The organism is Sphingomonas sp. BL-S-28, assembly GCF_055521515.1.
Genome location: NZ_CM145484.1, coordinates 174,166 through 288,141, shown reverse-complemented (window position 1 = coordinate 288,141; position 113,976 = coordinate 174,166). Strand labels below are relative to the sequence as shown.

At 65.3% G+C, this 113,976-nt stretch carries 99 protein-coding genes and 1 tRNA gene (2 of these 100 cut by a window edge); 49 read left to right on the top strand and 51 right to left on the bottom strand.

The window, feature by feature from the left end; all coding sequences use genetic code 11:
- Positions 1-402: the beginning of a S10 family peptidase gene (locus tag ACZ1JC_RS10085; protein ID WP_465136986.1), read on the bottom strand. The gene continues 1,167 nt to the left of window position 1, outside the view; the window shows 402 of its 1,569 coding nt (coding positions 1-402); the start codon lies at positions 400-402; the stop codon falls past the left edge of the window.
- Positions 403-559: 157 nt separating this feature from the next.
- On the opposite strand from ACZ1JC_RS10085, the gene gltX reads away from it, so the two are divergent.
- The 4 genes from gltX (at position 560) to ACZ1JC_RS10065 (ending at position 5,570) form a co-directional block, all read left to right on the top strand.
- Positions 560-1,891, top strand: a complete 1,332-nt coding sequence (gene gltX, locus ACZ1JC_RS10080; protein ID WP_465138631.1) for a glutamate--tRNA ligase — start codon at positions 560-562, stop codon at positions 1,889-1,891.
- 143 nt (positions 1,892-2,034) lie between these two features.
- On the top strand, positions 2,035-3,306 hold the full coding sequence (locus ACZ1JC_RS10075) for an MFS transporter (protein ID WP_465136987.1): 1,272 nt from the start codon (positions 2,035-2,037) through the stop codon (positions 3,304-3,306).
- Positions 3,307-3,420: 114 nt separating this feature from the next.
- A complete protein-coding gene (locus tag ACZ1JC_RS10070; RefSeq protein ID WP_465136988.1) occupies positions 3,421-4,491 on the top strand; it encodes a VOC family protein in 1,071 nt (356 codons plus the stop codon).
- Between the two features lie 101 nt (positions 4,492-4,592).
- Positions 4,593-5,570 (top strand): nucleoside hydrolase, encoded by a 978-nt coding sequence (locus ACZ1JC_RS10065; RefSeq protein ID WP_465136989.1) that lies wholly within the window; start codon positions 4,593-4,595, stop codon positions 5,568-5,570.
- Positions 5,571-5,576: 6 nt separating this feature from the next.
- On the opposite strand, the gene ACZ1JC_RS10060 is transcribed toward ACZ1JC_RS10065, so the two are convergent.
- From ACZ1JC_RS10060 to hisD, 7 genes are all read right to left on the bottom strand, one after another.
- Positions 5,577-6,563, bottom strand: a complete 987-nt coding sequence (locus tag ACZ1JC_RS10060; RefSeq protein ID WP_465136990.1) for an MBL fold metallo-hydrolase — start codon at positions 6,561-6,563, stop codon at positions 5,577-5,579.
- A 63-nt stretch (positions 6,564-6,626) separates the two neighbouring features.
- The gene (locus ACZ1JC_RS10055; RefSeq protein WP_465136991.1) at positions 6,627-6,914 is read right to left on the bottom strand and encodes an antibiotic biosynthesis monooxygenase family protein; all 288 of its coding nucleotides are present in this window, start codon (positions 6,912-6,914) and stop codon (positions 6,627-6,629) included.
- Positions 6,911-7,318 (bottom strand): VOC family protein, encoded by a 408-nt coding sequence (locus tag ACZ1JC_RS10050; RefSeq protein WP_465136992.1) that lies wholly within the window; start codon positions 7,316-7,318, stop codon positions 6,911-6,913. Before ACZ1JC_RS10050 ends, ACZ1JC_RS10055 begins: the two co-directional genes overlap by 4 nt.
- Positions 7,311-8,357, bottom strand: coding sequence for a Rieske 2Fe-2S domain-containing protein (locus ACZ1JC_RS10045; protein ID WP_465136993.1), 1,047 nt, complete (start codon positions 8,355-8,357; stop codon positions 7,311-7,313). Before ACZ1JC_RS10045 ends, ACZ1JC_RS10050 begins: the two co-directional genes overlap by 8 nt.
- A gap of 42 nt (positions 8,358-8,399) precedes the next feature.
- Positions 8,400-9,551 (bottom strand): alpha/beta hydrolase, encoded by a 1,152-nt coding sequence (locus ACZ1JC_RS10040; RefSeq protein WP_465136994.1) that lies wholly within the window; start codon positions 9,549-9,551, stop codon positions 8,400-8,402.
- Between the two features lie 24 nt (positions 9,552-9,575).
- A complete protein-coding gene (locus tag ACZ1JC_RS10035; RefSeq protein ID WP_465136995.1) occupies positions 9,576-10,331 on the bottom strand; it encodes an SDR family NAD(P)-dependent oxidoreductase in 756 nt (251 codons plus the stop codon).
- A gap of 2 nt (positions 10,332-10,333) precedes the next feature.
- The gene (gene hisD / locus ACZ1JC_RS10030; RefSeq protein ID WP_465136996.1) at positions 10,334-11,665 is read right to left on the bottom strand and encodes a histidinol dehydrogenase; all 1,332 of its coding nucleotides are present in this window, start codon (positions 11,663-11,665) and stop codon (positions 10,334-10,336) included.
- Between the two features lie 183 nt (positions 11,666-11,848).
- On the opposite strand from hisD, the gene ACZ1JC_RS10025 reads away from it, so the two are divergent.
- The 3 genes from ACZ1JC_RS10025 to ACZ1JC_RS10015 are packed head-to-tail and all read left to right on the top strand — an operon-like array spanning position 11,849 to position 14,087.
- Positions 11,849-12,793: a fumarylacetoacetate hydrolase family protein gene (locus tag ACZ1JC_RS10025; protein ID WP_465136997.1), complete on the top strand. Its 945-nt coding sequence runs from the start codon at positions 11,849-11,851 to the stop codon at positions 12,791-12,793.
- Positions 12,790-13,338, top strand: coding sequence for a cupin domain-containing protein (locus ACZ1JC_RS10020; RefSeq protein WP_465136998.1), 549 nt, complete (start codon positions 12,790-12,792; stop codon positions 13,336-13,338). The genes ACZ1JC_RS10025 and ACZ1JC_RS10020 overlap by 4 nt, the downstream gene beginning before the upstream one ends.
- On the top strand, positions 13,338-14,087 hold the full coding sequence (locus ACZ1JC_RS10015; RefSeq protein ID WP_465136999.1) for an SDR family NAD(P)-dependent oxidoreductase: 750 nt from the start codon (positions 13,338-13,340) through the stop codon (positions 14,085-14,087). The genes ACZ1JC_RS10020 and ACZ1JC_RS10015 overlap by 1 nt, the downstream gene beginning before the upstream one ends.
- Positions 14,088-14,312: 225 nt before the next feature.
- Here the strand turns inward: ACZ1JC_RS10015 and ACZ1JC_RS10010 are convergent.
- Positions 14,313-14,386, bottom strand: a tRNA-Gln gene (locus ACZ1JC_RS10010).
- Between the two features lie 142 nt (positions 14,387-14,528).
- On the opposite strand from ACZ1JC_RS10010, the gene ACZ1JC_RS10005 reads away from it, so the two are divergent.
- From ACZ1JC_RS10005 to ACZ1JC_RS09995, 3 genes are read left to right on the top strand one after another with little or no spacing between them, the layout of a single operon-like run.
- Positions 14,529-15,956, top strand: coding sequence for a Ppx/GppA phosphatase family protein (locus tag ACZ1JC_RS10005; RefSeq protein WP_465137000.1), 1,428 nt, complete (start codon positions 14,529-14,531; stop codon positions 15,954-15,956).
- Positions 15,953-16,624, top strand: coding sequence for an RlmE family RNA methyltransferase (locus tag ACZ1JC_RS10000; protein ID WP_465137001.1), 672 nt, complete (start codon positions 15,953-15,955; stop codon positions 16,622-16,624). Before ACZ1JC_RS10005 ends, ACZ1JC_RS10000 begins: the two co-directional genes overlap by 4 nt.
- Complete coding sequence (locus tag ACZ1JC_RS09995) at positions 16,621-17,181, top strand: RBBP9/YdeN family alpha/beta hydrolase (protein ID WP_465137002.1); 561 nt, start codon at positions 16,621-16,623, stop codon at positions 17,179-17,181. Before ACZ1JC_RS10000 ends, ACZ1JC_RS09995 begins: the two co-directional genes overlap by 4 nt.
- A gap of 101 nt (positions 17,182-17,282) precedes the next feature.
- Here ACZ1JC_RS09995 and ACZ1JC_RS09990 read toward each other — a convergent pair whose 3' ends face one another.
- A complete protein-coding gene (locus ACZ1JC_RS09990; RefSeq protein ID WP_465137003.1) occupies positions 17,283-17,912 on the bottom strand; it encodes a c-type cytochrome in 630 nt (209 codons plus the stop codon).
- Positions 17,913-18,033: 121 nt separating this feature from the next.
- Here ACZ1JC_RS09990 and ACZ1JC_RS09985 point away from each other — a divergent pair, with 121 nt between their 5' ends.
- The 10 genes from ACZ1JC_RS09985 (at position 18,034) to ACZ1JC_RS09940 (ending at position 27,243) form a co-directional block, all read left to right on the top strand.
- The gene (locus ACZ1JC_RS09985; RefSeq protein WP_395334241.1) at positions 18,034-18,927 is read left to right on the top strand and encodes a prephenate dehydratase; all 894 of its coding nucleotides are present in this window, start codon (positions 18,034-18,036) and stop codon (positions 18,925-18,927) included.
- A 155-nt stretch (positions 18,928-19,082) separates the two neighbouring features.
- Positions 19,083-19,712, top strand: a complete 630-nt coding sequence (locus ACZ1JC_RS09980; RefSeq protein ID WP_465137004.1) for a hypothetical protein — start codon at positions 19,083-19,085, stop codon at positions 19,710-19,712.
- Entirely contained in the window at positions 19,709-21,031 is a 1,323-nt protein-coding gene (locus tag ACZ1JC_RS09975; RefSeq protein ID WP_465137005.1) for a DUF4350 domain-containing protein, read from the top strand. The genes ACZ1JC_RS09980 and ACZ1JC_RS09975 overlap by 4 nt, the downstream gene beginning before the upstream one ends.
- Positions 21,028-22,014 (top strand): AAA family ATPase, encoded by a 987-nt coding sequence (locus ACZ1JC_RS09970; protein WP_465137006.1) that lies wholly within the window; start codon positions 21,028-21,030, stop codon positions 22,012-22,014. The genes ACZ1JC_RS09975 and ACZ1JC_RS09970 overlap by 4 nt, the downstream gene beginning before the upstream one ends.
- Positions 22,015-22,018: 4 nt before the next feature.
- Entirely contained in the window at positions 22,019-23,371 is a 1,353-nt protein-coding gene (locus ACZ1JC_RS09965) for a DUF58 domain-containing protein (RefSeq protein WP_465137007.1), read from the top strand.
- Positions 23,372-23,376: 5 nt separating this feature from the next.
- Positions 23,377-24,420, top strand: coding sequence for a stage II sporulation protein M (locus ACZ1JC_RS09960; RefSeq protein WP_465138632.1), 1,044 nt, complete (start codon positions 23,377-23,379; stop codon positions 24,418-24,420).
- A complete protein-coding gene (locus ACZ1JC_RS09955; RefSeq protein ID WP_465137008.1) occupies positions 24,417-25,403 on the top strand; it encodes an RDD family protein in 987 nt (328 codons plus the stop codon). Before ACZ1JC_RS09960 ends, ACZ1JC_RS09955 begins: the two co-directional genes overlap by 4 nt.
- Complete coding sequence (locus ACZ1JC_RS09950) at positions 25,400-25,867, top strand: GNAT family N-acetyltransferase (RefSeq protein ID WP_465137009.1); 468 nt, start codon at positions 25,400-25,402, stop codon at positions 25,865-25,867. Before ACZ1JC_RS09955 ends, ACZ1JC_RS09950 begins: the two co-directional genes overlap by 4 nt.
- Complete coding sequence (locus ACZ1JC_RS09945) at positions 25,867-26,382, top strand: N-acetyltransferase family protein (protein ID WP_465137010.1); 516 nt, start codon at positions 25,867-25,869, stop codon at positions 26,380-26,382. Before ACZ1JC_RS09950 ends, ACZ1JC_RS09945 begins: the two co-directional genes overlap by 1 nt.
- A gap of 9 nt (positions 26,383-26,391) precedes the next feature.
- A complete protein-coding gene (locus ACZ1JC_RS09940) occupies positions 26,392-27,243 on the top strand; it encodes a sulfurtransferase (protein ID WP_465137011.1) in 852 nt (283 codons plus the stop codon).
- Between the two features lie 24 nt (positions 27,244-27,267).
- On the opposite strand, the gene ACZ1JC_RS09935 is transcribed toward ACZ1JC_RS09940, so the two are convergent.
- From ACZ1JC_RS09935 to ACZ1JC_RS09915, 5 genes are all read right to left on the bottom strand, one after another.
- Positions 27,268-27,813, bottom strand: coding sequence for a glutathione peroxidase (locus ACZ1JC_RS09935; protein WP_465137012.1), 546 nt, complete (start codon positions 27,811-27,813; stop codon positions 27,268-27,270).
- Positions 27,814-27,905: 92 nt separating this feature from the next.
- Positions 27,906-28,862 carry an NAD-dependent epimerase/dehydratase family protein gene (locus ACZ1JC_RS09930; RefSeq protein WP_465137013.1) on the bottom strand — a complete coding sequence of 319 codons (957 nt, stop codon included), beginning with the start codon at positions 28,860-28,862 and terminating at the stop codon, positions 27,906-27,908.
- A 4-nt stretch (positions 28,863-28,866) separates the two neighbouring features.
- Positions 28,867-29,550 carry a glutathione S-transferase family protein gene (locus ACZ1JC_RS09925; RefSeq protein ID WP_465137014.1) on the bottom strand — a complete coding sequence of 228 codons (684 nt, stop codon included), beginning with the start codon at positions 29,548-29,550 and terminating at the stop codon, positions 28,867-28,869.
- A 129-nt stretch (positions 29,551-29,679) separates the two neighbouring features.
- Positions 29,680-30,315 carry a CoA transferase subunit B gene (locus ACZ1JC_RS09920; protein ID WP_465137015.1) on the bottom strand — a complete coding sequence of 212 codons (636 nt, stop codon included), beginning with the start codon at positions 30,313-30,315 and terminating at the stop codon, positions 29,680-29,682.
- Positions 30,315-31,022: a CoA transferase subunit A gene (locus ACZ1JC_RS09915; RefSeq protein WP_465137016.1), complete on the bottom strand. Its 708-nt coding sequence runs from the start codon at positions 31,020-31,022 to the stop codon at positions 30,315-30,317. Before ACZ1JC_RS09915 ends, ACZ1JC_RS09920 begins: the two co-directional genes overlap by 1 nt.
- Positions 31,023-31,108: 86 nt before the next feature.
- On the opposite strand from ACZ1JC_RS09915, the gene ACZ1JC_RS09910 reads away from it, so the two are divergent.
- The gene (locus ACZ1JC_RS09910) at positions 31,109-31,990 is read left to right on the top strand and encodes a LysR family transcriptional regulator (RefSeq protein WP_465137017.1); all 882 of its coding nucleotides are present in this window, start codon (positions 31,109-31,111) and stop codon (positions 31,988-31,990) included.
- Positions 31,991-32,112: 122 nt separating this feature from the next.
- Positions 32,113-32,895 carry a universal stress protein gene (locus tag ACZ1JC_RS09905; RefSeq protein ID WP_465137018.1) on the top strand — a complete coding sequence of 261 codons (783 nt, stop codon included), beginning with the start codon at positions 32,113-32,115 and terminating at the stop codon, positions 32,893-32,895.
- Positions 32,896-33,283: 388 nt separating this feature from the next.
- On the opposite strand, the gene ACZ1JC_RS09900 is transcribed toward ACZ1JC_RS09905, so the two are convergent.
- Positions 33,284-33,475, bottom strand: coding sequence for a hypothetical protein (locus tag ACZ1JC_RS09900; protein WP_465137019.1), 192 nt, complete (start codon positions 33,473-33,475; stop codon positions 33,284-33,286).
- Positions 33,476-33,570: 95 nt separating this feature from the next.
- Between ACZ1JC_RS09900 and ACZ1JC_RS09895 the strand changes: the two genes are divergently transcribed.
- On the top strand, positions 33,571-35,883 hold the full coding sequence (locus ACZ1JC_RS09895; RefSeq protein WP_465137020.1) for a CDC48 family AAA ATPase: 2,313 nt from the start codon (positions 33,571-33,573) through the stop codon (positions 35,881-35,883).
- Between the two features lie 157 nt (positions 35,884-36,040).
- Here ACZ1JC_RS09895 and ACZ1JC_RS09890 read toward each other — a convergent pair whose 3' ends face one another.
- From ACZ1JC_RS09890 to polA, 3 genes are all read right to left on the bottom strand, one after another.
- Positions 36,041-36,805, bottom strand: a complete 765-nt coding sequence (locus ACZ1JC_RS09890) for a glutaminyl-peptide cyclotransferase (protein ID WP_465137021.1) — start codon at positions 36,803-36,805, stop codon at positions 36,041-36,043.
- Between the two features lie 71 nt (positions 36,806-36,876).
- Positions 36,877-38,013: a mechanosensitive ion channel family protein gene (locus tag ACZ1JC_RS09885; protein WP_465137022.1), complete on the bottom strand. Its 1,137-nt coding sequence runs from the start codon at positions 38,011-38,013 to the stop codon at positions 36,877-36,879.
- Positions 38,014-38,219: 206 nt separating this feature from the next.
- A complete protein-coding gene (gene polA / locus ACZ1JC_RS09880) occupies positions 38,220-41,060 on the bottom strand; it encodes a DNA polymerase I (protein ID WP_465137023.1) in 2,841 nt (946 codons plus the stop codon).
- A 263-nt stretch (positions 41,061-41,323) separates the two neighbouring features.
- On the opposite strand from polA, the gene ACZ1JC_RS09875 reads away from it, so the two are divergent.
- Entirely contained in the window at positions 41,324-41,650 is a 327-nt protein-coding gene (locus ACZ1JC_RS09875) for a hypothetical protein (RefSeq protein WP_465137024.1), read from the top strand.
- 93 nt (positions 41,651-41,743) lie between these two features.
- Here the strand turns inward: ACZ1JC_RS09875 and bla are convergent, their stop codons facing one another.
- The 4 genes from bla to ACZ1JC_RS09855 form a co-directional block, all read right to left on the bottom strand.
- A complete protein-coding gene (gene bla, locus ACZ1JC_RS09870; protein ID WP_465137025.1) occupies positions 41,744-42,778 on the bottom strand; it encodes a class A beta-lactamase in 1,035 nt (344 codons plus the stop codon).
- Between the two features lie 341 nt (positions 42,779-43,119).
- Positions 43,120-44,763, bottom strand: coding sequence for a chaperonin GroEL (groL, locus tag ACZ1JC_RS09865; protein ID WP_465137026.1), 1,644 nt, complete (start codon positions 44,761-44,763; stop codon positions 43,120-43,122).
- A 47-nt stretch (positions 44,764-44,810) separates the two neighbouring features.
- Positions 44,811-45,098: a co-chaperone GroES gene (groES, locus tag ACZ1JC_RS09860; protein WP_086492655.1), complete on the bottom strand. Its 288-nt coding sequence runs from the start codon at positions 45,096-45,098 to the stop codon at positions 44,811-44,813.
- Positions 45,099-45,282: 184 nt separating this feature from the next.
- The gene (locus ACZ1JC_RS09855; RefSeq protein ID WP_465138633.1) at positions 45,283-46,662 is read right to left on the bottom strand and encodes an MATE family efflux transporter; all 1,380 of its coding nucleotides are present in this window, start codon (positions 46,660-46,662) and stop codon (positions 45,283-45,285) included.
- 166 nt (positions 46,663-46,828) lie between these two features.
- Between ACZ1JC_RS09855 and ACZ1JC_RS09850 the strand changes: the two genes are divergently transcribed.
- Positions 46,829-47,251 (top strand): c-type cytochrome, encoded by a 423-nt coding sequence (locus ACZ1JC_RS09850; RefSeq protein WP_465137027.1) that lies wholly within the window; start codon positions 46,829-46,831, stop codon positions 47,249-47,251.
- 125 nt (positions 47,252-47,376) lie between these two features.
- On the opposite strand, the gene ACZ1JC_RS09845 is transcribed toward ACZ1JC_RS09850, so the two are convergent.
- The 8 genes from ACZ1JC_RS09845 to ACZ1JC_RS09810 all read right to left on the bottom strand — a co-directional run bounded on the left by ACZ1JC_RS09845 (position 47,377) and on the right by ACZ1JC_RS09810 (position 52,914).
- Positions 47,377-47,985 (bottom strand): hypothetical protein, encoded by a 609-nt coding sequence (locus ACZ1JC_RS09845; protein ID WP_465137028.1) that lies wholly within the window; start codon positions 47,983-47,985, stop codon positions 47,377-47,379.
- A gap of 77 nt (positions 47,986-48,062) precedes the next feature.
- Entirely contained in the window at positions 48,063-49,010 is a 948-nt protein-coding gene (locus tag ACZ1JC_RS09840) for a bifunctional helix-turn-helix transcriptional regulator/GNAT family N-acetyltransferase (RefSeq protein WP_465137029.1), read from the bottom strand.
- Positions 49,011-49,337: 327 nt separating this feature from the next.
- Positions 49,338-49,712 carry a 50S ribosomal protein L7/L12 gene (rplL, locus tag ACZ1JC_RS09835; RefSeq protein WP_465137030.1) on the bottom strand — a complete coding sequence of 125 codons (375 nt, stop codon included), beginning with the start codon at positions 49,710-49,712 and terminating at the stop codon, positions 49,338-49,340.
- A gap of 87 nt (positions 49,713-49,799) precedes the next feature.
- Positions 49,800-50,312 carry a 50S ribosomal protein L10 gene (gene rplJ, locus ACZ1JC_RS09830; RefSeq protein WP_465137031.1) on the bottom strand — a complete coding sequence of 171 codons (513 nt, stop codon included), beginning with the start codon at positions 50,310-50,312 and terminating at the stop codon, positions 49,800-49,802.
- A 315-nt stretch (positions 50,313-50,627) separates the two neighbouring features.
- Positions 50,628-50,885, bottom strand: coding sequence for a helix-turn-helix domain-containing protein (locus ACZ1JC_RS09825; RefSeq protein WP_465137032.1), 258 nt, complete (start codon positions 50,883-50,885; stop codon positions 50,628-50,630).
- Entirely contained in the window at positions 50,885-51,433 is a 549-nt protein-coding gene (locus ACZ1JC_RS09820) for a DUF2975 domain-containing protein (RefSeq protein WP_465137033.1), read from the bottom strand. The genes ACZ1JC_RS09825 and ACZ1JC_RS09820 overlap by 1 nt, the downstream gene beginning before the upstream one ends.
- Before the next feature lie 25 nt (positions 51,434-51,458).
- The gene (locus tag ACZ1JC_RS09815) at positions 51,459-51,650 is read right to left on the bottom strand and encodes a hypothetical protein (protein WP_465137034.1); all 192 of its coding nucleotides are present in this window, start codon (positions 51,648-51,650) and stop codon (positions 51,459-51,461) included.
- Between the two features lie 226 nt (positions 51,651-51,876).
- Positions 51,877-52,914, bottom strand: coding sequence for a hypothetical protein (locus tag ACZ1JC_RS09810; RefSeq protein ID WP_465137035.1), 1,038 nt, complete (start codon positions 52,912-52,914; stop codon positions 51,877-51,879).
- 478 nt (positions 52,915-53,392) lie between these two features.
- On the opposite strand from ACZ1JC_RS09810, the gene rpoB reads away from it, so the two are divergent.
- The 3 genes from rpoB (at position 53,393) to ACZ1JC_RS09795 (ending at position 64,307) form a co-directional block, all read left to right on the top strand.
- Complete coding sequence (rpoB, locus tag ACZ1JC_RS09805; protein ID WP_465137036.1) at positions 53,393-57,547, top strand: DNA-directed RNA polymerase subunit beta; 4,155 nt, start codon at positions 53,393-53,395, stop codon at positions 57,545-57,547.
- A gap of 82 nt (positions 57,548-57,629) precedes the next feature.
- Positions 57,630-61,934 carry a DNA-directed RNA polymerase subunit beta' gene (gene rpoC / locus ACZ1JC_RS09800; protein WP_465137037.1) on the top strand — a complete coding sequence of 1,435 codons (4,305 nt, stop codon included), beginning with the start codon at positions 57,630-57,632 and terminating at the stop codon, positions 61,932-61,934.
- 180 nt (positions 61,935-62,114) lie between these two features.
- On the top strand, positions 62,115-64,307 hold the full coding sequence (locus ACZ1JC_RS09795) for a putative bifunctional diguanylate cyclase/phosphodiesterase (RefSeq protein ID WP_465137038.1): 2,193 nt from the start codon (positions 62,115-62,117) through the stop codon (positions 64,305-64,307).
- 323 nt (positions 64,308-64,630) lie between these two features.
- Here ACZ1JC_RS09795 and ACZ1JC_RS09790 read toward each other — a convergent pair whose 3' ends face one another.
- The 9 genes from ACZ1JC_RS09790 to hisS form a co-directional block, all read right to left on the bottom strand.
- Positions 64,631-65,152 (bottom strand): retropepsin-like aspartic protease family protein, encoded by a 522-nt coding sequence (locus tag ACZ1JC_RS09790; protein ID WP_465137039.1) that lies wholly within the window; start codon positions 65,150-65,152, stop codon positions 64,631-64,633.
- 25 nt (positions 65,153-65,177) lie between these two features.
- Positions 65,178-65,915: a hypothetical protein gene (locus ACZ1JC_RS09785; RefSeq protein WP_465137040.1), complete on the bottom strand. Its 738-nt coding sequence runs from the start codon at positions 65,913-65,915 to the stop codon at positions 65,178-65,180.
- A complete protein-coding gene (gene ispG / locus ACZ1JC_RS09780; RefSeq protein WP_465137041.1) occupies positions 65,912-67,045 on the bottom strand; it encodes a flavodoxin-dependent (E)-4-hydroxy-3-methylbut-2-enyl-diphosphate synthase in 1,134 nt (377 codons plus the stop codon). Before ispG ends, ACZ1JC_RS09785 begins: the two co-directional genes overlap by 4 nt.
- 147 nt (positions 67,046-67,192) lie before the next feature.
- Complete coding sequence (gene metK, locus ACZ1JC_RS09775; protein ID WP_465137042.1) at positions 67,193-68,410, bottom strand: methionine adenosyltransferase; 1,218 nt, start codon at positions 68,408-68,410, stop codon at positions 67,193-67,195.
- 41 nt (positions 68,411-68,451) lie between these two features.
- Positions 68,452-70,017 carry an apolipoprotein N-acyltransferase gene (gene lnt, locus ACZ1JC_RS09770; RefSeq protein WP_465138634.1) on the bottom strand — a complete coding sequence of 522 codons (1,566 nt, stop codon included), beginning with the start codon at positions 70,015-70,017 and terminating at the stop codon, positions 68,452-68,454.
- Positions 70,018-70,355: 338 nt separating this feature from the next.
- Positions 70,356-71,228, bottom strand: a complete 873-nt coding sequence (locus ACZ1JC_RS09765; protein ID WP_465137043.1) for a DUF4167 domain-containing protein — start codon at positions 71,226-71,228, stop codon at positions 70,356-70,358.
- A gap of 240 nt (positions 71,229-71,468) precedes the next feature.
- On the bottom strand, positions 71,469-72,317 hold the full coding sequence (gene prmC, locus ACZ1JC_RS09760) for a peptide chain release factor N(5)-glutamine methyltransferase (RefSeq protein WP_465137044.1): 849 nt from the start codon (positions 72,315-72,317) through the stop codon (positions 71,469-71,471).
- Positions 72,318-72,431: 114 nt separating this feature from the next.
- The gene (gene prfA / locus ACZ1JC_RS09755; RefSeq protein ID WP_465137045.1) at positions 72,432-73,502 is read right to left on the bottom strand and encodes a peptide chain release factor 1; all 1,071 of its coding nucleotides are present in this window, start codon (positions 73,500-73,502) and stop codon (positions 72,432-72,434) included.
- A 166-nt stretch (positions 73,503-73,668) separates the two neighbouring features.
- Positions 73,669-74,940, bottom strand: a complete 1,272-nt coding sequence (gene hisS / locus ACZ1JC_RS09750) for a histidine--tRNA ligase (RefSeq protein WP_465137046.1) — start codon at positions 74,938-74,940, stop codon at positions 73,669-73,671.
- Between the two features lie 270 nt (positions 74,941-75,210).
- Here hisS and ACZ1JC_RS09745 point away from each other — a divergent pair, with 270 nt between their 5' ends.
- Positions 75,211-77,154, top strand: a complete 1,944-nt coding sequence (locus ACZ1JC_RS09745) for a M61 family metallopeptidase (protein WP_465137047.1) — start codon at positions 75,211-75,213, stop codon at positions 77,152-77,154.
- Positions 77,155-77,360: 206 nt separating this feature from the next.
- Positions 77,361-77,906: an inorganic diphosphatase gene (ppa, locus tag ACZ1JC_RS09740; protein WP_465137048.1), complete on the top strand. Its 546-nt coding sequence runs from the start codon at positions 77,361-77,363 to the stop codon at positions 77,904-77,906.
- 260 nt (positions 77,907-78,166) lie between these two features.
- Here ppa and ACZ1JC_RS09735 read toward each other — a convergent pair whose 3' ends face one another.
- Positions 78,167-78,916, bottom strand: coding sequence for an SDR family NAD(P)-dependent oxidoreductase (locus ACZ1JC_RS09735; RefSeq protein ID WP_465137049.1), 750 nt, complete (start codon positions 78,914-78,916; stop codon positions 78,167-78,169).
- Between the two features lie 388 nt (positions 78,917-79,304).
- Positions 79,305-80,759: an NAD-dependent succinate-semialdehyde dehydrogenase gene (locus ACZ1JC_RS09730; protein WP_465137050.1), complete on the bottom strand. Its 1,455-nt coding sequence runs from the start codon at positions 80,757-80,759 to the stop codon at positions 79,305-79,307.
- Between the two features lie 163 nt (positions 80,760-80,922).
- Between ACZ1JC_RS09730 and ACZ1JC_RS09725 the strand changes: the two genes are divergently transcribed.
- Genes ACZ1JC_RS09725 through ACZ1JC_RS09705 form a run of 5 tightly spaced genes read left to right on the top strand, consistent with a single transcriptional unit; the run spans position 80,923 to position 86,639 of the window.
- Entirely contained in the window at positions 80,923-82,425 is a 1,503-nt protein-coding gene (locus ACZ1JC_RS09725) for an aldehyde dehydrogenase family protein (RefSeq protein ID WP_465148414.1), read from the top strand.
- Positions 82,426-82,437: 12 nt separating this feature from the next.
- The gene (locus ACZ1JC_RS09720) at positions 82,438-83,238 is read left to right on the top strand and encodes an SDR family NAD(P)-dependent oxidoreductase (protein WP_465137052.1); all 801 of its coding nucleotides are present in this window, start codon (positions 82,438-82,440) and stop codon (positions 83,236-83,238) included.
- 2 nt (positions 83,239-83,240) lie between these two features.
- Positions 83,241-84,563 (top strand): cytochrome P450, encoded by a 1,323-nt coding sequence (locus tag ACZ1JC_RS09715; protein WP_465137053.1) that lies wholly within the window; start codon positions 83,241-83,243, stop codon positions 84,561-84,563.
- The gene (locus tag ACZ1JC_RS09710) at positions 84,560-85,594 is read left to right on the top strand and encodes an NADP-dependent oxidoreductase (protein ID WP_465137054.1); all 1,035 of its coding nucleotides are present in this window, start codon (positions 84,560-84,562) and stop codon (positions 85,592-85,594) included. The genes ACZ1JC_RS09715 and ACZ1JC_RS09710 overlap by 4 nt, the downstream gene beginning before the upstream one ends.
- A 31-nt stretch (positions 85,595-85,625) precedes the next feature.
- Positions 85,626-86,639: a DUF2889 domain-containing protein gene (locus ACZ1JC_RS09705; protein WP_465137055.1), complete on the top strand. Its 1,014-nt coding sequence runs from the start codon at positions 85,626-85,628 to the stop codon at positions 86,637-86,639.
- Between the two features lie 133 nt (positions 86,640-86,772).
- Here the strand turns inward: ACZ1JC_RS09705 and ACZ1JC_RS09700 are convergent, their stop codons facing one another.
- On the bottom strand, positions 86,773-87,606 hold the full coding sequence (locus tag ACZ1JC_RS09700) for a cysteine hydrolase family protein (protein WP_465148415.1): 834 nt from the start codon (positions 87,604-87,606) through the stop codon (positions 86,773-86,775).
- A complete protein-coding gene (locus ACZ1JC_RS09695; RefSeq protein ID WP_465137057.1) occupies positions 87,564-88,394 on the bottom strand; it encodes an oxidoreductase in 831 nt (276 codons plus the stop codon). The genes ACZ1JC_RS09700 and ACZ1JC_RS09695 overlap by 43 nt, the downstream gene beginning before the upstream one ends.
- Before the next feature lie 220 nt (positions 88,395-88,614).
- Between ACZ1JC_RS09695 and ACZ1JC_RS09690 the strand changes: the two genes are divergently transcribed.
- From ACZ1JC_RS09690 to ACZ1JC_RS09660, 7 genes are all read left to right on the top strand, one after another.
- Complete coding sequence (locus tag ACZ1JC_RS09690) at positions 88,615-89,553, top strand: ribokinase (protein ID WP_465137058.1); 939 nt, start codon at positions 88,615-88,617, stop codon at positions 89,551-89,553.
- 40 nt (positions 89,554-89,593) lie between these two features.
- A complete protein-coding gene (locus tag ACZ1JC_RS09685; protein ID WP_465137059.1) occupies positions 89,594-90,718 on the top strand; it encodes an LLM class flavin-dependent oxidoreductase in 1,125 nt (374 codons plus the stop codon).
- Between the two features lie 4 nt (positions 90,719-90,722).
- Positions 90,723-91,379 carry a cysteine hydrolase family protein gene (locus ACZ1JC_RS09680; protein WP_465137060.1) on the top strand — a complete coding sequence of 219 codons (657 nt, stop codon included), beginning with the start codon at positions 90,723-90,725 and terminating at the stop codon, positions 91,377-91,379.
- A 23-nt stretch (positions 91,380-91,402) separates the two neighbouring features.
- On the top strand, positions 91,403-92,800 hold the full coding sequence (locus ACZ1JC_RS09675; protein ID WP_465137061.1) for an amidohydrolase family protein: 1,398 nt from the start codon (positions 91,403-91,405) through the stop codon (positions 92,798-92,800).
- A 32-nt stretch (positions 92,801-92,832) separates the two neighbouring features.
- Positions 92,833-94,032, top strand: coding sequence for an MFS transporter (locus ACZ1JC_RS09670; RefSeq protein WP_465137062.1), 1,200 nt, complete (start codon positions 92,833-92,835; stop codon positions 94,030-94,032).
- Positions 94,033-94,076: 44 nt separating this feature from the next.
- Positions 94,077-95,462, top strand: coding sequence for a zinc-binding metallopeptidase family protein (locus ACZ1JC_RS09665; protein WP_465138635.1), 1,386 nt, complete (start codon positions 94,077-94,079; stop codon positions 95,460-95,462).
- A gap of 122 nt (positions 95,463-95,584) precedes the next feature.
- Entirely contained in the window at positions 95,585-97,927 is a 2,343-nt protein-coding gene (locus ACZ1JC_RS09660) for an acetamidase/formamidase family protein (RefSeq protein WP_465137063.1), read from the top strand.
- 290 nt (positions 97,928-98,217) lie between these two features.
- On the opposite strand, the gene ACZ1JC_RS09655 is transcribed toward ACZ1JC_RS09660, so the two are convergent.
- From ACZ1JC_RS09655 to ACZ1JC_RS09645, 3 genes are read right to left on the bottom strand one after another with little or no spacing between them, the layout of a single operon-like run.
- Positions 98,218-98,619: a metallopeptidase family protein gene (locus ACZ1JC_RS09655; protein ID WP_465137064.1), complete on the bottom strand. Its 402-nt coding sequence runs from the start codon at positions 98,617-98,619 to the stop codon at positions 98,218-98,220.
- A 10-nt stretch (positions 98,620-98,629) separates the two neighbouring features.
- Positions 98,630-100,528: a M1 family metallopeptidase gene (locus ACZ1JC_RS09650; RefSeq protein WP_465137065.1), complete on the bottom strand. Its 1,899-nt coding sequence runs from the start codon at positions 100,526-100,528 to the stop codon at positions 98,630-98,632.
- A 42-nt stretch (positions 100,529-100,570) separates the two neighbouring features.
- Entirely contained in the window at positions 100,571-102,073 is a 1,503-nt protein-coding gene (locus ACZ1JC_RS09645) for a tetratricopeptide repeat protein (protein WP_465137066.1), read from the bottom strand.
- Positions 102,074-102,351: 278 nt separating this feature from the next.
- Between ACZ1JC_RS09645 and ACZ1JC_RS09640 the strand changes: the two genes are divergently transcribed.
- From ACZ1JC_RS09640 to eco, 3 genes are all read left to right on the top strand, one after another.
- Positions 102,352-102,765 (top strand): hypothetical protein, encoded by a 414-nt coding sequence (locus ACZ1JC_RS09640; protein ID WP_465137067.1) that lies wholly within the window; start codon positions 102,352-102,354, stop codon positions 102,763-102,765.
- A 272-nt stretch (positions 102,766-103,037) separates the two neighbouring features.
- Entirely contained in the window at positions 103,038-103,775 is a 738-nt protein-coding gene (locus ACZ1JC_RS09635) for a hypothetical protein (RefSeq protein ID WP_465137068.1), read from the top strand.
- 167 nt (positions 103,776-103,942) lie between these two features.
- Positions 103,943-104,398 (top strand): serine protease inhibitor ecotin, encoded by a 456-nt coding sequence (gene eco, locus ACZ1JC_RS09630; protein ID WP_465137069.1) that lies wholly within the window; start codon positions 103,943-103,945, stop codon positions 104,396-104,398.
- A gap of 69 nt (positions 104,399-104,467) precedes the next feature.
- Here the strand turns inward: eco and ACZ1JC_RS09625 are convergent, their stop codons facing one another.
- Together ACZ1JC_RS09625 and ACZ1JC_RS09620 are read right to left on the bottom strand one after the other, a co-directional pair.
- A complete protein-coding gene (locus ACZ1JC_RS09625) occupies positions 104,468-104,830 on the bottom strand; it encodes a hypothetical protein (protein WP_465137070.1) in 363 nt (120 codons plus the stop codon).
- Between the two features lie 73 nt (positions 104,831-104,903).
- Positions 104,904-105,365, bottom strand: a complete 462-nt coding sequence (locus ACZ1JC_RS09620; protein WP_465137071.1) for an outer membrane lipoprotein — start codon at positions 105,363-105,365, stop codon at positions 104,904-104,906.
- Positions 105,366-105,726: 361 nt separating this feature from the next.
- On the opposite strand from ACZ1JC_RS09620, the gene ACZ1JC_RS09615 reads away from it, so the two are divergent.
- Positions 105,727-107,139, top strand: coding sequence for a metal-dependent hydrolase family protein (locus ACZ1JC_RS09615; RefSeq protein WP_465137072.1), 1,413 nt, complete (start codon positions 105,727-105,729; stop codon positions 107,137-107,139).
- 61 nt (positions 107,140-107,200) lie between these two features.
- Here the strand turns inward: ACZ1JC_RS09615 and gyrB are convergent, their stop codons facing one another.
- Entirely contained in the window at positions 107,201-109,732 is a 2,532-nt protein-coding gene (gene gyrB, locus ACZ1JC_RS09610; protein ID WP_465137073.1) for a DNA topoisomerase (ATP-hydrolyzing) subunit B, read from the bottom strand.
- A gap of 502 nt (positions 109,733-110,234) precedes the next feature.
- Here gyrB and guaA point away from each other — a divergent pair.
- Together guaA and ACZ1JC_RS09600 are read left to right on the top strand one after the other, a co-directional pair.
- A complete protein-coding gene (gene guaA / locus ACZ1JC_RS09605) occupies positions 110,235-111,818 on the top strand; it encodes a glutamine-hydrolyzing GMP synthase (protein WP_465137074.1) in 1,584 nt (527 codons plus the stop codon).
- A gap of 274 nt (positions 111,819-112,092) precedes the next feature.
- Complete coding sequence (locus ACZ1JC_RS09600) at positions 112,093-113,295, top strand: acyltransferase family protein (protein WP_465137075.1); 1,203 nt, start codon at positions 112,093-112,095, stop codon at positions 113,293-113,295.
- 22 nt (positions 113,296-113,317) lie between these two features.
- Here the strand turns inward: ACZ1JC_RS09600 and ACZ1JC_RS09595 are convergent, their stop codons facing one another.
- The gene (locus tag ACZ1JC_RS09595) at positions 113,318-113,809 is read right to left on the bottom strand and encodes a methylated-DNA--[protein]-cysteine S-methyltransferase (RefSeq protein ID WP_465137076.1); all 492 of its coding nucleotides are present in this window, start codon (positions 113,807-113,809) and stop codon (positions 113,318-113,320) included.
- Positions 113,810-113,952: 143 nt separating this feature from the next.
- Between ACZ1JC_RS09595 and ACZ1JC_RS09590 the strand changes: the two genes are divergently transcribed.
- A protein-coding gene (locus tag ACZ1JC_RS09590) for a GNAT family acetyltransferase (RefSeq protein WP_465137077.1) crosses the window boundary here: on the top strand, positions 113,953-113,976 show its beginning. Its footprint extends 396 nt past the window's final position; 24 of the gene's 420 nt are visible here — the first part of the coding sequence; its start codon is at positions 113,953-113,955; its stop codon lies beyond the right edge, outside the window.

Here is a 113,976-nt window from a genome sequence, read left to right as displayed (position 1 = left end):
GGTGCGTACGCGCTCCGGTCCGAAGCTGCCCATGCGCAGCCACAGGCTCGCCGATCCCGGGCCGCCATTGTAGAAGAACGTCAGCGGGCGGTGCTTACCCGGCGCGGTATAGGCCGTGTAGAACAGGCTGGCGGTCGGCTTGCCCTGCGCATCGCGGATGGTCAGCGTGCCGGCAGTGGCGGTGTAGGAAATCGACTTGCCATCGACCGTGACCGAACCGCTGGAGGTCTTGGCCGCTTCCTCGACCGGGGCGCTGGCCCAGCCGTTGGCGACGGCTTCGGCAGCCTTCGCGGCGTGCTGCTTTTCGGCGCTGGGCTCATCGGTCTTCTCGGCAGCGATCACGGGCTGTGAAAGCGCCAGTGAGAGGAGGGAGGCGAAAGCCAGCTTTGCGGGGAGCCGCATGGACATTCCTTTGTTTTCAGTGAGTGCGAACCGGGGCGCATTGGTAATGCATCAGGGCTGTCGGGCAAGGGGATATGTTATACATTTCTGACAGCGATTTTCGTCGCTCGTTGCCTGGAAATTGACCTCTCGCCACGCGCGCCGTAATCGCGCGGGCATGACCGTCACGCGCTTCGCTCCTTCGCCCACCGGGCACCTTCACGTCGGCAATATCCGCACGGCGCTGCACAACTGGCTGCTGGCCAAGCAGGCGGGCGGCAAGTTCCTGCTGCGGATCGACGATACCGACGCCGCACGCTCGAAAGAGGAATATGTCGATGGTATCCGCGCCGATCTGTCCTGGCTCGGCATCGAGTGGGCGGGCGAGGAGCGCCAGTCGGCCCGCTTTGCGCTTTATGAGCGTGAGTTCGAACGGCTGAAGGCGGCCGGGCGCGTCTATCCCTGCTGGGAGACGCCGCAGGAACTGGAACTGAAGCGCAAGGTGCTGCTGGGGCGCGGGCTGCCGCCGATCTACGATCGCGGTGCGTTGAAGCTGACCGACGAAGAGAAGGCCGCGAAGATCGCCGCTGGCGAACTGCCGCACTGGCGCTTCCTGCTCGACCATGACGAGCCGATCATGTGGGAAGACGGCATTCGCGGGCCGCAGAAGTTTGATCCGGCGCAGATCAGCGATCCGGTGATCCGCCGGGCCGACGGTTCGTGGCTCTATATGCTGCCCTCGGCCATCGACGATGTGGACATGGGTGTCACCCAGATCCTGCGCGGCGAAGACCATGTTTCCAATACCGCCGCACAAGTCCAGATGTTCACCGCCCTGGGCGCTCCGGTGCCGGCTTTCGCGCATGAGGCGTTGCTGGTGGGCACCGAGGGCAAACTGTCCAAGCGTCTCGGCTCGCTGGGTGTCGCGCATTTCCGCGAGGTGGGCATCGAGCCGCAGGCGGTCGTCGCGCTGCTCGGCCGCTTGGGGACGAGCGATCCGGTCGATCCTGCGCTGGACGCTGCGACCTTGGCGGAAGCCTTCGATCTTTCGCACTTCGGCCGCGCGCCTGCCCGTTTTGACGAGGCGGAACTGGAGCGCGTCAACGCTGCCGTGGTTCATGCGCTGCCGTTCGATGCCGTGGCCGCGCGTCTGCCTGCGGGCATGGATGCAGCGGGTTGGGAGGCCGTACGCCCCAATCTCGCCCATGTTCACGAGGCGGCGGATTGGTGGAGCGTTGTCACAGGGCCGGTCGCGGTGCCAGCGCTTGGCGATGAAGACCGCGCCTATCTGGCGCAGGCGGCCGAAGTGCTGGCCGGCATCGAATGGGATTCGGGTGTCTGGAAAACGCTGACCGGCGCGCTGAAGGATGCGACCGGGCGCAAGGGCAAGGCGCTGTTCCTGCCGCTGCGTCTGGCACTGACGGCGATGGAGCACGGGCCGGACATGGGCGCACTGCTGCCGTTGATCGGTCGCGATGCCGCGCTGAAGCGCCTGCGCGCGGCGGGATAAGGCTCCATTCCTCCGAAAAATGCGCATTCGGCGGGTGTACTCAAGGATCAATTGCCTTAAGTCCTCGCCGAGTCGCAATTTTCGAAAAGGGCAGGGCAAGTGACGGCAGATCAGGGTACTCGCGCAGGCAGGAGCGCGGGCCGGTGAACGAATACCGTCGCAATGCGCGCATCCTGACGGCTAGCCTCGTCGGCACCGCGGTCGAATTCTACGACTTCTACGTCTACGCTACCGCCGCCGCGCTGGTGTTCGGGCCTCTGTTCTTCCCCTCGCACTCGGCATCGATCCAGCAGCTTGCCGCCTATGCCAGTTTCGGCGTGGCCTTCGTTGCCCGCCCTGTAGGCGCGACACTGTTCGGCCATTTCGGGGACCGGATCGGCCGCAAGTCCACGCTGGTCGCCTCCCTGCTGCTGATGGGCGGCGCGACGGTCGCCATCGGTCTGCTGCCGACATACGAGAGCGTGGGCTGGATCGCGCCGTTCCTGCTCTGCCTGATGCGCTTCGCACAGGGCCTTGGCCTGGGCGGTGAGTGGGGCGGCGCGGCGCTGCTGGCGGTGGAGAACGCCCCGCCCGGCTGGCGCGCGCGCTTCGGCATGTTCCCGCAATTGGGCGCCCCGGTGGGCTTCATCGCGGCGAACGGCCTGTTCCTGGTCCTCAGCATGACGCTGTCCGAAAGCGATTTCGTGCACTGGGGCTGGCGCATTCCGTTCCTGCTGAGTTCGGTGCTGGTTGGCCTTGGCCTGTGGATCCGCTTCCGCCTGACCGAGACGCCGTCCTTCGCGGCCATGCATGGCGAGCATCCGAAATCGATCCCGATCGTCGAACTGTTCCGCACGCATCTGCGCCAGACCCTGGCGGGCACGTTCGCGGTCGTCGCCTGCTTCGCGATCTATTACCTGACCACCGCTTTCGCGCTGGGCTATGGCACCAAGGAACTGGGCTACGACCGTCAGGCTTTTCTCGGCGTGCAGCTTTTCGCGATCCTGTTCATGGCGGTGGGCATCGTGCTGGCCGGCTACGCGGCGGATCGCTGGACCTCGCGCGGGGTGCTGATCGCGGGTAGCGCGGGCGCCATCATCGTCGGCCTGCTGATGGGGCCGATGTTCGCGGCGGGATCGCTGACGGCCATCGCGGCGTTTCTTTCGCTCGGCCTGTTCACGATGGGCTTCGTCTACGGCCCGCTCGCATCGCTGCTCCCGCAACTGTTCGACGCGCGAGTGCGCTATACGGGATCGTCGATCGCCTTCAACGTCGGCGGCATCCTTGGCGGCGGTTTCGCACCGGCAGTGGCGCAGGGGTTGGTGGACAAGGGCGGGGTGCTGTTCGTCGGCCTCTACATCTCGGTCGCCGCGGTGCTCAGCCTTGTCGGCCTGCTGTGGGTGCCGCGCCATACCGAGGCGTCCTTCGCGGGGTAATCATCGGCTCCCAATTCGGCGCGCTCGATAGCTGCGATCCGATTCCATGCGTTTTTCCTGGCTCCGGGCACCGGTCATAACCGAGCTCTGGGACTAGTCAGGATAGAGACAAGCATGAGCATTCTGGGAGTTGAGAGCGTCCTGTTCGGCGTGGCCGATGTGGCCGAGCATACGCGGTTCTGGACCGACTTCGGCCTGCCGGTGGAAAGCGTGGGAGAGGATGAGGCGGTGTTCCGCCTCGCCTCGGGCAGCCGGGTGATCGTGCTGCGCCATGGCGACGCGCGCCTGCCGAGCCCCGATCCGTTCCCCGGTGATGGGCTGAAGGAAACCGTCTGGGGCGTCGATACCGCAGAGAATCTGGAAAAGATCGCAGCCAGCCTTGCCGGCGAAGTCCCCGTGACGCGCGATGGGGATGGCACCGTTCATGCGGTCTGCCCCGATGGCCAGCCGGTCGCGCTGCGCGTGTGGAACAAGCGGGCGTTCCATTCGGAAGCGAGCCCGGTCAACACGCCCAGCAGCTATCCCCGCTTCAACCAGCACCGCATCTGGCGGCGCAAGGCGGTGCCCAAGACGATCAACCACGTGGTGTTCTTTTCGCCCGACTATGTCGGCAGCTTCGAATTCTACGAACGCCATTTCGGCTTCCGCTATATCGATCACTCGAAGGGCGTGGGCATCTTCGCGCGCGCGGGCGGGACGTTCGAGCATCACTCGATCTTTTGGGTGAACTGCGACCTTCCCATCGCGCCGGACCACTTCAAGTTCATGCACATCGCCTTCGGCATGGACGATATCGACGAAGTGATGCTGGGCGCGAACATCATGGAGGCGCGGGGCTGGAAGAACGAGAGCATGAACAGTTCGGGCGGCATTTCCCGCCACCGCATTTCCAGCGCGATCTATTACTACTGCGACATGCCGGGCCATGCGGGCGAGGCGGAATATCACGCCGATACCGACTATCTGGACGACAACTGGGTACCGCGCGCCTGGGATTTCCGCTTCGGCTCTCTGCTCTGGTCGAACAATGCCCCGCCGATCTTCCGGGGCGATAACATCCCTTGGGACATGACCTTCGATGCCGATCGCGCCAGCTTCGCGCCGCATCGCAAGCAGAAGCCTGGCAAGCAGCCAGCCGAGGGCAAGCTGAACGAACTGACCGAGGATGACGAGCACGCGATCTGACGAAAGTGGCTCGAAAAAACCAAAGGATGCGGCCGGCGTGCGACTTGCACGTCGGCCGCAGTCGTATAAATTAGAATAATAATTCTTGAATGGAGGGGCTGGTGCATTCACGCCGGAATTTCGTGGCGTCCTGCGGGGCGGTTCTGGGCAGTGCCATGCTTCCGGGCGTGGCGCGCGCGGCGGCCTATCGGCAGATTCCGCAGCGGCCATCGGCGCGGGTCATTATCGACAATGACTTCGCGGGCGATCCGGATGGACTGGTGGCGCTGGCCCATCAATTGCTGACCCCGAAGACGCGGACCGTGCTGGTCACCTCCTCCGCGCTTGATCCCAAGCTGCTGGGCAATGTGCCGGCCGGAACCACGGCGGCAGCCGGGCGCGCGACGGCGGAGGAACTGATCCGCCGCGCCGGGATCGCCTCGATACCCCCGGTGAAGGCGGGATCGGAAGTGCTGGGCGCGGCCCGGCCCGAAGCGAGCGAGGCAGCCCGCGCCATCGTGGCCGAGGCGATGCGCGACGATCCGCTGCCGCTCTATTTCACCTGCGGCGGTCCGCTGACCAATCTGGCGGCGGCGCTGCGGCTGGAACCGAAGATCGCCGGGCGCATGACGGTGATCTGGATCGGCGGCGGCGCCTATCCGGCGGGCGGCTGGGAATACAATCTTTCCGCCGATATTCCTGCCGCGCAGATCGTCATCGAGCAGTCGAAAGTGCCGCTCTGGCAGATACCGCAGGATGCCTATCGCCAGATGCAGTTCTCGGTCGCCGAACTGGCCGAGCAGTTGCGCCCGATCTCGCCCTTCGGCGAATGGCTCTACGACCGCTTCACGACACCGCCCGCTTTCGTCGATGTGGGTGGAAGCTGGCCGCTGGGCGACAGCCCGACCGTGCTGCTCAGCGCGATTTCGCAGGAGAGCAGCACGCATGTCGATCTGAACGCCCGGCGCATCAAACCCGATTGCACCTATGGCGAGGAGATCGCGGGACGGACCCTGCGCGTGTTCCGCACGCTCGACGCGCGGTTGACCTTCGGGGATTTCTTCGCGCTCATGCGCCTCCACGCGCGGGGAGAGGTCTAGGCCACTCTAAGCGAAATCGGCCCGTTCGCCCGGTAGCAGCGGGACGAACGCGGCCGGATCGATCCCGCGTTCCGCGAGTCCCGCGCGCAAGCGCAGGGCCGGGTCTTCCCTTGGTTCGTCGGTCAGCTTGAAGGTGCCCCAGTGCATGCCCACGGCGGCACGGGCGCCAAGATCCTGCATGATCTGGATCGCCTCTTCCGGATCGGTATGCTGCGCGGCCATGAACCAACGCGGATCATAGGCACCGATCGGCAGCAGGGCGAGATCGGGCGACCCGAACTCTTCGCGCAGGCGGCGGAAGATGTTTCCGGTGCCATATCCGGTATCACCCGCGAAGTAGATCAGCCGTTCGCCTGCGCGCAGCATGAAGCCACCCCATAGCGCCATGCGGCGGTCGCCCGGCCCGCGAGAAGACCAGTGCAGGGCCGGGACGATGTGCGCCCGCGTTCCGGGCGCGATCTCGAAGGCGTTGCCCCAATCGCCTGCCACGACCCGGGCCTTGGGAATATGGCGCTGGAGGATCCGGTCATTACCCAGCGGCGTGACGATCAGCGGTGCGTGCCGCGCATGGAGCGCCTTGAGCGTCGCGACGTCGAGATGGTCGTAATGGTTGTGAGAGAGCAGGATCGCATCAATCGGCGGCAGGTCCTCGATCCGGATGCCGGGCGCCGTCACGCGCTTCGGGCCGGCGAATTGCAGCGGGCTGGCCCGGGTGGACCAGACTGGATCGGTAAGAATGTTCAGCCCGCCCACCTGGATGAGCAGCGTGGCATGGCCGACCATGGTGACGCGCAGCCCCTCCACCCGGTCTTCGGGAACGACCGGGGTAACGGGCACGGCTTTGGGCCACTGCGTGGACGGGGCGGTGCGCCGCCACCTCAGGATATCGCGCAGGGAGCGGTCGGTTTCCGGCTCGCCCGCAGGATTGAGAAAGCGCGTGCCGTCAAAGTGATCGGTGACGGGACCGGCATAGTAACGATTTCGATCTGGCAATGGGGGCGACCTCCGCATGCCATGTAGGATCGGCATGGGAAGGTAACGAGCCCCGCAAGCCAATTAAATCAACGTAAAATGCTCGACTGATGGGGTTTCCACGAAGAACGGGCTCGCCAGCGTGCGCCAGGCCTGAAAGCCCTCGGACTCGCGGAAATCGACCATGTGGGCCTCCACGCTCTCCCAGCCGACGACGAGGTGATAGCGTTCGGGGTTCTCCACTGAGCGATGCAGCGCGAAAGAGATGAAGCCGTTGGCCGCCTCGAAATGAGGGCGGGCCTGTGCGACTGCGGTCTCGAAGGTGGCGGCGCGCGCCGGGTCTATGGTGAGCGTGGCCACTTCGTGGATCACAGGTTGGGCTCCTCGACGAATTCGATCAGATTGCCCGCGCAGTCGCGGATGAAGCAGCCCTTGCCGAACGCCTCGCGCACGACGAAGGCCACGTCCGCCTGCTTCTCCTCCATCTCCGTCAGGAAGGCTTCGAGGTCTTCCACCCGGAAGGCGACGTGCTTGTTGCCGTGGGTCTTGAGATCGCGCGGCGGGAAGCGGCGGTCTTCGGGGAGGGCGGCGGCGCCTTCCACCTCGAAGATCTCGAACCGCAGCGGTCCTTTGCGAACCATGGCGGTGTGGGATTTGGCAGCCTCGATATAGAACTTCTTCTCGACCTCGAAGCCCAGCACGCGGCCGTACCAGTCGATCGCCTCGTCAAGGCTGGGGACGGAGACGCCGCCGTGGTGGAAGGTGAATTCAGCCATGGTTCTGCTCTCGTGAAATGTCCCGCTCTTGGGAAATGAACCGCTCCAGCAGACGCCGCGCGCGTGTGCCGCCCTGGTCGATGCCGAGTGACAGAGGTTTTTCGCCCCAGAAATCGTGGCCTTTCACATTGGCATAGGCGGCTTCGATCATCGGTTTGTCCTCCAAGTCGAAAGCTTCGCCAAACAGGGCCCTGAGCGCGGTGTCCGTCTCTTCGGAATCGAGATCGTCGTAGCGGGTGGAGGACCAGAAATAGTGGGTCTCATGCTCGCTGGCAGGTGTCAGAATATGCGCCTGCGGCACTTCGAAGCCGCTTTCACGCCCTGCGTCATGCGGGCAGACGCCGACGGTCAGGCGCATCGCGGCGGGCGCATTCCAGCGCATGTCCAGCCAGTGATCGACTTTGGCGTCGGCCGGGAAATGCGGCCGGGCGACCATGGGCGGCGGGATATCCGGCATCCACCAGTTGGAGTGCAGCGTGCGATCCTCAACCTCCACCGCATGCTTGCCCGCGAAGATCACGCCCTGCCCGGCAAACGTGCCCTTGTGGACGAACTCGATGTGCGAGAGGTCCAGCAGGTTGTCGGTGCCGTACTCGTAATTCGCCTGCATCAGCGTGTAGCCGCGCACGGTGCGGCTATGCGGTGTATCCGGCACGAAGGAAAAGTCGGGGATCAGCGCGGGGTCGGCCTGGTCCTGCGCGCCGCCCCAGAGCCAGACGATGCCATCGCGCTCGGCAACGGCAAAGGCCGGTATCGTCGATCCCGCCGGGATGCGATCGGCAAAGGGATTGCGCACGCAGTGCCCGTCCGGCGCGAAGGCCAGGCCGTGGTAGCCGCAGACCACCGCGTCGCCATCGCGTGAGCCCTTGGACAGCGGCGCGAAGCGGTGCGGGCAGCGATCGAGCAGGGCAGCAAGCGAGCCGTCCTCCAGCCGGTAAAGATAGACCGGCCGATCGAGGATGCGGCGGGACAGGCCCGCCGCGCCCACTTCGTCGGACCAGCCGGCCATGTACCAGCAATTGCGCAGATATCGTTCCATTCGCGGCCTCTCCCCGGCCATCATTGTTGTTCAGGTGATGGATCAGCCCATCTCTGCAAATGTCTCCGCGCACCAGTCGGCGATATAGTCGCGCATTCCGGTGCCGTTGTCGGCGCCGCAGTGTTCCACCTCGAAATCCTTCTTGGTGAAGATGCGGAGCGTACGCTTGGGGCTGTTCACCGCCTGATCGTAGCTGAGCTGCGCATTGAAGGCGGGGATCTGGCGGTCGTTTTCGCCGTGGGTGATGAGGAAGGGCACCTGGATCTTTTCCACCTGCCCGTCGAGCGTGATCTGGTCGGCATAAGTCAGGAACGCGTCGCGGTCTTCGATGCCGAAGACCCACATGACGTGGTCCCAATAGTGCGGCACCGGGTTCTCGCCCTCGTTGGCCAGGCGTTCGCGCTGGCGGCGGCCCCAGACGTGGTTGGCGCCCATCACCGCGCAGAGTGCATAGCGCGGCTCGTTGGCGGCGATGCGCGGCGCGTGATAGCCGCCGAAGGAGAGGCCGAAAATGCCGATCCGGTCATGGATCACATCGCTGCGCGTCAGCAGGTAGTCCAGCGCCGGGGTGCCCCAGCGTTCGGCGTCGAACACGGCGGGAAGGCCGCGCTTGCGGATCGCCTCGCCGGTGCCGGGCTGGTCGACGAACAGGGTGTTCATCCCGCGCTCCAGATTCGACTGACCATGGCCCGCCATGCAGACCTGCTCCTTCATCGAATCGAGCCCGTTGACCGAGACCAGCGTGGGGCGCGGCGTGCCCGAACCGTCGTGGACGAAAATGGCGGTATAGGCGCCGTTCTCGTAAGGAATCTCCACTTTGTCGACATGCAGCCCGCGCAGACTGGCGCCCTTGTGGAACAGTTCCAGACCCTTGTCGTAGGCCGCCCAGCGCGGGGCATAGTCACGGCTCTGCATCCGCTCGGCAGCGAGGTAGTAGCCGGAGGCGCGCAAGTATTTGGTGCCGGCGGAGAGCAGGTAGCCGGCGGCTTCGTCGCCTTCCGCATTGGCCGTGACCTGATCGGCGACGGCGATCCAGCTATCGAACATCTGCGCGGAGCCGGCGTCGGCGCCGGCCTTGCTCGCTTCCATGATCGGGCGGTTGGCCTCGTCGATCTCGCCATAATTGCCGCCGCAGGCGAGCGCGAGATTGGTGGCGAGGTTCCAGACGTAGTTTCCGGGGAACGGTTCGAACATGTTCTATCCTGCGATGTAAGAGAGCTATTCGGCAGTCCAGCCGCCATCGACGACAAGGCTGGTGCCGGTCATCAGCGCGGAAGCCTCGGAGGCGAGGAACAGCACCGCGCCCATCAGATCCTCCACCTGACCGATGCGGCCGAGCTTGATCTTGGAAAGCACGCTGGCCTTGAAGGCTTCGTCCTCGAAGAACGGCTTGGTCAGCGGGGTTTCGATGAAAGTGGGCGCGATCGTGTTGGAGCGGATGCCGTGGGGGGCAAGGTCCAGCGCCATGGCCTTGTTCATGCCTTCCAGCGCCCACTTGCTGGCGCAGTAGAGCGAGCGGTTTGGCCCACCCACGTGCCCCATCTGGCTACCCATGTGGATCAGGCTGCCTTGCGTGCCGGTATCGATCATCCGCTTCACGCAGGCCTGCGCCACGAAGAAAGCGGACTTTAGATTGAGGTCGAGCACGGCGTCGTAATCGTCCTCGCTCACCTCCCACATCGGCTTGGGGCGGTTGGTGCCGGCATTGTTGACGAGCACGTGGAATGGGGCGCGGTCCGCGAAGAATGCGGCAACGGCGCCGAGATCCGAAACGTCGAGCGTAGCGGCGCGGGCACCATTCCCGATTTCAGCGGCAGCCGCGTCGATCTCTGCCGAGGTGCGGGCGACGAGCGTGACCTCTGCGCCCGCTGCCGCCAGCGCGGCGGCGGCGCCAAGGCCTATGCCCCGGCCCGCTCCGGTCACCAGAGCCCTCCGCCCGTCAAGGCGCAGGCTCGGCGTCTGTGGGATCGCCATGCTCAGGCCGCCGTTTCGGGCGTCGGTTCGGCCTGACCGGCATAGGGCACGTTGCGCCCGCCAAAGCGACGCACGCGGATATTGGCCTGCTCGCCGTGCCCCGCGAAGCCCTCCAGCGCGCAGAGGCGCGAGCAATATTCGCCGATCAGTGCGGACGCCTCATCGGTGGTGACGCGCTGGTAGGTGCAGGTCTTCAGGAACTTGCCGACCCACAGGCCGCCCGTATAGCGCGCCGACTTCTTGGTGGGCAGCGTGTGGTTGGTGCCGATCACCTTGTCGCCGAAGCTGACATTGGTGCGGCTCCCAAGGAACAGCGCGCCGTAGTTGGTCATGTGGGTGAGGAAATAGTCCGGATCGGCGGTCATCACCTGCACATGCTCGCTGGCGATCTCGTTGGCGACCTTGACCATCTCCTCGTAGCTGTCGGCCACGATCACTTCGCCGAAGTTTTCCCAGGCCTTGCGGGCATGGTCGGCGGTGGGGAGGATCTGCAGCAGGCGTTCGATCTCGGCCATCGTGGCGAGGGCGAACTTCTCGGAATCGGTCAGCAGCACGCCAGGGCTGTCTGGGCCGTGCTCGACTTGCCCGAGGATGTCGGTGGCGGCGATTTCGGGGTCGCAGCCGATTTCGTCGGCAATGATCAGCGTTTCGGTCGGCCCGGCGAAGAGGTCGATGCCGACACGGCCGAAAAGCTGGCGTTTGGCTTCGGCGACGAATGCATTGCCGGGGCCGACAAGGATATCGACCGGATCGATGCTCTGCGTGCCGATCGCCATGGCGCCGACGGCCTGAATGCCGCCCAGCGCATAGATCGCATCGGCTCCGGCCATGGCCTGCGCGGCGACGATGGCGCGCGCGGGCTGGCCCTGAAACGGCGGCGCGCAAGTCACGACGCGCTTCACCCCCGCGACCTTGGCGGTGATCACCGACATGTGCGCGGAAGCGAGCAGCGGATACTTGCCGCCGGGCACGTAGCAACCGGCCGAACCCAGCGGAATGTTCTTGTGGCCGAGCACGACGCCGGGCAGCGTCTCGACCTCGACATCTTTCATCGAATCGCGCTGGATCTGGGCGAAGTTCTTCACTTGCGCCTGTGCGAATTCGATGTCCTTGCGTTCCTGCGGGGTCAGGCTGTCGACGCAGGCGTCGATTTCGGCCTGCGACAGGCGATAGTCGTCACGGTCCCAGCCGTCGAACTTGATGGACATCTCGCGCACCGCTTCGTCGCCGCGCTTCTCGATATCGGCAAGCGCCGCCTCGACGATGTCGCGAACCTTGCGGTCCGCGTCTGCCTTCGCCTCGGCAGTGGCGCCGCGCTTCAGCCAGGTGGCCATGATATTCTCCCGATCCGGTGTGACGTGATTTTCATCGGACCTAGCGCCGGGGAGCGAGCGGGGACCATCGCATGTTATCGATGGCTTGCTATCGATCCTATGCCGTTGTTGCCGCAGGAGGGCTTCGCTAGCCCGGTTCTCAAGGACAAAGCATCCGCCAGCATTCTGGGAGAACAACGAACAATGCGCCTTGCCACTCTCGATGACGGCACCCCCGACGGGCGCCTCGTCGTCGTTTCGCCCGAAGGCGATCGTTACGCGCCCGCGCCGGTGGATACGCTGCAACAGGCGATGGAAAGCTGGGCCTTCGTCGCGCCGGTGCTGGCCGAGATTTCGGAATTTCCCGAAGCGCTGGATGCCGCGCTGCTGCGTGCGCCGCTGCCGCGTGCTTGGCAGTGGCTCGATGGCTCGGCTTTTGCCTGCCACGGCGAACTGATGGACAAGGCGCTCGGCGTAGTGCCGGTGAAGACTGGCAAGCCGCTGATGTATCAGGGCACTTCCGACAAGTTCTATGGCCCCGCCGAGGATGTGCGCTTCCTCACCGAAGAGAACGGCATCGATTTCGAAGGCGAGTTCGGCGTGATCGTCGATGCCGTGCCGATGGGGACTTCGGCCGAGGACTGCATGAAGTACATCCGGCTGATCGTGCAGATCAACGACTGGTCGCTACGCAAGCTGGCCGGGCCGGAGATGAAGACCGGCTTCGGCTGGGTTCAGGCCAAGCCGCCGTGTTCGATGGCGCCCTTCGCTGTCACGCCGGAGGAACTGGGCGACCAGTGGCGGGGTGGCCGCGTCTGCATGGACCTGCTGGTGGACTGGAACGGAAAGCGCTTCGGTGCCGCTAATGGCGAGCCGATGGGCCATGGCTTCCACGAACTGGTCGCCCACGCCTGCGCCACGCGCGATCTGGTGGCGGGCACGGTGATCGGTTCGGGCACCGTCTCCAACGCAAATTACCGCGAGATCGGCTCCTCCTGCATCGCCGAGCGGCGCGGGATCGAACTGGTCGATTTCGGAGGGCCCCGCACCGGATTCATGCGCTTTGGCGACACGGTGCGGATGCAGGGAACTCTTGCCGATGGCCGCGCGCCGTTCGGTGTCATCGAACAGAAGGTCGTTAAGGCATGAATGAAGTTCTTTCCGATTCCGGCCTGCCGCCGATCCAGCGCGTCGTCACCGGGCATGATGCGGACGGCCGCGCGGTGTTCCGCTCCGAAGACGTGACGCCCACGACAATGATCCCCTCGGGCGATGCCTCGTTCCTGACGATCTGGACCACCGCCACCGTCCCCGCCGACAACAACGACGAGACCGAAGGGCGCGAACGCCCCACCGGCACCACGCTCGAAGGCGGATCGGTGATCCGCGTGGTGGACATGCTGCCGGGCAAGCAGAGCCCGATGCATCGCACCAACTCGATCGACTACGGCGTGGTGATGAAGGGCGAGATCGAACTGGAACTGGAGGACGGTCGCAAGACCACCGTGCGCGAGGGCGGTATCATCGTCCAGCGCGGCACCAACCACCTCTGGCGCAACACCAGCGATGCGGTCTGCCGGATCGCCTTCATCCTGATCGAGGCACCCGCTTACCTTCACAACGGCGTGCCGTTGGACGAGGCCAAGCCCGAGCAGGTCGATCCCGTCTACAACGAGGCGGCAGGAAAGGCCTGATGTTCGACCTCTCCGGCAAAAGCGCCATCGTCACCGGCTCCACGCGCGGGATCGGACGTGCGATTGCCGAGGGGCTGATCGCCCAAGGCGCGCGCGTGGTGATCTCCAGCGAGGATGCGGAGGACACCGCGCGCGTCGCTGCCGAACTCGGGATGCCGGGGCAGCCCTGCGACGTGACCGACGATGCGGCGTTGGCCGCCTTGGTGGATCGCGCGGTGGCCGAATTCGGTGGGCTGGACGTGCTGGTCTGCAATGCCGGGATTACCGGCAGGGCAGGGCCTTTCGCCGATCTCGACATGACCGACTATGCCCGTGTCATGGCGATCAACCTCACCAGCCAGGTCGCGCTCTGCAATCTGGCCCTGCCGAAAATCGCGGCGCGCGGGGGCGGGGCAGCGGTGCTGGTGTCCAGCCTCTCGGGCCTGAGGGGCAACGGGCGAATCAATGCCTATGCGCTCGCCAAGGCGGGTGTCGCGCAACTCGCGCGCAATCTGGCGGTGGAGTGGGGGCCGCACGGGGTGCGGATCAACGCGATCTCGCCCGGCTTCATCGCAACCGAACTGTCGGCGCCGCTGCTGGCGGACGAGGCCTTCATGGCCCGCCGCATGGCGATGACGCCGCTGCGTCGCCCCGGCACGCCGCAGGAGGTGGCAGGCGCCGCCGTATTTCTGGCATCGGACGCCGGCGCTTTCGTTACCGGGCACAATCTGGTCGTCGATGGCGGAACGCTGATTACCGACGGGTCGTGACGGGAAGGCCTCGGCAGCGAATCGGTCTGCCGCAAATGGGGCGCGACTAACGCCGGGACGAGGGGCGGAACGCTCCGCCTCGGCGTGAAGCTATTTGTGATTCGTCGGGTCCGTGCCCCATCTGGCCAGCACCACGCGCCGCGCGGGCGACAACGACTGCGCGTGCCGTGGAAGGCTTCGCGAGATTCGGGAACTATCCCGCGATTTCAGCGATTTAGGGAAAATTGGATGCCCCGCGAGGATTCGAACCTCGATAGACGGAATCAGAATCCGTAGTCTTACCATTAGACGACGGGGCATCGGGAGGCGCCCCTCTAGTAGCGGTCGTGATTCGGGTCAACACCCTTTTTTGCCGGCCCTTGCTCCTTTCTCGTCGGGGCGTTAGCATCGCCGCATGTACCCGCCCGCATGGCGGCAGATTTTTTGAAGAGATTAGTAATCATGGCGGAGCACGATCCGCCGGCAGCAAGAGTCGACGTGTCAGGCCGCCCCAGCAGGCGGCGCAAGGCGAGGAGGGGCAAATCGCGCCCGTCCGGTCCCGGCACGGCCAAGGCGAAGGTGCAGGCAAAGGATGCCGGCGCCGTCGCGGCAGGCGGAGCGCCGCGCGAAGAATCAGTGAACGGAGCGCCGGCACCACCGCGCCGTGCGAAGTCGCGCACGGCCCGGAAATCCGGCAAGTCACGCAAGCCCGGCAAGAAAGTGGCGGCGCAATCGCGTCCCGCAGAGGCGGGTCGCGCCGAACCGACAGTTGCCGAAGTGCGCAGCGCAGAAGCGCGCACGGTTGAACTGCGCAGTGGCCCCGGTCTCGTTACCGCAAGAGACGCGATGCTGCCCCGCCAGCACCCGCGCCAGTCCTATGCGGCGATCGATCTGGGCACGAACAATTGCCGCCTGCTGATCGCGCGTCCCTCTGGCGAGAACTTCACGGTGATCGACGCCTTCAGCCGTGTCGTCCGTCTGGGTGAGGGGCTGGCGCAGTCCGGCCGCCTGTCCGACGCGGCGATGGAGCGCACCCTGGGCGCCCTGCGCGTGTGTGCGGACAAGCTGATGCGGCGGAACGTCTACCTCGCCCGATCGGTGGCGACGGAGGCCTGTCGCCGTGCGGTCAACGGGCCGGAATTCATCGAACGTGTGCGTCAGGAAACCGGCATCGCGCTGGATATCATCAGCGCGCGCGAAGAGGCGCGGCTGGCCGTGCTCGGCTGTCATGTCCTGCTCGAATCGGGGCTGGGCCCGGCGATGATCTTCGACATCGGCGGTGGCTCCACCGAGCTTGTGCTGATCGAGAGCACCGGCACCGTGCCGCGCATTCTCGATTGGCAATCGGTGCCTTGGGGCGTCGTCTCGCTCACCGAAAGCTGCCCGCCCGAAGGTTCGACGCTGGAAGAACGGCTGACGCGCTACAAGCACATGCACGGCCTCGTGGCGGATAGCTTCGCCGGCTTCGCGGATCGCGTCGCCCCGGCGCGCGAGAGCGCGGCGCAGACCGGTCCGCTGCGCCTGTTGGGCACCAGCGGCACCGTGACCACTTTGGCTAGCCTGCATCTGGAACTGCCGCAGTATGACCGCCGCATGGTAGACGGGCTGATCGTCCCGGCCGAATCGATGCGCGGCATCAGTGCGCGGCTCTCCTCGATGTCGATCGAGGAGCGACGCGAGCTGAACTGCATCGGCCGCGAGCGCGCGGATCTGGTCGTCGCCGGTTGCGCGATTCTGGAGGCGATTCTCGACCTTTGGCCCTCCGCGCGGCTGGGCGTGGCCGATCGCGGCATTCGCGAAGGCATCCTGCGCAGTCTCATCGCCTCGCACACATCGAACAAGTCCATGCTCGCCGCGGCGGGCGCACAAGCATTGGAGGCCCGGCCGTGAGCCGATCCGGACGCGATCCCAACGAGCGGCTTCGCACCGCCAAGAAGCGCACGACCAGTTCGGCGCGCTGGCTGACCCGTCAGCTCAACGACCCTTACGTGAAGAAGGCCAAGGCGGACGGCTATCGCAGCCGCGCGGCCTACAAGCTGATCGAGCTGGATGAGAAGTTCGACCTGTTCAAGGGCGTGGAACGCGCCGTCGATCTGGGCATTGCGCCGGGTGGCTGGAGCCAGGTGCTACGCCTGAAACGGCCGCAGGCCAAGATCGTGGGCATAGACCTGCTGCCCACCGATCCGATCGAGGGCGTGACCATCTTCCAGATGGACTTCATGGCCGACGAGGCGCCTGCCGCGCTGGAAGGCGCGCTGGACGGCGCGCCGGATCTGGTGCTGTCGGACATGGCCGCCAATACGGTGGGCCACAAGCAGACCGACCACTTGCGCACGATGGGTCTGGTGGAAACGGCGGCGGACTTTGCGATCCAGACGCTGGCACCGGGCGGCACGTTCGTAGCCAAGGTCTTCGCGGGCGGTACCGATACCGAACTGCTGGGCGTGCTCAAGCGCCGCTTTACCAGCGTCAAGCACGCCAAGCCGCCGGCCAGCCGCAAGGATTCGTCCGAGTGGTATGTGATTGCCAAGGGCTTCAAGGGGCCTGAGGAGGCGTGAGCCGCTACGTCGTCCTGCCCGGGATCGGCGGTTCCGGTCCGGCCCATTGGCAGACGCTATGGGAACAGGCCGATCCGCAGATGCAGCGGTTCGCCCCGGAAAGCTGGGACGAACCCGCGCTGGACGACTGGATCGCCGCGCTCGATCGCGCCGTGACGCAAGCCACGCAAGCGAGCGGCGAGCCGCCGGTTCTGGTCGCGCACAGTCTGGCCTGCCTGCTCGTCGCCCATTGGAGCGCGCGATCGGACCTGCCGGTGCGCGGTGCTTTCCTGGTGGCACTGCCCGATCCTGCGGGGCCGGCGTTCCCGGCGGAGGCGGCGAGTTTCGCCGATCTACCGACATCGCGGCTGCGGTTTCCGGGGGTGGTCGTTGCCAGCAGCGACGATCCCTATGGTCCCGTCGATCACGCCCGTCTGCGCGCCGCGCAATGGGGCTGCACGTTCGTCGAGGCAGGCCCGCTGGGCCATATCAATGCCGCCAGCGGGCTGGGAGACTGGCGCTGGGGCCGCGATCAACTCGATTGCTTCGCCCGCGCGCTCGTCGAACTGGGCGCCTGAGCGGACCGGTTCCCTAATGACGAAAGCGGCCCGCAAGGCGACTCGGTGAAGCCTTGCGGACCGCTTTCTGCCGACCGAAGCCGGATTTCTTTACGGGATGATCAGTGCGCGGCGGCGCTCGCTTCCCCGCTGGGCGCGGCGGAGGCATCGGCTGCCGGAGCATCACCCTTCGCCGGAGCGGCCGCAGCGCCGGCAGCAGGCGCGGCCGGAAGCGGCAGGTTCGATCCCTGCGAATTGAGGTAGACGATCACGTTGGCGCGATCTTCCGGCTTGGGAAGGCCGGCGAACGTCATCTTGGTGCCGGGGGCGAAGGCCTTGGGGCTTTTGAGCCATTGGTTCAGCTTGTCGAAGTCCCACTTGCCGCCCACGCCCTTCAGCGCGTCGGAGAAGGCGAAGCCGCCCACGCCCTGGCCGATATTCTCACCGACAACGCCGTGAAGGTTGGGGCCGATGCCGTTGGCGCCGCCTGCGTTGATCGTGTGGCAGGACTGGCACTTGGCGAAGGTGGCCTGGCCCTTGGCCGCGTCTGCCGTGGCGAGAAGCGCCTCGATCGGCGGTTCGGCGGCGCCACCCTCGGACGTCTCCTCAACGCCCTCAATCGCGTAGCCCATCGTTTCGGGACGGTTGTGCTTGTCTGCGCGAAAGTAATGCGAGCTGATGCTGGTAAGACCTAGACCCACGATACCGGCGAACAGAGTCCACCCGGCAATGGTGTTGAAACGATCGTCCATGTCCTGACTGCCCCGGGTATTGTTATGTTGATCCTCTTGGCTTCGAGGTCCTAATGTTGCCCGCAAGTTAGCGCAAGAGCCATTGCGGTTGGACGCAATGCCGCTTAAGCGCGCCATCGTCATGAATTCCTATCCCAAACCCGCGCTCGACCTTGTCTCCCGCATGGTGGAGGCTGCCGCTGCCGATCCCGCCCGGGCGATGGCGCTTCAGGGTGCGCCCGGATGCAATTCGCACCGCGCCGCGCTGGAGTACGATTCCCAGAGCCTGCCGCTGCCGTGCTTTTCGTTCGAGGACGCGCTGGATGCGGTGAAGGAAGGCCGGGCCGAGCGGGCGATCATCCCGATCGAGAATTCGCAGCACGGCCGCGTGGCGGACATTCACTTCCTGCTGCCCGAAAGCGGGTTGTCGATCGTGGGCGAGCATTTCATGTCGATCCACCATGCGCTAATGGCGCTTGGCGATGGACCGTTCTCCGCCGCCTACAGCCACCCGCAGGGCCTGGGCCAGTCGCGCCACTACTTGCGCGAGCGTGGGATCGTGCCGATGGCCTATGCCGATACTGCCGGCGCCGCCGCGCTGGTGCGCGAACTGGGCGATCCTTCTGCCTGCGCCATCGCGCCGAAGCTGGCGGCCGAGCTGTACGACCTCAAGATAGTCGAGGACAATGTCGAGGACGCGGCCGACAACACCACGCGCTTCGTGGTGCTGGCGCGCGAACCGCTCGATCCCTTCGCGCTGAAGGGCGAAAAGGCGATGACGACCTTCATCTTCGAGGTGAAGAACATCCCCGCCGCGCTCTACAAGGCGCTGGGCGGTTTCGCCACCAACGGCGTCAACATGACGAAGCTGGAAAGCTATCAGATCGGCGCCAGCTTCGCGGCGACGACGTTCTATGCGGATATCGAAGGCGCGCCGGGCGATCCGCGTGTCGATTCGGCACTGCAGGAGCTGGCCTTCCACTGCAAGTACGTGCGTCCACTCGGCACTTACCGTCAGGCACGTCCGCGCGGCTGAACGATCCGGCTGCGGCTTCGTTTGGGCGGCGGAAAATCGCTGCACGGACAGATTGTTAACGCGGGGCGGCTTGTCTGGGGCGGCAGGCCGTGCCAATCACCCCGGCCGTGGCAATCGGTGGGGGTCAAGTGGCGGGTGCGACCGCAGGCCGGGGTATGGCAAGCGACGCTGCGGCCGATTGGGCGGCCGTGCGCGGCACGGCGGATATCCAATATGCCCCGATAAAGGCGGTTCGCACGCCGATACCGAAAACGCCGGAATGGCTGCGCACGTTGGGCGAATGGCTGGAAGCGGTGTTTGGGCCGATCGGCAAGATGCTCGGAATGTCCTGGCCGGTGTTTCAATACATCCTCCTCGGGCTGGCCGTCCTCCTCGTGCTGTTCGTGCTCTGGCGCCTGTTCGGCCCGATGCTGTTCGACCGCGTGGCAAAGCCGGAGGACGAAGCCGTGGCGGCATGGGTGCCCGATCAGGCGGAGGCCAGCGCCCTGCTGTCCGATGCCGACCGCCTTGCGGCGGAGGGGCGTTTCGCCGAAGCGACGCACCTTCTGCTCCGCCGCAGCGTGCAGCAGATTCGCGCCAGCCGGCCGCAATGGCTTCACCCGGCCAGCACCGCGCGCGAAATCGCCATGCTGCCGGCGCTCCCCGAACAAGGGCGCCATGCTTTCGCGACCATTGCCCAGCGGGTGGAGCGCAGCCGGTTCGCGCTGCGTGAACTGGATGCGCAGGACTGGGCGGCGGCACGCGCTGCTTATGCCGAATTCGCGCAAGTCCGGTTTTCCGCATGAACGGCAGCGATCCGCATATCGAGACGGTTGCCGTGGGCGCCAATCCGTTCTCCCGCTGGTCGGTTCTGGCGATCGTCCTGCTCGGCTGCGCGTTGTTCTTCGCGCTGCTGTGGATGATTGGCACCGGTACGGGCTTCAGCGAGACCAACGATGGCGGAGCCCACGCCGAAGGGCGCGGGCTCAATGGCTATGCGGCGATGGCGAATTTTCTGGAGCGGCGCGGCTATGCCGTGCGCAAGTCGCGCAATGTCGGCGCGCTGGACAAGCCGGGCCTGCTGGTGTTGACGCCGCCCGCCTATGCCAGCGGCAAGGATCTCCAGAAGATCGTCTCGCTGCGCCGCCGTATCGGGCCCACGCTCATCATCACGCCGAAGTGGTATGCCTATCCCGCCACACGCGCGCAGCTGGAAAAGGGCGCGAAAAAGGGCTGGGTCAATCTGGGCGGCACGCAACTGGCGGAATGGAAGGGCTTTCTGGACGACGTCACCGTCGGCCAGTTCCCGGTCAAGGGTCAGGGCAAGCCGGGCTGGGCCGGGTTGGACCTGGCCGGCACGCTTCCCGGCCGCACCATCAGCTGGGGCGGCGGAGACGATGTGGCACCGCTGGTGCGGGACGGGGCCGGGCACATCCTGGCCGGCTTCATCGCCGACGAGGGGCTCTATCCCAAGCTTGAACAGGCCTCCGGCGTGTCGTCGTCGATAGAGGAGCCCGACGAGGGCCTCTATCCCATCATCCTGGTGTTCGAGCCGGATCTGGTCGACAACTGGGGCATGGCGGACGTGCGCGCGGCGCGGCTGATCGATGCGCTGGTTGCCGCCGGGGATCTGCGGCCGGGCGACACGATCACGTTCGACCTGACGTTCAACGGCTTCGGGCGCTCGCAGAACTTGCTGACACTGGCCTTCACGCCGCCCTTCCTCGCGGCCACGCTGTGTCTGCTACTGGCGGCGCTGGTGCTGGGCTGGCGGGCGTTCCTGCGGTTCGGGCCGGCGCAGACGAGCGGCCGAGCGATCGCTTTCGGCAAGCGCGCGCTGGTGGCCAATGCCGCTGGATTAGTGCGCCGCACCGGCCGCGTGCATCTGATCGCGCGGCCTTACGCCGATCATGCGCGGGAACGGCTGGTCCGCGCACTGGCGCTGCCGCGCACGCTGGACGGCGCGGAGGCCGATGCCGCCATCGATCGGGCGCTGCATTCGCGTGACCCGTCCGCCGAACCCTTTTCCGTGATCGCCGCCCGCCTTCGGCAGGCGCGGCGCCCGCAAGACCTCGTCAAGGCAGCGCGCGATCTCCATGCGCTCGAAAGGATGTTGACCCGATGACCGATGCCCAGACTGCCGAATACGGCAGCGACCTTGCGCAAGTCGCCGCGATCGCGGCCGACATTCGCGCGCAGATCGCCAAGGCGGTAGTCGGCCAGGCCGAGACCGTGGAGCACATGCTGATCGCGCTGATGGCGCGCGGTCACGTGCTGCTGGAAGGCCCGCCGGGTACGGCCAAGACGTTCCTGGCGCAGTGCTTTGCGGCATCGTTGGGGCTGGATTTCGGCCGCATCCAGTTCACGCCGGACCTGATGCCGGGCGATATCCTGGGCTCCAACTTGTTCAACTTCCAGACCAGCCAGTTCACGCTGACGCGCGGGCCGATCTTCTGCGACCTGCTGCTGGCGGACGAGATCAACCGCACCCCGCCCAAGACCCAGGCGGCGCTGCTGGAAGCGATGCAGGAGCGCCGGGTCACGCTGGACGGCACCGCGCACCAATTGCCCGACCACTTCATGGTCGTCGCCACCCAGAACCCGATCGAGAACCAGGGCGTCTACCCGCTGCCGGAAGCGCAGCTGGATCGTTTCCTGTTCAAGCTGGATGTCGCCTATCCCAGCCATGACGAGGAATTGCGTATCGTCTCCCGCTTCGGGGAGAATCGCGGCGCTCCCACTCCGGCCGAATGCGGTGTCACCCCGGTCGTCGGCCGCGATATGCTGGAGGCCGCCACTCTCGCCGTGTCGCAGGTAAAGCTGGCGGAAAGCGTGATCGATTACGTGGTGCGGCTGGTGCGCGCCACGCGCGAAAGCCCGGATCTTGCCAGTGGTGCTTCGCCCCGCGCGGCGGTGCTGCTGGCCGGCGCTGCCCGCGCCCGCGCCGCGCTGGACGGCCGTGACTACGTCGTGCCGGACGATGTGAAGGCGCTGGCCCCCAGCGTGCTGCGCCACCGCCTGCTGCTCAGCCCGGCGGCGGAGATCGAGGGCAAGCAGGTGTCGGCACTGGTTGCCCAATTGGTCGATCAGACCGAGGCACCGCGCTGAACCGATGAGCCTGCGCTTCGCCCCCCTGGTTCCCACGGTGCGTGCGGCGGCGCTGCTGGCGCTGGCGGCGCCGGTGGCGCTGGTCATCGGCGCCACCCGGCCTGAGGCGTGGATTGCCGCGCCGGTCGCCGGGCTGGTGGTGCTGCTGCTGGTCTTCATCGATGCCTTGCTGGCCGGGCGACTGGACGACTTTCGCGTGACCGTGCCGGGCGATGTCGAAGTAGGGGCCGAGGCGATGCTGCAGGCCGGTGTGAACTTGCGCGGCGGCCGGGCGTCACGCGTCGAAGTGGCGCTCGCCTGCGATCCGCGTCTCGTCGCCGATGGGCGGGCGACGTTCGCGCTGGAAAAGGCAGACACAGGCGGCGGGGCAGGCGCTGAGGCTGGGTGGCAGGGGCAATCGCCATTCCGCCCTTCGCGGCGAGGCACCGGCAAGGTCAGCGGTACATGGCTGCGCTGGACCGGGCCGCTGGGCCTGGGTGCACGGCAGATTGCCGGCGATCTGGACGAGAGCGTAAGGGTTTGGCCGAATATTTCGGCAGTGCGTTCCCCGGCCTTGCAGATCCTGCTCAAGAATGCGCAATTCGGCGTGCTGGCCCGGCGTATCCGCGGCGAGGGGACGCAATTCGAATCGCTGGCCGAATATGAGCCGGGGATGGACCGCCGCCGGATCGATTGGAAATCCTCTGCCCGCCACGTCCATCTCTATGCCAAGGAGTACGAGGCGGAGCGTAACAACCAGATCGTCTTCGCGTTCGATTGCGGCCAGTCGATGTGTGAGCCGGTAGACGGTATGCCGCGTCTCGATCGCGCCGTTTCCGCTGCGCTGGCGACGGGGTATGTCGCGCTGAAGGGCGGCGACCGGGTGGCGCTGTTCGGTTTCGCCTCGCGGCCAGAGGTGTCGACGCCTTTCGTCGCCGCATCGCGCGATTTCCACCGATTGCAGCGCGCCGCCGCCGGGCTGGAGTACCGTTCCGAAGAACCCAACTTTACCCTGGCGCTGGCTACCCTTGCCGCAAGGTTGGAGCGGCGGTCGCTGATCGTGGTGTTTTCCGAATTCACCGACCTCACCAGCGCGCAACTGATGATCGAATCGATCGGCCGGCTGGTTGCGCGCCATCTGGTGCTGTTCGTCAGCATTGCCGATCAGGAACTTGAGGAAATCTCCTCGGCATCGCCGGATGACATGCCGACGCTGTCGATGGCGGTTTCTGCGGACCTCTTGCTGCGTCAGCGTGCCCTGGTCACGCGCCAGCTTCGTCAACTGGGGGTCCAGGTGGTCGAGGCCCCGCACGGTGCCGTCGGTACCCGGCTGATCGATGCCTACCTTGCCATCAAGCGTTCGGGAGCGATCGGATGAACGCGATGTCCGCCACTGCAACCGCTGCGGAAAGTCAGGCGATTGCCCGCGCAGCCCTGCGTTCGGACCGGTTCCGTCTGGAGCGCGAGGCGGACTGGCAGCGGCTGGAAGCCATCGTCACGCAGATGGAAAAGGGGCGTTATCGCCGCCTTTCCGATGAGGACTTGCTGGCCTTGCCGGGGCTTTACCGCACGGTGGCATCCAGCCTGTCGATCGCGCGGGAAACATCGCTCGATGCGGCGACGCTCGCCTATCTCGAAGCGCTGGTGCAGCGCGCGTGGTTCGTCGTCTACGGCCCGCGTTCGTCGCTGTGGGACTGGCTGCGCGGCTTCTTGGGCGGGGGGCTCAGCGCCGCCGTGCGGTCGATCTGGGTCGATGTGCTGATCGCGCTTGCCGTCATGGTGGCGGGAACGGTGGTCGGCTGGCTGCTGGTTGCCCACGATACCGAGTGGTACTTCTCGCTGATGTCGCCTGACATGGCCGGAAACCGGGTGCCCGGGGCGACGCGCGAAGCCCTGCACGCATCGCTGTTCGGCAATTCCGGGCGATCCGGGATGAGCGTCTTTGCGGCGCAGCTGTTCAGCAACAACGCGCAAGTCTCCATCCTGGCCTTCTCGCTCGGCTTCGCGCTGGGGGTGCCGACATTGCTGTTGCTGGTGCAGAATACCGCCAGCCTGGGCGCCTTGCTCTGGCTCTACAACGGCAAGGGCCTGCTGGTCGATCTGCTCGGCTGGCTGGCCGTGCACGGCACAACTGAGCTTTTCGCCATCCTGCTGGCAGGTGCGGCCGGGCTGCATGTCGGGCGCTCGATCGCGTTTCCGGGCAATCGTTCGGTGCTGCGCGCGGCGTCGGAGGCCGGGCGGCGCGCGGCGGTGGTGATGACCGGCGTCGTGCTGATGCTGGTGATCGCCGCGCTGCTGGAGGGTTTCGCCCGCCAGATGGTGGACCAAACATTCGGTCGCTTCGTGATCGGCGGCTTCATGCTGGCGGCGTGGTGCGCCTACTTCTTCGCCTTTCGCGGCGGTGCGAACCGGATGGGCCGGGCATGAGCGCGAGAGCAAAAACGAAAGCTCTCGGCCGCCGCAGTTCCACGCGCGATCGCCTGCTGGTGACGCCGGAAGGGATCAGCCTGCCGATCACGGTCGCCAGTCGGGGATCGCGGATCGGCGCGCTGGTCATCGATTTCATCGTGATGATCGTGCTGATGGTCGCGACGACGGTGGGGCTGGTCTACGTGGCGGGCGGGATGGCCAAGATCGACCGCGCGCTGGAGGCGAATAGCGCCGCGGGCCATGCCCTGCAATTCCTGTTCATCCTGTGGGTCGTGGCGATGTTCCTGTTTCGCAACGCCTATTTTCTGTTCTTCGAACTGGGACCGCGCGGGGCGACACCGGGCAAGCGGCTGGCGGGCATCCGCATCGCCGCGCGCGATGGCGGACGGCTTACTGCCGAGATGGTGATCGCACGCAACCTGCTGCGGGACATCGAGCTGTTCCTGCCCATCGTCTTCATCATGACGGCGGGCGCCAGCAGTGGTGCGGGCTGGCTTTCGGCCGCGGGATGGTTCGCGATCTTCCTGCTGTTCCCACTGTTCAACCGCGACAGCCTGCGCGCGGGCGACGTGATTGCCGGATCGTGGGTGGTGGAGCGGCCGCGCCGCAAGCTGGAGGCGGCGCTGTCGGTTACTGCGCCGCCGTCGCTGGGCGAGGATGAGGACCTGACCACCACCACCTCCACCTCCGCCTCCACCTCCACCTCCACCTTCGGGCCTGCCTACCGGTTCACTGAGGCGGAACTGGCGGTCTACGGCGAATACGAACTGCAGGCGCTTGAGCGGGTGCTGCGCGAAAATCGGGAGCAGGCGGTCGAGAGCGTCTACCAGACGATCGCGCACAAGATCGATCGCAACGATGGCTGGAATGACGAACGGGCCTTCCTGGAAGCCTATTACACGCAGTTGCGCGGCCGGCTGGAAGCGGGCATGCGCATGGGCCGCCGCAAGGCAGACAAGCATTCCGGGGACAGTTCTTGACGCTTACGCTGACCATTATCGAAGACGACCTTTCCGGTCGCGCCGTGCTCGATCTTCTCCAGTTCCACCTTGATGAGATGCACAAGTGGTCGCCGCCCGAAAGCGTCCATGCCATGCCTGTAGAACGGCTGCGCCAACCGGACGTGACGTTCTTTTCGGCGTGGGATGGCGATCGACTGGCCGGATGCGGCGCGATCAAGCATCTCGACGAGACGCATGGCGAATTGAAGTCGATGCGTGCCGATCCCGAATATCGCGGCAAGGGTGTGGGCAAGGCGATCCTGCTGCGCCTGCTGGAAGAGGCGCGCGCGCGCGGCTATGCGCGGGTCAGTCTGGAAACCGGCAAGCCGGAACCGTTCCACCCGGCCCATGGCCTCTATCGCGCCACCGGCTTCTTGGAATGTCCGCCGTTCGGTGACTATGTCGCCGACGATTTCTCGATCTGCATGACGAAGGAACTGTGATGGATCTGCGCCCCGCGACGCCTGCGGATGCGGCCGCGCTTGCCGATCTGGGCGTGCGCAGCTTCGTCGCCAAGTTCGGGCACATGTACACGGCCGTCGACCTCGCCAATTTTCTGGCCGAATCGCACAGCGAAGCCAAGATCGCCAAGGAGATCGCCGATCCCGCGATGCGGGTGATGCTGGCAGAGGCCGACGGAAAGCTGCTCGGCTACTGCAAGCTGGTGATGGATTGCGGCTGGCCGGAACATGCGCGGGGACAGCGCGTGATCGAACTGAAGCAGCTCTATACCGATCCCGATACGACCGGGCGGGGCATCGGCTCGGGCCTGATGGACTGGGCGATCGAGACTGCACGCGATCACGGCGCGGACGAGGTGCAGCTTTCGGTCTGGAGCGGGAACGACGGCGCGCAGAAGTTCTACGCCCGCTATGGCTTCGGAAAAGTCGCCGACATTCACTTCATGGTCGGTGAACAGCGGGACGAGGAGTTCCTTTTCGCTCGCTTGCTCGGCTAAGACGCTGGCATGGCTTACGAAACGCTCATCTCGGTTTCCGATCTCCACGCTCTGCTCGCCGCCGGCGAGGATGTGCTGATCCTCGATTGCGAATTCGAGCTGGGCGTGCCGGATAAGGGCCGTGACGCCTATCGCGCCGGCCACCTGCCGGGTGCGCGCTATGCCCATCTCGACGACGATCTCGCGGCCCCGCCGGACGGCACCAACGGGCGCCATCCGCTGCCCTCGCGCGTGGCGTTCGCCGCGTGGCTGCGTGCGCAGGGATTGCGGCAAGGGCAGCAAGTGGTGGCCTGCGATTCGAGCGGCGGGGCATGGGCGGCGCGGGCGTGGTGGTTGCTGCGCTGGGCGGGCCACACCCCGGTTGCGGTGCTGGACGGCGGCAAGCAGGCCTGGGCCGCAGCGGGGCTCCCAATGGAGACCGGCGATGCCGGACCTGTGCGTCCCGGAGATTTTCAGGCGGGCGAGCCGCTGGTGCCGGTTCCCGTCGATGCCGATGGCGTTCTGGCGAATATCGATGCTGGGGCGGCGCAACTATTGGACGCGCGCGATCCTTCCCGCTTTCGCGGCGATCCCAATCCGATCGATCCGGTGGCGGGGCACATTCCGGGCGCACGCAACCGCTTCTTCCGCGACAATCTGGGGCCTGACGGTCGTTTCCGCCCGGCGGATCAGCTGGCCGCCGACTTTACGGCGCTTCTGGACGGCAAGGCGGCGATCCTGTCTTGTGGGTCGGGCGTTACGGCGTGTCACAATGCCCTTGCCATGGCGCACGCCGGGCTTGCCGCCCCGCGCCTCTATCCGGGATCGTGGAGCGAGTGGATTGCCGATCCGTCGCGCCCGGTGGCAACCGGCGAGGATTGAACGCTCAACCCTCGCCGCGCGGCCTCACTTGGCGAGCTGCGCCTCGATCGCATCGACCAGCAGGGGATCCTGCGGCGCGGTGCCGGGGGCAAAGCGGCCGGCGACCGAACCGTCGCGGGCGATCAGGAACTTTTCGAAGTTCCACAGCACTTCGGGATCGTCGTTCGGGGTCATGCCGTAACCCTTGAAGCGTTCCTTCATGCCCTCGACATCGCCCTGCTTGGTGGGGATGGCGTCGGTCAGCGCGACATAGAGCGGCTGCTTGGCATCGCCGGTGACGTCGGCCTTGGTGAACAGCGGGAACGAGACGCCGTAGTTGAGCTGGCAGAACTCGACGATTTCCTCATCGGTGCCGGGTTCCTGCGCGCCGAAGTCGTTGGCCGGGAAGCCCAGCACCTCAAAGCCCTTGGCCTTGTATTCTTCGTAGAGCTTTTCCAGCCCTTCGTACTGCGGTGTCAGCCCGCACTTGGAGGCTACGTTGACGACGAGCAGGACATTGCCCCCGTGATTGGCAAGGCTGTCGGCGCTGCCGTCGATGCGGGTCAGCGGGATCTGGGCGATATCGGTCATGCAGGGGTCTCCCATGGATTCGGGCTTGGATTCGTGCTTGGATTCGGGGCCGAAGACTGCGCCAGCGCGATGACGCGGGCAAGACGCTGCGTTCAGATTGCTTGCCCCAAGACGGGCGATATCCATTCCGGATCATGGGCATAGGGCAGGGGATCGCCCCGGCGAAGCGCGTCCAGCACACCGGCAAAGTCGGTCTGCGCCCGCCAGCCCAGCAGGCGTTCCGCCTTGGCGGGATCGTAGATGCGCTCGATCCGTTCGGGCAGAACCCAGCCCTGCCGGGCGTACAGCTCCGCCGCGTCCGGGAAGTGGCGAAGGATCACGGCGCGGGCATCGTGGGCCAGTTCCACCGCCTCCTCACGCGTGAACGGCGGCGGGGCGGACAGCACGAAAGTCTCGCAGCCCTGAATCCGGTCCAGCGCGGCCAGATGGGCGCGGGCGGCGTCTTCCACCGTAAGGCGCCGGTTCAGCAGTTCGTTTGCCTTGAGATTGGGGCCGGACGGCACCGCATAGGTATCGTCGTCCTCCGGGAAGAACCGCCCGGTGCGCAGGATCGCCACCGCCATGCCGGTTTCGCGCGAGACCAGGCGGCACAGGTTCTCCGCCGCCAGCTTGGTGGCGCCGTAGATGTTGCGCGGCTCCAGCGGGCCGAAGGTCTCGTCCATCCACCACGCCCCTTCGTCACCCGCGCCGGCCCGCACATCGGCGTGGACCATCAGCGATGTGGTGGAGGTGAAGAGGAAGCGCGCGTGTCCCGCCTCGACCGCGGCCTCCAGCAGGTTGAGCGTGCCGGTGACATTGGTGTCTATGAAGGCCTGTCGCGGATTGCGAACGATGTCGGGCTTGTGCAGCGCACCGGCGTGGATCACCGCTTCGATGCCATGATGGGCCACGGTTTGGAACACCAGATCGCGATCCGCCACGGAGCCGACGATGCGCGTATGCACGCCCTGTGCGACGTCGAGGCCGATAACCTCGTGCCCTTGCGCCGTCAGCAGCGGCGCAAGATGGCGTCCGAGCCAGCCGGACGATCCGGTCAGCAGGACGCGCATCGGGTCAGCCTGCGTTGCGGTAGTCAGCGATCACGTCGCCCGCTTCGGCCAGTTCCGCCTCGTGGCCTTCCTCGCGCCAGGTTTCGGCCAGCGCTTCGGCTTCCCATTGCTTCATCGCCGGATGGTCGAGCACGGTATCGACCCAGGACTGGCAGGTCCCGACGTCGAGGCCGTAAGTGCGGATGCGGAAGGCGACCGGCGCGAAGAAGGCGTCCAGTGCGGTGAAGCTTTCACCGGCCAGCCAGGGGCCGCCGAAGCGGGACAGACCTTCGCTGAAAATCTCGCGCAGGCGGGCGACATCGCGCACCAGCGCCGGACGCATCGCCTTGGGCCGCACGCGCACGCCGACGTTCATCGTGCAGTCGTTGCGCAGGGCGGAGAAGCCGCCATGCATCTCGACAACGGTGCACTGCGCGAAAGCGCGCGCGGCTTCGTCGATGGGCCAGATGCCGGGGTGGCGGTCTGCCAGATAGAGCGTGATGCCCAGCGAATCCCACACCGTCCGCTCGCCATCGATCAGCGCGGGAACCTGGCCGGTGGGCGAGAAGCTGCGGAATGCCTCGTAGTTGGCGGCGGCGAAGGGCTCGATCCGATCGGCAAAATCGATGCCGAGCGCCTTCATCAGCAGCCAGGGCCTGAGCGACCAGCTGGAGTAGTTCCGATTGGCGGTGATCAATGTGTATGCCATCGGAACTCTCCTTTGTTTGAAAATCCGCCGCAGGCGGATTTTGCGGCACCGGCCCACTCCCCCACCCGACCACCCACGAGTGTATCCTGATGGGTGGTCGGGTGGGGGAGTGGGCCGGTGCCGCGACTCTCACGTCAAATAATGCGCCGTGGTCTTAGCGGCGACTTCGTCGGCCGTCACGCCCGGAGCGAGTTCGATCAGCTTGAACGGGCTTTGGTGATCGGGGCGCTGGAATACCGCAAGGTCAGTGACGATCATGTCGACCACGTTCTTGCCGGTCAGCGGCAGGGTGCAGGCCGGGATGAACTTGGGATCGCCGTTCTTGGCATTGTGCTCCATCACGACGATGATCTTCTTCACGCCGGCGACGAGGTCCATCGCGCCGCCCATGCCCTTGATCATCTTGCCGGGGATCATCCAGTTGGCGATGTCGCCGTTCTCGGCAATCTCCATCGCGCCCAGCACGGCCAGGTCGATGTGGCCGCCGCGGATCATGCCGAAGCTGGTGGCGCTGTCGAAATAGGCCGACTGCGGCAGTTCGCTGACGGTCTGCTTGCCGGCATTGATCAGATCGGCGTCGACTTCGTCGGGATAGGGGAACGGGCCGATGCCCAGCATCCCGTTTTCGGACTGGAGCGTCACCGTCATGCCGGCGGGCACATGGTTCGCCACCAAGGTCGGGATGCCGATACCGAGGTTCACGTAGAACCCGTCCTGCAATTCCTGCGCCGCACGGGCGGCCATTTCGTCACGAGTCCAGCTCATCAGGCGGTCTCCCTTTCACGCGTCGTCGTGAATTCGATCTTCTTGTCGTAAGGCGCGCCCAGTACCAAGCGCTGGACGAAGACGCCGGGGAGATGGATGCCGTCGGGATCGAGCGATCCGGTGGGGACGATGTCCTCCACTTCCACCACGCAGACTTTGCCGCACGTCGCGGCCGGTACGTTGAAGTTGCGCGCGGTCTTGCGGAACACGACGTTGCCGCTTTCGTCGGCCTTCCACGCCTTCACCAGCGACAGATCGGCGAAGATGCCTTCTTCAAGGATATAGTCTTCGCCCCGGAAGGCCTTCACTTCCTTGCCCTCGGCGATCTGGGTGCCGACGCCGGTCTTGGTGTAGAAGCCGGGAATGCCGGCGCCGCCGGCGCGCATCCGCTCCGCCAGCGTGCCTTGCGGGCAGAATTCGACTTCCAGCTCGCCCGAGAGGAACTGGCGTTCGAACTCCTTGTTCTCGCCCACGTAGGACGAGATCATCTTGGAAACCTGCTTGGTGCGCAGCAGCTTGCCGATGCCTTCGTTGTCGATGCCGGCGTTGTTGGAGGCGAAAGTCAGGTTCTTCACGCCCGAATCGCGCACCGCATCCAGCAGCCGTTCGGGGATGCCGCAAAGGCCGAAGCCCCCGGCGGCGATCAGCAGGCCATCCTTCAGCAGCCCATCCAGCGCGGCAGAGGCGCTGGGGTAGATCTTGTTCATGCTGTTCTCCCGTTTGGAGCGAACCTAGACAGCCAATCCCATTACGAATAGCGATTGTTTTTTATCGGATTCGATAATCAGGTATTATGAAACGCATCGCCCTTTTCCACCTCGAAACGCTCATGTGGATCGATCGGCTCGGCACGTTCGCAGGTGCGGCACAAAGACTCAATACCACCCAACCCGCGATCTCGGCCCGTGTGCGGGAGATCGAGGAGCAGCTCGGCGTGTCGTTGTTCCAGCGCGACGGGCGGCGCATGGTGCTGACTGCGCGGGGACGGCGGCTGGTGGAGGCGGCGGAACCGCTGCGGCAAGGGCTGGAACAGGTTCTGCTGGAGGCCAGCGATTTCGCCGGCGCCACCGGCAACGTGCGGATCGGCTCGGGGGAGATTGCAGCTGCCACATGCCTGCCCGGCTTCATCGCCGCAGTGGAGCGCGAAAGGCCGGGGGTGACCATGGAGGTCGAACTCGATCTGACCGCGCGCCTGCTGCAGCAACTGCTGGCCGGTACCCGTGATATCGTGTTCCTGGCGGGGCCGGTGGCCAGTCCCGGCATCCGCACCGCGCCGATCGGTGCGGTGGAGCTGGTCTGGGCGGCGAGCCCTGCGGTGGCAGCAGAGGGTGGGTTCTCGCATCCGCTGCCCGTATGGTCGCTGCCCGACCATTCGCCGCTCCACGCCGTGACTTTGGCGGCATTCGCGGCCGGTGGGCCCACGCCCCGCTCGCTGAACACCTGCAACAATGTGCGGACGCTGATCGAGATCGTCTCCTGCGGGCAGGGCGCCGCCGTGCTGCCTGAAACCATGGTGCGGGGGGAACTTGCCCGCGGGACGCTGGTTGAAATCCTGCCCCGGCCGGCGCGACGCATCCATTTCGAGGCGGCGATCCGATCGCGAGAGCGCGAGGCTGTCGTGCTCGACCTGTTCGAGCGGGCCGCGCAGCTTTCGATCGATGGGGTACCGGACTGAAAAAACGCCAGAAGCTCAGGCGGATGCGGGAAATTCGGCCGGGGCTATTGAGGCTTTGATCTCGGTCATGGCGGCGGCATATCATAGGCCTAAGCTGGACCGGACATAGACGGAGGAATGCCATGCGCTCGATACTCGTGAACGCCGACCGCAAGCCTGCAAGCGATGCCCGCGTCGATACTGCCATCGAACTGGCGCGGCAGCTTGGCGGCCATGTCACCGTGCTCGTCGACACTCCGGTCTCACGCTATATCGCCATGGATCCGATGGGCGGCAGCTATGTGATCAGCGAGGCGCTGGATCGGGCGCGGGCTGATGACGATGCCGCCGCCGAAGCGGTGGAAGCACGGCTTTCGCGCGGCGATGTGCCTTTCGAGGTTGTCCGCAGCGAAGACGATCCGGTGCCCGCGCTGGCCGCGGCGGCACGGCTGGCCGATCTCGTGATCGTATCGCGGTCCAGCGGCATGGTGGGCGAAGTGGCGCTGACCGCGCGCGCGCCGGTGCTGGCACTGCCCGATGAACCCGCCGGCAGCCTGCCGATCCGCCGCGCCGTCGTGGCCTGGGATGGCGGCGAGCAGTCGGCCGCCGCGCTCAGGGCCTCGATCCCGCTGCTGGTCAGCTGCCAATCGGTGAAAGTGGTGACGGTGACCGAGAAGCCCGGCGGCTTTCCGGCGACCGATGCGCTGCGGTACCTGTCCCGTCACGGCATCCACGCCGAGTTCGAGGAACTGGAGCGGCACCGCTCGACCGAGGAGACTCTGGCCGTTGCCGTGCGAGCGGCCAATGCGGAACTGCTGGTGATGGGGGCCTACGGCAAGAGCCGGATGCGCGAGTTCCTGTTCGGCGGCGTGACGGCCTACTTCCTTGCCGACGCGAGCGCGCCCGCGCTGCTTTTCGCGCACTGACATACCGCCATTCGAACGAAAGGCCGGCTCCACGTGTGTGGGGCCGGCCTTCTTGCATGGCGAATCGCCCTGCAGGGAATGCTCCTGATTCGGTCCGGTATGGGCCGAACGCGATTTTGCTGGCGGGACAATTACTAAGCCAGGCAAGGAAATTTCGCGTCGCAGCAGACAACGCTTTCCCAAGCGCCGTGATCCATCGCCCAGCCGATTGCGATTGCATCAATCATGAGACTCGATTCACTTTCCAAACATTAGAAAATAGGCATTTTTTTGGGAATTACCCGGTGTAGTTCGATGTCGCGCAACATAAGTTGATAGTTTTGCAACTGAAAACGGGTCATTTCGCACTTGCACAATGGAGCGACTGGGGGCATACAGAACCTGCCTTTCAGGCATCCTCTCCCAAAACTTCCACGGCCCGGTCGGCAACGTCCGGGCCTTTTTTTGTGCCCGGCAGACAGCACCATTTCCGGCGAAATGGATGCGGTTTGCGTCGCTTCGAGGTTTTCCCGGCATCATTGCCCGGTATCATGGCCTTATTATTCTTGAGCCTGACCCGTTTGAAATCCTGAAGCCGCATACCTAGCTCCTTGATCACGTTCCCACCGCATCTGCCTTGCCCATCCGGGGAGGCAGAGGCGCAAGGACCAGCATCGGGAACTTGAAAGGACACACATGGCGGAAGTCCCAACCCAGGTGGACGAACGGGTGGCCAAGCTGCAAGTGGCAGCCTCCCGTCAGGAAGAAAGCGGCCAGGGCATAGCCCGGCTGTCGCGCGGCTCGCTCTCGGCGATCGGGGCGATGGAAGGCGATGTGCTGGAAGTGACCGGCAAGACCGCGACGGTCGCCCGTGCCGTGCTTGCCTATCCGGAAGACGAAGGGCTGGAGGTGATCCGGCTGGACGGCCTTCAGCGTGTGAACGCCGGGGTCGGCTCGGGCGATCATGTCTCTGTCCGCAAGGCGGAATCGCGGCCCGCGCAGCGCGTGGTCTTCGCGCCCGCGCAGAAGGAGATGCGCCTGCAGGGGCCATCCGCCGCGCTGAAGCGCAACTTCTTCGGCCGCCCGATGGTGCAGGGCGATATCGTCGCCACCACCGGCCAGCAGCAAGTTGCGGACATTCCGCCCGAACTGCGCCGCATGTTCAATGCGCCGGCCTTCGCGCTGACGCAGATCCGCCTGAACGTCGTTTCCACCACGCCGCGCGGTATCGTCCACATCGACGAGAGTACCGAAGTCGAACTGCGTGAGCTGTTCGAGGAAGCCGATACCGCGCGTGGCGACGTCAATTACGACGACGTCGGCGGTATGAGCGACACCATCCGCCAGCTGCGCGAGATGGTGGAACTGCCGCTGCGCTATCCCGAACTGTTCACGCGTCTGGGCGTCGCCCCGCCCAAGGGCGTGCTGCTGCATGGCCCGCCGGGGACCGGCAAGACCCGCCTTGCGCAAGCCGTCGCCAACGAGAGCGAGGCCAACTTCTTCTCGATCAACGGGCCCGAGATCATGGGATCCGGCTATGGCGAAAGCGAGAAGGCGCTGCGCGAAGTGTTCGATCAGGCCGCCAAGGCGGCGCCGGCGATCATCTTCATCGACGAGATCGATTCCATCGCGCCCAAGCGTGACCAGGTTCATGGCGAGGCGGAAAAGCGCCTTGTTGCCCAGCTGCTTACGCTGATGGACGGGTTGAACAGCCGCGCCCACGTGGTCGTCATCGCGGCCACCAACCGGCCCGATGCCATTGATGAGGCTCTGCGTCGGCCCGGCCGCTTCGATCGCGAGATCGTGATCGGCGTGCCGGACGAGAACGGTCGCCGCGAAATCCTGGGCATCCATACGCGCGGCATGCCGCTGGGCGATCGGGTGGACCTGAAGGAACTGGCGCGCACCACGCACGGCTTCGTTGGCGCCGATATCGCCGCGCTCGCACGCGAAGCGGCGATCGAGGCGGTGCGCCGGATCATGCCCCGGCTCGATCTGGAAGCGCGCACGATTCCGGCCGAAGTGCTCGAAAGCCTTCAGGTGATCCGCGAGGATTTCGTGGAGGCATTGCGGCGCGTGCAGCCTTCGGCGATGCGCGAAGTGATGGTGCAGGTGCCCGACATCGGCTGGTCCGACATCGGCGGTTTGGACGAGGCGCAGCAGAAGCTTCAGGAAGGCATCGAACTGCCGCTCAAGAACCCGGAGGCCTTCCGCAAGCTGGGCATCCGGCCAGCCAAGGGTTTCCTGCTCTATGGCCCTCCCGGCACCGGCAAGACGCTGCTCGCCAAGGCCGTGGCCAAGGAGGCGGAGGCGAACTTCATCTCGATCAAGTCGTCCGATCTCCTGTCCAAGTGGTACGGGGAGAGCGAGCAGCAGATCGCCCGCCTCTTCGCCCGCGCGCGGCAGGTGGCGCCTTGCCTCATCTTCATCGACGAGATCGACAGCCTTGTGCCCGCACGCGGCGGCAGTTCGATGGGCGAGCCGCAAGTGACAGCGCGCGTGGTGAACACCATTCTGGCCGAAATGGACGGGATGGAGGAACTGCAGTCGGTCGTGCTCGTGGGTGCGACCAACCGGCCGACCCTGGTCGATCCGGCACTGCTGCGTCCCGGTCGCTTTGACGAACTGGTCTATGTCGGCACGCCCGATGAGGGCGGTCGCGTGCATATCCTGGGCATCCACACGGCAAAGATGCCCTTGGCGGACGACGTTTCGCTCAAGGACATCGCGGCGCGCACCGAGCGCTTTACTGGTGCCGATCTGGAAGACGTGGTGCGCCGCGCCGGCCTGATCGCCATTCGCAAGCGCGGGGCCGATGTGGAATCCGTCAACAAGGCGGACTTCGACGAGGCGCTGGAAGACAGCCGGGCCACGGTAACCGAGGAAATGGAAGCCGAATACGGGCGGATGAAGGGCGAGTTGAAGAAGCGCGCCATGGAAGTCATTCCGCTGGGCTTCATCTCGCCGGGCATGGTGGAGCCGACCCGGCCGAAGAAGCACGGGGAGTAATCAAAGACGGACCCAAATCCTCCCCCACCGGGGGAGGGGGACCGCCTGATGGGTGGTGGAGGGGGCTTGTGCGGCGCTGCCGAAAAGCCCCCTCCGTCAGTGCTTCGCACTGCCACCTCCCCCGGAGGGGGAGGATCGGTTTTGGGTTTTTCTCAGTTCACGAACAGATCGGCGTGATCTGATAGATCCCAAACCAGTTCTTGCCGGTCACGAGGATGCGCTTGCCTTTCGCATCCCAGGCGATGCCGTTCAGCACGGCATCCATGCCTAAGGCCCCATCGCCCCGGCGCAGGCCGGAGAAATCCACCCAGGCCTTGATGTGTCCGGTCGCCGGATCGATCCGCGCCACGCGGTCGGTCAGCCAGATGTTCGCCCAGATCTCACCGTCGATCCATTCCAGCTCGTTGAGATTGTCGACCGGCTTGCCGTCGGCGGTGACGGGCAGGGTGCCGGTCTGGCGCATGGTGGCGGGATCGCGCAGGCGCAGGCTGGAACTGCCGTCGCTCTGGTAGATCACGTTGCCGCTCCGCGTCATGCCCCAGCCTTCGCCTTCGTAGCTGAAGGTGCCGATCTGCTTCAGCGTCTTGCGGTCCCAGCGGAAGCCCTGCCCACCGCGCCAGGTGAGGCTGATGATCTGGTCCTTCCAGTCGATGATGCCCTCGCCGAACAGCGATGGATCGATCTGCGCCTCATTCAGCGGCTTGGCATCTTCCAGCGTGCGCACGATGATGCGCGAGGCGCCTTCGCGGCCGGTGCTCTCGTAGAGCAGGCCATTCGCATAGAAGAGGCCCTCGGTGAAGGCGGTGGGATCGTGCGGGAAGCTGGCGTCCACGCGGTAGCTGCAGGTCGGTACCGGTGCGGCCTGGACGGGCGTGGCCGCGGTGAGAAGGAGGGCGAGGACGGCTACGGCGGAGCGGATCATGTACTTGCGAGTGCCGCAGTCCCGCGCGCCTCGCAAGTTCTTTGACCGCAAGCGCGTTGGCCGCAAGCGCTTTAGCCAGACGCCCGGCGCTCGCCCAGATCGGCCACGGCTTCGGCGATGGACGGACCGGCGGCCAGTTCCACCGGGGCGACCGGCAGGGTGCGGCGACGCACCAGCGCCTCCGGCATTTCGCGGCGCACCCAGTCCAGCATGTGTTCGCGCATGGCGCAGCGCAGATCGAACAGCGTCGGCCCGTCGCGCGCGCTCATCAGCAGGCGCACTTCCATGGCCTGCGCGCTGTGGTCGGTGATCTGGAGCACCTGCGCGCGGCCGTCGAACAGCTTATGGCCGGTGACGGCGCGGGTATATTCCGCGCGGATCGGGGCAATGTCGGTCGCCGGATCGAGGTAGATCATCACCGTGCCGATCAGCTGCGATGTAGTCTTGGTCCAGTTCTGGAAGGTATCCTCCAGAAAGCGCGTGGTCGGCACCACAAGGCGGCGCTGGTCCCACAAGTTCACCACCACATAAGTCGTGCGGATTTCCTCGATCCGGCCCCATTCGCCGTCAACGATGACGACATCGTCGATCGAGATCGGTTCGGTCAGCGCCATCTGGAAGCCGCCGATCAGCGCCTTCAGCGCAGGCTGGGCGGCGGCACCAACGGCAAGGGCGGCGAGACCGGCCGAAGCCATCAGCGTGGCGCCGACCTTCATCACGCCGGGGATCGAAAACAGCATCAGCGAGACCATCAGGAACACGATCACGAACGTCGCGATGCGGCTGAGGATGGCAAGGCGGGTGCGGCGGCGGCGGGCGCTGCGGTTGTCCTCCACCGAGATATCGGCGCGCAGGGTCATCGCTTCCACGAAGGAGTGGAGAATGGCGATGGCGATCCATCCGGTGAGCAGTGGCATGACGAAGCCCGCCACCCGCTCCCAGAAATCGCTGAGTGCTGGGGTTTGCCGGGCGGCAAGGACGATGCCCATCGCCACGAAGGCCCAACGTGTCGGCCGGGCGAGGCGGGCGATGAGAATGTCGTCGGACTGGCTGGCGCTGGAGCGGACGATATGCCGCAGAATGCGGAACAGCACGACATGGGCGGCAAGCGCGATGGCGGCACCGATGGTGCCGGCGATCAGCGCGATCAGCACTTGTGCGGCCCAATCGGGCAAAGCGCCGACGTAGCGTTCGATAAGCTCGATCATGGGAAGGAAACTATGCTGCAGTGCAACAGTTTCCCCGGAGCGCTCGTTTCACCGGAGTTTTGCCCCGATTGACGGAGCGACCATCCTAAACTCTCCTCGTCATCCCCGCGAAGGCGGGGATCCCGCTTGTTCTTGCGCGGCTGGGCAAAAAGGTAGCGGGGCCCCCGCCTGCGCGGGGGCGGCGAGGTGAGTTAGGCGAGTTAGGCTTAGTGCGCCGCACCCCAGCTGGCGCCGTGACCGATTTCCACGCCCAGCGGCACATCCAGCTTCACCGACGGTTCCGCCGCGCCGGCCATCACGCTGCGGATCACGTCGGAGGCTGCCGCCACGTCACCCTCGGGCAGTTCGAACACCAGTTCGTCGTGCACCTGCAGCAACATGCGGACGTGGCCAAGGCCGGCCTCGGTCAGGGCCGGGGTCATGCGGGCCATGGCGCGCTTGATGATATCGGCGCTGGTGCCCTGGATCGGGGCGTTGATCGCCGCGCGTTCGCTGCCCTGGCGCTCGGCCTGATGCTTCGAATTGATGCGTGGGAACCAGGTCTTCCGGCCGAACAGGGTTTCCGAATAACCTTTCGTCCGCACGGATTCGAGCGTTTCGTGAATGTAGCGCTGGATGCCCGGGAAGCGTTCGAAATAGCGGTCGATCATCGCCTGCGCCTCGTCCGCTTCGGTGCCGAGGCGGCCGGCAAGGCCCCAGCGCGAGATGCCGTAGAGGATGGCGAAGTTGATCGTCTTGGCCCGCCCGCGCGTATCGCGGTCCACGGTGCCGAACATTTCCATCGCCGTGCGCGCATGGATGTCCTCGCCATTGGCGAAAGCTTCCTTGAGGCTCGGCACATCGGCCATGTGCGCGGCAAGGCGCAGTTCGATCTGCGAATAGTCGGCGGAGATCAGCACATTGCCGGGCTCGGCCACGAAGCAGTCGCGGATCTGGCGGCCGATCTCGGTGCGGATCGGGATGTTCTGCAGGTTCGGATCGGTCGACGAAAGGCGCCCGGTCTGCGCGCCGACCAGGCTATAGCTGGTGTGCACGCGCTGCGTCTTCGGGTTGATCGCGGCCTGAAGCGCCTCGGTATAAGTCGAGCGCAGCTTGGACAGTTGGCGCCATTCCAGCACCTTGGTGGCGACGACTTCGCCATCGTTCGCCAGCTTTTCCAGCACCGACTGGTCGGTGGAATACTGGCCGCTCTTGCCCTTCTTGCCGCCCTTGTAGCCCAGCTTGTCGAACAGGATGTCGCCCAGCTGCTTGGGGCTGCCGATGGTGAATTCCTGCCCGACCTTGGCGAAGATCTCCGCCTCCAGCGCGCCGATGGCTTCGGCGAACTGGCTGGAAAGACCGGCCAGCTTCTCGCGGTCGACCTTGATGCCGTGGCGCTCCATCTGGGCGACGACCGGGATCAGCGGACGGTCGACCATCTCGTAGATGCGGGTGCCGCTCTCGTCCGACAGGCGCGGCTTCAGCTTGGCGTGCAGGCGCCAGGTGACGTCCGCATCCTCGGCCGCATATTCGGTAGCGCGCGACAGCGGCACTTCGCCGAAGGGGATCGCCTTCTTGCCGGTGCCGCAGATTTCCTTGAAGGTCAGCGTCGTATGGCCAAGGTGGCGTTCGGAGAGTTCGTCCATGCCGTGGCCGCCGCCGATCCCGTCGAGCGAACGGCCGGCATCGAGGCAGAAGGACACGATCATCGTATCGTCGATCGGCGCCACGTGGATGCCGTGGCGGGCGAAGACGTTGAGGTCGTACTTGATGTTCTGGCCGACCTTCAGCACTGCATCGCTTTCCAGCAGCGGCTTCAGGCGGGCGAGGGCATCGGCCAGCGGTACCTGCTCGGGCTTTTCGGCGAACATGTCGGTGCCGCCGTGGCCCAGTGGGATGTAGCAGGCGTCATTGGGGCCCAGCGCAAGGCTGATCCCTGCAAGGTCCGCCTGCATCGCGTCGAGCGCTGAGGTTTCGGTGTCGATGGCGACGACATGGGCGGCGGCGGCGCGGGCGATCCACTCCTCCAGCGCGGCCATGGTGGTAACGCAGGCATAGGCGCTGCGGTCCACCGCCGGCCATTCGGGCATCGGCTGGCGCGCGGCACCCTCGTCCGGGCCGTTGGCAGCGGTTACCGGCTTGGACGGGTTGAGCTGCGTCGTGCGTTCGGGGCTGCCGTGGCCGAGGTCCAGGCGCTTGAGCAGGCTGGTGAAGCCGTGCTTGCCGAGAAATTCGGCCAGCGGCGCGGGCGGGATCGCTTCCAGCTTGAACTGGTCGAGCGCCATCGGCAGCACGCAGTCTTCCTTCAGCGTCACCAGCACCTTGGAGAGGCGGGCCTGTTCGGCCTGCTCGATCAGCCGTTCCTGCAGCTTCGACTTCTTCATCGAAGGCGCGGCGGCCAGCGCGGATTCGAGGTCGCCGTAGTCCTGGATCAGCTTCGACGCGGTCTTGGGGCCGACGCCGAAGACGCCCGGCACGTTGTCGACCGAGTCGCCCATCAGGGCTAGCACATCGCCGACCTTTTCGGGGGGGACGCCGAACTTCTCGACCACTTCGGGAATGTCGATCCGCTGGTTCTTCATCGTGTCCAGCATGTCGACACAGCCACCGCCGATCCCGCATTTGCCGACCAGCTGCATCAGGTCCTTGTCGGAGGAGACGATGGTCACATCCCAGCCCTGCGCCGTGGCGGCGCGGGCGTAGGAGGCGATCAGGTCGTCCGCCTCGAAGCCCACTTCTTCGATGCAGGGCAGCGAGAAGGCGCGGGTGGCGTCGCGGATCAGCGGGAACTGGGGGACGAGGTCTTCGGGCGGCGGCGGGCGGTTGGCCTTGTAATCCTCGTAGATGTCGTTGCGGAACGAGTGGCTGCCGGCATCGAGGATCACTGCAAGGTGCGTCGGCCCGTCGGCCTTGTTCAGATCCTCGGCCAGCTTCCACAGCATCGTCGTATAGCCATAGACCGCGCCCACCGGCGTCCCTTCCGGGTTGGTCAGCGGCGGCAGGCGGTGATAGGCGCGGAAGATATAGGCCGAGCCGTCGACGAGATAGAGATGCTGCTTGGAATCCATGGACAACCCGTAGCAGCGCCCGCGCGGCCCGTCAGCACCGCACTGCGCGCGCACCCACTGCAATCTTTGCAGGGATAATCTTCGCGGGGGCGGGGAACCGGGGCGCAATTTCGCCGTTTCGCTGCGAATGCTTGAAACGCGGCGTGTCGCGGCTTAATCCTGCGCGACCTGAACGGGAGCGAGATCGGCCCCCCAACGCCGCACCGTATCTTGCGGACGGCATCCGGAATCGACGACTTCAGCAACGAGGGAAGACTGAACACATGCGCAAGACCCTGATCGCCGTGACTGCCGCCGCTGCGGCTCTTTCGCTGGCCGCCTGCTCGCAGAAGACGCAGGATGCCGCCAGCGACACCGTGACTTCGGCTGCCGAAGACGTTTCGCAGGCTGCGGACGACATGGGCGATGCCGTGGATAACGCCGGTGACAAGGCCGCGCAGGCTGCCGACGACACCAAGGGTGCCGCCAGCGAAGCGGCCAAGAGCGCCGAGAAGACCCTCGACGACACGGCCGCCGACGCTGCCGCAGCCGCTGCCGACGTGACCAATGCCGAGGGCGAGCCGCACGATTCGACCGCGCCCCAGCACTGAGGTCGAAGACCCGGATTTCGGTTCGGGCTTCACCCAAACGAAAAGGCCCGCCGGAGCGATCCGGCGGGCCTTTTCGTTTGGCGGTGCGATAGCTCAGCGGGAGGCGGAGGCGGTGCGGCGATAGCTGCCAGCGTCTGCCAGATAGCCTTCGTAAACGGTACGGGCGATGCTGGCGATGCGGGCTTCGCGGGCCGGTCGGCCACCCTGTCCGGTGACATAGATCGCCACCGCATAGGCGCGGCCGTCGGCGGTTTCGATAAAGCCGATGTCGCTCGACGTGTTGTTGAGCGAACCGGTCTTGTGCGAGACGCTGACGCCGCTGGGCAGGCCGGCGCGGATGCGGTTGCGGCCGGTGACGCAGCGGCTCATGGCGCCCATCAGCACGCTGCGGCTTTCCGGGGTCAGCCACTTGCCCTGATAGATGCCGGTCAGCAGCTCGACCATCGCAAGCGGCGTGGCGCTGTCGCGCTTGTCGACCACCTTGGCGGGGTTGATCGCGCCATCGTCCCGCACCAGCGTGGCGATGTCATGGTCGATATGCCAATCCTCGATGCCGGCGCGGCGCACCCAGGCATTGACGGCGGCGGGGCCGCCGACGACCTTGAGCAGCGCATCAGTCGCGTAATTGTTGGAGCGCGTGATCATCAGCTCCATCAACTGGCGGGCCGACATGTAGGCACCCGGGCGCACCGGCGCGACTGAACTGGAAAACGGCGCGGAGGCGACCGGGATCATCAGCGGATATTCGCTGGAAAGGCTCCACTTGCCCTTGTCGACGCCGTCCAGGAAGGTCGCGGCGATGGCGACCTTGCTGGTGCTGGCCATCGGGAAGCGCTGGTTGCCGAGCACGTCGACAGTCCGCCCGGTCGAAAGGTCCACGGCGGCGACGCCGATGCGGCCTTGTGATCCTTCGGCGACGCCGGCCAGGCGGCGTTCGAAGTCATCCGGCGTGCGCGGGCTGCGCAATTCGGTGCCGAACACCGAATCGAAAGAATCCTGCACGTCGTTGATATTGCCTGCATGGGCAGGCGCGAAGGACGCGGTGGCAGCGGCGACAATGCTTGCGACCTTGATGAAACGCTGCGTGCCGGCCAGGCACCGCGTCAGGAGACTATCTGCCCCGATCATGCAGAACCCACCCTTACCTTTCTGATTTTCCCGCAGGGTTAACCCACCGGTGAGATTAATCCGAATTCGATAAAGCGCCAGCGTTGCGCGACGAATTGCATGGCCCGTGCGGGCAATTGCGGGAACTGGATCGATCCTGTCGTCGCGAAGACCGATTCGGATGCGTTTGAATCCGTTAAAAAATGCACTTTCGGCGATTTCGACGCGTCTTGGTACCCAAGATTGCGCGGGCCTATTCTTCCCGAAAGGGCCCGCGATGGCGGTTGGGCTGGGGCAATAACGAAAAAGGGCCGGAAGGATCGCTCCTTCCGGCCCCAATTCGCGTTGGTGACGTGGTTGGCTTAGAAGCCGCCCATGCCGCCCATGCCGCCCATGTCTGGCATCGCCGGCATGGCAGCCTTGTCTTCCGGCTTGTCGCTGATCGCCGCTTCGGTGGTGATCAGCAGGCCGGCGACCGAAGCCGCATCCTGCAGCGCGGTGCGAACGACCTTGGTCGGGTCGATAACGCCGGCGGCCTTCAGGTTTTCGTAGACGTCGGTGGCGGCGTTGAAGCCGATGCCTTCGTCCGATTGGTCGAGCAGCTTGCCGGCGACGACGGCGCCATCGCTGCCGGCGTTTTCAGCGATCTGCTTCACGGGAGCCGAGATCGCCTTGCGGACGATGTCCACGCCGCGGGTCTGGTCTTCGTTGGCGCCGGTCAGGCCTTCGAGAGCACGCGTTGCGTAAAGCAGCGCGGTGCCGCCGCCGGGGACGATGCCTTCTTCAACGGCAGCGCGGGTTGCGTGGAGAGCGTCGTCGACGCGGTCCTTGCGTTCCTTCACTTCGACTTCGGTGGCACCGCCGACCTTGATGACGGCAACGCCGCCAGCAAGCTTGGCCAGACGCTCCTGGAGCTTTTCACGGTCGTAGTCGCTGGTGGTGACTTCGATCTGGGCGCGGATCTGTTCGACGCGGGCCTTGATTTCGTCGTGCGAACCGGCGCCGTCGACGATGACGGTGTTATCCTTGTCGATGGTGACCTTCTTAGCCTGGCCAAGCATGCCGAGCGTGACGCTCTCAAGCTTGATGCCCAGGTCTTCCGAGATCATTTCGCCAGCGGTCAGGGTCGAGATATCGCCCAGCATCGCCTTGCGACGATCGCCGAAGCCCGGAGCCTTGACGGCTGCGATCTTCAGGCCGCCACGCAGCTTGTTGACGACGAGCGTGGCCAGAGCCTCACCCTCGATATCTTCGGCGATGATGAGGAGCGGACGGCCCGACTGCACCACGGCTTCCAGGATCGGAAGCAGCGCCTGGAGCGACGACAGCTTCTTTTCGTGGATGAGGATGTAGGGGTTGTCGAGTTCGACAGTCATCTTCTCGGGGTTGGTCACGAAGTAGGGCGACAGGTAACCACGGTCGAACTGCATGCCCTCGACGACGTCGAGTTCGAATTCGAGGCCCTTGGCCTCTTCGACGGTGATGACGCCTTCCTTGCCGACCTTGTCCATGGCTTCGGCGATCTTTTCGCCGACTTCCACGTCACCGTTGGCCGAGATGATGCCAACCTGGGCGATTTCCGAGGTGCCGGCGACCGGGGTCGAGCGGGCCTTCAGGTTTTCGACGACCTTGTGGACGGCGAGGTCGATACCGCGCTTCAGGTCCATCGGGTTGATGCCGGCGGCAACCGACTTCATGCCTTCGCGCACGATCGCCTGGGCGAGGACGGTCGCGGTGGTGGTGCCGTCACCGGCCTTGTCGTTGGCCTTCGAGGCCACTTCGCGCAGCATCTGCGCGCCCATGTTCTCGAACTTGTCCTTGAGTTCGATTTCCTTGGCGACCGAAACACCGTCCTTGGTGATGCGGGGAGCGCCGAAGCTCTTCTCGATCACGACGTTGCGGCCCTTGGGGCCCAGAGTCACCTTGACGGCGTTGGCGAGGGTGTCGACGCCGGCGAGAATGCGTTCACGCGCGTCGCGGCCGAACTTTACGTCCTTGGCTGCCATTTTGAATTCCTTTTAGAAAATCTGGAAAATGCAGAAAATCAGGATGCTCAGCCGATAACGCCGAGAATATCCGATTCCTTCATGATCAGCAGGTCTTCACCGCCAACCTTGACTTCGGTGCCCGACCACTTGCCGAACAGCACGCGGTCGCCAACCTTGACGTCGAGGGGGGTGATGGTGCCGTTTTCAGCGCGGGCGCCGGTGCCGACGGCGACGATTTCGCCTTCAGCCGGCTTTTCCTTGGCGCTGTCGGGGATGATGATGCCACCGGCCGTCTTTTCTTCGGCCTCGACGCGGCGCACGAGAACTCGGTCGTGCAGCGGGCGGAAAGTCATGGGATTCTCCCTTATCCTACGAACTAAAAGGGCAAGAAACTGGAATTGGCACTCTGGCGTGCAGAGTGCCAACGGCCGGGGATATGGTTCCCCCCGGTGGGCTCGTCAAGCGATGAGCCGGCAAAAAATTTCAGGTCGGTGTAGGCGCAGGATGAGACGAGTGCGTGACGGTCCCGTTCCAGCCTTACATCGGCGCGAGGTGAAAGCGGTCGCGCCAATGCCAGCGCATGAGCAGCAGTACCGCCGCGGCGGTGAGGCCGACGGCAAGGCCGATCCACACGCCCACGCCCTGCAGCGGGGTGAATAGCCCGAGCGCGGCGGACGTCGCGAAGCCCGCCGCCCAATAGCCGAACAGGGCGATCATCATCGGCACGCGCGTATCCTGAATGCCGCGCAGGGCGCCGGCGACAACCGCCTGCAGGCCATCGGTCAACTGGAAGATCGCCGCCACGAACAGGAACTGCAGCGCGAAAGTGACCAGCACCGCGTTTTCCGGCGCGCGCACGTCGACATAGCCGGAGAGAATGAAGCGCGGGAAGATCAGCATGGTCGATGCGGAGACGATCATGAACGCCATGGCGATCGCAATGGCCGCGCTGCCCGCATGGCCGACGCCGCGCCTGTCGCCCGCGCCGTAGTGATAGCCCACGCGGATTGTGGCCGCCTGACCCACGCCGAAGGGCACCTGAAACGCGAAAGCGGCGATCTGCAGGGCGACGGTATGCGCGGCCAGCTGCGCCTCGCCGATGCGGCCCATCAGAAATGCTGCGCCGGAGAACAGGCCACCTTCCGCGATCAGCGTTGCGGCGATCGGGAGGCCGAGTGCCAGAATCTGGCGCATCCGCTCAGTCTCCGCGCGCCAGAAGCGGCCGAAGGCGTGAAATCGCCGCAGCTTGCGGTCGGTCGAAATGGCCAGGGCATAGGCCAGCACGCTGACGCAGGCGGTGGTGATGCTGGACAATGCGGAACCCGTCAGCCCCAGCGCCGGGAAACCGAAGTGGCCGAAGACCAGCGTGTAGTTGCCCAGCACGTTGACCAGGATCGACAGCGCCGTGATCGCCGTGGCGAAAAACGGCCGGCCGAGGGCGGACACGAACGTGCGCAGCACGTTCGCGACAGCCATGGGCACGATCGCGATGGACAGTACCCGGATGAAGTGGCCGGACAGATCGATAACGTCGGGATCCTGCCCGGTCAGCCGCATGAGCGCGCCGCCGAACAGGCAGAGCGCGATGCAAGCGATTCCCCCCAAGATCGCGACCCACAGCGCCATGCGCGTCGAGCGACGCACCTCACGCACCGAATGACGGCGTCGGCCGAGTTCGGCGGCGATCAAGGGGGCGACCGCGCCGGTCACGCCGTTGAGACCCATTGCCAGCAGCGCTACGATGGCGACGGCCAGGCTCGCCGCCGCCAAGGCTTGCTGGCCAAGCCGGGCGACGAAGATCACGTCGGTGGCGAAAACCGCCATCTGCAGCAGGTTGGCCAGCGCCAGCGGCCCCGCAAGGCGCAGGGTGGCGGCCAGTTCGGCACGGAAGGTGGAAGGCAGGTCGCGTGTCGCCATGGTCGCAGGGCGATAGGCGTTCGCGTGCGCGAACGAAAGCGGATTTGTCGTGGCCGAAGCGCGGGGACTTTGCGCTGGATCAGTCACTTCCCTTCATCGCTGCGGCATAATACGGGATGTCGCCAAGACAAGAATCGACAGGTTCGGGCCAGGCCGGAGTTCCCGCATGTACGTGAAATCGATAATCGCAACCCTACCGCTCGCACTGGTCGCGGCGTGCGGAGGTTCGGGCGAGCAGCAGCAGTCCAGCTCGCCTGCCGCGACGACCGAGGTCGCGGCCGCAGCGCCAGCCGTTGCCGATACCGCGCCTCCCGCCTTTGCCATCTGTCGTTCGTGCCATTCGGTCGAAGCCGGCCGCAGCGGCGTCGGGCCAACGCTCCACGGCATCGTCGGCAGCAAGGCGGGTGATGTGGCCGGCTTCCCGTTCAGCCCGGCGCTCAAACAGTCCGGGATCACGTGGGATCGGCAATCGCTCGATACCTGGCTGCAGGGTCCGATGAAGATGGTGCCGGGCACGCGCATGGTGATCGCCGTCCCCGATGCGGAGAAGCGCAAGGCGATCATCGATTACCTCGAAAAGCAGAAGTAAGTTTGCAAACGAAAAAGGGCGGCGCCGCGACATGGGAGCGGCGCCGCCCTTTCATCCGGTCTTCCGAGGGGTGGCCAAGGGGGTTGGCGTTGCGGAAGACCGGGCCGAAGAACCGCGAAAAGGGGTCAGATCGTATTGGCGGGCAGGGGCTGCTTGGGCTGTTCCACAGGCTTTTCGGCCTTGGCGGGGATCGCCTTGGTCGAGGGCGTGACTGCTTCGCACGAATCCGAGGCAGCCTGAGTCATCTTCGGCGCCGCGCCCGAACCGTCCGAACTGTAGGAGACCGAGCGGGTGCAGCCATTGGCGTCCGTGCTCGACGAATAGTAGGTCACTTGCGCGCCCTTGGGCATGTCGCCGACCATCACCATGCCGGGAGCAGACTGCTGCGCGTCACCGTTGGCGACTGCCTGTTGCTGCATCTGCGCGGCGTGCGCCTGCATCATTGCCGCCTGCTGCATCATGGCGTTCATGCGTGCGTCCATGATCGCGGAAATACGGTCCATTTCGGCGAAGGGATCCGCCATCACCGGCATCGATGCGGCTTGTGCCTGATCGGCAGGAACGACCTCCACCCTGGGGGCCACATCGCCGGAATACTGGACCTGCACCACCGATCCGTCAGGGGCATTGACGTTCATGGTATGCAGCTTGGCAGTTGCGGCTTCGGCCACGCCGGCGCCCAGCAGGGCCAGTGCGGCGGCGCCGAGAAGATACTTTTTCGAAGGCATTCGCATGAGGGGGCAACCTCCTTCGTGACTCGTCCTTTGCCGGGGCAAGCTGCTCCCGCGAAGCTGAACGCCAGATTACCCGTTCAAAGCGGATGGATCATCGCGACGTCGCACCGCTCGTACCGGGCGCCGTAGCGCTCCATGATCCCGGCATCATGCTGAAAGCCGAGTTTCTCATAGAGATGGATCGCCGCCTCGCACTTCCTGTTGGTCAGCAGGTAGAGCGGGTCGGCACCCATTTCGCGGGCGCGGCCGATCATGGCGTCGAGCAGGAATTCTCCCGCCTTCAGCCCGCGTGCGGAGGAGCGCACGCCCATCTTGGTCAGTTCGAAGGAATGATCGCCGGTCTTCTGCAGCGCGCAGGTGCCGACAATGCCCAGCCCCTCCGCCTCGACGAAGAGTATCGTGCCGCCGGGATCGACGATGCGCGCGCGGGGATTTTCCAGCACATCGCGATCGGTGGGTTCCAGGCGGAACATCGCTTCGATCCATTCGGCGTTGATATCGTGGAATTCGCGGGCAAGATCGTCGGAGAACTCACGGATCGTCAGCTGGGGCTTGCCGAGCCGGGCGTGGCGCTCCCCCATCGAGGATGCGCTGAGCGCCGTCTCGATCCGGGTGATGAGCTCAAGCAGTTCGGCGGTCCGGCCATCGCACATTTCGTCCACCGCGCGGCCGACGCCGGGCCAGACCTGCATCTTCACCCGCGCCATCGCCGACTTGCCCGTAGGCGTCAACGAAAGCAGGCGCTGACGCAAATCCGCGCCGGGATTGGCCTCGACCAGCCCAAGTTCAGTAAGTTGCCCGATTGCCCGCGTCACGCCGGGCTGGCTGGATCCGATCGCCTCGGCCAGTTGGCCCACGGTCATGTCCGCCGTGTCCAGCGCGGCGAGCAGGGGGATCTGGCTGGGCTGCACGCCAAGGCCGGCATCCTCGATGATCCGCGCCGCATCGCCCTGCAGGCGTTCGGCCAGACGCTTCATGCGGCTGCCCAGAAGGATGCCGCCCAGATCGGCAATAACGTCGGTCACTTGAATCTCCATATCACGTTATATATCGTGTTATGGATATGCAGGGGCGGCGTCAAGCATATGCCTGTTTGAAAATCCGGCGCGGCCGGATTTTGCGGCACCAGCCCACTCCCCCACGCGACCACCCATCAGGATACGCTCGTGGGTGGTCGGCTCCCTCAGCGAAAAGGTCCCCCGGACCTTTTCGTATTCTTCGGGACGGGAGTGGGCTGGTGCCGCCGCGAAAATGCCCCGGCGGGCATTTTCCAAACAACCCCCAAACGAAAAGGGCGGCCCCGAGGGACCGCCCTTTCCTTTTTCTGCTCGGAAGAACTTCCGAGAAGAAGATTACTTGAGCTCGACGGTGCCGCCGGCTTCTTCGATCTTCTTCTTGATGTCTTCGGCTTCAGCCTTGTTGACGCCTTCCTTGACAGCCTTCGGGGCGCCTTCGACGAGAGCCTTGGCTTCGGCGAGACCCAGGCCGGTGATGGCGCGGACTTCCTTGATGACGTTGATCTTCTTGCCACCGTCGCCGGTGAGGATCACGTCGAATTCGGTCTTTTCTTCAACAGCGGCGCCAGCGTCGCCGGCCGGGGCAGCAGCCACGGCAACGGCAGCAGCGGCGGAAACGCCCCATGCTTCTTCGAGAGCCTTGGCGAGGTCAGCGGCCTCGAGGACGGTCAGCTGCGACAGTTCTTCAACAAGCTTGGCGATATCGGCCATGATAATAACTCCTGATCTGTGGTCCCGGGGTGCTGGATGCGGTCCGCCGGGATAAATCGTAACGAAAAGTGTTGCTTAAGCTTTGGCTCAAGCAGCCTTGTCGGCATAGGCAGCGAAGACGCGCGCCAGCTTGGCCGCCGGAGCGGTCTGCAGCTGGGCGATCTTGGTCGCCGGAGCCTGAACGAGGCCGATGAGCTTGGCACGCAGTTCGTCGAGCGACGGCATCGAGGCGAGAGCCTTGACACCAGCAGCATCCAGAACCTGCGAACCCATCGCGCCGCCGACGATCTCGATCTTGTCGGTCGTCTTGGCGAAATCGACGACGGCCTTGGCAGCTGCGACGGGGTCCACCGAAGTGGCGATGGCCGTCGGGCCGGTCAGGAAGTCGTTGATACCGACGTAGTCGGTGTCCGCGATGGCAAGCTTGGCAAGACTGTTCTTTGCAACCTTATAGGTAGCACCGGCTTCACGGATCTTGCCGCGCAGGGCGGTGGACTGGGCCACCGACATGCCGAGGTTGCGGGTGACAACCACCACGCCGACCTCGTTGAAGACCGCGTTGAGCTGGGCGACCGAATCGGCTTTCTGCAAACGATCCATGCCTTACTCCTTCACATGTGACCGTTTGGAACTTGCGTCCCGCACGGCCGGCTACGTTTGTCCGAAGCGCTGATGCACTTCGGGCGAGTCCGTTGGCGATGGGGAAGGAGTTTTTCAGGCCGAGGCCTGAATTGGGCACCACGCTTCAAAAAGGAGCGAGGGCCGGAAAATTTCCTGTTCCCCGTCTAGGCTGGAAATTAAGTCCTCGCAAATCGAGGACACCAACTGTCTCGGACGGATGAACGATGGGCCGAAACCCAACGGTTCGGGCGCGCCTTTGAAGGAAAGCGCGCCCGGAGTCAAGCAGAGTCGATCTCAGTCGGCGGGGTCGGCGGTCGGGCTTTCGGGCGCATCGTATCCCAAGAGGTCGCCCGGCTGACAATCGAGTTCCCGGCAGATCGCTTCCAGTGTGGAGAAGCGGATCGCCTTGGCCTTGCCGGTCTTCAGGATCGAAAGATTGGCCAGGGTGATGCCGATGCGCTCCGCCAGTTCGGTCAGCGTCATGCGGCGGGCATAGAGCAGGTCGTCCAGCTTCACCACGATATTGCCTCCTTCGTTGCCGTCGTCGCCCATCACACGGTTCCTTCCAGCTCGGCGCGCATTTCGGCGCCCTTGCGGAAGACGCGGGCCAGGATGAACAGGATCAGCATCAGCAACAGGCCGTTGCCCGAGATGCCGCCGATGGTGTCGAGGTGGGTATGGCCGTCGCCGATCTTGTTGATCAGCGCGCCCAGCGTGGAAAGCGGCAGGCCGATCAGCTGCACCACCAGGCTGAGCCACGCCATCTGCGTCAGGCGCCGGGCATTCTCCGGTACGAAGGGATCGCCGTCGCCCACGGTGCCGACGATCCGCTTCAGCAGCTGGAAGATGCGAAACAGGATGCCGCAGAGGATTGCCGCGAAGACCAGGATGGCGCTGACCGCCCAGAAGAACTGCGGCATCACCAGCGGCATTTCCTTGGCCATTTCGGCGGAGATGTCGTTCTGGAAGAACAGTAGCAGCGGGATCGCCACAAGGCAGGCGGCAATGGCGATGGCCATGCTCGCCATCAGGAACCAAAGCAGTCCCTTGGCGATGGCGAGCAGTGGGTCGCGCGTGATCGATTGCATGGTGGAAGTCATGTCGGTGCCCCTCTTTTCCTGAATCTTACATCAAGGCCGGCGCGGCGGGCGCGGCGACGACGATGGTGAGGTGGGTGCCGGCTTCGACGGTCACCGGCGTGCGGGCGGCGGCTTCGGCCGGGGTCGACACGGTGGGCAGCCAGAAGGCGCCGGTGACGACGATGGCCAGCGCCACGGCGAGCGGGCGAGAGGCCTTTTGCATCTGGGACTGGGTCATTGTTCGTTCTCCGATATGCTTGATATCGATATTCAATAAGCCGATTCGAACTTATCGTCAATCAATAATATCGAAAAACAATATGTGGCTGATCGTATTTCGGAAAATCGAGGCTCCGGCGGTGAGCAGAAGAGTGGGCGGGGCACAGAAAAGCGGGGCGACTCGCTGGGAGTCGCCCCGCATTGAAGGCCGGTTTTGCCGTGCAGGGGTTACGGCATCGCCGGGTTCAGGCCTCGACCAGTGTTTCTGTGGGGGTGGGATTGGAGGGCCTGGTCGTGGGCCTGTAGGTGCGCCAGTCGAAGGGCTTGCCCTGCATTTGCAGGTGCTCGCGGTGTTGAAGGATCAGGCGCGCGCGGCGCATTCGGGCCTTGCGCGAAGTGAAGGGGTTCGCCTCGTTCGGCGCGGCGGCAACCATCGCTTCCAGCAATTCGGCGCGATCGTCGCCGATGGGAACCGGACCGGCGGCCAGCGCTTCGGCCGACGGGCCGAGGCGGGCAGCAGGGCGGGTGGGGGGATTGGCGGGAAGCGCCATCGGGTCAGCCATGGCGGCGGGCGTCGGTTCGGGGTCGGCGGGGGCGAAGTCCTCGACGAACTCGTCTTCGCTATCCGTGCGGCGGCGGCGGGTCATGGCATAGGCGCCGGCGCCGGCGATGCCCAGGGCAGCGAGCAGGCCGACGATGCCCTCAATCGGGAAGCCGGCGTTGTTATTCGTATTCGCCGGAGCAGCAGCGGGTGCGGGGCTGGCAACCGCGCCGGGTTCGGTGACAGGCGCAGTTGTCGCCGGGGAAGACACGACGGCCGGCGGCGAGTCGCCCCGAGCCAGCGCGCCGGTGCGTGCCGTGCCTGCGCTCTCTGCGGTGGGCACGCGAGCGGGCGCGGGGGGTGTCGCGCGCGGCGCACGATCGGCGGCTTGCGGCCTTGAGGTAGCAACCGGAGCGGCAGCCGCCGCCGCTTCATCGGGCACGGAGGCGGGTGCGGTTGTGACCGGCGCAGTGGTGACCGGTGCGGGGGCAACCGGTGCCGGTGTCGCCGTCGTGGCTGTTGGCGCGGCGTCGTCTACTTGCGGCAGCACGATCGTCGGCGCGGCGGAGGTCGGCGCTGCAGGCTGTGCCGGCGTGGCCGGAACCGTCTGCTCCGGCATTGCGGCAGCGGGCGGCACCGTTGTGCTGGCCTCCTGCGCGAAAGCCGGGGTGGTAGCGAGCGCAAGGACGGCGGCAATCGCCGTCAGGGCGCGGGGCGAGCGGGGGGCAATCCTCTTTTCCATGACAGAAAAATGCACCGGACCGGCACTGGTTACGACGAAGCGTGCAAAACCGCGATCAGATGAGCGGATTTTGCGGACGAACCGCCTTTTGCGCGATAAATCCGCCGAAAAATGGCGGAAATCTGTCATTCTTGCGACGAAAGGTTCATCCGGCGTTCACGCCAAAAACCACCTCTCGCATTGGTGACATTGACGGTGGAGGCCCCGGCTCCTATATCCGGCCCTCGCTCGATCGCCTCGAGCAAGGCTGCCCATGCGCGGGGGCACGCCCGGGAAGGAGGCTTTCGGGATTTCATCCGATGCATCAGGCTGCTGGCCGCAATGGGCGTTCCTTAAGGAATTCCGCGCGTGCCGGGCGGCCTTTTGGCGTTTCGGGTGCCCTGTTTTCACGGCAGGGATTACGTCCTCGCAGACGAGATTTTCAAGGGGTCGTTCATCGCGAATCGGCCCCGAAGCGAAGAGGCAAAAAGACCAGATCATGGCCACCAAGCCCGTCGATGTGCGCCGCTCTGCAAAGAAGCGCATCCGCAAGATCTTTGGCGACATCCACGAAGTCGTCCAGATGCCCAACCTCATTGAGGTTCAGCGCGAAAGCTACGAGCAGTTCCTGCGCTCGAATCCCGAAACCGGCTATGTCTCCGGTCTGGAAAAGACCCTGCGCTCGGTCTTCCCGATCCGCGACTTCGCGGGCACCAGCGAACTCGACTTCGTCCACTACGAGCTGGAAGAGCCGAAGTACGACGTGACCGAGTGCCGCCAGCGCGGCATCACTTACGCGGCCCCCATGAAGGTGACGCTGCGCCTGATCGTGTTCGAAGTCGATGCCGAGACCGAGACCCGCTCGGTCCTCGATATCAAGGAGCAGGACGTCTACATGGGCGACATGCCGCTCATGACCGAGAACGGCACCTTCTTCATCAACGGCACCGAGCGCGTCATCGTCTCGCAGATGCACCGTTCGCCGGGCGTGCTGTTCGACCATGACCGCGGCAAGACGCACTCCTCGGGCAAGTACCTCTTCGCGGCCCGCGTGATCCCGTACCGCGGTTCGTGGCTGGACTTCGAGTTCGACGCCAAGGACATCGTCAACGTGCGTATCGACCGCAAGCGCAAGCTGCCGGTCACCTCGCTGCTGTTCGGCCTGGGCCTCGACAGCGAAGCGATCCTCAACCACTTCTACGAAACCGTGACCTGGAAGCGTGGTTCGGGCGGCTGGCAGCTGCCGTACCAGGCCGAAGCATGGCGCGGTGCCAAGCCGGCGTTCGACATCGTCGATGCCAAGTCGGGCGAAGTCGTGTTCCCGGCCGGCACCAAGATCTCGCCGCGCGCCGCCAACAAGGCGCAGAAGGACGGTCTTGAGGAACTGCTGATCCCGACCGAGGAAATCTTCGGCCGCTATTCGGCCAAGGACCTGATCGACGAATCCACCGGCCGCATTTACATCGAGGCGGGCGACGAAGTTTCGCCGGAAAACCTCGAAGCGCTCGACCGCGCGGGCATCGACCAGATCGACCTGCTCGACATCGACGACATCAACACCGGTCCCTGGATCCGCAACACGCTCAAGGCCGACAAGGCCGAGAACCGCGACATGGGTCTGGAAGCGATCTACAAGGTCATGCGTCCGGGCGAACCGCCGACGAAGGAAACTGCCGAAGCGCTGTTCGACGGCCTGTTCTTCGACGCCGACCGCTATGACCTGTCGGCCGTGGGCCGCGTCAAGATGAACATGCGTCTTGGCCTCGATGCCGAGGACACCGTGACCACCCTGCGCGTCGAGGACATCCTCGCCGTGGTCAAGGAACTGGTGAACCTCAAGGACGGCAAGGGCGAAATCGACGACATCGACAACCTCGGCAACCGCCGTGTGCGTTCGGTGGGCGAGCTGCTCGAAAACCAGTACCGCGTCGGCCTGCTCCGCATGGAGCGCGCCGTTAAGGAGCGCATGAGCTCGGTCGACGTGTCGACCGTGATGCCGAACGACCTCATCAACGCCAAGCCCGCCGTGGCCGCCGTTCGCGAGTTCTTCGGTTCCTCGCAGCTCTCGCAGTTCATGGACCAGACCAACCCGCTGTCGGAAGTCACCCACAAGCGCCGCGTTTCGGCACTTGGGCCGGGTGGTCTTACCCGTGAGCGCGCCGGCTTCGAAGTCCGCGACGTTCACCCGACCCACTATGGCCGTATCTGCCCGATTGAAACGCCGGAAGGCCCGAACATCGGTCTGATCAACTCGCTGTCGACCTTCGCCCGCGTCAACAAGTACGGCTTCATCGAAACGCCGTACCGCAAGGTGAACGACGGTCACGTGACCAAGGACGTCGTCTACCTTTCGGCGATGGAAGAGCAGAAGCACACCGTCGCGCAGGCGTCGGCTGAGCTGAACGCCGACGGCTCGTTCGTCGAGGAACTCGTCTCGGCTCGCCAGAACGGCGAATTCGTGATGAGCCCGCGCGACCAGGTCACGCTGATGGACGTTTCGCCCAAGCAGCTCGTCTCGGTGGCCGCCTCGCTCATTCCGTTCCTGGAAAACGACGACGCCAACCGCGCACTCATGGGCTCGAACATGCAGCGTCAGGCCGTGCCGCTCGTGAAGGCGGACGCTCCGTTCGTCGGCACCGGCATGGAAGAGACGGTTGCGCGTGACTCGGGCGCCGCGATCTCGGCGCTGCGCGCCGGTATCGTCGACCAGGTGGACGCCACCCGTATCGTCATCCGCGCCTCGGGCGATATCGAACCCGGCAAGTCGGGCGTCGACATCTACCGTCTGCAGAAGTTCGAGCGTTCGAACCAGTCGACCTGCATCAACCAGCGCCCGCTGGTGAAGGTGGGCGAAGTCGTGCAGGCCGGCGATACCATCGCCGATGGCCCGTCGACCGAGTTCGGCGAACTGGCTCTGGGCCGCAACGTGCTCGTCGCGTTCATGCCCTGGAACGGTTACAACTACGAAGACTCCATCCTGATCTCCGAGCGGATCGTGAAGGACGACGTGTTCACGTCGATCCACATCGACGAGTTCGAAGTGATGGCCCGCGACACCAAGCTGGGGCCGGAAGACATCACCCGCGACATCCCGAACGTCGGCGAGGAAGCCCTGCGCAACCTCGACGAAGCGGGCATCGTCTACATTGGTGCGGAAGTGCACCCGGGCGACATCCTGGTCGGCAAGATCACCCCGAAGGGCGAAAGCCCGATGACGCCGGAAGAAAAGCTCCTCCGCGCCATCTTCGGTGAAAAGGCCTCGGACGTCCGCGACACCTCGCTGCGTCTGCCGCCGGGCGTTTCGGGCACGATCGTCGACGTGCGCGTGTTCAACCGTCACGGTATCGAGGTCGACGACCGTACTCGCGCGATCCAGAACGAGGAAATCGAACGCCTCGCCAAGGACCGTGAGGACGAACGCGTCATCCTCAACCGCGCCACCTACAACCGTCTGAAGGACATGCTCCTCGGCCAGGTCGCCACTTCGGCGCCCAAGGGCATCAAGAAGGGCGTGGACATCACCGACGAGGTGCTGGACGAGGTCGAGCGTCACGAATGGTGGAAGTTCGCGGTTGCGGACGACCACATGCAGTCGCAGCTCGAAGCGGTGAAGACCCAGTACGACCTCACCGTCAAGGCGATCCAGGAGAAGTTCGAGGACCGCAAGGAGAAGCTGGAACGCGGCGACGAACTCGCCCCCGGCGTGCTCAAGATGGTCAAGGTCTTCGTTGCCGTGAAGCGCAAGCTTCAGCCGGGCGACAAGATGGCCGGCCGTCACGGTAACAAGGGTATCATCAGCCGCATCCTGCCGCTGGAAGACATGCCCTTCCTCGAAGACGGCACCCCGGTCGACTTCGTGATGAACCCGCTCGGCGTGCCTTCGCGCATGAACGTCGGCCAGATCTTCGAAACGCACCTCGGCTGGGCCGCTCGCGGCCTGGGCGCGCGGATCGGCGCTGCTCTGGACGATTGGCGTGCGGCCAACCCGAACCCGGTTGCCGGCCAGCCGCCGGAAGCCGTTCGCGAGCTGCTCAAGGAGATCTACGGCGAGAACTACACCGCCGATATCGAATCGCGCAGCGACGAACAGATCGTCGAGTTCGCCCAGTCCGTCCGCAAGGGCGTGCCGATGGGTTCGCCGGTGTTCGACGGCGCGGTCGAGAAGGATGTCTCCGACATGCTCAAGCTCGCCGGTCTCGACGAGTCGGGTCAGGTGCATCTGTACGACGGCCGCACGGGTGACTGCTTCGACCGCAAGGTCACGGTGGGCATGAAGTACGTGCTGAAACTGCACCACCTTGTCGACGACAAGATCCACGCCCGTTCGATCGGCCCCTACTCGCTCGTCACCCAGCAGCCGCTGGGCGGTAAGGCGCAGTTCGGTGGCCAGCGCTTCGGTGAAATGGAGGTCTGGGCCCTCCAGGCCTACGGCGCCGCCTACACCCTGCAGGAAATGCTGACGGTGAAGTCGGACGACGTGGTGGGCCGTACCAAGGTCTACGAAGCGATCGTCAAGGGCGACGACACCTTCGAAGCCGGCATTCCGGAGAGCTTCAACGTTCTCGTCAAGGAAATGCGCTCGCTGGGCCTCAACGTCGAGCTTACCAGCCACGACGACAACGAGGACGACGGCACGGCGCTGGCGGCGGAATAACGGGATCATGGGCGGAGCCGCCGCGCTCCGCCCACCCCATGTTCCGTCCGATAAGAGAATTCACCCCCAGAGGGATTGAACCATGAACGACCTGACCAAGTTCACCAACCAGATGGCGAAGCCCGAGACCTTCGATCAGATCCAGATCGGTCTCGCGAGCCCTGAGCGTATCCGCTCCTGGTCCTTCGGCGAGATCAAGAAGCCGGAAACCATCAACTACCGCACGTTCAAGCCTGAGCGTGACGGCCTCTTCTGCGCCCGCATCTTCGGTCCCGTGAAGGACTACGAATGCCTTTGCGGCAAGTACAAGCGCATGAAGTACAAGGGCGTCGTCTGCGAAAAGTGCGGCGTCGAAGTCACCGTGACCAAGGTGCGCCGCGAGCGCATGGGCCACATCGAGCTGGCCGCTCCGGTCGCGCACATCTGGTTCCTGAAGTCGCTGCCGTCGCGCATCGGCCTGCTGCTCGACATGCAGCTCAAGCAGCTTGAGCGCGTCCTGTACTTCGAGAGCTACATCGTTATCGAGCCGGGCCTGACCCCGCTTGAGAAGTACCAGCTCCTGACCGAAGACGAGATGCTCGACGCGCAGGACGAGTATGGCGAAGACGCCTTCTCGGCCGGCATCGGCGCCGAGGCGGTGAAGCACATGCTCATCAACCTCGACCTTGAGCAGGAGCGTGCGGACCTTCTCCAGGAACTTGAGACGACCAAGTCGGAACTCAAGCCCAAGAAGATCATCAAGCGCCTCAAGGTCGTGGAATCGTTCATCGATTCGGGCAACCGTCCCGAGTGGATGATCCTCGACGTCGTGCCGGTCATTCCGCCCGAACTGCGCCCGCTGGTGCCGCTGGACGGCGGCCGCTTCGCGACGTCGGACCTCAACGACCTCTATCGCCGCGTCATCAACCGCAACAACCGTCTGAAGCGGCTGATCGAGCTGCGCGCGCCGGACATCATCGTCCGCAACGAAAAGCGCATGCTGCAGGAAGCCGTCGACGCCCTGTTCGACAACGGCCGCCGCGGCCGCGTCATCACCGGAGCCAACAAGCGTCCGCTGAAGTCGCTGTCCGACATGCTGAAGGGCAAGCAGGGCCGCTTCCGTCAGAACCTGCTCGGCAAGCGCGTCGACTATTCGGGCCGTTCGGTCATCGTGACCGGTCCGGAACTGAAGCTGCACCAGTGCGGTCTTCCCAAGAAGATGGCGCTCGAGCTGTTCAAGCCGTTCATCTACGCCCGTCTGGACGCCAAGGGTCTTTCCATGACCCTGAAGCAGGCCAAGAAGTGGGTCGAGAAGGAGCGCAAGGAAGTCTGGGACATCCTCGACGAAGTCATTCGCGAGCACCCGGTCATGCTGAACCGCGCGCCGACGCTCCACCGTCTGGGCATCCAGGCGTTCGAGCCGGTGCTGATCGAAGGCAAGGCGATCCAGCTGCACCCGCTCGTCTGCTCGGCGTTCAACGCCGACTTCGACGGTGACCAGATGGCCGTCCACGTGCCGCTCTCGCTGGAAGCCCAGCTGGAAGCGCGTGTGCTGATGATGTCGACCAACAACATCCTCTCGCCCGCCAACGGCAAGCCGATCATCGTTCCTTCGCAGGACATGGTTCTCGGCCTGTATTACCTGTCGATGGACCGCACGGGTGAGCCGGGCGAAGGCATGAAGTTCGCGGACATGGCCGAAGTGCACCAAGCACTTCACGTCGGCGCCGTGACCCTGCACTCGAAGATCGAAGCCCGCGTGCCGCAGACCGACGAGAACGGTCAGCAGTACATGAAGCGCTTCGAAACCACCCCGGGCCGCATGCTGCTGGGTGAGTGCCTGCCGAAGTCGCACACGGTGCCCTTCGACGTCGTCAACCGCCTTCTCACCAAGAAGGAAATCGGTGACGTCATCGACCAGGTCTACCGTCACACCGGCCAGAAGGACACGGTGCTGTTCGCCGACGCCATCATGTCGCTCGGCTTCCGCAACGCGTTCAAGGCGGGCATCTCCTTCGGCAAGGATGACATGATCATCCCGGATTCGAAGGAAGCCCTGGTGAACGAGACCAAGGAACTGGTTGCCGATTACGAGCAGCAGTACCAGGACGGCCTCATCACCCAGCAGGAAAAGTACAACAAGGTGATCGACGCCTGGAGCCGTTGCGGCGACCAGGTGGCGAACGCCATGATGGAAGAGCTGAAGGCCCAGCCGATCGATCCCGAGACGGGCCGCATGGCCCAGATCAACTCGATCTACATGATGAGCCACTCCGGTGCGCGTGGTAGCCCGGCGCAGATGAAGCAGCTGGGCGGTATGCGCGGCCTTATGGCCAAGCCGTCGGGCGAGATCATCGAAACGCCGATCATCTCGAACTTCAAGGAAGGTCTGACCGTTCTTGAATACTTCAACTCGACCCACGGCGCCCGTAAGGGTCTGGCCGACACCGCGCTCAAGACGGCGAACTCGGGTTACCTGACCCGCCGACTGGTCGACGTGTCGCAGGACTGCGTCGTCGTGATCGAGGATTGCGGTACCGAGCGTGCGCTGGAAATGCGTTCGATCGTGCAGGGCGGTTCCACCATCGCCTCGCTCGCCGAGCGTATCCTGGGCCGTACCCTGGCCGAGGATCTGCTCGACAAGGACGGCAACGTGGTCGCCGCCAAGGGCGAACTGCTGGACGAAGCCGCGGTCGCCAAGATCGAGGCTGCCGGCCACCAGGCTGCCCGCATCCGCTCGCCGCTGGTCTGCGAAGCCCAGCAGGGCGTCTGCGGCAAGTGCTACGGCCGTGACCTCGCCCGTGGTACCCCGGTCAACATCGGTGAAGCTGTCGGCGTTATCGCCGCACAGTCGATCGGTGAACCGGGCACGCAGCTCACCATGCGTACCTTCCACATCGGCGGTGCCGCGCAGCTCAACGAAACCAGCCACCTGGAATCGATCTGCGACGGTAAGGTCGAGTATCGCGACATCCCGACGATCGTCGACAAGCGCGGTCGCCGCCTGTCGCTGGCCCGCAACGGCGAGATCGTGGTGTTCGACACCGAAGGTCGCGAACGTGCGATCAGCCGCGTGCCCTATGGTACGGTGCTGCTCCACACCAGCGGCGCGACGGTGAAGGAAGGCGAACGCCTGGCAGAGTGGGATCCGTTCTCGCTGCCGATCATCACCGAAACCTCGGGTACGGTGAAGTATCAGGACCTGATCGACACCCGCACGCTGACCGAGCAGGTCGACGATGCGACCGGCATGACCAGCCGCGTCGTCACCGAAGACCGTTCCTCGCGCAGCGCGAAGAAGAAGGAAGACCTGCGTCCGCGCATCACCCTTCTGGACGAGGGTTCGGGTGAAACCGCACGCTACATGATGGCGCCGGGCACCACGCTCTCGGTCGAGGACGGCCAGACCGTCGAAGCCGGCGACATCATCGCCCGTGCTTCGCGCGAAGCTGCCAAGACCCGCGACATCACAGGCGGTCTGCCGCGCGTTGCCGAACTGTTCGAGGCCCGCAAGCCGAAGGACAACTCGATCATCGCCAAGGTTTCCGGCCGCATCGAGTTCGTGCGTGACTACAAGGCCAAGCGCAAGATCGCGATCATCCCGGAAGAGGGTGAACCGATCGAGTACCTGATCCCGAAGAGCCGCGTGATCGACGTGCAGGAAGGCGACTTCGTCAAGAAGGGCGACAACCTGATCTCGGGCTCGCCCGATCCGCACGACATTCTGGAAGTCCTCGGCGTCGAGGCTCTGGCAGAATACCTCGTCGCGGAAATCCAGGAAGTCTACCGCTTGCAGGGCGTGAAGATCAACGACAAGCACATCGAGACGATCGTTCGTCAGATGCTGCAGAAGGTTGAGATCACGGCCGGTGGCGACACCACCCTGCTGCCGGGCGAACAGGTCGACTACGAAGAGATGTTCGAGATCAACAGCAAGCTTCCCGAGGGCAAGCAGCCCGCGGAAGGCAAGCCGGTGCTGCTCGGCATCACCAAGGCTTCGCTGCAGACCCGTTCGTTCATCTCGGCCGCGTCGTTCCAGGAAACCACCCGCGTGCTCACGCAGGCGGCGGTTGAAGGCAAGAAGGACACCCTGATCGGCCTGAAGGAAAACGTCATCGTCGGCCGCCTGATCCCGGCAGGCACCGGTGCCGGCATGAACCGCATGCGCGTGGCGGCCTCCAGCCGCGACGCTGCCCTGCGCGCTTCGTACCGCCGGATGCAGGAAGCGCTCATCGCCGCCAATTCGGCGGAAGAAGAGCATGCAGCCGAACTGGCCCAGGGCCCCGAAGCGGCGATCGGCAACGATCCGCTCGCCATGGTCGAGGGTGAAACCCATGGTCTGGACGCCGATGCCGGCGATTACCTGATCAAGGGTGATGACCAGGCTGAGGGTGGCGACGAGGCGTAAGCTTCCCGCCCTGCCCTGAAAGGGGCGCCTGACAGGCACACGAAAAGCCCCGCCGGAGCGATCCGGCGGGGCTTTTTGCTTGCGGAACGGGCGGGCCGATTGCGGTCACTTGTATGGTTACGCGAAAGTAACTTTCGCGTGACTAAGTACATACCCTGGGATGGTCGCAGGGCGTGGTCGATGGCCTGGAATTTCGGACGTGCAGACAGGAAAGCGGCGCGGGTGCGCGAGGCGGGCGAGGGGCCGGCCATCGATGCCGAACAGGCGCGCGAATTCTGCCGTGCGGTCGAGGGGATCGACGGCCTGGGCCTCTGGGCCTCGGACGCCGAAGGGCGTATCCGCTATCTGTCCGAAGGGGCACTGGCCCGTTTGCCTGATGGCGTGACCGGAAGCGCCATCGGTTGCCCCGTGGCCGATGTGTTCCAGAGCTTCGATGACGGCGCCGGTTCGGGCCGAAGCCTGCGGTTCGCGCTGTCGCGCCGCTCCCGGTTCGAGAAAGTGCCCGTCTGCACTGGCGACGGGCAGCATCGTCGCTGGTGGCTGCTTTCGGGCGAGGCGCAGTTCGACGAAAGTAGCCGGTTCACCGGGTTCAGCGGCCTTTGCTCGGAAATCACCGACGAACGCCGAATTGCCGAAGAAAACTCGCGCGAGGCGATGCACGATCCGCTGACCGGGCTGCTCAACCGCCGCGAGATGGCGCGCACGCTCGATCGCACCCTGCGTGCCTACAAAGTGCAGGAACGCCCCTGTGCCACGCTGCTGATCGATCTCGACCGCTTCAAGCAGGTCAACGACACGCTGGGCCATTCGACCGGCGACGCCCTGCTGCAGCAAGTGGCCGAACGGCTGACCACCATTGTCGGCGAGGCGGAGCGGACCTGCCGGCTGGGCGGCGACGAGTTCCAGATCCTCGTCCCCGATGTCGAGGATCGCGGCGACCTTGGCAATCTGGCCGAACGCATCATCGCCATGCTTTCGCAACCCTACTCGGTCGACGGCAATCGCTGCATCATCGGCGCTTCGGTGGGCATCGCCATCGCGCCGTTCGACGGTCAGGATGTCGATGAACTGGTGCGCAACGCGGATCTTGCGCTCTATGCTGCCAAGCACGGCGGGCGAGGGCGCTTCCGCTTCTTCTCGCGCGAACTGCTGACCGCTGCCGAGGATCGCCGGATGCTGGAGGAGAACCTCCACGATGCCATGGCCCACGGCGAACTGGAACTGCACTACCAGCCGATCGTCGCTGCCGGATCCGACGTGGTGACCGGTGCCGAGGCGCTGATGCGCTGGAACCACCCCAAGAAGGGCGTGATCAGCCCGGCGCAATTCATCCCCATCGCCGAGGAATCGACGATGATCTGCCAGATCGGCGAATGGGCGCTGCGTACGGCCTGCCGGGATGCGGCGCTGTGGCCGGGGGCCTTGCGCGTGGCGGTCAACGTCTCGCCCCGGCAGTTCACCGATCCCGGGTTTCCTGCCGTGGTTGCCAATGCACTGGCCGCGTCCGGCCTCCCTCCCGAACGGTTGGAACTGGAAATCACCGAGGGCGTGTTCCTGGCCGAAGGCGCCGATACCGACGCGCGGTTCCGGGCGCTGAAGGCCCTGGGCGTGCGACTGGCGCTGGACGATTTCGGCACCGGTTATTCCTCGCTCGGTTACTTGCGCACCGCCCCGTTCGACAAGATCAAGATCGACCAGAGCTTCGTGCGCGGCACGGCCGAAGCGGGCGCGCGCAACAAGGCGCTGATCGCCGCGATCGTCGCCATGGCCAAGGCCATCGGCATGGAGACGACGGCGGAAGGAATCGAGACGCTGGACCAGCTGGCCATGCTGCGCGAACTGGGCGTCAGCCATATTCAGGGCTACATCTATTCGCAGGCGATCCCGGCGGACGCCTTCATGGCGGCAGCCGGCCAGCCGGGCTGGGGCATCGAACCTTGCGGCCCGGCCCACCAGCGCGAGGATCGCATATCGATGTTCCGCTGGATCGGCGCGATTCATGAGGATCACTATTACCCGGCGGTCCTGCGCAACCTCTCCGCCACCGGCGCGCTGATCGACGGGCTGGAGGATGTCCCGCTGGGCACGCGCTTCGTGCTCTATTTCGGCGAGGGCCAGCTGGAAGTGGCCACCGTGCGGCGCACGATCGGTGAGCAACTGGGCGTCGCCTTCGAAAAGACGCTGGTGAGTGACGGCAATGGCGGCCTTTGCACGCGGACGCGCATTTCGCCTTACGACCTCGTCAACGCCGGCCTGCCGCCGGATTTCGAGGTGAGCACGATTCGCACGCCGATCACTCCGCGCGATGGGCGAATCTCCATCCCCGCTTTTACCTCAACGGTGGGGCGCAAGGCGATTCAGGGTACGGCCTAGGGCACGGCATTACGCCGAAAACGGCCCGGGAAGGGGGACAACGGTCTCGACCGGCGGCTGACGCCTGCCGACCGGCGACATGGCCTCTCTCGGGAAAACCGCCGATAAGCTGCACTCCCCCGTTCCCACAAGGTTGTACATGATGGACACCCCTGTTTCGAAAGTTGTCCGGGCCGCTTACCTCTCGGTTGTCGCCATGACGGGTTTCGTTGTCTGGTGCAGCCTTGTGGGATTCGAGGCGGGGCTTGGCGGCGTGGGCGTCTAGGCCGCAAGCCTGCAGACGGCGCTTCGGGCGCCGGTAGCCAATCGGCCGCATTTTCAGCCTAGTTGGCGGTTGCTCCCAGCATCATTCGCTCGCCCTCGATACGGACGCTGCCCACGCGCGACAGGAACGATTGGCCCAGTAGCGAAACGTCCAGCCCTTCGGGCACGATCGCGGCGCGCACGTCGTGGACTTCCATTCCGCCCAGTTCGATCCGCTCCAGCCTGATCGGCACGCCGTATACCGGACCCGAAGCGCCCTGGCCGATCGGCATCACATCGCTGTCATTCCAATCCAGCCCAATGGCGCGTGCGTCCGGTCCGGTCAGCGCCACCATCGATGCGCCGGTATCGACAAGAAAGTGCGTGCTGTGCTGCTCCACTGTGGCGTCGGCATAGAAATGTCCGTCGCCCGCGCGCGTCAATTCCGTATTGCCAGCGAACCAGGCGGCCGTCGCGGCCTTCCGATGCGGAGCCGCCGCCGCGGCCGCCTTGTCTGTGCCTTGGTTGGCCTTGTGGCCGGGCGCGGTCAACACCGCAATGCCGATGGCGATGATCGCCGGAATCAGAAGCCCCTTGTCCATGGGGCAAAGGATAGGCCGCGAAGGCTTAAGCGGGCGTAAAACCCGCCCCGTCGGGTTCTTCATCGGCGGCATAGCCGTGATGCAGCCCGGTTGCGGCCAGCGCGGCCATCTGCCCCACCACCAGCGCGTCCCAGGCCATGAGGCCCCAGATCAGCCACTGCGGACGCTCCATCGCGGCGATATGATCGGCCCGGTGCAGCGTCTGCAGCAGGAACCACACGGGGCCAATATGCAGCACGATACGCAGCGCCTTGGTCCAGCCGCTGCGGTAGATCGCGAGGAGCCCGGTCTCACGGTCGCCGAGCAGGCCGCCGACCATCAGCACCAGCCCCGGCAGGCTGGCGAGCGTCAGGACGAGGCTCAATGTCGCTTGCACTACCGGAGCCGCTCTCCAATCGAGCAAAGCGGGGAGCGAGGCGACGATCTGCACGCCGAGCCCGAGCAGGACCTGTTTCCAGGCGATCCCGGCAAGGCTCCAGCCGCGCAGGCCGGCCGAACGGTTGGCCCAGAACCGCGCCCCGGCCAGCACGGCGATGACCAGCGCGGCGATCTTGATCACGCCGAACTCCATGCGCAGCGGATCGAGTGCAAGGCTGGAGAACGCCTCATGGCTGGCGAACATGCCCAGCCGGATTTCCACCGCATGCTGGGCGAATTCGGGCAGCACCGCGATCAGCGGAACCAGTGGCGCGATCCGCCAGAGGTACAGCGAATCGCGCAGCGTCAGCCCGACGCGCGCGAGTTCGCGCTTCAGCCGGCTCATTCGGCCGCCTGTGCCTCCGCTTCGGCCGCATTGGCCGCCTCGATCTCGGCCGCTTTGGCTTCCACCAGCTTGACGATGTGGTCCAGCATGTCTTCCGACTGGACGACATGGTCGGTCACGCCCGAAAGGTAGACCATGTGCTTGCCGTTGCCGCCACCGGTCAGGCCGATGTCGGTCTCCCGCGCTTCACCCGGCCCGTTGACGACGCAGCCGAGCACGGAGAGCGAGAGCGGCGTCTTGATGTGCTGCAGGCGGTCTTCCAGTGCCTCCACCGTGCGGATCACGTCGAAGCCCTGACGCGCACAGCTGGGGCAGGAAACGACGCGCACGCCGCGCGTACGCAGGCCAAGCGCCTTCAGCATCTCGAACCCGACGCGCACTTCCTCTTCCGGCTCGGCCGAAAGCGAGACGCGCAGGGTGTCACCGATGCCGGACCAGAGCAGCATGCCCATGCCGATCGAGGACTTGACGGTGCCGCCGATCAACCCGCCCGCTTCGGTAATGCCCAGATGCAGCGGGCAGTCCACGGCATCCGCCAAGCCCTGATAGGCGGCGACGGCCAGGAACACGTCGCTGGCCTTCACGGCCACCTTGTATTCGTGGAAATCGTGGTCCTGCAGCAGCTTGATATGATCCAGCGCGGATTCGACCAGCGCTTCGGGGCAGGGCTCTCCGTACTTTTCCAGTAGGTCCTTTTCCAGGCTGCCGGCATTGACGCCGATGCGGATCGCGCAGCCATTGGCCTTGGCGGCGCGAACGACTTCGGCGACGCGGTCGGAAGAGCCGATGTTGCCTGGATTGATGCGCAGGCAGGCGGCGCCGGCGTCGGCCGCCTCAAGCGCGCGCTTATAGTGGAAATGGATGTCCGCGATCAGCGGCACCCGTGCGGCCCGCACGATCTCCCGCATGGCCGCAGTGCTTTCGACATCGGGGCAGGAGACGCGAATCAGGTCCGCCCCGGCATCCTCGCAGCGGCGGATCTGGTCGATCGTCGCCTTGGCGTCGGACGTGAGTGTGTTGGTCATGGTTTGCACCGTGATCGGTGCATCGCCGCCGACGGGGACATTGCCGACCATGATCTGGCGGCTCTTGCGGCGCTCGATATCGCGCCAGGGACGTACGGATGACATGGCGCTTCTATAGTCGTTCACGGTGACGGTTTGAAGCGCGATTCCGGTCAGGCCGGATCGATCGTTTGCAAAACGAAACGGCGGGCAAATGAAAAGGGCGAGACCTTGCGGCCCCGCCCCTTCAATTCTTCACGCCGTGGCGTTCGCTCAGGCGAGCGAAGCCTTGAGAGCGTCGACCAGATCGGTGCGTTCCCAGGGGAACAGGTCGCCCTCGGGCTTGCGGCCGAAGTGGCCGTAAGCGGCAGTCGGGCCGTAGATCGGCTTGTTGAGGCCCAGGCCGGTGCGGATGCCGCGCGGGGTCAGGCCGCCTAGCGTGTCGGCCGCGACCTTGGCGATCGCCACTTCCAGATCGGAGTCCGAATGGGCACTGGTGCCGTGGGTGTCGACATAGAGCGAAAGCGGTTCCGACACGCCGATGGCATAGGCCACCTGAATGGTGCAGCGCTTGGCAAGGCCAGCTGCAACCACGTTCTTGGCGAGGTAGCGGGTGACATAGGCGGCCGAACGGTCGACCTTGGTCGGATCCTTGCCCGAGAATGCACCGCCGCCGTGGGGCGAAGCACCGCCGTAGGTGTCGACGATGATCTTGCGGCCGGTCAGGCCGGCGTCGCCGTCAGGGCCGCCGATCTCGAACTTGCCGGTCGGGTTGATGTGGAACGCGGTCTCTTCGGTGACGAAGCCGGCGGGCAGGATTTCGGCCACGACCTTCTTCACGTAGGCTTTGAGTTCGGCGTCCTTGGCACCTTCGTGGTAGCCCGGCTTGTGCTGGGTCGAGACGACGACGGCGGTCGCTTCCACCGGCACGCCGTTTTCGAAGCGCAGCGTGACCTGGCTCTTGGCGTCGGGCTCCAGGAACGGCGCGGCGCCCGAGTGACGGTCGGCGGCAAGGCGCTCAAGGATCTTGTGGCTGTAGTCGAGTGTGGCCGGCATGAGGTCCGGCGTTTCGTCGCAGGCGAAACCGAACATGATGCCCTGGTCGCCGGCGCCTTCGTCCTTGTTACCGGTCGAATCCACGCCCTGCGCGATGTCCGCGCTCTGCGGGTGCAGGTGGTTCTCGAAGACCAGGTCCTGCCAGTGGAAGCCGGCCTGTTCATAGCCGATGCGCTTCACGGTTTCGCGAACGACGGTCTGGATCTCTTCCTGCGCACCGTCTTCCCAGTGGCCGGCAGTGTCGATCATGCCCTTGCCGCGCACTTCGCCGGCCAGCACGACGCGCTGGGTGGTGGTGAGCGTTTCGCACGCAACGCGCGCCTCGGGGTCTTTCGACAGGAAAAGGTCGACGATCGCGTCGGAAATCTGGTCCGAAACCTTGTCGGGATGACCCTCGGAAACGCTCTCGGAAGTAAAGACGTAGCTATTGCGCATCTGGACACCACATATAAAGAAATCTTTATGTCCCTCTGCGTCTACCCTCCCCGGCGCCGGAGTGCAATGCCCGAAACCGCAATCACCAACAGAACTGCGGCAAGCGCCAGCGGCAAGCGGTTGCCCCAGCGGGCAAACAGCGTGGCCTGGTGGGCGGGGGGGATCAGGCCGTCCAGGCGCCCGGCCTCATGCCGGGGGACGAAGGAGCGCACGATGCCGTCGGCATCGACCACCGCGCTGATGCCGGTGGTGGTGGAGCGCATGACCGGCAGGCCCTCCTCGATCGCGCGCAGGCGGGCCTGTGCGAGATGCTGGGGCGGGCCCCAGGCGCCGAACCAGCCGTCGTTCGAAGGGTTGAAGATGTAGTCGGGCCGCACGCGGGGATCGACGACTTCGCCGCTGAAGACGATTTCGTAACAGATCTGCACGCCGGCCTTGCCCCAATCGCCGAAGTCGATGGTGCGCGCGCCGGGGCCGGGCCAGAAGTCCAGCGCGCCGGGAACCAGCCGAGTGGCGCCCAGTGGCTCCAGCAGCCAGCGCAGCGCCAGATATTCGCCATAGGGAACCAGATGGGCCTTGGAGTAGGAGGCGATGAGGTTGCCGTCGCCATCGATGGCCGAAACCGAATTGCGCGCCGCCACTTCCTCATCATCCTTCATGACAAGGTCGACCGCGCCGGTCAGCAACAGGCCATAGGGGCCGATCACGCGGCCGATGCGGCGGCGGGACAGCACCGGATCGGCGGCGTAGGTGTAGATACGGTAGAGATAGGGCGGATAGCCGTCGCGCACATAGTCGCCCAGGCCCGATTCCGGCCAGAAAACCATGCGCTTTTCACCGGGCCGGCTGGGGAGCGAGAGCCGTGCCATCTTGACGAAGTTCGGTTCGAAATTGCGCGGATCGTCGATGAATTCCTGTCGGATGTCCGGCTGGATCAGCGTGAAGCGCACTGCGCCTTCCGACCGGTCCGCCCAGCGGTCAGGCAGCGTCATCAGTGCGCCGAGGGCGATATAGATCGCGATGGCGGGCAGGGCCCATGCCCAGCGCAAGGCGCCGCGCGTGCCTCCGGCCAGGCGGACGAGCAGGCCGGGGAGCGCTGCCAGCAGCACCAGCAGGCCGGATAGGCCATAGGTGCCGGTCCACGGGGCGGCCATCGCCAGTCCCCGCGTCTCGAACCCGCCCAGCAGGGCAACGCCCAGCGGGTTCCAGGCAAAGCCGGTGAAGACCCAGGCGCGCAGCCATTCGGCGACGATCCAGCACGCCGCGAACGCGATGGCGGTCACTGCGTAGGCGCCGGGCCCGCGTTTGCCGCGATCGATCCGCTGCACCAGCCAGCCGCCCAGTGTCGCCAATGCGGGATAGACCGCGAGGTAAAGCGAGAGCAGTAGCACCGCGATCATGCCCAGCCATGCCGGCATGTTGGCCTGATAGGTGAAGGCCGTGGCGATCCAGTTGTTGCCCAGCGTGAAGTGACCAAGGCCGAAGCACCAGCCGACCAGGAAAGCCCGTCGCCAGCGGGGCGCCCGGACCATCAGTTCGATCAGCCAGGCGATGCCCAGCAATGTCAGCGGCCAGAGCGACAGCGGCTGGAAGCCACAGGCGGCCATGGCGCCAGCCAGGATCGCCGCCAGCCCGGTTATCAGACGCGGATGCCGCGAGAGGAAAGGGCCGGAAAGAAACGGGATGGCGCGGGAAGTACGGCCGGGCAGGGCCTGTTCGGATGTCACGGCTGAGCCTCGCGGCGAGAGAATTCCACCGGCGAGGCTATGTAAGGCTCTGAGGCGCGACGCAAGCGGGAAGGGCGGAGGTCATGCCATGGTGACGCCCGAAGGCGGTGCTGGCCCCAACTTCGGCAAAGGGAGCAGCGCTTTAGCGTCCCCTGAATCGAAATGGCCCGCGTTCCGGGTGGGAACGCGGGCCATTCGGTGTGCCGAGGCGGCGGAACTCAGGAGTTCACGGCTTCCAGCGTGCTGTCACCGGCCTCGTCCGCAGGCGGGGCCTTGCGGGTGCGGCGGCGGCGGGGCTTTTCCTCTGCCGCAGCTTCGTCCACCGGGGCTTCCTCGGCAGCCTTGGGGGCCGCTTTTCTGGCAGGCTTGGGAGTGATCGCCGGCGGCAGCGAGGCTTCCAGTCCGGCCGGAGCCTCCGACGCTTCGGGGGCTGCGACGTTGCCGTTGGCTTCCCCTGCTTCGCCGTCCTCGCGCCGGTCGCGGCGGGGCTTGCGCTGTTTCAGGCCGCGGCTGGCGCTGCGAACGTCACGGACGAAGGGATTGTCGACCGGTTCATAGACCGAACGCTCGCTCTCGCCGTCGCCCTGTGCGGATTCGACCTGCTCGTCGGCGGGCGCCTCATGGCGCGGCGCGCGTTCCTGACGCTCGTAACGGTCCTGACGCGGCTGGCGCTCCTCGCGTTGCTGCCGGTCTTCCCGGGGCTGGCGGTCCTCGCGAGCCGGACGGTCGTCGCGGGGCTGGCGCTCCTGCTGCTGGGCACGCTCGGGAGCCGCCTCGTAATCGCCATAATCGTCGCCGTAATCGTCCGAATAATCGGGCGAACGGTCGTCGCGACGCGGCTGGCGGGCATCGTCCTGACGCTGCTTCTGGTCGGCGATCACACGGAAATAGTGATCCGCGAACTGAAGGTAATACTCCTCCGTTACGCGATCACCATTGAGGTGCGCGTCGTGCGCCAGCTTCTTGTACTTCTCCAGCAGCTGCGGCGCGTTGCCGCGAGCCCTGCTGTCGATACGGTTGGTCTGCTGGCCGCCCTGTTGGCGATTGTTACCGCGGCCACGCCGACGGTTGTTACCACGATTATTATTCAAGGATATTTTCCTCAAAACCCAGGGTATCAGCCGGATCCCATCGGGCCGATTTGCCGTACGTCACATGAGATCACGGAGCGCCCCCGCGTGCCGTGACTTCCACCTTCGCCGTGCCGTGCAGACTAACTGCCGCGACTGTCATGCAAATGATGGAGGCGAAGCGTCCGCATGGGAAATTCCATCCATGTACCGCTTCGACCTAATCCTTAGGCATTCCCGAGCCGAATTCCAAGCGGAATCTTACGCAGCTGTTGAAAACTCCAGCACGCGCGGACGATTTCCAAGGTCGTGATGCAACCGACTGGAAAGCCCGACTTCCCGCCCGATCGCGGCGACCGGATCGGCCTGCCGGTACCCGATTTCGACCAGCGCGACTCCATGAGCGGACAGCAGGCGGGGCAGTTGCGGCACCAGAATCTTGTAGTCGTCCAGCCCGTCTTCACCCGAATAGAGCGCGCTGGCGGGTTCATAGGCGGCGACCGAACGGTCCAGCGCCACGGTGGTCTCCACATAGGGCGGGTTGGCCAGGATCAGATCGAAGGGCCCGCCAAGGTCCCGGTCCCAGCCGGGGGCGTGCCAGTCGGCCGCAGCGATGCGGGCACGGGCGGTTAGGCCCAGTGCTTCGGTATTGGCGGCGGCCACGGTCCGCGCGCCGGGCGAACTGTCGATGCCCACGCCTGTCGCGTCAGGCAGATTGGCCAGCACCGCCAGCAGCAGCGCGCCCGATCCGGTGCCGCAGTCCAGTACGGTGCGGGCATCGGGCCGGGCGGCGAGGGCGGCTTCCACCAGCACTTCGGAATCGCCGCGCGGGATCAGCACATCGGGGCCGACCGCGAAAGGTAGGCCGAAAAATTCCTGCGTGCCGGTGATATAGGCAACCGGTTCGTGTTCCATCCGCCGCGCCACCAGCGCCGCGAAGCCTTCGGGCGCGGGATCGCGCATCCGCGAGAGCAACATGGAAGAGCGCGAGCAGCCCAGCGCATGGGCCATCAGCACTTCGGCATCAAGCCTTGCGGTGTCACTGGTCGCGGCGAGGTGTTCCGCCGCCGCGCGGATTGCCTCGCCAACGGCGGGAGCCGGCTCGGTCATCCTTCGACAGGCTCAGGATGAGCGGAGAATGCGGGGCGGGCCAAGCAGCAACGAGGAATTCCTGAATCCGCTCGCCCTGAGCTTGTCGAAGGGCCGGGCGCGAGGCCGACCTGATCAGGCATCCATGGCGGCAAGGCGCTTGGCCTCGTCCTCGGCGATCAGCGCGTCGACCATTTCGGCAAGCCCCGGACCTTCGAGAATCTCGGGCAAGCGGTGCAGCGTCAGGTTGATGCGGTGATCGGTCACGCGGCCCTGCGGGAAATTGTAGGTGCGGATGCGCTCAGACCGGTCGCCGGAGCCGACCATGGCCTTGCGCGCCTCGGCCTCGGCGCCGTGGGCCTCCTCGCGCATCTTCTCATAGAGGCGTGCGCGCAGGACCTGCATGGCCTTGGCCTTGTTCTTGTGCTGGCTGCGCTCGTCCTGGCAGATCACCACCAGATTGGTGGGCAAGTGGGTGATGCGTACCGCCGAATCGGTGGTGTTGACGTGCTGGCCGCCCGCGCCCGATGCGCGGAAGATGTCGATCTTGAGGTCCTTGTCCTCGATCTGCACATCGACTTCGCTGGGCTCCGGCAGCACCGCGACGGTCGCCGCCGAAGTGTGAATGCGCCCGCCCGATTCGGTCACCGGCACGCGCTGCACGCGGTGGACGCCGCTTTCGAACTTCAGTTTGGCGAAGACGCCCGCGCCGGCGACGTTGGCGACCACTTCCTTGAAGCCGCCAAGATCGTTGGCGTTGACGCTGATCATCTCGACCCGCCAGCCCTGCTCGGCGGCGTAGCGTTCGTACATGCGATAGAGGTCGGCGGCGAACAGCGCGGCTTCGTCGCCCCCGGTGCCGGCGCGGATTTCCAGCATGGCTGGTCGCACGTCCGCTGCGTCACGCGGCAGCATGGCGATGGAAAGCTGGCGTTCGGCCTCGGGCAATTCGGCCTTGAGGCGAAGCACTTCCTCCTCGGCCAGCGCGCGCATGTCCGGATCGGGGTCTTCCAGTGTCTGGAGCATCTCCAGTTCGCCGCGCATCGACACGACTTCGGCAGCGACGCGCGCCACCGGTTCCAGCTCCGCATAGTCGCGACTGGCGGTGACGAAGGCGTCGCCTTCCAGCGTGCCCGAAGCCAGGCGCGCCTCAAGCTCCGCGAAACGCGCGGCTATCTGGGCAAGGCGGGCGCCGGAGATGGACATCAGGTGGTCCCCCAAACGATCTTTGCCGCAAACACCTCACCCGTCATCCCCGCGAAGGCGGGGATCCCGCTTGTTCTTGAGGCGGGGCGCGAAGAAAGCGGGGCCCCCGCCTTCGCGGGGGCGACGAGGGTGTTTGTGACAGGCGGAGAGGGAGGACGAGACGAAATCACGGATGGACCGACTGGAGAACCTGCTCGACCGCGAGGTATTCGGCGGTCGGCTCGGCCGCGCGCAGGTTCGCCACGGGGGCGCCATCCTTGGTGCCGAAGGAGACGAGCACCTTGGCGCCCATCTTCACCGCCTTGTCGAAGCGCTTGCGCGCCGATCCGGTGGCGACCATCTCGGCATCGAGGCCCTGGAAACGCAGCGCGGTGATGACCTTCTGGGCATAGGCCAGCGCGGCATCGTCCTCGACCGCGAGAACCACGGTCAACGGGGCTTCCGAAAGCGTACCGGCATCGGCGACGAGCATCGCCAGACGCTCGATCCCGGCTGCCCAACCGACGGCCGGGGTGGCGGGGCCGCCAAGGCTTTCCATCAGGCCGTCATAACGGCCGCCGCCCAGCACGGTGCCCTGCGCGCCGAGCCGGGTGGTGACGAATTCGAAGGCGGTGTGGCGATAGTAGTCGAGCCCGCGCACCAGCGAAGGCGCGCGTTCATAGGCGACGCCGTCGGCATCGAGGCCCGCCGTCACCGCGCCGAAGAAGTCCTGCGCCTCGGCCGAGAGAAACTCGTCGATCTTCGGAGCATCGCCGACGAAGACCTTATCGCGCGGGTCCTTGGAATCGAGGATGCGCAGCGGATTGCGCTCAAGGCGATCCTGCGAATCTTCCGAAAGCTCGGCCTTGTGGGCGCGGAAGTATTCGATCAGCGCGGCGCGCCAGGCGTCGCGGCTTTCGGCATCGCCCAGCGTATTCAGCTGCAGCGTCACGCCGTCCGAAATACCCAGTTCCTTCAGCAGCTGATCGGCCATGACCAGCAGTTCGACGTCGGCGATCGGTTCGGGCGAGCCGATCAGCTCGGCGTCGATCTGGTGGAACTGGCGATAGCGCCCCTTCTGCGGGCGCTCGTAACGGAACAGCGGGCCGTGCGTGGCGATCTTGACCGGGGCGAACTGCTTCCAGCCATTGGTCAGGTAGGCGCGGGCGATGCCGGCGGTGAATTCGGGGCGCAGGGTCAGCGATTCGCCGCCGCGATCCTCGAACGAGTACATTTCCTTGGAGACGACATCGGTCGTCTCGCCGATCGAGCGCGAGAACACTTCGGTCTTTTCAAAGACCGGCATTTCGGCGCGGCGGAAACGGTAGAGCTTGCGGATGCGCTCGAACGTGTCGACGACATGCGCGAAAGCCTCGGCGTCGGTTCCGAAGATGTCCTGGGTTCCGCGGATCGCCTGAGGCGTCTTGCCCTGAGGTGCTTTGCTCTCTGTCGTGCTCATAACGCGCGCGCTTAGCCGGATTGCGGCGGCGGGGAAAGTGGGCACGTCAGGTCCTCCCCGGACCGGGGAGGTGGCAGGGCGCAGCGCTGACGGAGGGGATCGGCGTCCTCACGCGAGGTTGGTGCTTAGCGGAGAATCCCCTCCACCACCCTTCGCGCGGTCCCCCTCCCCGTGCCGGGGAGGACCGAAAATTACCCAGCCGACTGGTCCGCAATGCAGGGGCGAATTGGATGGTTGCCAAATCCCGCAACAGCCGCAAAGAATGCCGAAATGAAATATCGTAACGCGGTCGTCACGCTCCTCGCCCTTCTTTCCGTTTCCACGCCGGCGCTTGCGCAGGATTCTGCCCAGCGCAGCGCCCCGATGGCGCCTGTGCTGCCCGATCCGCTGCCCGCCGCGCAGGACAAGCCCTATGCCGGCACCATCGCGCTCGATATCGATGCCAGCGATACGGTGCGCGGCGTCTACAGGGTGACGCAGCAGGTTCCGGTCGCCCCCGGCACCACGAAGCTGACGCTGATCCAGCCGAGCTGGCTGCCCGGCAACCACTCGCCCACCGGCCCGGCCGCGTTGCTGGCGGACATTCACTTCTTCGCCGATGGCAAGGAAATCACGTGGCAGCGTGACACCGTGGCCGTGAACGCCTTCCATCTCGACCTGCCGGCCGGCACGCAGATGGTGACGGTAAAGCTGGTCCACACGTCTCCGGTGCAGGCCAAGGAAGGCCGCATCACCATGACGCAGGAAATGCTGAACCTGCAGTGGGAGAAGATGAGCCTCTATCCCGCCGGCTATTACACCCGCGGCATCACCTTCAAGCCGACCGTGAAGTTCCCGGCAGGCTGGACCGTCTACACCGCGCTGGACGGCAAGGCGCAGCAGGGCGACACGGTGACGTGGAGCCCGATCGACTACGAACGCCTTGTCGATTCGCCGATCTTCGCGGGCAAGTACGCGCAGAGCTGGGACCTTGGCCACGGCGTCAGCATGGATGTCGTCGCCGATGCGCCCAAGCTGCTGGGCATCGCGCCGGACAACATGGCGAAGTATCGCAGCCTCGTCTCGCAGGCGCTGTTCACTTTCGGCGCGCGCCACTTCGATCACTACAACTTCCTGCTGGCGCTGACCGACCGCATGGGCGGCATCGGCCTCGAACACCACCGTTCGAGCGAGAACCAAATGGAGCCCAAGGTCTGGACCGAGTGGGACAAGATGGACTGGGATCGCAACGTGATCCCGCACGAGTTCACGCATAGTTGGAACGGCAAGTACCGCCGTCCGGCCGACTTGTGGACGCCGGACTTCCAGCAGCCGATGCAGAACACGCTGCTGTGGGTCTACGAAGGCCAGACGCAGTTCTGGGGCTATATCCTGGCCGCGCGTTCGGGCGTGCAGACCAAGCAGACGATCCTCGACACGCTGGCCGGCGCGGTTGCTCGCTATTCGGAAGCGACGCCGGGCCGAGGCTGGCGTTCGGTGGAAGACACCACCCACGCGCCGATCCTCGCCATGCGCCGCCCGCTGCCCTATACCTCGATCACCCGTACCGAGGACTACTACGTCGAAGGCGCGCTGACCTGGCTGGAAGCGGACCAGATCATCCGCCAGGGCACCAAGGGCGCCAAGGGCCTCGACGATTTCGCCAAGGCCTTCTTCGGCGTGCGCGATGGCGACTGGGGAGAACTGACTTACGACTTCGACGAAGTGGTGAAGACGCTGAACGGCGTCTATCCCTATGACTGGGCCACGTTCCTGAAGACCCGCATCTACGCCACCAACCAGCCGGCGCCCGTGAAGGGCATCGAGATGGCCGGCTACAAGCTGGTCTGGAAGGACACGCAGAACGCCTATGAGAAGGGCGTGGGCGATTCGCGCAAGTCGCTGGATCTCAGCTATTCGCTGGGCGTGTCGCTCGATAACGAGGGTACCGTTACGTCCACGGTGTGGGACAGCCTTGGTTACAACGCCGGCCTTGTCGGCGGGGTGAAGGTGGTTGCGGTCAACGGCACCGCCTACAGCGCCGATACGATCAAGGATGCGATTACGGCGGCGAAATCTGCCCAGGCCCCGATCAGCCTGTTGGTGAAGCGCGGCGATGCCTTCACCACCGTCTCCATCGACTATCACGGCGGGTTGCGCTGGCCCTGGCTGGAAAGCACCACGCCGGGCAAGGTCAACGGGCTCGATCGCCTGCTGGCACCGCGTACCAAGTAAAAGGCGGAACTAAGCGTATCGGGAACGGGGTCGGGCTTTTCAGCCCGGCCCCGTTTCGTTTGAGCGACGGGCACGCGATCCTTGCACCGCAAGTGCGAGAAGGCGGTTGCGGTGGTTTAACCGTGCCGCTAAGCCCCGCCGTCAAAGTTCAAGGCGGCGCACTGTCAGTAGCGCCGCTCAAATCGTGCCCGTTGAAAAGGACCAACATGCGCATCGACATGATCCCTGTCGGCAAGAACCCGCCGGAGAGCCTGAACGTCATCATCGAGGTTCCCGTTGGTGGTGAGCCTGTAAAGTACGAATTCGACAAGGATTCGGGCGCGCTCTTCGTGGACCGCATTCTGCACACGCCGATGCGCTACCCCGCCAACTATGGCTTCGTGCCGCACACCCTTTCGCCCGACGGTGACCCGCTGGACGCGCTGGTCGTTGCCCGTTCGCCGTTCGTGCCGGGCTCGGTCGTGCGCGTGCGCCCGATCGCGGTGCTGAACCTGGAAGACGAGCACGGCGGCGACGAAAAGCTGGTCTGCGTGCCTGACGACAAGACCTTCCCGTACTATTCGGACGTGCAGGAAAAGGGCGATCTGCCCCCGATCGTGTTCAGCCAGATCGAGCACTTCTTCACGCACTACAAGGACCTTGAGGCCGAGAAGTGGGTGCGCGTCGGCACCTGGGGCGGCGCTGACGAAGCCCGCCAGATCGTGATCGAAGCGATCGAGCGCTACGAGGCTGACAAGGCTGCGAAGGCCTGAGGCCACACAAGTTCACACCCCATGTGAAGGAAGGGCCGGCGGAGTGATCCGTCGGCCCTTTTTGTGTGTTTTGAAGGCAAGGTGCTGCACGGGGGGCGCCGAATAGTGCCGTTCTCTTCCTCGTCGCCCCCGCGAAGGCGGGGGCCCCGCTTTTCTGGCGAGAGCGCGCGAAAGAAGCGGGATCCCCGCCTTCGCGGGGATGACGGATCAGGGTGTCTTGGCGTCGCTCTATTCGGGTTGGCCTGAACCAACCCGATGGATCAGGTTACCACACGCCCGCCGTTCACGCCGATGGTCTGGCCGGTGACGTATTGGCTGCGCTCGTCGCAGAGCCACGCGCAGGCGTTGGCGATGTCGTCGGGCTCGCCCATGCGGCGGACCGGGATGGTCTGCAGCAGCACTTCGGTGGGGATCTGGAAGCGCTCGCGGTTGGCTTCGGACATGATCGTACCCATCACCGAACCCGGCGGGATATTGTTCACGGTGATGCCGTAAGGGCCGAATTCCTGCGCCATCGAACGGGTCATGGTCACCACCGCGCCCTTCGAGGACGAATAGGGGATCATGTTCACCGCGCCGGTCTGCGCGCTGGAGGACGAGATGTTGACGATGCGGCCCCAGCCCGCGTTCTTCATGTCGGGCAGGCATACCTGCGTCATGATGAACAGGCCGCGCACGTTGACGGCATAGATGAAGTCCCAGCGATCGTCGGTCAGTTCCTCGAACGGGGTGAAGTCGGTGACGCCGGCGTTGTTGACCAGGATCGAGACCGGGCCCAGTTCCTCACGCACCCGCTCCACGGCGGCCTTCACGGAGTCGCGGTTGGACACGTCGGCGCCCAGTGCGATGGCGGTGCCGCCGCCGTCGCGAATGGCCTGGACGGTATCGGCGCAGCGCTCGGCATCGAGGTCGAGCACGCCCACGGCCACCCCTTCCTTCGCCAGCCGCTTCGCGCAGGCCGCGCCGATGCCGGCGGCGGCGCCGGTGACGATGGCAACCTTGTAGGACATTGCATTCTCCCATGCGGCGCATGGCGCGCCTCGTTGGGGAATAGGGCTAAACGGAAATGGGCCTTGACGGGAAGAGCAAGTTTGAACGGCCGTTCAAAACTTCGCAGTGGCGTCGTTGAGGGGGTGATTGCGTCGGGGTCCGGGTGGACGCTGGCTTGTCCAAACCCGCATTCGTCGCCCCCGCGAAGGCGGGGGCCCCGCTTTTTGATTCACGCGGAGGCGCGGAGGCGCGGAGGCGCGGAGGCGCAGAGAGGCTGCGCAGTAGTTCACCGTCCCTCTGCGTCTCTGCGTGCCCAAAGAACAAGCGGGATCCCCGCCTTCGCGGGGACGACGAGCGTATTTTGGGAAGTCGCGTGGACGTGCCGGGTGGATGCGTCTCGCCGGCGGATCAGGCCGCCGGCTTGATGCCCATGCAGAGGTACTTCACCTCCATGTAGTCATCGAGGCCGTAGTGCGACCCCTCACGCCCGAGACCCGACTGCTTGACGCCGCCGAACGGCGCCACTTCGGTGGAGATCAGCCCGGTGTTGATGCCCACCATGCCCGCCTCCAGCGCCTCGGCCACGCGCCAGACGCGGCTGATGTCGCGGGCGTAGAAGTAGCTGGCCAGGCCAAACTCGGTATCGTTGGCCATGCGGATGGCATCGGCCTCGTCGGTGAAGCGGATCACGCCGGCGAGCGGCCCGAAAGTCTCTTCCTTCGCCAGCTTCATGTCCGGCTTCACGCCGGCAACCACGGTGGGGTTGAAGAACGAGCCGCCGCGCTCGTTGCGCTGGCCGCCCGCCAGCACCCGCGCGCCGCCGGCGATGGCGTCTTCAAGATGCTCCTCCACCTTTTCGACTGCTTTCTCGTCGATCAGCGGGCCGACTTCGGTGCCCGCGTCCATGCCGTAGCCGACTTTCATGGCCGAGACGCGCTTGGCCAGCTTCTCCACGAACTCGTCATAGACGCCGTCCTGCACGTAGAAGCGGTTGGTGCACACGCAAGTCTGGCCGCCGTTGCGGAACTTGGAGATCATCGCGCCGTCGATCGCGGCATCGACATCGGCATCGTCGAACACGAGGAACGGCGCATTGCCGCCCAGTTCCATCGAGGTCTTCTTGATCGTCTCCGCACATTCGCGCAGCAGATCGCGGCCGATCTCGGTGGAGCCGGTGAAAGTCAGCTTGGCGACCTTGGGGCTGGCGGTCAGCGCGGAGCCGATCTGCCCGGCGCTGCCGGTCACGACATTGACGACGCCCGCCGGAATGCCAGCCAGCTCGCAAAGATGCGCGATGGCGAGCGCGGAATAAGGCGTGGCCGAAGCCGGCTTGATGACGATCGTGCAGCCCGCCGCCAGCGCCGGGCCCAGCTTGCGGGTGATCATCGCATTGGGGAAGTTCCAGGGCGTGATGGCGGCGACGACGCCGACGCCCTGCTTGATGACGACGATGCGACGGTCGGCGGCATGGCCGGGAATGGTGTCGCCATAAGCGCGCTTGGCCTCTTCGGCGAACCATTCGATGAAGCTGGCGCCATAGGCGATTTCGCCGCGCCCTTCGGCCAGCGGCTTGCCCTGTTCGCGGGTGAGCAGTTCGCCCAGATCGTCCTGATGCGCGATCATCAGGTCGAACAGCTTGCGCATCAGTTTCGAGCGTTCGCCGGCAGTCTTGGCGCGCCATGCGGGAAGCGCGCGCTCGGCGGCGTCGATGGCGCGATTGGTTTCGTCCGCGCCCATCTTCGGCACCGTGCCCAGCACCGCGCCGCTGCCGGGGTCGGTCACTTCGAACGAGGCCCCGCTATCGGCATCGCACCACTGGCCGTCGATGTAGCACTGCTGACGGAGGAAATCGGTGAAAGCCATGGTGTGCGGGTCCTCGCTGGTTTCGCGGGCGGCAGCGCTGGCTGCCGTGGAGATAGGCCCGAGAGATAGGTGGGCCCGGATAGCGAGGCAACCGCCAGCGGGCACTCCGGTTCCAGCCAGCGCCCTCGCGATTGACGCGCCCCATTTGCTTCGATAGTCTGTTTTGCGAAAAGAAATTCACAAATACGAATTATCTGGGAGAGAGCCGCTGGATCACGCAGGCTTCATCGACGGCGCGTTCGTTGCCGGGCAGGGCACGATGTTCGACGTGCTAGATCCGTCCGACGAGAGTCTGGTCGCGCGGGTCACCGGGCTTTCCATCGAACAGGTAGAGCAGGCGATCGCCAGCGCCCGGCGCGCTTTCGATTCGGGCGCATGGTCGGGGCTGACCATGAAGGAACGCGGCGCGGCGATGCTGTGCTTCGCCGATGCCATGGCCGCCCGTGCGGATCGGTTGAAGGATCTGGCCGTGCGCGAGGCGGGCTGCCCGGTGTCTTCCACGGTGATGGGCGCGCAAGTCGCCTCCCCCCTGCGCATGGGGCGCGAGATCGTGGAGATGGCCCTGCGCCTGCCGGAGATCGAGGACAATCCGCTGCCGCTGCACGAGCGGGTGAATCCCTATTTCACGGTGCAGAGCGTCAGGCGCTGGTCGCCGATCGGGGTGGTGACGGCGATTTCGGCCTACAACGTGCCTTTCTATACCGCGCTCTGGAAAGTCGTGCCGGCGCTGGTGGCGGGCAATACGGTGATCCTGCGGCCCAATCCGCTGACGCCGCTGTCCGCGCTGGTCTTTGCCGAGGCGGCCGAGGAAGCCGGGCTGCCGAAGGGCGTGTTCAACCTGGTGATCGAGGCGGGCGTGGAAGGCGCGCAGGCGCTGACCAGCGACCCCCGCGTGGACATGGTGAGCTTCACCGGCTCCTCCACCGTGGGCGTGGAGGTGGCCAAGCAGGCGGCGGTGACGCTGAAGCGGCTGGTGCTCGAACTCGGCGGCAAGTCGGCGCAGATCTACCTGCCGGACTCGGTGGACCGCGCGGCCATGGCGGCGATGAGCGTCTGTACCGCGCACGCCGGGCAGGGCTGCGTGCTGGGCACCCGCGTCTTCGTGCCGCAGGAGAGCAAGGCGCAGGTGCTGGAGGCGATGGCGAAATTGCTCTCCGGTGTGAAGATCGGCCCGGCCGACGATCCGGCGACCCAGCTTGGCCCCGTGGTCAGCGCTGCCCAGCGCGCGCGGTGCGAGCACTTCGTTGCCGCTGCCGTCGCCGGGGGAGGCCGCGTGGTCTGTGGCGGCAAGCGGCCCGATGGGCTGGAGAAGGGCTATTTCTTCGAGCCCACCGTGCTCGACCTGCCCGACAATGCCAATCCCGCCGCGCAGGAGGAGATCTTCGGGCCGGTGGTCTCGGTGATCGGCTACCGCGACCTCGATCACGCGGTGGAAATGGCCAATGACAGCCGCTTCGGCCTGTCCGGCTGGGTCCACGGCAAGGACAAGGTCAAGGCGCTGGAAGTGGGGCTGAAGATCCGCAGCGGTGCGGTGAACGTCAACGGCGCGCTCGCTTCCAGCCATGCCAGCGGCGGCGGCATCAAGATGAGCGGCCTTGGCCGCGAGCGCGGCGTCGAGGGCCTGCGCGAATTCCAGATCATGACCACGCTTAATATTGGCGGGTAAGGAGGGACCGGGATGCAAGGACTGCTTGAAGGCAAAGTCGCACTGATTACCGGGGCCGGATCGGGCGTCGGCCGCGCCGCCTGTCTGCTCTTTGCCGAACACGGCGCGAAGGTGATCGCGGCGGATGTGAACGCAGACAATGCGGCAGCGACGGCGGCCATGGTCCGCGCCGAAGGGGGAGAGGCCATCGCCGCCGCGTGCGACGTTTCCGATCCCGCCTCGGTCGATGGCGCGGTGGCGGCGGGCGTGGAGGCGTTCGGGCGGCTGGACTGCATCTACAACAATGCCGGCGTCACCATCAGCCCGATCCCGGGCAAAGGCTTGCGCACGCTGGTGGAATGCGAGGGCGAGGACATGCGCCGCGTGGCTGAGGTCAACGTGATGGGCGTGATCCACGGGTGCCAGTCGGCGATCCGGCAGTTCGAGAAGCAGGGAGAGGGCGGGGCCATCGTCTCCACCGCCTCGGTCGCCGGGCTGATCGGTTACGGCGGCGTGTTCTATGGCGCCACCAAGGGCGCGGTGGTGCAGCTTACCCGCGCGCTCGCCATCGAAGTGGCGGACAAGGGCATCCGCGTGAATGCGGTCTGCCCGGCCGGCATGCTCACCCACTATGCCGGGATGGACCCCGACAGCGAGCATCGCGACCGCATTCTGGAAGGCATGGGCCGCGCGCATCCGCTGGGCCGTGCCATCGACCCGCGCGACACCGCTTCGGCGGCACTGTTCCTCTGTTCCGATCTCGCCAACAACATTACCGGCGTGAACCTTCCCGTGGACGGGGGGCTCTCGGCCGGTCGCAAGGTAGGAGGCTGACCATGGCAACCTGTCCCTATTCGGGTAACGATTCCCGCTCCAACGCGCTCGCATCGCTGCTGTCGGACAATCCGCGCTATGCGGAGATGTTCGATGTCGACAAGGTGGAGGCCAATTCCGGCGTCGACCCGCGGCGCGACTATACCGAAGACATGAACCGTCTTCGCGAGACGGGCGCAGTTCACAAGGGCACCCTGCGCGAACTGCTGGGCGTGCCGGAAATGGTCGACATGCTCGGCCCGCCGCGAGAAAACATGACGTTTTTCTCCTACCGCGCCTGCGAGATCGGCTTCCGCGAGAACCAGCTCTATTCGTCGGAGGGCTATAACGAGAGCGCCGGGGTGCGCACGATCGGCACCACCATCCTCTCGATGGTCGGCAAGCCGCACAAGCGCCTGCGCTCCGCCGCGCAGCCATTGTTCAAACGGCCCAAGGTGCTGGACTGGTGGAACAAGCGCTGGATCGAGGAGACGGTGGACGTCCTGCTCGACCAGATCAAGGACCGCGAGACGACCGACCTCAACACCGACCTCTGCGCGCGTCTGCCGATGGCCACCGTCACCCGCGCCATCGGGCTGGAAGGCGAGGACGTGATCGAGTTCCGCTACCAGCTCAACCGCGCCACATTCGGCTCACGCAACCTGCCGCCCGAGGAAGCGGCCGAGGCGCGCGCCTGGGTCGACGGCACGCTGCGCCGCCTGATCGCGGAGAACCAGCGCGAGCCCGGCGACAACCTGATCGCCGGCCTGATCGCCTGCGAGATCACCCATGAGGACGGCACCAAGCGCCCGCTCACCGAGGATGAACTGTTCGGCTACTGCAAGCTCGCCATCTTTGCGGGCGGTGGCACGACATGGCGGCAACTGGGCATCACCATCGATGCGCTGATGACTCACCGCCACTTCTGGGAAGCTTGCAAAGAAGACCGCAGCCTGATCGACCTTGCGGTGGAAGAGGGCCTGCGCTGGCGCGCCACCGATCCGGTGTTCATGCGCCTTTGCATGGAGGATACCGAGATGGAGGGCGTGAAGGTCCCCGCCGGCACCCGCATCCACTTGTGCCTCGGCGCCGCCAACCACGATCCGGCGGTTTTCGACAAGCCGGAAGAATACGACATCTTCCGCCGCAAGGAGCATCACATGGGCTTCGGCTTCGGCCCGCATCGCTGCCTGGGCATGGATGTCGCCCGGCAGGAGATGGTGGTGGCGATCAACGGATTGCTCGACCGCTTCCCGAACATGACGCTCGATCCCGCCAAGCCGAAGCCGGAATACCGGGGCCTCGACCATCGCGGCATGTCGGCCGTGACGGTGAAGCTGCGGTGAGCGGCACCATGAAGCAGGTGGTGCTGGCGCGCTATGCCGTGGGCAATCCGAAACCCGCCGACTTCCGCGTGGAGCAGGCCCCGATCCCCGAACCGGGCGAGGGGGAGATACTGCTGCGAACGCTGTGGCTCGGCCTCGATCCGCTGATCCGCTTCGCCATCGACGAAAAGCGCCTGTCCGGCGTGACCCAGGTCCATCCCGGAGAGGTGATGTATGGGCCGACGGTGAGCGAAGTCGCCGCCTCCAACCACCCCGGCTATGCGGTGGGGGATGTGGTGGAGGACCGCACCGGCTGGCGCGAATATGCCCTCGTCGCGCCGGACAAGGCCGATTGGCGCGGGCCGCCACGGAAGCTCGATCCTGCAACGGCACCAGTCTCGACCGCACTCGGAGCGCTGGGAATGCCGGGGCAGACCGCCCATGCCTGCGTGATCGGCATCGGCCGCGTTGCGGCGGGCGAGACGGTGGTGATCTCGGCCGCAGCCGGCGCGGTGGGCAGCCTTGCCGGGCAGATCGCGAAGATTCGCGGCGCCCGCGTGATCGGCATCGCCGGCGGGCCGGACAAGTGCCGGGGGCTGATCGACCTCGGCTTCGATGCCGCCGCAGACTACAAGGCGTCGGACTTTGCCGAGCAACTGGCCAAGGCCCTGCCCGAAGGCGCGGATGTCTTCATCGACAATGTCGGCGGCGATGTGATGCTGGCCGTGCTGCCCCATCTCAAGCGCGGCGCCCGTATGCCGGTCTGCGGCTTCATCGCCTATTACGGGATGGGCATGGAAGGTCCGGGGCCGGACCGTCTGCCCGGTTTCTTCCGCTCGATCATGTCCAAGGGGCTGGAGATAAAGGGTTTCGGCGGCTTTCTCGTCGGCGGCCAGCAGGCGCTGGACGACATCGCCGACTGGATTGCCGAGGGGCGCATCCGCTGCCCCGAGTCGGTGGTCGAGGGGCTGGAGGCAGCGCCCGAAGCCTTCGCCGGGGTGTTTTCTGGCAACAACCATCTAGGCAAGCTGCTGGTGAAGGTGTCAGGCTGATCGGCGAAAAACAAAATCGCAGGATGCCACCATGACGGTTCATTACCCGCCGCCCCCGCGCCAGACGGCCAATCCGGCCCCGGTGCGCGCCGTGAACTCGCTGCGCCGCACCTCCAGCATCGATGTCGCCTGGCCCGATGGCGTGGACGGCCAGCGCCTCTTCGTCGGCCGCGCGCGCGACTATCTGACCGGGCCCGACGGCAGTGGCCGCACACTGGCCATGGGCGAATTCTCGCTGCGGATGACCGAGGACAAGACGATCACCGAGATCGCCGCCGATCCGGCCCCGGCCTGCATCGATCAGCTCGTCGGCGCCCGTGCCGGCGGACATCTGCGCATGGCCTTGCGCGAAATCATGCCAGACCTGATCGCGCAGGCCGATCCGCTCTACCTCGTGCTCGACGATCTTTCCGGCACCGCGCTCGTCTCCTCCTTCGCATGGGGGCAGTGGTTTCCCGAGCGGATGGAACTGATCCGCAAGCGGCTTGGCGGCAATGACGATAATCCGGTGCTGGCCCAGCGCGCCAATGTCTGCTGGGGGCTTCAGGACGGCAACAGCGGCGTCACTGGCGGCGCGTCGCTGGAAAACGTCGCCGATGCGGACGCCGGGCACTTGCGCAACTCCGCCGATCCCGAAGGCTGGCACGAATTCTTCGAATGCGAAGGCCCCGGCTTCCGCCGCGCCCGCCGCATCGACGTGACGCGAGACGGCAACCTGATCCGCATCGCCTCCGCCTTTCAGGACAGCGCCAAGCTGCGCGAAGGCGGCCGCGTCGCTATCCACGAATACAATCTTGGCGCGACCGTCGATGCCGAGACGCTGGAAGTGCTGAGTCTCACCCCCGAAGCGCGCATTCTGCCGTTCCGCGAGTGCCCCGGCGCCGTCCACAACGTCGCGCGACTCGTCGGGCGCAACCTAGGCCAGGTGCGCGAGGACGTGCTGGAGATGCTGCGCGGGCCGGAAGGCTGCACCCACCTCAACGACGCCCTGCGCGCACTGGCCGATGTGCCGCGGCTGGTGGAAGAACTGCGCCAGCCGGCGTAATGTCCAAATCCTCCCCTGCAAGGGGAGGTGGCAGCGCCCACCCTATATCGGGGCGCTGACGGAGGGGTGTAACCGGCGCGGTAGTGCGCGACGGAGAGGCTGACACCCCTCCACCACCCTTCCTTCGACAAGCTCAGGATGAGCGGGGGCGGTCCCCCTCCCCTTGCAGGGGAGGATTCTCGAAAGCTCTTTTCGGCACTGTCAGTTCCGGCGTCAGGTTTCGTATGACCGGTGATGAGTTGCAGAGACTAAGCCAAACTCTCTCCGCAAGCATCGCCAACACCTCATCCGAACCGCGCACGTCGGCGAAATTCAGCCGCAGGTTCATCAGCGCGGCATTGTGCTCCTCGTCGCTCACGGCCGCGCAGGCATCGCTGACGACGATCACTTTCCAGCCGCGCATGTTCGCTTCGCGCGCGGTGGATTCCACGCAGACATTGGTGAGCGTGCCGGTCAGCACAAGCGTCTCGACCGGAAGCGCCTGCAGAGCCTTTTCCAATGCCTGCTCCGGGCAGGAAAAGGCACTATAGCGGTACTTGTCGAGCACCAGATCACCGACTTCGCGGGCCATCGCCGGGTCGAGATCGTGCGAAATTTCCCCCAGCCGCAACGCTGCAATCGCACGCGCCACGAAAGGATCCGATCGATCGTACTGCCACTGCGGCATCGCCAGCGGCGGCTCCTCGCTCGTGGTCTGGCGCATCCAGATTACCGTGCCGCCCGCCCGCCGCATCGCCGTGGCAAGGGCGTTGCACGGCCCAATGGCGTCGCGGGCATGGGCATTGCCGAAGACTTCGCCCTCACCCACGAACGCCGCCTGCATGTCGATCACCACCAGAGCGGTGCTCCGGGGATCGAGCGTGGGGAAATCGTTGTAACCCCGCCCCCGCTCCACCGCCCAGTCGGGCAGCACGGTCTTGTGCATCAGGCCGGTTCGAAGGCGGTGGAGAGCGACAGGGCTTCCCACTCGCGCATCTGCTTGCCCACGAATTCGAGTTGATCGCCCGCGTAATGCAGCGCGTCCTCGCCAAGGAACAAGTGCAGCGGCGGCTCGGTCGCATCGAGCGCGGTCAGGATCGCGGCGGCGCCGCGCGCGGGGTCGCCCTTTTCCTTGCCCGCCCCTTCGGTCAGGCTGCGGCGCGCGAAGTGGGCGACGTCCTCGTAGTCGGCGATATCGGCCTCGGCAATTTTCAGGCCGGCCGCCGCAAAGCCGGTGCGGAAACCGCCGGGGGCGACATTGGTGACGCGGATGTTCATCGGCGCCACTTCCTGCGCCAGAGTCTGGCCGATGCACTCCATCGCATACTTGCTGGCGCCGTAGAGCGCCGTGCCCGCCCAGGGCGCATGGCCGCTGACCGAGGTGATGTTGACGACATGGCCAGCCCGGCGCGCGCGCATATAGGGCAGCAGTGCGCGCAGCATGCGCAGCGGAGCGAAGAGGTTCACGTCGAACAGCGCCTTGGCCTCTTCGATGGAGACTTCCTCGATCGCGCCGATCAGCCCGTAGCCGGCATTGTTGACCAGCCGGTCGATGCCGCCGGTGATCTCCTCCGCCTTGGCGACAGCGGCCTTGACCGAGGCTTCGTCGGTCAGATCGACCGAGAGCGCATGGGCGCGGCCGGGGGCGAGTGCCTCGAACTCCGGGTCGCTGTCCTTGCGGGTGGTGCCGACGACGGTGTCCCCGCGTGCGAGCGCGGCCTCGGCAAGGGCGCGGCCAAGGCCTCCCCCGATGCCGGTGATGAGCCAGGTGGTCATAATTCGCATGTCTCCCAAAAGGCGAAAGGCGTAGAGTGTGCGGCAAAGTTAGATCGCACGCGCGCGAAGGCTCTTGGCGCTGGAACCCGCAATTATTGTGCGGGGACGCACGGCGCCAGCACAGGCTTGACCCTGTAAGGCGGGCCATGCTGCACCCGATGTTGCACTTGCAGAACGTGGCCCCGCGAAGGGGCGGTTCAAGAATAGCGGAGCGGCAAACTTGGCAGTTCACATCGTCGGTTCGATCAATCTCGACATCATCACTTCGCTCGATCACCTGCCGCTGCCGGGTGAGACGGTCATCGCCAAGGCAACGGCGAAACTACCGGGCGGAAAGGGCGCCAATCAGGCGGTCGCCGCCGCGCGCATGGGGGCGAAAACGCGCATGGTCGGCGCGGTGGGAGAGGACGATGCCGGGCGCTGGATGCGCGATCGGCTGGCGCGCGACGGGATCGCGGTTTCCGGCGTAGTCGCGCTGGAAGGGGTGGAAACCGGCACGGCCTATATCACCGTCGATGCCGAGGGGGAGAACCAGATCGTCGTCGTCAGCGGGGCGAATGCACGGCTCAGCCCGCCGGGGCCGGTTATGGAGGGGGTGCTGCTCGCTCAGTTGGAAGTGCCGGTGGGCGCGCTGCTGCCGGTGTTTCGCAATTCCAAATGCATCCGCATCCTCAACGCCGCGCCGGCGGTGCTGGCGGCGGACGCGCTGCTCGATCACGTCGATGTGCTGGTGGTCAACCAGACCGAACTCGCTGCTTTCGCCTGCTGCGGGCCGGTCGATGCCCTGTCCGCCGTGGTGCGGGAGGCACGGGGCCTGATCCGGCATGACGATCAGGCGGTGGTCGTCACGCTCGGCGCGCGCGGATCGGTGGCGGTGAAGAAGGACTGGGACATTCACGTGCCCGCCGTGCCGGTGATCCCGGTCGATACCGTGGGCGCGGGGGACAGTTTCTGCGGTGCGCTGGCGGCACTGCTGGACGAAGGCCGTAGTCTTGCCGAAGCGCTGCCCTGGGCCAGCGCGGCAGCAGCGCTCTGCACCTTGGGACAGGGCGCGGCACCGTCCATGCCGATGCGCGCGGCGGTGGCGGACTTGCTGTCGGGGGCGGCAACAGAACATGCGCCGCCGATCAAGAACCGGGCGGGCGTTGCCTTAGGCTGATCTCAGGACAGCACCGAACAAGAATTTGCAGAGGACTGAGATGAACCCGCATCCGCTGACACCCTTTGGCCTTCCCTCCGACAACGGCGGCAAGGACCTTGGTCTGTTCCTGCCGGTCGCCAACGGCGGCTGGATCCTGTCGAAGAACAAGCCGGAGCTGGACGGCTCCTACGCCTACAACCGCCAGTGCGCGCTGCTGGCCGAGCAGGCGGGCATGGACTTCATCATGTCCATGTCGAAGTTCCGTGGTTACGGCGGCGAGACCAAGCACTGGGATTCCTCGCTTGATCCGATCGTGCTGATGGCGGCGCTGTCCGAAGTGACGAAGAAGACGCGGATCGTCACCACGCTGCACACGCTGCTGCAGAACCCGGCGGTGGCCGCCAAGATGATGGCGACGCTGCAGCAGGTGAGCGGTGGCCGCGCCGGCCTGAACGTCGTGACCGGATCCTACAAGGGTGAGTTCGCGCAGATGGGCGCCTGGCCCGAAGACGTGAATCACGATCAGCGCTACGATCTCGCCTACGAATGGGTGCGCGCGGTGAAGGCACTGTGGAGCGACGAATCCGTCACCATGCACGGCGACTACGTGACGCTGGACGATTGCGAATCCTGGCCCAAGCCGGAGCAGCGTCCGTTCCTCGTCTGCGCCGGATCTTCCGAGATCGGCATGCGCCTGACGTCCGAGGAAATGGACGCGATCTTCCTTTCGGGCGGCACCGGCGCCGAACTCGCCAAGAACAGCGATCACGCCAAGGCCATCGCCGCCGAATATGGCCGCAACATCCGCACTTATTCGATGATGACGCTGGTGATTGGCGACAGCGACGATGCGGCGAAGGCCACCGCGCAGCACTACGCCGCCGGGCTCGACGAAGGGGCGCTGGCGGGCATGATGCGCGCTTACGGCTTCCTGGATGCGGAGATCGGCAAGGAGAACGACTTCACCCGCAAGGCGCGCAGCTCGTTCATGTCCGCTCAGATCGTCGGCAGCGCCAAGAGCGTAACCGATCAGGTGGGCGACTTGCTCGAAGCATCCGGCACCGACGGGCTGATGCTGATCTTCGACGATTACATCAAGAGCCTGCCGGTCTTCGGCGCGGAAATCCTGCCCGCCCTGCGCGAGCGGTTCCCCGACAAGGTTGCCGCCGCGGTGGAGGGCTGATCCGATGCCGCTGCGCGCTGACGAGCTGCCCCATGTGGATGCCGCCGCCCTTGCGGGCATGATCGATCCGCAGTCGACCGCGCTGGTGGTCGTCGACATTCAGGTCGATTTCGCGGCGCCGCAGGGTCTGCTGGGCCGCTATGGGGTCGATCTCTCGCCCGCCGAGGCGGCGATCGACAATTGCGAGAAGCTGGTGGCGGCGGCGCGCAGCGCTGGAGCCACGGTGGCGCTGATGCGCGTCGTCACCAGCCCCGAAACCGACTCGCGCGCGCTGAAGACCCTGATGGTCCGGCGCGGCCAGCCGGGGGGCGAGGCGATCTGCCGCGTCGCGGACGGCGGCGCGGACTATTACCGCATCTTTCCCGAGGAAGGCGATATCGAGATCGCCAAGCTGCTCTACGACAGCTTCCACGGCACCGATTTCGATGCACAGTTGCGCGCACGCGGGATCCAGACTCTGGTGATCTGCGGCCTCTCCACCGATTGCTGCGTGGACCAGACGGCGCGTTCTGCCTTCCATCACGATTACGACGTGTTCCTCGTCTCCGACGCCAGCGCCGCTTACGAGCCGGGGCTGCATGAAAGCTCGCTTTCGGCGATGGAAAAGAACTGCGTGCTGCTGACCACGACCGATGCGGTCGCGAAAGCCTGGCAGGCTTGATGTTAAACGGGGGCAGCGATCCTGTGGCGCCGATCCCCGCAGACCTGCTGATCCGCCACGCTTGGCTGGTCACCATGGATGACGAGCGGCGCGTGTTTCGCGACGGCGCCATTGCCGTGTCCGGAGACCGGATCGTCGCGGTGGGCGCATCTGGCGATGTAGAGCGTACCCTTGCCGCGCGCGAGGTGATCGACGGAACCGACCGCTTCGTGGTCACGCCCGGTTTCGTCAATTGCCACGTCCACATGACCGGGGAGCCGATCACGCGCGGCGCGGTGCCGGACGATACCGATTGGCATGCCAATGTCTTCGGCTGGCTGATCCCGACCTATCTGGCACAGGAACCGCAAGACGAAGCCGTCGCCGCGACGCTGGCCGCACTGGAAATGCTGCGCAGCGGAACCACCACTTTCGTCGAGGCGGGGACGATCCTGGACCTTGGCACGGTGCATGACGCGCTGGCGGAAACCGGCATTCGCGGACGGATCGGCCAATGGGTGCAGGACCGTGCTTTCGCATCGGGCGAGGATCAGGCCGCGCTCACCACGGCCGCCGTGGCCAAGCTGGAAGCGCAGCTTGCGCGCTATCCTGCGTCGGGCGATGCGCTGCTGACCGCCTGGCCGCTGCTGGTGGGCCACAACACCGCCACCGACGATCTCTGGCGCGAGGCGACCGTGCTGGCGCGCGAGAGTGGCACCGGCATTTCCGCGCACATGAGCGCGGACCCCGCCGATCCCGAATTCTACCTTGCCGAGAGCGGCCTGCGCGCGATTGCGCATCTGGCCGACCTCGGTGCGCTCGGCCCGCATCTCTCGCTCACGCATGCGATCCACCTCGACGGGGGTGAGGTGGACCTGCTGGCGACGAGCGGCACCAATGTGACGCATTGCCCGATGACGGCGATGAAGGGGGCCTATGGTGCCAGCGCGGCCGGGCGCTTTCCGCAGATGGTGGAGGCGGGCGTCAACCTGCAACTCGGCACCGATGGCAACAACAACGGCAACGCGGCCGACATGATGCGCGCGATGTTCGCCTGCGCCGGCCTGTTCAAGGATGCGCTGCGCAATTCCGATCTCTTCCCCGGGACCAAAGTGCTGGAAATGGCCACGGTCAACGGCGCACGCGGGGCTGGCCTTGCGGGTACGGTCGGTGCGCTGAAGCCGGGGATGAAGGCGGACTTCGTGCTGCACGACCGCAACCGGCCGGAGTGGCGGCCGCTGATGAACGTGGTGAACCAGCTGGTCTGGTCGGCCGATGGGCGCGGTGTCCATTCGGTCTGGGTCGACGGACGGCGGGTGGTGGACAATTACCGCTCCACCCTGATCGACGAGGAAAAGCTCTACCATCAGGTCGAGAAGACCGGCGCAGCGGTGCTCGCCCGCGCGAAACTGGAGGTTCCCAGCGTATGGCCGGTGCTTTGAAGGGATTCGGGGGGAAGGGCTCCAGAGGCGGCGTGCTGTTCGCCTGCACGCTGGGCAATTCGGTGAGCGTGACACCGGCGGTGCACGCCGTGTTCGGCCTGTTTCTGGTGCCGCTGACCGAGGCGTTCGGCTGGAGCCGTGCCAGCGTTTCCGGCGTGCTGGGCATTCTGGCGCTGGTGGGCGCGATCACCTATCCGCTGATCGGCCGCCACATCGACAAGGCCGGCGCGCGCAAGACGCTGCTGATCGGCATTTTCGGCCTCTCGCTCTCGATCGCGGCGCTAGCGCTCAACAGCGGCAGTCTGGTGCAGTTCTATGCGACTTTCACCGTGCTCGCGGTGTTCGGGGCGATGGCGGGCACGCCGATCTTCCAGAAAGTGATCGCCGACTGGTTCGACGAGAATCGCGGTACGGCGCTGGGCATCAGCGCGGGCGGCGGCTGCGGCATCGGCTCGGTGGTGCTGCCGGTGCTGGCCGCAGTGCTGGTGCAGACCTGGGGCTGGCGCGCAGGCTATCTGGGCATCAGCGCCTTCATGCTGGTGATCGCGCTGCCGCTGCTGGTCCTCTTGCTGCGCGACCGTGCCGCCGTCGCGGGCGGGGAAGCGGCGGTCGAGCGCGAGGGCATGACTTTGGGCGAAGCGGCGCAGACGCCGATGTTCTGGTTGATCCTGATCGCTTTGGCGGCGGGCGCGGGCGGGACGACGGCGGTGTTCAGCCATGTCGTGCCGATCCTGTCCGACCGGGGCTTTTCGGTCACGACCGGCACGGCGGTGGTCAGCGTCTTCGCGCTCGTCACTTCCGGCTGGCAGATCGCCACGGGCCGCATCATGGACAAGATCCAGACCCCGCGCGTGGCGGTGCCGATGTACCTGATGGCGGTGCTCGGCCTCGTGCTGCTGGAAACCGCGCAGGGCATGCCGCTGCTGATCGTCGGCGGGGCGCTGCTAGGCATCGGCCTTGGCGGCCAGTTCGGCGCGCTGCCCTATTTCATCGCCCGCTACTTCGGCACGCGGCACTTCGGATCGGTGATCGGCGCCATGTATTCGGCGGTGATCGCCGCGCAGGGGACGACGCCGATCCTGCTCGACCTCGTATTCGACGCGCACCACTCCTATCGCCCGGCGCTGGTCGGCGTTGGCGCGGCGCTGCTGGCAGGCGCGCTGCTGCTCACACTGCTGCCGCGCTATGGTCGCGAGGCGGAGGGTGAAGCCCTCTTCGCCCCCGGTCACTGATTACATGCGGCACTGATTTCAAACGGAGCCTGACTTTGGCCGATATGCCCGATCCCGTCCCGACCTTCGCCGATCCCGCGAAAGCTCCCTACGCCGTAAGCGAGGAAGAACGCGCGGCCATCGCCGCGGCCATCGATACCGACGAGCTGGTCGAACTGGCGCTGACGCTGGGCAACATCCCCAGCCGCTCGCGCGAGGAACTGGCGGCGGCCGAATTCGTCCACGACTGGATGGCGAAGGAGGGCTTCAAGCCGCGCAAAGTCGGCGCCACGCCGGAACGGCCCAATGTGATCGGCGAATACGGCGGAACGGGACGCGGCGCGAACCTGCTGTTCACCGCGCATCTCGACACCGAAAGCCCCAGCGGCATGCGCGAGCATGACAAGTTCCGCTACCGCGAGTCCACCTTAGCCGATCCCGAATGGACGCAGTGCTGGCTGGACGAGGAAGGCCGCCTGCGCGGCTATCCGGTCAGCAACGATCGCGGGCCGATGTCGTGCTTCCTGATTGCCGCCAAGGCGCTGCGCAAGGCAGGCATCGGCCTGTCCGGCAAGACCTGGCTCACCGCCTGCCCCGGCGAGATCGGGCCGGAGCCGATCGAGGAGTTCGCCGGCATCGGCTGGAACGGCAAGGATATCGGCGCGCATTACCTGTTCCACCACGGCGGCGTCGCGCCGGACTATGCGATCGCGGCCGAAGGCACCGATTTCGGCCTGACATGGCAGGGCTGCGGCTATGCGCTCTACCGCGTGCGGATCTTCGGGCAGGGCGTGTTCTCGCCGATCCTCGACGCGCCCACCGATCCGCGCCGCCATCCGAACCCGATCTATCGCCTTGGCCCGGTGATCGACGCGCTCCACGCATGGGGCCTGAAGTTCGAGCGCGATTCGATCATGGAGACCGCCAGCGGGGCGATCCATCCCAAGGTCCAGATCGCGTCGGTACGCGGCGGCATGCCGATCGATTTCGGCGCGGGGACCGAGGTTTGCGCGCTCTACATCGACGTTTCGCTGAACCCCCGCCAGAAGGCCGCCGATGCCTATCACGGCATCATGGAGGCCATGCGCGGCGTGGATGTGGAGGCTTTCGACGTCGAGCCGGTAGTCGTGCGCCACGGTTTCGAGGCACGCCCGTCCGAAGTCGCCCCGCTGGTGGGCGCTGTCGATGCCGCCACCCGGCTGGCGCGCGGCGCGGCGGTGGAGCCGGCGCACCCGGTCTATTCCAGCATGTGGCGCGATCACAACGTGTTCAACATGCACCGCGTGCCCGCGGTCACCACCGGCATGCCGCGATGGCGGCCGACCGGCGAAGACATGGCCTCCAGCGCGCTGGTCTACGCCCTGACGATGCTTGCCGTCTGCGGCCGGGGCGACGCGCCAGTAGAGCAAGTCGGAACCAGTGTGTACGGCAACGAGACGCCCTTCGACTAAGGTATACGCCGCCCTTGCCGAGTGGACGGAGGCCCGATAGACCTTCGTCATAAGGTCGCCAAAGTACGATATTGGACGCCCGTTCGGGAAGGGTGCCACCGGTCTATCAGGGTGGTTCTCGCTTGCGCATAACGACCAACGTCTACCCCAAGGAGCAGCGCCGCGATGCCTGGCGGTTCGCGCTCAAACGCCTGTCGCTGACGCTGGACGAGGCGGATGAGGCGACGCTTTATGGCGAGCTGATCCATTTCCGCTCCAGCACCCATATCGACTTCATCCGCGTCACCGGCACGGCGCAAAGCTGGACCATCGACTTCCGCGACCAGCCGGCGACCTATTGGCTGGCGATGATCCTGGACGGCAGCGCCACCATGCGCGATGCCGGGCAGGAATTGCGCCTTGCCGATGGGGACATCATCTGCGGGCGCGGGGATTCACCGGTCAATCTGGCTTTCACGGGCGATAACCGCAGCCTGATCGTGCAAGTGCCGCACAGCGAACTGAGCCAGCGCCTGAAAACCCCGATCAGCGGCCCGCCGCGCAAGATTGCCACCGACAGCGGCTCGGCGCGCATCTTCGCCGGCATGCTGCGATCGCTGGCGGATACGCTGACCGACATCACCACCGATCAGGCGCGCCCGGTGGAATTGGCCTTTCCCGAATTCCTCGTCACCGCCTTGCTCGACAATGCCCCGGCCAAGGCGCTGGGCGGCGCGGCGGGCATGCGCGCGGCGCTGCTGGAACGCATCTTCCAGACCATCGAGATCCGCCTTTCCGACCCGGACCTCAATTACCAGCAAGTCGCCGCCGAGCACGGCATCTCGCCTCGCTATCTCCAGAAGCTGTTCGAATCGATCGACGACAGCTTCGGCCACTATGTGAAGGTGCGCCGTCTCGAACGCTGCCGGCTCGATCTTCGCAGCCCGCTCCACGTGCAGAAGTCGATTTCGGACATCCTGTTCGAATGGGGCTTCAACGACAGCGCCTCTTTCAGCCGCGCCTTCCGCGAGCAGTATGGCATTTCACCCCGCGAATACCGCAAGGCGCCGCCGCAGGAGCAGGCGGCGGTCGAACTGCTGCGTCGCGGCCGGCCGGCCCGCAAGGAGCGCGCGAAAACCGAAGAGGCGGTCGAGGTCGAGGAAGTTCTCGACGAACAGCTTGAGGAGCACGCGGCTGAGGATACGCCGCAAGTGCCGGCCTATATGGGCGACACCGGCACCTCGCGCCATCACCACCTGCCCGCCACGCCCGAGACGATCCACTGGGGCTATCTCAGCAAGGACCTGAAACCGGCGCTGCGCGTGCGGTCTGGCGACTTCGTGACGATCGAGGCGCTCACCCATCACGCCAACGACGATCCCGAGCGCATGGTCGAAGGCGATGCCGGGGTGGAGAGCGTCTATCATTGGGACCACTGCGGCAAGACGGTCGAACGGCGCGGCGCCGGGCCGATGGACGCCAGCGCCTTCGGGCGTGGGCCGGGCGAGGGCTTCGGCGTGCATATCTGCACCGGGCCGATCCACATCGAAGGCGCTATGCCGGGCGACCTGATCGAAGTGCGCATCCTCGACCTGAAGCCGCGCCCCAGCGGCAATCCGCGCTTTGCCGGCAAAAGCTTCGGCTCCAACGCCGCGACCTATTGGGGCTTCCATTACAACGACCTGCTGACCGAACCGAAAAACCGTGAGGTGGTGACGATCTACGAAGTGGAAGCGGCGGGCGGGCGTCTGCCCACGGCCCACGCGGTCTATTCCTATCGCTGGACGCCGCAGGTCGATCCTTCGGGCGTCACCCATGCGCGCTACGACTATCCGGGCGTGCCGGTGAACCCGGAAAGCATCGAGCGCAATTACGACATCCTGCAGAACGTCGAGATCCCGATCCGCCCGCACTTCGGGGTGATCGCGGTGGCGCCGAACCATAATGGCCTTGTCGATTCCGTGCCGCCCGCAAGCTTCGGCGGCAATCTCGACAACTGGCGCACCGGGCCCGGCGCGCGGGTGTTCCTGCCGGTGCAGGTGCCCGGCGCGCTGCTCTCGCTGGGCGATCCCCATGCCTCTCAGGGGGACAGCGAGCTATGCGGCACCGCCATCGAATGTTCGATGACCGGGCTGATCCAGATCGTCCACCACAAGGGCGCGGGCGTGATGGAGCAGTTGAAGGACGTCGATTACCCGCTGATCGAGACCGAGACCGAGTGGGTGATCATGGGCTTCTCGCACCCCAATTACCTGAAGGAACTGGGGCCGGACGCGCAGAGCGAGGTCTACAAGCAAAGCTCGATCGATGCCGCCATGCGCGACGCCTTCCGCAAGGCGCGGCGCTTCCTGATGACGGCCAAGCAATTGACCGAGGACGAGGCGATCTCGCTGCTGTCGGTAGGCGTGGACTTCGGCGTGTCGCAGGTCGTGAACGGGAACTACGGCGTCCACGCGGTGATCAGGAAGGCGCTGTTCACCAGCTGAGCATTTCGGAGCGTTTGCATCCAACACTCCCCGTCATCCCCGCGCAGGCGGGGATCCCGCTTTTCTTCGCGGGCGTGGCAGAGAGGAAGCGGGGCCCCCGCCTTCGCGGGGGCGACGAGGTCGGGTTTTGAGAGACCTGTCGGCGATCACCAAATCCTCCCCAGCAAGGGGAGGGGGACCGCCCGAAGGGTGGTGGAGGGGTGTCAGCCTCCCGGTGGCGGACTACCGCGCCGGTTACACCCCTCCGTCAGCGCTACGCGCTGCCACCTCCCCTTACAGGGGAGGACCGGTCAATCGGCGTCGTCTTCCAGTGCGTGCATGTCGTCGTCCGACAGGCCGAAGTGGTGCCCCACCTCATGCACCACCACATGCGTCACCAGGTCTTCCAGCGACACATCGGTTTCGCACCACTCCGCCAGCAGCGGCTGGCGATAGAGCGTGATGCGCGGGCGGAACTCGCCCGAAACCCAAACCGATTCCTCGTCCAGCGGGCGGCCGTGGTAGAGCCCGGTCAGGTCCCAGGCGTCCTCGATCCCCAGTGCGTGCAGCGTCTCCTCGTCCGCGAACTCCTCGACGTGGACGGTTATCCCGTCGAGGTGCTGCGCGAACGGCTGCGGTATCCGCGCGAAGGCGGCGTGGGCGAGGGCCTCGAACTCGGCGGGGCCGGGGGCGGAACCGAAGCGGCGGGTCATGCGGGCAAGCCTACTGCGCGTTGGCGTCGGGGGCCAGGATTCGCTCGATCCCGGCGGCGGTGGAGGGATGGTAAGTCGGCTTGGCCTCGGCGAAGAAGTCCCGCGCCTTGGGCTGGCCCCAGTCGCCCTGCTTCATCAGCCCCTTGTAGAGCGGATAGACCAGCAGCCCGCGCCCGATCCGCGAGAGATAGGCGCGCAAGTACGGCACCGCCGGATCGTAGTGGTTGGCAATGGCGAGTTCGAACCAGGCCGACTGGATATAGGCATTGCCGGAGGCGGAGAGGCCCAGCGTCTCGTCCAGTTCCTTCAGGCGCGCAGGGCTTTGCTGGCGGTCGATGCCGTTGAGGAAGCGCAGCCATTCCTGCGTGGTCCAGCCGGTGGGCTGCACGGCGCTGGCCGGGCCGCCGGCGTTGAAAGCGGCCAGCTTGGTATCGACCTTGGCCAGCGTCGCGCTGTGGACGCGAACGGCATTGTCGGGCAGGCCGGCGCCGTAGGCCCAGCGGTCGAGCTGAAGCTTCAGCTCCAGTTCCGGCTGGCCCTTCAGCAGGCGTTCGCGAAGGTCGGCAAGGAAGCCGGCGGTGGTCTGCGGCTGGAAAGCGTGACGGTCGAAGTAGGAGGTGAGATAGGCGTCCCACTTCTCGCGGCCCACGGTATATTCGATCATGCGCAGGAAGTTGGAACCCTTGGTGTAATCCACCTCACCCGCGCCCGGTTCGCCGTTCAGGCGCGTGGCGGCGCCGGTCTGGCCGCCGGCCGCAGCGATCTCGCGCTGCATCACGTCCCAGTCGAGGTCTGCATAGGTCGCAGCCTGCTCCTTGCCGTAGAGCGATTCCATGATGCGGTTTTCGAAGTAGGTGGTGAAGCCCTCGTTCAGCCACGAATCCGACCATGTGGCATTGGTGACGAGATTGCCCGACCACGAATGCGCCAGCTCATGCGCGACGACATCGGTGTTCGAGCGGTCGCCCGTGACGATGGTCGGCGTCAGGAAGGTCAGCATCGGGTTTTCCATGCCGCCGTAAGGGAAGGCGGGCGGCAGCACGAGCATGTCGTAGCGGCCCCAGCGATAGGGGCCGTAGAGCTTGCTGGCGGCGTCGATCATCTTTTCGACATCGACGAATTCCTTCGCCGCCTTGTCCAGCATCGGCGCCTCGGTCCAGACGCCGGAGCGGGGGCCGAGCGACTTGAATTTCAGATCGCCCACCGCAAAGGCGATCAGGTAGGGCGGCACCGGCTTGTCCATGCGGAAGCGGAATTGGCGGCGGCCATCGGGCAGCGCCTCGCCCTTGTCGCCCGAAAGCTTCTCGGCGCTCATCACCGCGACCATGTCGCCGGGAACGCGCAGGGTGGCTTCCCAGGTCTGGCGGATGCCGGGGCTGTCCTGCGTGGGCACCCAGGAACGGTTGAGGATCGCCTGGCCCTGGCTGAACAGGAAAGGCTTCTTCTTGCCGAAAGTCATTTCCGGCGGCAGCCATTGCAGCGCGGTGGCGCCGGGCTTGGAACGGTAGGCGATCTTGATCTTGGTCGCGCCGGCAAGTTCGACGGTGAGCGCCGAACCGATATCGGCGTTAGCGGCGTCCTTGGGGCCGATTGCCCACTTCAGCGGCTTGCCCGAGCCGTCGGTGACGGCGGACACGTCCATGTCGTTGACGTCCAGCACGATCTGCGTGGCGCCCGGCGCGGCCAAAATGTCCAGCACGGCGCTGCCGGCCAGCGTCTTGCTGGCGAAATCGACATCGAGGTCCAGCGCGACATGGGTGACGCGCGCCACTTGCGGCTCGGCGTGGGTCCAGACGTCCTTCGCCTCAGGCGTGGTCAGGATCGGAGCGGGTATCGTTTGGGCCATCACGGGCGAGATGGCGACGGAAGCGGAGCCGGCAAGGAGCGCGGCAGCAAGAAGAGTGCGCATGGGCGCGGTTTATGGCCGCGCCCATGGAGAGGTGCAAGAGGACTAGAACGTGGTGGGATAGATGTCGAAGTGCCCGATGCCGCCCGCGCGAACGATTGCCGCCTGCACATCCCCGCGGGCCCGCAGTGCCTGCATTCGGTCATCGAAGGGATCGCGCGGAAGGTTGGCGGGGGCGGCGCGGTAGATGCTGAGCCGGGCCAGCGCCTGCACGCGCAGGTCCGGTTCGTCCAATCGGGCGATCATCGTTGCCGCGGCGGCATCGATCCGGCCCAGACAGAGTTCCAGATCGGTCAGCGCGTCCGGATGGTCCTTCCCATGCGCTTCGGCATAGGCAAGATCGGCTTCGGCAAGGTCTTGCCGGCCCAGCGCCTGCGCGGCGCAGCCGTGGGCCAGATGGTATTCCATCACGCCATAGGGGCTTGCCTGAAGCTGTCCGCCGGCGAAGGGCTCCAGCACCGTCAGTGCATCCTGAGGATGGCCGAAGCGCGCGTGCAGATAGGCAAGGTTGATCGACTGGCTGACGTTGGCCGCGCCCCGCTCCCCGCCGCTGATGGCACTGCGATAGGCATCGACGGCATTGTCGTAGCGGCCAAGCTGCTCATAGGTGCGGGCAAGGCCGTCCCACCACCAGTTGAGCCGTTCTGTGCGGTCGGAAAATTGCTTGGCCAGCACACCGTCGGGCCGGGCCGCCTCCAGCGTGGCCAGTGCCTTTTCGGGCTGCCCCAGCGTGCGCTGCGTGGCGGCAAGGTCGATCGGCAGATCGAGCAGGCCGGGCCGGGCAAGGCTGCGCTTCTCCAGATCCGTCGCCTGCCGCTCATAGGCGGCGCGCACGTCGAACCCAGCCGGCAGCACGGCGCGCAGCGTGGGATCGAGGCTGGCGTCGAGTAGTCGCTGCGCACTGTGGATGCCAGCGATCTGCGCAGTGGCGCCGGCCTTGTCACCCTCCTGCGCCAGCAACTTGGCGTAGCGCAGCCGCATGCCTTCATAGCTGGGATCGTCCTTCGCCGGGGCGAACTTCGGGGCCGAAGTGAGCACCAGCAGGCGGCGGTATGCCGCAGGATCAGGCTCTTCCGCCAGGCGGCGGGCGAGCGTGAAGATCCAGTCGCTCTTGAACGTGCCGAAGGCTGCCGGGGCGTCATGCTGGATCGTTTCGAGCGTAGTCACCGCATCGTGATTGCGGTTGCTGTCGAGTTCCAGGCCGAAACGCATCCGCCAGGCCACGTCCGGCGCACCCGGCAGCGCGGTGAGGGCGCGTGCGTGGACCAGCGCCGGCTCGATCCGGTTGCTGCCTCCTTCGCAGAGCACGGCCGCCAGCAAAACACGTATCTGCTGGCTGGCATCGAGCGTCGGGAAATCCTTGCGCGCCAGAAGGGGCGAGACGATTTTCATCGCGCCGGTGCAGTCGTTGCCGTTCATCGACGATTGCAGGCGGGGCATGACCTTGGCGAAGTCCGCATGGATGTCCGCCCGCGCCTGGGCCATAGCCGGTAGCAGCGCGAAGCCGCCCAGAAGCGCCAGAGCTGACGCACGACCAGTTCTTTTCATCGGTTTCCTCGTATATTCCGATAAATTCTAGGAGAAGGGCAGGGGTTTGTCAGCCGGATGGCGGCAAAAAACGCGCATGGTCCCCGGAACGAAAGGGGGTAGGGCGGAAGTCGGGTCGTGGTTGTTGGGTAAAGCCGATTTGCATCATCGGGGCTTGTCGGTGTACCTCTTGTCGGACGGCAAGGGGCATTCTCGGCCTTTTGTTTTTTGTTTGCTTTGCATGGGTTTGCGCTATCTGGCCCGATGCGTTCGGGCGGATTTGCGCGGGGGAAATATCGATGAGGCGTTCGTTTCTGCTGACTCTTGGCGCTCTGTGCCTTGTCGCGCCGCTGGGCGCGCTGACCGCACAGCCGAGCGGCGCGAATGCGGCGTCGAATGCCTGGATATTTCTTGGCGCGCGAAACATCGCCAGCGGCACCGAGCACGAGACCGTGCAGGTGACCAGCGAGCGTCACCTTCGCCAGTTGAAGTTCTGCGTCTTCAACACGCCTCTCCGTCTTGAGACCCTGTCCATTCAGTTCGAGGATGGGCAGCGGCAGGAGGTTCCCGTGCATGACCGTATCGCGGCGGGGGGGTGTACGCCTACCGTCGATCTAGCGGGAGCGCCCCACCGCGTCCGCACGGTTGAACTGGCTTTCGGCAGTGTTTCGCGGTTTCGCCGTGCGCCGATGGTGCGCGTCGTCGGCCGCTGAGACGGGCGCACGGTTCGGCGCGTTTGTGGCCGATATCGGGGAAATTCCGTATATGCTCCGATGCACGCTTGGCTGATACCGCATAAGAGTGCGATTGGAATCTGCCGGGCAGGATTGGCGCATTTGCGACAGGCCGCGCATCCTTGTTCCGGAACTTCGGTTGGCCTGCGAACTTTAGAGTATGCAAACCTCGGCTGCTCATAACTTTGGCGGGAGTACGACGATGACCGTATGGATCGCGCAATGAACGCCGCGGCGAACATGGCCTGATCATGGCCGGTCCAGGGCGAAACGCCGCTTTCGCGGTCCTGGGCATGGAAACCGGTCTGGCGTGGCTGGTCGCCTGTCCGCTGCCCGCGCTGGCGCAAGATAGCGCCGGACGGCCCACGCAGGATCCTTTGGTGACCGTTCAGCGATCCGGTCCGAATGCTACCCCCGATGCCCTGTCCCAGTCGCGCGGATATGAAGGCAGGCGCGGTCTTCGGCAGGCATCGAATCTGGTCCTGACCCCGGCGGCATCGATCCCGGTTCCGCTACGGCGCAGTGGGCAGAGCGCGGATATGTCGCCGCCCTCAGTATCGAACCAGCCGCCCGTCCAGCCAGGTGTCTCCCATCGCTTTGGACCGGGGCCGGGCACTTTGCGTATCGCGCAGGAATTTGCGCCGCGTCGGGCGGCAGCGCCGTCCGGAACGGCCGCCAATCACATCGAGCGGGTCTCGCCGACGGCCATGACGATCGCGACGCTAGAAGACGATCTGGCACTTTCCCCGGAAGGACTGGAAGACCGGCACCGCTATCGTGACCGGGATCTCATGTCGTATATCAAGCACCGCAACTGGAACTTCGCCACCTACCTGGGCCTCGATCTTGCCGATGCGCTGGATGTGCGCGAGCCTTGGCTGCGCGATCTGTCGCTGGGTGTCGAATGGCCCAAGATCAAATCGGTGGTGGCGGCCGGGCGCCGCTCCAACCCGGCGGCGCCGGCGATCACGATGGGAATCGCCTTCTGACGGGGGAATTGCTTTCTGACGGGGGAATTGCTTTCTGACGGATCAGGCGGCGCGCGCGAACCGAACTCAAAGTATTCTGCAAGTATTCTGCGAGGTGGGAAATGGCCGGCTCAAGTTCTTCACACGCCGCGAACCCGTCACGATGGGCGGGCCGCCTGGCGCTGGGCGTGGCGGCGTCGCTTGCGCTGGCACCGGCAACCGGCGCCGCCCCGGCGAAGCGCACGGCGGCGGACGAGTTGAAGGCATTTCCCCCTGCTCAGCCCGGGCAGATACGGCGGGTGATCTTCCTGCCCCAAGCTGCCAAGGAAGACGCGCTGAAGGTTGGAATAATCGTCGGCAGGACGATGATGGTGGACTGCAACCGCCACTTGTTCGGATCGCGTGTGGAAAAGCGCACCGTAGCCGGCTGGGGCTATGACTATTATGTCGTCACGACGGCGCATCCGCCGGCCACCACCTTGATGGCCTGCCCACCCAACAGCCAGTCGAAACAGTTCGTGCGCAGTGCCGACGAACCGATGCTGCGCTACAACAGCCGTCTTCCCATTGTGATCTTCACGGCGCCCGAGGTGGAGATCCGGTATCGCATCTGGCGGGCAGGGCCGGAAACGACGGCCAAGTAATCACCGGTCGGAATTACTTCAGCCGAGGCCGGCCCGCCTGCCTGCCCGTTCATTCAGTCGTTCGGTTATTCAGCGCTGCAACCGCAGGTTTTGCGGATTGAACCGCTGCACTTCGAACACATTGGCGGATCGCCTGAACACCACCGATCCGCGCGCGAAGTCCACGGCCACCACATTCAGCGCCTGGCCGGGCTTTTTCGGATTGGCGGCGTAGTAATTGTTCAGCAGCATCGTGCCGACCACGCCCGTTACCGTATTGCCCTTCACCGCCCGCTTTTCCACTTCGGCGCGGGTGGGCGCGTCCAATTGCGCCAGAACCGCACGATCGAATGTCGAACTGTTGGCCGGTTGCGCGGCGGCAGGCGGGGCGAGCGTTGCAAGTGCGAGCGCCGCAGGGCCGAATAGGGCCAGTCGTGGGAGATCGAAATGCATATGCCTGTTCCTTTCAGGGCAATGTCCGGCGCTAGGCGCGACCGGGCTGTGCAGTGTCAGTGAGTCAGCCGGATCAGTGAGTTACCCGCGCATTTTCGGATGTGCCGGAAAGCCGCACGCGGTCACCCACGCGGAAGTCGCGCGGATCGCCGGGCTGGACGACCGCCACGTCGTCCCCCGAATCCAGGTGCAACGTGATCTCGATACCTGCCGTGCGGGACGAACCCTGTAGCGCACTGCCAACTGCGCCGCCCACGACGGCGCCGGCCACGCCGCCGGCGACATTGGCGGCGGTGCTGCTACCGATCTGGCTGCCGCCGATGGCGCCCAGCGCACCGCCCGCTACCGTGCCGACCCGTGTCTGTCCCGGACGAATTTCCACCTCGCGGATCGCGGTGACTTGCCCGAACTGGACCTGGGCGACTTGCCCGGCCTCGTTCTGAGAGAATGAGGATACGCCCGGTTGCGGGGTGCATCCGGCCAGCAGCGCGGCACCGGCAATGGCCGGCATGATCGCGAAAGCAGAGGCTTTCATGGCTTTCTCCTTATCTCAACACGTGAGTTCACCAGGGCAACGGCTTGGCAGGCGGCAGCAATCGTCGCACTTCGATCGCTCCGAAACGGCGCGCGCTCCGAAACACTATGCAGGATCAAAGCAGAGCACGCGCATGCCGTAAGTCCCGGCAACGATGCCTGGAGTAACCTTTGTCGAATTTGTTCGAATTCTGCCGAAATAGCTAACCCGACAAAATCCGGGCGACTCGTGGCATCTACCAATGTCAGGTGTGTATCACTGATAAACCATGACTGAAAGCATGTTGCTGATATCTATCGTTACGATCTGCCGTGGTGTATTTGCTTTGGAAAATAAGTACGGTCGATCAGGAGTGGCTGCAATGATTGCAATGCATCCTTCGTTTCCTGCCTTTCATCGCCGCCCCCAAAACCTCTTGCGCAAGATCGTGGCGGGGCTGACGGCGCTGGCGCTGGCCGCCGGGCCCGTGGGTCTGGCACCGGCGATTCAGGCGCAGCAAGTTCCCGCCGATGGCGGCGATACGATCCTGATCCAGAACGTACGCATCTTCGACGGCAAGCACGCCACGCTTTCGCCGCCGTCCAGCGTGCTGATCCGGGGCGACGTGATCGAGCGCATTTCGACCGGGGCGATCGCCGGGACGACGGCAACCCGCGTTATCGATGGCGGCGGGCGGACGCTGATGCCGGGGCTTATCGATGCGCACTGGCATTCGATGTTCGTGCGGCCGACCCCGCAGCAATTGCTCACCAACGATATCGGCTATACCACGCTGCAGGCCGAAGCGGAGGCGACGGCCGCGCTGATGCGCGGGTTCACCACCGTGCGCGACATGGGCGGTCCGGCCTTTTCGCTGAAGCGGGCGATCGACGAAGGGCTGGTCGAAGGGCCGCGCATCTATCCTTCCGGCGCGATGATCACGATCACCGGCGGCCATGGCGATTTCCGCCAGTTGAGCGAACTGCCGCGCCGGCCGGGAACGCTCAGCCATATCGAGGAACTGGGCGGCGCCGCGATTGTGGACGGTCCGGATGAAGTGCGGATGCGCACGCGCGAACAACTGATGCAGGGTGCCAGCCAGGTGAAGCTGACCGCCGGCGGCGGCGTGGCGTCTCCGTTCAGCCCGCTGGACGTTTCCACTTTTACCGAGGCGGAGCTTCAGGCGGCGGTCGAGGCCGCGGATAACTGGGGCACTTATGTTGCCGTCCATGCCTATACGCCGGCGGCGATCCAGCGCGCGATCAAGATGGGCGTGAAGTGCATCGAGCATGGCCACCTGATGGATGAGCCTACCGCCAAGATGATCGCCGACCACGGCGTCTGGCTGAGCACGCAGCCGTTCGTCGACATGTCGCTCGGCGCCGCGATGGGGCCGGACGAGCAGGCGAAGCTGAAGGAAGTGGTGGACGGGACGGACCGGATGTACCGGCTGGTCCGCAAGTACCACATCAAGACCGCCTTCGGGACCGACATCCTGTTCTCGTCGCTGCTGGCCAGCCGCCAGGGTAATTCGATCGTCGATCTAACGCGGTGGTTCACCCCGGCGGAGGCGCTGATCATGGCGACATCGACGAATGGCGAACTGCTGCGACTGTCGGGGCTGAGGAACCCCTATCCCCGTAATCTCGGCGTCGTCGAGCAGGGGGCCTATGCCGATCTGATCGTGGTGGACGGCAACCCGCTGGAAGACATCAAGCTGGTGGCCGATCCCGGGAGGACTTTCATGGTCATCATCAAGGACGGCAAGGTCTACAAGGACACGCTGAAGTCCTGAACGCAAAACGGGGCCGCGCGATCGATGTCGCGCGGCCCCGCTTGATTCGCAAATCGCCGGATCAGATGTCGAGATTGGCGACGTTCAGCGCGTTGTCCTGAATGAATTCGCGGCGCGGTTCCACCACGTCGCCCATCAGGCGGGTGAAGATCTCGTCGGTAACGTCCGCGTCCTCGACCTTCACTTGCAGCAATGCGCGGTTTTCCGGATCCAGCGTGGTTTCCCAAAGCTGTTCGGCATTCATCTCGCCCAGACCCTTGTAGCGCTGGATCGACAGGCCCTTGCGGCCCACCGCCAGCACCGCTTCCAGAAGCTGTGCCGGGCGCGTGATCACGTCCGCGCCGACGATCGGGCGGGTGGCGGCCTCGTCCTCGACATCCGCAGCTTCGGCTTCGGCCACGGCGCTGGCGCGGGTGAGGCGGGCGGAGCCGGAATAAACGTCGGCATTCTCGGCCGCGAGGCGGGCGAGCTTGCGTGCCTCGGCGCTGGCCAGGAACGTGCCTTCGATCTTGTGATGGTCGGTCACGCCGCGCCACACGCGCTCGATCTCAAGGTTGCCTTCATCGGTCAGGCGGGCGGACCACTTGGCTTCCGGATCGCCGCGATCGAGCCACTGCGCGGTGCGTTCCAGCGCGGCGGTGCGGTCTGCGGGCGACAGGTCGGGCTCGAACGCACCGGACAGCGCCAGTGCTTCGATGATCGTCGGATCGAAGCGGCGGGGGACGAAGCCCATCAGGTTGCGGAAGCGGATCGCGTGATCGACCAGCGCTTCAAGGTCGCTGCCCATGCGCGCACCGCCCGAAGTTTCCAGCACGCGGCCGGAAAGCCCGGCTTCGACCAGATAGCGGTCGAGCGCGGCATTGTCCTTCAGGTAGACTTCGCTGCGGCCCTTGGCGACCTTGTAGAGCGGCGGCTGCGCGATGAAGAGGTGCCCGGCGCGGATGATTTCCGGCATCTGGCGATGGAAGAACGTCAGCAGCAGCGTGCGGATGTGCGCGCCGTCGACGTCTGCGTCGGTCATGATGACGACCTTGTGGTAACGCAGCTTTTCCAGGTTGAAGTCGTCGCGGATGCCCGTGCCCATGGCCTGGATCAGCGTGCCCACTTCCTTGGACGAGATGATGCGATCGAACCGCGCACGCTCCACGTTCAGGATCTTGCCCTTCAGCGGCAGGATCGCCTGCGTCTTGCGGTCACGCCCGGACTTGGCCGAGCCGCCTGCCGAGTCACCCTCGACCAGGAACAGTTCGGACTTGGCGGGATCGCGTTCCTGGCAGTCGGCCAGCTTGCCGGGGAGGGAGGCGATGTCCATCGCGCCCTTGCGGCGGGTCAATTCACGGGCACGGCGCGCTGCTTCGCGGGCGGCGGCGGCGTCGATCACCTTCAGCACGATGGTCTTGGCGGTTGCGGGATTTTCCTCCAGCCAGTCGGTCATCTTCTCGCTCATCAGCGCTTCCAGCGGCTGGCGCACTTCGGAGCTGACCAGCTTGTCCTTGGTCTGAGAAGAGAACTTGGGATCGGGCAGCTTGACCGATACGATCGCGGTCAGGCCTTCGCGCATGTCGTCGCCCGAGAGCGAGACCTTTTCCTTCTTCAGCAGCCCCGAACGCTCGGCATAGCCGTTCAGCGTGCGCGTCAGCGCGGCGCGGAATGCGGCAAGGTGGGTGCCGCCGTCACGCTGCGGGATGTTGTTGGTGAAGCACAGCACGTTCTCGTAATAGGAATCGTTCCATTCGAGCGCGACTTCCATGCCGATGCCGTCCTTGTCCGCCGCAATGGCGATCGGTTCGGGCATCAGCGGCTGCTTGTTGCGGTCCAGGAACTGCACGAAGGCGCCGATGCCGCCTTCGTAATAGAGATCGTGCTCCTTGGGCTCCTCATGGCGCTTGTCGCGCAGCAGGATGCGCACGCCCGAGTTCAGGAACGCCAGTTCGCGGTAGCGGTGTTCCAGCTTATCGAAATCGAACTCGGTGACGTTCTTGAACGTCTCGGTCGATGCCAGGAAGGTCACGCGGGTGCCCTTCTTGAAGCCGTTGTCGTCCGGGTTCTGGTCCACCTTCGGCGCATCGCCGACGATCTTCAGCGGCGCCACGGCATCGCCGTTGGCGAACTTCATCCAGTGCTCCTTGCCGTCGCGCCAGATGGTCAGTTCCAGCCATTCGGAAAGGGCGTTCACCACCGAGACGCCCACGCCGTGGAGGCCGCCGGAAACCTTGTAGGCATTGTCGTCCGACGTATTCTCGAACTTACCGCCGGCGTGGAGCTGGGTCATGATGACCTCTGCCGCCGAGACGCCTTCCTCCGGGTGGAGGCCGGTGGGAATGCCGCGGCCGTTGTCTTCGACCGAGACGGAGCCGTCCGGATTGAGTTCGATCAGCACCAGGTCGCAATGACCGGCCAGCGCCTCGTCGATCGCGTTGTCCGACACTTCGAACACCATGTGGTGCAGACCCGAACCGTCGTCGGTATCGCCGATGTACATGCCCGGACGCTTACGAACCGCGTCGAGACCCTTGAGGACCTTGATCGAATCCGCGCCGTAGCTGTTCTGGTTCTTGCCGTTGTCGGCGGTGCTGTCGTCGGTGCTAGCCATGGCGAGGATATAGGGATTGAGGGCCGGAAACCCAAGCAAAACCGGCGCTATGCCCGTGCTTTTCCACAAGACTGGACGGGGCATGCGGCGAGGGTTGCGGGAACTGCGTTCAGGCGAAGCATCTGACGCAAGAAAGGGCGGCCCCTTGCGGAGCCGCCCTTTGCCATATGGGGATCGTCCAATGCCGGGAGGGGAAGCATTGGACTTCTGCCGCGACGCACACACCCTGCGCGGAGCGGCAGCGGCGAACGCCGGGGAGGCATTCGCGAAATGGCTATTTCCTGCAAACTTAGCTTTTTTGGCTTATGCTGACCGGGCGGTCACGACGCCCTGCCATGGGACGCTAATTACAGTGGTGCGGAATTTTTGCAAATCACAAAGAAACAAAATTACGTGAATATTTTGCAACTAACGCCATCTTGTCAGCGCCGAATCCAGCCCGCCGCCCCCAAACCCGCCGCCTGCACTGGACACCTGCGACATGTCGCTATAGTGGCCGGCCATGACTGACCAGACTCCCTCATCGAATCCGGGGCAGGGCTCCGACTCCATCCTGATCGTCGATTTCGGCAGCCAGGTTACCCAGCTTATCGCTCGCCGCGTGCGCGAGGCAGGCGTCTATTCGGAAATCGCCCCGTTCAATGCCGCGAAGGAAGCCTTCGCCCGCATGAAGCCGGCCGGCGTGATCCTTTCCGGCTCGCCCGCTTCGGTGCTGGACGAGAACGGCCCGCGCATTCCCGATGAAATCCTTGAAAGCGGCCTGCCCATGCTGGGCATCTGCTACGGCCAGCAGTCGCTGATGCACCAGCTTGGCGGTGAAGTGCTGCTGGGCGACACCGGCGAATTCGGCCGTGCCTTCATCGAGATCGGTGACGATTGCGCGCTGTTCGACGGCCTCTGGGCCAAGGGTGAGCGCCATCAGGTATGGATGAGCCACGGCGACAAGGTGACCAGCCTTGCCCCCGGCTTCCGCCCGGTCGCTTCCAGCGAAGGCGCACCTTTCGCGGTGATCGCCAACGATGAGAAGCGCATCTACGCGATGCAGTTCCACCCCGAAGTCGTGCACACGCCCGACGGCGGCAAGCTGCTGAAGAACTTCGTCCGTCACGTCTGCGGCCTGGCCGGTGACTGGACCATGGCGGAGTTCCGCAAGACCAAGATCGAGGAAATCCGCGCGCAGGTCGGCGACAAGCGCGTGATCTGCGGTCTTTCGGGCGGCGTCGATTCGGCGGTTGCAGCCCTGCTGATCCACGAAGCGATCGGCGACCAGCTGACCTGCGTCTTCGTCGACGGCGGCGTGCTGCGCATGGGCGAGGCCGAGCAGGTCGTCAGCCTGTTCCGCGGCCACTACAACATCCCGCTGGTCCACGTCGACGCGTCGACGCTGTTCCTCAAGGGTCTTGAAGGCGTCACCGATCCCGAAGCCAAGCGCAAGTTCATCGGCAAGACTTTCATCGACGTCTTCGAGGACGAAGCGAAGAAGATCGGCGGCGCGCAGTTCCTGGCGCAGGGCACGCTCTATCCGGACGTGATCGAATCGGTCTCGTTCACCGGCGGTCCCTCGGTCACGATCAAGAGCCACCACAACGTCGGCGGCCTGCCCGAGCGCATGAACATGAAGCTGGTCGAGCCGCTTCGCGAACTGTTCAAGGACGAAGTCCGCGTTCTCGGCCGCGAACTGGGCCTGCCAGAGATCTTCGTGGGCCGCCACCCGTTCCCCGGACCGGGCCTGGCGATCCGCATCCCCGGCGAAGTGACGCGCGAACGCTGCGACATCCTGCGCAAGGCCGATGCGATCTACCTTGAAGAAATCCGCAATGCCGGCCTCTACGACGCGATCTGGCAGGCCTTCGCGGTGCTGCTGCCGGTGAAGACCGTTGGCGTGATGGGCGACGGCCGCACGTACGACAGCGTCTGCGCGCTGCGCGCAGTGACCTCCACCGACGGCATGACCGCGGACATCTATCCCTTCGACGCCGGCTTCCTGTCGCGCGTGGCGACCCGCATCATCAACGAGGTGAAGGGCATCAACCGCGTGGTCTACGACTACACCTCGAAGCCGCCCGGCACGATCGAGTGGGAGTGATCTGCCGTCTGGCACCTGACTGGTAGCCAAGCGCAAGCAAACGAAAGAGCCCGCAGCGATGCGGGCTCTTTTCTGTTTGGGCCGGCGAAGTTCGCGCCGCTGCGAAATTGGTGCGCGTTTTATCTCCCCGTTTTGCACAATTGCCCCGGCCCGACGGGATCATACACTTTCGATGCCCCGGGGTATGGCCGCTGGCGCGCCGAACGGATGCGGCGGGGGTGTGGCACGGGGTGAGGCGCGGTCCGTGGCAACCTATCGGTGAGGCAATCCCAGGATGGGCACTTCTTTCATGAACGGGGTTATGAAGGCGGTGCACTGGCCGACGCTTGGCGGGCGGAAGGTGGAACTGGATTTTCTGCGCGGGATTGCCATCCTGCTGGCCTGCGGGTGGCATTTCAATCAAACCGTCACCGGCATTGCGCCGCTGGACTGGCTGCTTGCGCCCGGGCGAACGATGGGATGGGCCGGGGTCGATCTCTTTTTCGTGCTCAGCGGGTTTCTGATCGGTGGCCTGCTGTTCTCGGAATTCGAAAACGAGGGCGGTTTTCAACCCGGCCGCTTTCTGATCCGCCGCGCGTTCAAGATATGGCCAGTGCTCTATTCCTTTATCCTGCTGCAATTGCTCATAAGGCAGCACCCCTGGCAAAGTTACTTCTTCCAGTGCCTGTTTCACGTGCAGAACTATTTCCCCACGCCGCTGTCTCCATTGTGGAGTCTGGCCGTGGAGGAGCAGTTCTATCTGGCATTCGCCGTTCTTTATGCCGGGGTGATTGCCTTTGCCGGTAGTATTCGCCCGATGCCGTGGCTTTTGGCAGGATTGATGGTGATCGTGCTGTTGGCGCGCAGCATCGCGGTGATCGAGCATGTTAAAAACGATGCGATGATGCAGACGCAGTATCGCATAGATGCACTGTCATGCGGTGTAGCGCTTCGCTATATTCATATTTTCCACAAAGGCCTGTTCGAAAGAATTGCCTCTTATAAAATTCCGCTGGCTCTGTTCTGGACAGCCGGTGCCTATATCATATCGGTTAGTAATCCGCAGGGCGATTTCATGCATTCGATAGGCTTCACGATGGTCTATCTGACGGCGGCATCCTTCATCGTCTTCTGTTACGATATGCCCTTATCGATTTCCCGCTCCGTTTTCGTGCGCGGGCTGGCCTATATCGGGCTGTTTTCCTACGCGATCTATGTGGTTCAATATGCCGCGGTGAGGCCATCGGCGGTATTGGCGGATCGATTGCACCTCGCGGGAACCTCCGCCGCGCTGTTCAAGCTGGCGATGACTTATAGCGGCGCTTTTGTTGCAGGGGTCATCGTGACGATAGCGGTGGAGCGCCCGATGTTGAGCCTGCGCAGCTACCTGTTTCCGCAGCACGGTCTGCGCGCCCGGCAGCCGGACTTGTTTACGGAAGCGATGCCGGTGCCCACCGCGGCCGATCGTCATCTCGCGCCCGTGGAGAGCGCCGGATGAGCGACGCCCAGGCGGCGTTTTATCAGAGCAAGAGTTTGGGACCTTCGAGCTTCAGCAGGAAGGCCTTGGCCTCCAGCCCGCCGGCAAAGCCGGTCAGCGCGCCGCTGGCGCCGACCACGCGGTGGCACGGCGCGATGATCGAAACCGGATTGCGCCCGTTGGCGGCACCGACCGCGCGGCTTGCCGTGGGGCGGCCGACGATCTCGGCGATCTGGCTATAGCTGCGCGTCTCGCCGAACGGGATCGTCAGCAGGGCGTTCCAGACGCTTTTCTGAAAATCGGTGCCGCGAAAATCGATCGGTATGTCGAATTCCGTCCGTCCTCCTGCGAAGTATTCGCCCAGTTGGGTGGAGGCGCGCCGAAGGGTCGGATGGGTCGCGTCGTCAACGAGATCGGCCAGTCGCACACGGGCGGGATCGTCGTCTTCCCAAAGGACCGCAACCAGTCCGGCATTGCTGGCCACCAGCGTCAGCGTGCCTACCGGCGACGGCATGTGGGAACGGAACAGCGACATCGGCAATCTCCAGGGACGGGCCGGCGTTAGATAGTTAGGCGGCGGGCAACGGAAAGCCCTTCCGTCAATTATGTCGGGATTTCCTTGCCCTGGTGAATGCCACCGGCAACGTGTGCGGCGGTCTATCCGGAGAAGCAGCGCAAATGGCAGTGAATATAGTCGAAGCC

Excerpts from the sequence above, each read along its gene's own strand:
- gltX (WP_465138631.1), top strand. The coding sequence starts at position 560 with ATGACCGTCACGCGCTTCGCTCCTTCGCCCACCGGGCACCTTCACGTC.
- ACZ1JC_RS10070 (WP_465136988.1), top strand. The coding sequence starts at position 3,421 with ATGAGCATTCTGGGAGTTGAGAGCGTCCTGTTCGGCGTGGCCGATGTG.
- ACZ1JC_RS10050 (WP_465136992.1), bottom strand. The coding sequence starts at position 7,318 with ATGGCTGAATTCACCTTCCACCACGGCGGCGTCTCCGTCCCCAGCCTT.
- ACZ1JC_RS10045 (WP_465136993.1), bottom strand. The coding sequence starts at position 8,357 with ATGGAACGATATCTGCGCAATTGCTGGTACATGGCCGGCTGGTCCGAC.
- ACZ1JC_RS10040 (WP_465136994.1), bottom strand. The coding sequence starts at position 9,551 with ATGTTCGAACCGTTCCCCGGAAACTACGTCTGGAACCTCGCCACCAAT.
- ACZ1JC_RS10035 (WP_465136995.1), bottom strand. The coding sequence starts at position 10,331 with ATGGCGATCCCACAGACGCCGAGCCTGCGCCTTGACGGGCGGAGGGCT.
- hisD (WP_465136996.1), bottom strand. The coding sequence starts at position 11,665 with ATGGCCACCTGGCTGAAGCGCGGCGCCACTGCCGAGGCGAAGGCAGAC.
- ACZ1JC_RS10025 (WP_465136997.1), top strand. The coding sequence starts at position 11,849 with ATGCGCCTTGCCACTCTCGATGACGGCACCCCCGACGGGCGCCTCGTC.
- ACZ1JC_RS10020 (WP_465136998.1), top strand. The coding sequence starts at position 12,790 with ATGAATGAAGTTCTTTCCGATTCCGGCCTGCCGCCGATCCAGCGCGTC.
- ACZ1JC_RS10015 (WP_465136999.1), top strand. The coding sequence starts at position 13,338 with ATGTTCGACCTCTCCGGCAAAAGCGCCATCGTCACCGGCTCCACGCGC.
- ACZ1JC_RS10005 (WP_465137000.1), top strand. The coding sequence starts at position 14,529 with ATGGCGGAGCACGATCCGCCGGCAGCAAGAGTCGACGTGTCAGGCCGC.
- ACZ1JC_RS09990 (WP_465137003.1), bottom strand. The coding sequence starts at position 17,912 with ATGGACGATCGTTTCAACACCATTGCCGGGTGGACTCTGTTCGCCGGT.
- ACZ1JC_RS09985 (WP_395334241.1), top strand. The coding sequence starts at position 18,034 with ATGAATTCCTATCCCAAACCCGCGCTCGACCTTGTCTCCCGCATGGTG.
- ACZ1JC_RS09980 (WP_465137004.1), top strand. The coding sequence starts at position 19,083 with ATGGCAAGCGACGCTGCGGCCGATTGGGCGGCCGTGCGCGGCACGGCG.
- ACZ1JC_RS09975 (WP_465137005.1), top strand. The coding sequence starts at position 19,709 with ATGAACGGCAGCGATCCGCATATCGAGACGGTTGCCGTGGGCGCCAAT.
- ACZ1JC_RS09970 (WP_465137006.1), top strand. The coding sequence starts at position 21,028 with ATGACCGATGCCCAGACTGCCGAATACGGCAGCGACCTTGCGCAAGTC.
- ACZ1JC_RS09965 (WP_465137007.1), top strand. The coding sequence starts at position 22,019 with ATGAGCCTGCGCTTCGCCCCCCTGGTTCCCACGGTGCGTGCGGCGGCG.
- ACZ1JC_RS09960 (WP_465138632.1), top strand. The coding sequence starts at position 23,377 with ATGTCCGCCACTGCAACCGCTGCGGAAAGTCAGGCGATTGCCCGCGCA.
- ACZ1JC_RS09955 (WP_465137008.1), top strand. The coding sequence starts at position 24,417 with ATGAGCGCGAGAGCAAAAACGAAAGCTCTCGGCCGCCGCAGTTCCACG.
- ACZ1JC_RS09945 (WP_465137010.1), top strand. The coding sequence starts at position 25,867 with ATGGATCTGCGCCCCGCGACGCCTGCGGATGCGGCCGCGCTTGCCGAT.
- ACZ1JC_RS09940 (WP_465137011.1), top strand. The coding sequence starts at position 26,392 with ATGGCTTACGAAACGCTCATCTCGGTTTCCGATCTCCACGCTCTGCTC.
- ACZ1JC_RS09935 (WP_465137012.1), bottom strand. The coding sequence starts at position 27,813 with ATGACCGATATCGCCCAGATCCCGCTGACCCGCATCGACGGCAGCGCC.
- ACZ1JC_RS09930 (WP_465137013.1), bottom strand. The coding sequence starts at position 28,862 with ATGCGCGTCCTGCTGACCGGATCGTCCGGCTGGCTCGGACGCCATCTT.
- ACZ1JC_RS09925 (WP_465137014.1), bottom strand. The coding sequence starts at position 29,550 with ATGGCATACACATTGATCACCGCCAATCGGAACTACTCCAGCTGGTCG.
- ACZ1JC_RS09920 (WP_465137015.1), bottom strand. The coding sequence starts at position 30,315 with ATGAGCTGGACTCGTGACGAAATGGCCGCCCGTGCGGCGCAGGAATTG.
- ACZ1JC_RS09915 (WP_465137016.1), bottom strand. The coding sequence starts at position 31,022 with ATGAACAAGATCTACCCCAGCGCCTCTGCCGCGCTGGATGGGCTGCTG.
- ACZ1JC_RS09910 (WP_465137017.1), top strand. The coding sequence starts at position 31,109 with ATGAAACGCATCGCCCTTTTCCACCTCGAAACGCTCATGTGGATCGAT.
- ACZ1JC_RS09905 (WP_465137018.1), top strand. The coding sequence starts at position 32,113 with ATGCGCTCGATACTCGTGAACGCCGACCGCAAGCCTGCAAGCGATGCC.
- ACZ1JC_RS09900 (WP_465137019.1), bottom strand. The coding sequence starts at position 33,475 with ATGCGGCTTCAGGATTTCAAACGGGTCAGGCTCAAGAATAATAAGGCC.
- ACZ1JC_RS09895 (WP_465137020.1), top strand. The coding sequence starts at position 33,571 with ATGGCGGAAGTCCCAACCCAGGTGGACGAACGGGTGGCCAAGCTGCAA.
- ACZ1JC_RS09890 (WP_465137021.1), bottom strand. The coding sequence starts at position 36,805 with ATGATCCGCTCCGCCGTAGCCGTCCTCGCCCTCCTTCTCACCGCGGCC.
- ACZ1JC_RS09885 (WP_465137022.1), bottom strand. The coding sequence starts at position 38,013 with ATGATCGAGCTTATCGAACGCTACGTCGGCGCTTTGCCCGATTGGGCC.
- polA (WP_465137023.1), bottom strand. The coding sequence starts at position 41,060 with ATGGATTCCAAGCAGCATCTCTATCTCGTCGACGGCTCGGCCTATATC.
- ACZ1JC_RS09875 (WP_465137024.1), top strand. The coding sequence starts at position 41,324 with ATGCGCAAGACCCTGATCGCCGTGACTGCCGCCGCTGCGGCTCTTTCG.
- bla (WP_465137025.1), bottom strand. The coding sequence starts at position 42,778 with ATGATCGGGGCAGATAGTCTCCTGACGCGGTGCCTGGCCGGCACGCAG.
- groL (WP_465137026.1), bottom strand. The coding sequence starts at position 44,763 with ATGGCAGCCAAGGACGTAAAGTTCGGCCGCGACGCGCGTGAACGCATT.
- groES (WP_086492655.1), bottom strand. The coding sequence starts at position 45,098 with ATGACTTTCCGCCCGCTGCACGACCGAGTTCTCGTGCGCCGCGTCGAG.
- ACZ1JC_RS09855 (WP_465138633.1), bottom strand. The coding sequence starts at position 46,662 with ATGGCGACACGCGACCTGCCTTCCACCTTCCGTGCCGAACTGGCCGCC.
- ACZ1JC_RS09850 (WP_465137027.1), top strand. The coding sequence starts at position 46,829 with ATGTACGTGAAATCGATAATCGCAACCCTACCGCTCGCACTGGTCGCG.
- ACZ1JC_RS09845 (WP_465137028.1), bottom strand. The coding sequence starts at position 47,985 with ATGCGAATGCCTTCGAAAAAGTATCTTCTCGGCGCCGCCGCACTGGCC.
- rplL (WP_465137030.1), bottom strand. The coding sequence starts at position 49,712 with ATGGCCGATATCGCCAAGCTTGTTGAAGAACTGTCGCAGCTGACCGTC.
- rplJ (WP_465137031.1), bottom strand. The coding sequence starts at position 50,312 with ATGGATCGTTTGCAGAAAGCCGATTCGGTCGCCCAGCTCAACGCGGTC.
- ACZ1JC_RS09825 (WP_465137032.1), bottom strand. The coding sequence starts at position 50,885 with ATGGGCGACGACGGCAACGAAGGAGGCAATATCGTGGTGAAGCTGGAC.
- ACZ1JC_RS09820 (WP_465137033.1), bottom strand. The coding sequence starts at position 51,433 with ATGACTTCCACCATGCAATCGATCACGCGCGACCCACTGCTCGCCATC.
- ACZ1JC_RS09815 (WP_465137034.1), bottom strand. The coding sequence starts at position 51,650 with ATGACCCAGTCCCAGATGCAAAAGGCCTCTCGCCCGCTCGCCGTGGCG.
- ACZ1JC_RS09810 (WP_465137035.1), bottom strand. The coding sequence starts at position 52,914 with ATGGAAAAGAGGATTGCCCCCCGCTCGCCCCGCGCCCTGACGGCGATT.
- rpoB (WP_465137036.1), top strand. The coding sequence starts at position 53,393 with ATGGCCACCAAGCCCGTCGATGTGCGCCGCTCTGCAAAGAAGCGCATC.
- rpoC (WP_465137037.1), top strand. The coding sequence starts at position 57,630 with ATGAACGACCTGACCAAGTTCACCAACCAGATGGCGAAGCCCGAGACC.
- ACZ1JC_RS09795 (WP_465137038.1), top strand. The coding sequence starts at position 62,115 with ATGGCCTGGAATTTCGGACGTGCAGACAGGAAAGCGGCGCGGGTGCGC.
- ACZ1JC_RS09790 (WP_465137039.1), bottom strand. The coding sequence starts at position 65,152 with ATGGACAAGGGGCTTCTGATTCCGGCGATCATCGCCATCGGCATTGCG.
- ACZ1JC_RS09785 (WP_465137040.1), bottom strand. The coding sequence starts at position 65,915 with ATGAGCCGGCTGAAGCGCGAACTCGCGCGCGTCGGGCTGACGCTGCGC.
- ispG (WP_465137041.1), bottom strand. The coding sequence starts at position 67,045 with ATGTCATCCGTACGTCCCTGGCGCGATATCGAGCGCCGCAAGAGCCGC.
- metK (WP_465137042.1), bottom strand. The coding sequence starts at position 68,410 with ATGCGCAATAGCTACGTCTTTACTTCCGAGAGCGTTTCCGAGGGTCAT.
- lnt (WP_465138634.1), bottom strand. The coding sequence starts at position 70,017 with ATGGCCGCCTGTGGCTTCCAGCCGCTGTCGCTCTGGCCGCTGACATTG.
- prmC (WP_465137044.1), bottom strand. The coding sequence starts at position 72,317 with ATGACCGAGCCGGCTCCCGCCGTTGGCGAGGCAATCCGCGCGGCGGCG.
- prfA (WP_465137045.1), bottom strand. The coding sequence starts at position 73,502 with ATGTCCATCTCCGGCGCCCGCCTTGCCCAGATAGCCGCGCGTTTCGCG.
- hisS (WP_465137046.1), bottom strand. The coding sequence starts at position 74,940 with ATGAGCACGACAGAGAGCAAAGCACCTCAGGGCAAGACGCCTCAGGCG.
- ACZ1JC_RS09745 (WP_465137047.1), top strand. The coding sequence starts at position 75,211 with ATGAAATATCGTAACGCGGTCGTCACGCTCCTCGCCCTTCTTTCCGTT.
- ppa (WP_465137048.1), top strand. The coding sequence starts at position 77,361 with ATGCGCATCGACATGATCCCTGTCGGCAAGAACCCGCCGGAGAGCCTG.
- ACZ1JC_RS09735 (WP_465137049.1), bottom strand. The coding sequence starts at position 78,916 with ATGTCCTACAAGGTTGCCATCGTCACCGGCGCCGCCGCCGGCATCGGC.
- ACZ1JC_RS09730 (WP_465137050.1), bottom strand. The coding sequence starts at position 80,759 with ATGGCTTTCACCGATTTCCTCCGTCAGCAGTGCTACATCGACGGCCAG.
- ACZ1JC_RS09720 (WP_465137052.1), top strand. The coding sequence starts at position 82,438 with ATGCAAGGACTGCTTGAAGGCAAAGTCGCACTGATTACCGGGGCCGGA.
- ACZ1JC_RS09715 (WP_465137053.1), top strand. The coding sequence starts at position 83,241 with ATGGCAACCTGTCCCTATTCGGGTAACGATTCCCGCTCCAACGCGCTC.
- ACZ1JC_RS09705 (WP_465137055.1), top strand. The coding sequence starts at position 85,626 with ATGACGGTTCATTACCCGCCGCCCCCGCGCCAGACGGCCAATCCGGCC.
- ACZ1JC_RS09695 (WP_465137057.1), bottom strand. The coding sequence starts at position 88,394 with ATGACCACCTGGCTCATCACCGGCATCGGGGGAGGCCTTGGCCGCGCC.
- ACZ1JC_RS09685 (WP_465137059.1), top strand. The coding sequence starts at position 89,594 with ATGAACCCGCATCCGCTGACACCCTTTGGCCTTCCCTCCGACAACGGC.
- ACZ1JC_RS09680 (WP_465137060.1), top strand. The coding sequence starts at position 90,723 with ATGCCGCTGCGCGCTGACGAGCTGCCCCATGTGGATGCCGCCGCCCTT.
- ACZ1JC_RS09665 (WP_465138635.1), top strand. The coding sequence starts at position 94,077 with ATGCCCGATCCCGTCCCGACCTTCGCCGATCCCGCGAAAGCTCCCTAC.
- ACZ1JC_RS09655 (WP_465137064.1), bottom strand. The coding sequence starts at position 98,619 with ATGACCCGCCGCTTCGGTTCCGCCCCCGGCCCCGCCGAGTTCGAGGCC.
- ACZ1JC_RS09650 (WP_465137065.1), bottom strand. The coding sequence starts at position 100,528 with ATGCGCACTCTTCTTGCTGCCGCGCTCCTTGCCGGCTCCGCTTCCGTC.
- ACZ1JC_RS09645 (WP_465137066.1), bottom strand. The coding sequence starts at position 102,073 with ATGAAAAGAACTGGTCGTGCGTCAGCTCTGGCGCTTCTGGGCGGCTTC.
- ACZ1JC_RS09640 (WP_465137067.1), top strand. The coding sequence starts at position 102,352 with ATGAGGCGTTCGTTTCTGCTGACTCTTGGCGCTCTGTGCCTTGTCGCG.
- ACZ1JC_RS09635 (WP_465137068.1), top strand. The coding sequence starts at position 103,038 with ATGGCCGGTCCAGGGCGAAACGCCGCTTTCGCGGTCCTGGGCATGGAA.
- ACZ1JC_RS09625 (WP_465137070.1), bottom strand. The coding sequence starts at position 104,830 with ATGCATTTCGATCTCCCACGACTGGCCCTATTCGGCCCTGCGGCGCTC.
- ACZ1JC_RS09620 (WP_465137071.1), bottom strand. The coding sequence starts at position 105,365 with ATGAAAGCCTCTGCTTTCGCGATCATGCCGGCCATTGCCGGTGCCGCG.
- ACZ1JC_RS09615 (WP_465137072.1), top strand. The coding sequence starts at position 105,727 with ATGATTGCAATGCATCCTTCGTTTCCTGCCTTTCATCGCCGCCCCCAA.
- gyrB (WP_465137073.1), bottom strand. The coding sequence starts at position 109,732 with ATGGCTAGCACCGACGACAGCACCGCCGACAACGGCAAGAACCAGAAC.
- guaA (WP_465137074.1), top strand. The coding sequence starts at position 110,235 with ATGACTGACCAGACTCCCTCATCGAATCCGGGGCAGGGCTCCGACTCC.
- ACZ1JC_RS09600 (WP_465137075.1), top strand. The coding sequence starts at position 112,093 with ATGGGCACTTCTTTCATGAACGGGGTTATGAAGGCGGTGCACTGGCCG.
- ACZ1JC_RS09595 (WP_465137076.1), bottom strand. The coding sequence starts at position 113,809 with ATGTCGCTGTTCCGTTCCCACATGCCGTCGCCGGTAGGCACGCTGACG.